Annotated in this window: 82 protein-coding genes and 1 pseudogene (2 of these 83 running past the window's edge); 36 read left to right on the top strand and 47 right to left on the bottom strand. The window is 72.7% G+C overall.

From position 1 onward, the window contains the following. From WMF24_RS29365 to WMF24_RS29350, 4 genes are all read right to left on the bottom strand, one after another. Positions 1 to 22, bottom strand: partial view of a MarR family winged helix-turn-helix transcriptional regulator gene (locus WMF24_RS29365; RefSeq protein ID WP_437730723.1) — the start only. The gene continues 458 nt to the left of window position 1, outside the view; 22 of the gene's 480 nt are visible here — the first part of the coding sequence; it begins with the start codon at positions 20 to 22; its stop codon lies beyond the left edge, outside the window. Positions 23 to 191: 169 nt separating this feature from the next. Beyond that, entirely contained in the window at positions 192 to 1,307 is a 1,116-nt protein-coding gene (locus WMF24_RS29360; protein WP_437730722.1) for a GIY-YIG nuclease family protein, read from the bottom strand. A 148-nt stretch (positions 1,308 to 1,455) separates the two neighbouring features. Further along, the gene (locus tag WMF24_RS29355; protein WP_437730721.1) at positions 1,456 to 1,599 is read right to left on the bottom strand and encodes a hypothetical protein; all 144 of its coding nucleotides are present in this window, start codon (positions 1,597 to 1,599) and stop codon (positions 1,456 to 1,458) included. Between the two features lie 148 nt (positions 1,600 to 1,747). After that, positions 1,748 to 2,203 (bottom strand): DoxX family protein, encoded by a 456-nt coding sequence (locus tag WMF24_RS29350; RefSeq protein WP_437730720.1) that lies wholly within the window; start codon positions 2,201 to 2,203, stop codon positions 1,748 to 1,750. A gap of 225 nt (positions 2,204 to 2,428) precedes the next feature. Between WMF24_RS29350 and WMF24_RS29345 the strand changes: the two genes are divergently transcribed. Beyond that, the gene (locus WMF24_RS29345; protein ID WP_437730719.1) at positions 2,429 to 3,364 is read left to right on the top strand and encodes a LysR substrate-binding domain-containing protein; all 936 of its coding nucleotides are present in this window, start codon (positions 2,429 to 2,431) and stop codon (positions 3,362 to 3,364) included. A gap of 31 nt (positions 3,365 to 3,395) precedes the next feature. Here the strand turns inward: WMF24_RS29345 and WMF24_RS29340 are convergent, their stop codons facing one another. The 5 genes from WMF24_RS29340 to WMF24_RS29320 form a co-directional block, all read right to left on the bottom strand. Next, positions 3,396 to 4,076, bottom strand: coding sequence for a hypothetical protein (locus tag WMF24_RS29340; protein WP_437730718.1), 681 nt, complete (start codon positions 4,074 to 4,076; stop codon positions 3,396 to 3,398). Next, complete coding sequence (locus WMF24_RS29335) at positions 4,073 to 4,414, bottom strand: hypothetical protein (protein WP_437730717.1); 342 nt, start codon at positions 4,412 to 4,414, stop codon at positions 4,073 to 4,075. The genes WMF24_RS29340 and WMF24_RS29335 overlap by 4 nt, the downstream gene beginning before the upstream one ends. Positions 4,415 to 4,495: 81 nt before the next feature. Continuing rightward, on the bottom strand, positions 4,496 to 4,999 hold the full coding sequence (locus WMF24_RS29330; RefSeq protein ID WP_437730716.1) for an SRPBCC family protein: 504 nt from the start codon (positions 4,997 to 4,999) through the stop codon (positions 4,496 to 4,498). Then, the gene (locus WMF24_RS29325; RefSeq protein ID WP_437730715.1) at positions 4,974 to 5,342 is read right to left on the bottom strand and encodes an ArsR/SmtB family transcription factor; all 369 of its coding nucleotides are present in this window, start codon (positions 5,340 to 5,342) and stop codon (positions 4,974 to 4,976) included. Before WMF24_RS29325 ends, WMF24_RS29330 begins: the two co-directional genes overlap by 26 nt. Before the next feature lie 233 nt (positions 5,343 to 5,575). Next, positions 5,576 to 6,655 (bottom strand): hypothetical protein, encoded by a 1,080-nt coding sequence (locus tag WMF24_RS29320; RefSeq protein ID WP_437730714.1) that lies wholly within the window; start codon positions 6,653 to 6,655, stop codon positions 5,576 to 5,578. A gap of 284 nt (positions 6,656 to 6,939) precedes the next feature. On the opposite strand from WMF24_RS29320, the gene WMF24_RS29315 reads away from it, so the two are divergent. After that, entirely contained in the window at positions 6,940 to 7,962 is a 1,023-nt protein-coding gene (locus WMF24_RS29315; RefSeq protein ID WP_437730713.1) for a hypothetical protein, read from the top strand. A gap of 31 nt (positions 7,963 to 7,993) precedes the next feature. Here the strand turns inward: WMF24_RS29315 and WMF24_RS29310 are convergent, their stop codons facing one another. From WMF24_RS29310 to WMF24_RS29285, 6 genes are all read right to left on the bottom strand, one after another. Beyond that, a complete protein-coding gene (locus tag WMF24_RS29310) occupies positions 7,994 to 8,368 on the bottom strand; it encodes a DUF4406 domain-containing protein (protein ID WP_437730712.1) in 375 nt (124 codons plus the stop codon). Positions 8,369 to 8,614: 246 nt separating this feature from the next. Then, complete coding sequence (locus WMF24_RS29305) at positions 8,615 to 9,652, bottom strand: aspartate-semialdehyde dehydrogenase (protein WP_437730711.1); 1,038 nt, start codon at positions 9,650 to 9,652, stop codon at positions 8,615 to 8,617. A gap of 218 nt (positions 9,653 to 9,870) precedes the next feature. Then, positions 9,871 to 11,133 carry a glucose-1-phosphate adenylyltransferase gene (locus tag WMF24_RS29300; protein WP_437730710.1) on the bottom strand — a complete coding sequence of 421 codons (1,263 nt, stop codon included), beginning with the start codon at positions 11,131 to 11,133 and terminating at the stop codon, positions 9,871 to 9,873. Between the two features lie 366 nt (positions 11,134 to 11,499). Beyond that, positions 11,500 to 12,159 carry a WGxxGxxG-CTERM domain-containing protein gene (locus WMF24_RS29295; protein WP_437730709.1) on the bottom strand — a complete coding sequence of 220 codons (660 nt, stop codon included), beginning with the start codon at positions 12,157 to 12,159 and terminating at the stop codon, positions 11,500 to 11,502. Positions 12,160 to 12,466: 307 nt separating this feature from the next. Continuing rightward, positions 12,467 to 14,125: a serine hydrolase domain-containing protein gene (locus tag WMF24_RS29290; protein ID WP_437730708.1), complete on the bottom strand. Its 1,659-nt coding sequence runs from the start codon at positions 14,123 to 14,125 to the stop codon at positions 12,467 to 12,469. 308 nt (positions 14,126 to 14,433) lie between these two features. Beyond that, entirely contained in the window at positions 14,434 to 15,261 is an 828-nt protein-coding gene (locus WMF24_RS29285; RefSeq protein ID WP_437730707.1) for a TIGR02452 family protein, read from the bottom strand. A gap of 276 nt (positions 15,262 to 15,537) precedes the next feature. Here WMF24_RS29285 and WMF24_RS29280 point away from each other — a divergent pair, with 276 nt between their 5' ends. The 4 genes from WMF24_RS29280 (at position 15,538) to WMF24_RS29265 (ending at position 18,745) form a co-directional block, all read left to right on the top strand. Further along, positions 15,538 to 16,350, top strand: a complete 813-nt coding sequence (locus WMF24_RS29280) for a helix-turn-helix domain-containing protein (RefSeq protein ID WP_437730706.1) — start codon at positions 15,538 to 15,540, stop codon at positions 16,348 to 16,350. 319 nt (positions 16,351 to 16,669) lie between these two features. Further along, a complete protein-coding gene (gene yddG, locus WMF24_RS29275) occupies positions 16,670 to 17,545 on the top strand; it encodes an aromatic amino acid exporter YddG (RefSeq protein ID WP_437730705.1) in 876 nt (291 codons plus the stop codon). A 97-nt stretch (positions 17,546 to 17,642) separates the two neighbouring features. Further along, complete coding sequence (locus WMF24_RS29270) at positions 17,643 to 18,107, top strand: MarR family winged helix-turn-helix transcriptional regulator (protein ID WP_437730704.1); 465 nt, start codon at positions 17,643 to 17,645, stop codon at positions 18,105 to 18,107. 80 nt (positions 18,108 to 18,187) lie between these two features. Further along, positions 18,188 to 18,745: a carboxymuconolactone decarboxylase family protein gene (locus tag WMF24_RS29265; RefSeq protein WP_437730703.1), complete on the top strand. Its 558-nt coding sequence runs from the start codon at positions 18,188 to 18,190 to the stop codon at positions 18,743 to 18,745. A 68-nt stretch (positions 18,746 to 18,813) separates the two neighbouring features. On the opposite strand, the gene WMF24_RS29260 is transcribed toward WMF24_RS29265, so the two are convergent. After that, positions 18,814 to 20,214 (bottom strand): serine/threonine protein kinase, encoded by a 1,401-nt coding sequence (locus tag WMF24_RS29260; protein ID WP_437730702.1) that lies wholly within the window; start codon positions 20,212 to 20,214, stop codon positions 18,814 to 18,816. A 306-nt stretch (positions 20,215 to 20,520) separates the two neighbouring features. Here WMF24_RS29260 and WMF24_RS29255 point away from each other — a divergent pair, with 306 nt between their 5' ends. Both WMF24_RS29255 and WMF24_RS29250 read left to right on the top strand, forming a co-directional pair. Then, entirely contained in the window at positions 20,521 to 21,267 is a 747-nt protein-coding gene (locus WMF24_RS29255; RefSeq protein WP_437730701.1) for a hypothetical protein, read from the top strand. Between the two features lie 8 nt (positions 21,268 to 21,275). Further along, the gene (locus tag WMF24_RS29250) at positions 21,276 to 25,301 is read left to right on the top strand and encodes a serine/threonine-protein kinase (RefSeq protein ID WP_437730700.1); all 4,026 of its coding nucleotides are present in this window, start codon (positions 21,276 to 21,278) and stop codon (positions 25,299 to 25,301) included. Between the two features lie 283 nt (positions 25,302 to 25,584). Here WMF24_RS29250 and WMF24_RS29245 read toward each other — a convergent pair. Further along, a pseudogene (locus tag WMF24_RS29245) lies at positions 25,585 to 27,690 on the bottom strand (thrombospondin type 3 repeat-containing protein); the annotation flags it as partial. Between the two features lie 109 nt (positions 27,691 to 27,799). Then, complete coding sequence (locus WMF24_RS29240; RefSeq protein WP_437730699.1) at positions 27,800 to 29,884, bottom strand: hypothetical protein; 2,085 nt, start codon at positions 29,882 to 29,884, stop codon at positions 27,800 to 27,802. Between the two features lie 466 nt (positions 29,885 to 30,350). On the opposite strand from WMF24_RS29240, the gene WMF24_RS29235 reads away from it, so the two are divergent. After that, entirely contained in the window at positions 30,351 to 31,115 is a 765-nt protein-coding gene (locus WMF24_RS29235; RefSeq protein WP_437730698.1) for an alpha/beta fold hydrolase, read from the top strand. 123 nt (positions 31,116 to 31,238) lie between these two features. Here the strand turns inward: WMF24_RS29235 and WMF24_RS29230 are convergent, their stop codons facing one another. Further along, positions 31,239 to 32,252 carry a fatty acid desaturase family protein gene (locus tag WMF24_RS29230; protein ID WP_437730697.1) on the bottom strand — a complete coding sequence of 338 codons (1,014 nt, stop codon included), beginning with the start codon at positions 32,250 to 32,252 and terminating at the stop codon, positions 31,239 to 31,241. A 667-nt stretch (positions 32,253 to 32,919) separates the two neighbouring features. Next, a complete protein-coding gene (locus WMF24_RS29225; protein WP_437730696.1) occupies positions 32,920 to 33,891 on the bottom strand; it encodes an FAD-dependent oxidoreductase in 972 nt (323 codons plus the stop codon). A gap of 317 nt (positions 33,892 to 34,208) precedes the next feature. Between WMF24_RS29225 and bluB the strand changes: the two genes are divergently transcribed. Then, positions 34,209 to 34,877 carry a 5,6-dimethylbenzimidazole synthase gene (gene bluB / locus WMF24_RS29220; protein WP_437730695.1) on the top strand — a complete coding sequence of 223 codons (669 nt, stop codon included), beginning with the start codon at positions 34,209 to 34,211 and terminating at the stop codon, positions 34,875 to 34,877. Between the two features lie 55 nt (positions 34,878 to 34,932). On the opposite strand, the gene WMF24_RS29215 is transcribed toward bluB, so the two are convergent. The 9 genes from WMF24_RS29215 to WMF24_RS29175 form a co-directional block, all read right to left on the bottom strand. After that, positions 34,933 to 36,243, bottom strand: coding sequence for a formylglycine-generating enzyme family protein (locus tag WMF24_RS29215; protein ID WP_437730694.1), 1,311 nt, complete (start codon positions 36,241 to 36,243; stop codon positions 34,933 to 34,935). 175 nt (positions 36,244 to 36,418) lie between these two features. Then, positions 36,419 to 38,296 carry a dihydroxy-acid dehydratase gene (ilvD, locus tag WMF24_RS29210; protein ID WP_437730693.1) on the bottom strand — a complete coding sequence of 626 codons (1,878 nt, stop codon included), beginning with the start codon at positions 38,294 to 38,296 and terminating at the stop codon, positions 36,419 to 36,421. A 55-nt stretch (positions 38,297 to 38,351) separates the two neighbouring features. Further along, positions 38,352 to 40,052, bottom strand: coding sequence for a cytochrome c/ABC transporter substrate-binding protein (locus tag WMF24_RS29205; RefSeq protein WP_437730692.1), 1,701 nt, complete (start codon positions 40,050 to 40,052; stop codon positions 38,352 to 38,354). A gap of 7 nt (positions 40,053 to 40,059) precedes the next feature. After that, entirely contained in the window at positions 40,060 to 40,668 is a 609-nt protein-coding gene (locus tag WMF24_RS29200) for an SCO family protein (protein WP_437730691.1), read from the bottom strand. Further along, positions 40,665 to 42,653 (bottom strand): YncE family protein, encoded by a 1,989-nt coding sequence (locus WMF24_RS29195; protein WP_437730690.1) that lies wholly within the window; start codon positions 42,651 to 42,653, stop codon positions 40,665 to 40,667. The genes WMF24_RS29200 and WMF24_RS29195 overlap by 4 nt, the downstream gene beginning before the upstream one ends. Then, a complete protein-coding gene (locus WMF24_RS29190; RefSeq protein ID WP_437730689.1) occupies positions 42,650 to 47,476 on the bottom strand; it encodes a copper oxidase in 4,827 nt (1,608 codons plus the stop codon). Before WMF24_RS29190 ends, WMF24_RS29195 begins: the two co-directional genes overlap by 4 nt. Before the next feature lie 438 nt (positions 47,477 to 47,914). Then, positions 47,915 to 52,621, bottom strand: a complete 4,707-nt coding sequence (locus WMF24_RS29185) for a multicopper oxidase domain-containing protein (RefSeq protein ID WP_437738871.1) — start codon at positions 52,619 to 52,621, stop codon at positions 47,915 to 47,917. A gap of 488 nt (positions 52,622 to 53,109) precedes the next feature. Continuing rightward, positions 53,110 to 53,346 (bottom strand): hypothetical protein, encoded by a 237-nt coding sequence (locus tag WMF24_RS29180; protein WP_437730688.1) that lies wholly within the window; start codon positions 53,344 to 53,346, stop codon positions 53,110 to 53,112. A 46-nt stretch (positions 53,347 to 53,392) separates the two neighbouring features. Continuing rightward, positions 53,393 to 54,184: a class I SAM-dependent methyltransferase gene (locus WMF24_RS29175; RefSeq protein ID WP_437730687.1), complete on the bottom strand. Its 792-nt coding sequence runs from the start codon at positions 54,182 to 54,184 to the stop codon at positions 53,393 to 53,395. Positions 54,185 to 55,045: 861 nt separating this feature from the next. Between WMF24_RS29175 and WMF24_RS29170 the strand changes: the two genes are divergently transcribed. From WMF24_RS29170 to WMF24_RS29155, 4 genes are all read left to right on the top strand, one after another. Continuing rightward, complete coding sequence (locus tag WMF24_RS29170; protein ID WP_437730686.1) at positions 55,046 to 55,576, top strand: hypothetical protein; 531 nt, start codon at positions 55,046 to 55,048, stop codon at positions 55,574 to 55,576. Between the two features lie 275 nt (positions 55,577 to 55,851). Further along, positions 55,852 to 57,771 (top strand): type IV pilus twitching motility protein PilT, encoded by a 1,920-nt coding sequence (locus WMF24_RS29165; RefSeq protein ID WP_437730685.1) that lies wholly within the window; start codon positions 55,852 to 55,854, stop codon positions 57,769 to 57,771. A 1-nt stretch (position 57,772) separates the two neighbouring features. After that, entirely contained in the window at positions 57,773 to 58,846 is a 1,074-nt protein-coding gene (locus WMF24_RS29160) for a type IV pilus twitching motility protein PilT (RefSeq protein WP_437730684.1), read from the top strand. Between the two features lie 73 nt (positions 58,847 to 58,919). Continuing rightward, a complete protein-coding gene (locus tag WMF24_RS29155) occupies positions 58,920 to 59,744 on the top strand; it encodes an arylamine N-acetyltransferase family protein (protein ID WP_437730683.1) in 825 nt (274 codons plus the stop codon). A gap of 13 nt (positions 59,745 to 59,757) precedes the next feature. Here WMF24_RS29155 and WMF24_RS29150 read toward each other — a convergent pair whose 3' ends face one another. The 4 genes from WMF24_RS29150 to cysS all read right to left on the bottom strand — a co-directional run bounded on the left by WMF24_RS29150 (position 59,758) and on the right by cysS (position 68,325). After that, complete coding sequence (locus WMF24_RS29150) at positions 59,758 to 61,392, bottom strand: DUF1592 domain-containing protein (protein ID WP_437730682.1); 1,635 nt, start codon at positions 61,390 to 61,392, stop codon at positions 59,758 to 59,760. Continuing rightward, complete coding sequence (locus WMF24_RS29145; RefSeq protein ID WP_437730681.1) at positions 61,389 to 62,777, bottom strand: DUF1552 domain-containing protein; 1,389 nt, start codon at positions 62,775 to 62,777, stop codon at positions 61,389 to 61,391. Before WMF24_RS29145 ends, WMF24_RS29150 begins: the two co-directional genes overlap by 4 nt. Before the next feature lie 510 nt (positions 62,778 to 63,287). Further along, positions 63,288 to 65,756 (bottom strand): LamG domain-containing protein, encoded by a 2,469-nt coding sequence (locus tag WMF24_RS29140; protein WP_437730680.1) that lies wholly within the window; start codon positions 65,754 to 65,756, stop codon positions 63,288 to 63,290. Between the two features lie 1,033 nt (positions 65,757 to 66,789). Next, entirely contained in the window at positions 66,790 to 68,325 is a 1,536-nt protein-coding gene (cysS, locus tag WMF24_RS29135; RefSeq protein ID WP_437730679.1) for a cysteine--tRNA ligase, read from the bottom strand. Positions 68,326 to 68,524: 199 nt separating this feature from the next. Between cysS and WMF24_RS29130 the strand changes: the two genes are divergently transcribed. Further along, positions 68,525 to 69,589, top strand: a complete 1,065-nt coding sequence (locus WMF24_RS29130; RefSeq protein ID WP_437730678.1) for a class I SAM-dependent methyltransferase — start codon at positions 68,525 to 68,527, stop codon at positions 69,587 to 69,589. A 120-nt stretch (positions 69,590 to 69,709) separates the two neighbouring features. On the opposite strand, the gene WMF24_RS29125 is transcribed toward WMF24_RS29130, so the two are convergent. Further along, entirely contained in the window at positions 69,710 to 71,260 is a 1,551-nt protein-coding gene (locus WMF24_RS29125) for a serine/threonine-protein kinase (protein WP_437730677.1), read from the bottom strand. 119 nt (positions 71,261 to 71,379) lie between these two features. Between WMF24_RS29125 and WMF24_RS29120 the strand changes: the two genes are divergently transcribed. After that, on the top strand, positions 71,380 to 75,336 hold the full coding sequence (locus WMF24_RS29120) for a protein kinase domain-containing protein (RefSeq protein ID WP_437730676.1): 3,957 nt from the start codon (positions 71,380 to 71,382) through the stop codon (positions 75,334 to 75,336). 192 nt (positions 75,337 to 75,528) lie between these two features. Continuing rightward, positions 75,529 to 76,419 (top strand): hypothetical protein, encoded by an 891-nt coding sequence (locus WMF24_RS29115; protein ID WP_437730675.1) that lies wholly within the window; start codon positions 75,529 to 75,531, stop codon positions 76,417 to 76,419. Between the two features lie 53 nt (positions 76,420 to 76,472). Here the strand turns inward: WMF24_RS29115 and WMF24_RS29110 are convergent, their stop codons facing one another. The 5 genes from WMF24_RS29110 to WMF24_RS29090 form a co-directional block, all read right to left on the bottom strand. Further along, entirely contained in the window at positions 76,473 to 78,530 is a 2,058-nt protein-coding gene (locus tag WMF24_RS29110) for a protein kinase domain-containing protein (protein ID WP_437730674.1), read from the bottom strand. Between the two features lie 99 nt (positions 78,531 to 78,629). Continuing rightward, positions 78,630 to 79,265 (bottom strand): hypothetical protein, encoded by a 636-nt coding sequence (locus tag WMF24_RS29105; protein ID WP_437730673.1) that lies wholly within the window; start codon positions 79,263 to 79,265, stop codon positions 78,630 to 78,632. 26 nt (positions 79,266 to 79,291) lie between these two features. Beyond that, on the bottom strand, positions 79,292 to 79,813 hold the full coding sequence (locus WMF24_RS29100) for a hypothetical protein (protein WP_437730672.1): 522 nt from the start codon (positions 79,811 to 79,813) through the stop codon (positions 79,292 to 79,294). A gap of 69 nt (positions 79,814 to 79,882) precedes the next feature. After that, complete coding sequence (locus WMF24_RS29095; protein WP_437730671.1) at positions 79,883 to 80,968, bottom strand: fibrinogen-like YCDxxxxGGGW domain-containing protein; 1,086 nt, start codon at positions 80,966 to 80,968, stop codon at positions 79,883 to 79,885. Positions 80,969 to 81,062: 94 nt separating this feature from the next. Continuing rightward, the gene (locus WMF24_RS29090) at positions 81,063 to 82,241 is read right to left on the bottom strand and encodes a PAS domain S-box protein (RefSeq protein ID WP_437730670.1); all 1,179 of its coding nucleotides are present in this window, start codon (positions 82,239 to 82,241) and stop codon (positions 81,063 to 81,065) included. 334 nt (positions 82,242 to 82,575) lie between these two features. Between WMF24_RS29090 and WMF24_RS29085 the strand changes: the two genes are divergently transcribed. The 5 genes from WMF24_RS29085 to WMF24_RS29065 all read left to right on the top strand — a co-directional run bounded on the left by WMF24_RS29085 (position 82,576) and on the right by WMF24_RS29065 (position 89,628). Continuing rightward, a complete protein-coding gene (locus WMF24_RS29085; protein ID WP_437730669.1) occupies positions 82,576 to 83,475 on the top strand; it encodes a 1,4-dihydroxy-2-naphthoyl-CoA synthase in 900 nt (299 codons plus the stop codon). A 460-nt stretch (positions 83,476 to 83,935) separates the two neighbouring features. Then, positions 83,936 to 85,822, top strand: coding sequence for a glycoside hydrolase family 9 protein (locus tag WMF24_RS29080; protein WP_437730668.1), 1,887 nt, complete (start codon positions 83,936 to 83,938; stop codon positions 85,820 to 85,822). A 278-nt stretch (positions 85,823 to 86,100) separates the two neighbouring features. Next, the gene (locus WMF24_RS29075; RefSeq protein WP_437730667.1) at positions 86,101 to 88,098 is read left to right on the top strand and encodes a DEAD/DEAH box helicase; all 1,998 of its coding nucleotides are present in this window, start codon (positions 86,101 to 86,103) and stop codon (positions 88,096 to 88,098) included. Between the two features lie 157 nt (positions 88,099 to 88,255). Then, positions 88,256 to 88,660, top strand: coding sequence for a DUF4398 domain-containing protein (locus WMF24_RS29070; protein ID WP_437730666.1), 405 nt, complete (start codon positions 88,256 to 88,258; stop codon positions 88,658 to 88,660). Positions 88,661 to 88,677: 17 nt separating this feature from the next. After that, complete coding sequence (locus tag WMF24_RS29065; protein WP_437730665.1) at positions 88,678 to 89,628, top strand: OmpA family protein; 951 nt, start codon at positions 88,678 to 88,680, stop codon at positions 89,626 to 89,628. A 169-nt stretch (positions 89,629 to 89,797) separates the two neighbouring features. On the opposite strand, the gene WMF24_RS29060 is transcribed toward WMF24_RS29065, so the two are convergent. Further along, positions 89,798 to 90,574 carry a hypothetical protein gene (locus WMF24_RS29060; RefSeq protein ID WP_437730664.1) on the bottom strand — a complete coding sequence of 259 codons (777 nt, stop codon included), beginning with the start codon at positions 90,572 to 90,574 and terminating at the stop codon, positions 89,798 to 89,800. A gap of 204 nt (positions 90,575 to 90,778) precedes the next feature. Between WMF24_RS29060 and WMF24_RS29055 the strand changes: the two genes are divergently transcribed. After that, positions 90,779 to 91,621 (top strand): CPBP family glutamic-type intramembrane protease, encoded by an 843-nt coding sequence (locus WMF24_RS29055; protein ID WP_437730663.1) that lies wholly within the window; start codon positions 90,779 to 90,781, stop codon positions 91,619 to 91,621. A gap of 191 nt (positions 91,622 to 91,812) precedes the next feature. Here the strand turns inward: WMF24_RS29055 and WMF24_RS29050 are convergent, their stop codons facing one another. Beyond that, on the bottom strand, positions 91,813 to 91,980 hold the full coding sequence (locus WMF24_RS29050) for a hypothetical protein (RefSeq protein ID WP_437738955.1): 168 nt from the start codon (positions 91,978 to 91,980) through the stop codon (positions 91,813 to 91,815). Here WMF24_RS29050 and WMF24_RS29045 point away from each other — a divergent pair. Further along, a complete protein-coding gene (locus WMF24_RS29045) occupies positions 91,940 to 94,921 on the top strand; it encodes a kelch repeat-containing protein (protein WP_437738870.1) in 2,982 nt (993 codons plus the stop codon). The genes WMF24_RS29050 and WMF24_RS29045 overlap by 41 nt on opposite strands. A gap of 159 nt (positions 94,922 to 95,080) precedes the next feature. Here WMF24_RS29045 and WMF24_RS29040 read toward each other — a convergent pair whose 3' ends face one another. Continuing rightward, complete coding sequence (locus tag WMF24_RS29040) at positions 95,081 to 95,842, bottom strand: SDR family oxidoreductase (RefSeq protein WP_437730662.1); 762 nt, start codon at positions 95,840 to 95,842, stop codon at positions 95,081 to 95,083. Between the two features lie 290 nt (positions 95,843 to 96,132). Between WMF24_RS29040 and WMF24_RS29035 the strand changes: the two genes are divergently transcribed. Next, a complete protein-coding gene (locus tag WMF24_RS29035; protein WP_437730661.1) occupies positions 96,133 to 96,330 on the top strand; it encodes a hypothetical protein in 198 nt (65 codons plus the stop codon). A 57-nt stretch (positions 96,331 to 96,387) separates the two neighbouring features. Here the strand turns inward: WMF24_RS29035 and WMF24_RS29030 are convergent, their stop codons facing one another. Continuing rightward, positions 96,388 to 97,713: an SLC13 family permease gene (locus WMF24_RS29030; protein ID WP_437730660.1), complete on the bottom strand. Its 1,326-nt coding sequence runs from the start codon at positions 97,711 to 97,713 to the stop codon at positions 96,388 to 96,390. Positions 97,714 to 98,021: 308 nt separating this feature from the next. Here WMF24_RS29030 and WMF24_RS29025 point away from each other — a divergent pair, with 308 nt between their 5' ends. Together WMF24_RS29025 and holA are read left to right on the top strand one after the other, a co-directional pair. Continuing rightward, a complete protein-coding gene (locus WMF24_RS29025; RefSeq protein WP_437730659.1) occupies positions 98,022 to 98,528 on the top strand; it encodes a hypothetical protein in 507 nt (168 codons plus the stop codon). A gap of 76 nt (positions 98,529 to 98,604) precedes the next feature. After that, the gene (gene holA, locus WMF24_RS29020; protein WP_437730658.1) at positions 98,605 to 99,681 is read left to right on the top strand and encodes a DNA polymerase III subunit delta; all 1,077 of its coding nucleotides are present in this window, start codon (positions 98,605 to 98,607) and stop codon (positions 99,679 to 99,681) included. A gap of 189 nt (positions 99,682 to 99,870) precedes the next feature. Here holA and WMF24_RS29015 read toward each other — a convergent pair whose 3' ends face one another. Further along, positions 99,871 to 100,554 carry an HAD family hydrolase gene (locus tag WMF24_RS29015; protein ID WP_437730657.1) on the bottom strand — a complete coding sequence of 228 codons (684 nt, stop codon included), beginning with the start codon at positions 100,552 to 100,554 and terminating at the stop codon, positions 99,871 to 99,873. Between the two features lie 775 nt (positions 100,555 to 101,329). On the opposite strand from WMF24_RS29015, the gene WMF24_RS29010 reads away from it, so the two are divergent. The 7 genes from WMF24_RS29010 to WMF24_RS28980 all read left to right on the top strand — a co-directional run bounded on the left by WMF24_RS29010 (position 101,330) and on the right by WMF24_RS28980 (position 111,365). Beyond that, the gene (locus WMF24_RS29010) at positions 101,330 to 102,358 is read left to right on the top strand and encodes a hypothetical protein (protein ID WP_437730656.1); all 1,029 of its coding nucleotides are present in this window, start codon (positions 101,330 to 101,332) and stop codon (positions 102,356 to 102,358) included. Between the two features lie 181 nt (positions 102,359 to 102,539). Next, positions 102,540 to 103,613: a hypothetical protein gene (locus WMF24_RS29005; protein WP_437730655.1), complete on the top strand. Its 1,074-nt coding sequence runs from the start codon at positions 102,540 to 102,542 to the stop codon at positions 103,611 to 103,613. Positions 103,614 to 103,642: 29 nt separating this feature from the next. Beyond that, positions 103,643 to 104,473, top strand: a complete 831-nt coding sequence (locus WMF24_RS29000; RefSeq protein WP_437730654.1) for a hypothetical protein — start codon at positions 103,643 to 103,645, stop codon at positions 104,471 to 104,473. Positions 104,474 to 105,642: 1,169 nt separating this feature from the next. Next, entirely contained in the window at positions 105,643 to 107,010 is a 1,368-nt protein-coding gene (locus tag WMF24_RS28995; protein ID WP_437730653.1) for an efflux RND transporter periplasmic adaptor subunit, read from the top strand. Next, a complete protein-coding gene (locus tag WMF24_RS28990) occupies positions 107,007 to 110,240 on the top strand; it encodes an efflux RND transporter permease subunit (protein WP_437730652.1) in 3,234 nt (1,077 codons plus the stop codon). The genes WMF24_RS28995 and WMF24_RS28990 overlap by 4 nt, the downstream gene beginning before the upstream one ends. Positions 110,241 to 110,475: 235 nt before the next feature. After that, a complete protein-coding gene (locus tag WMF24_RS28985) occupies positions 110,476 to 110,772 on the top strand; it encodes a DUF6922 domain-containing protein (RefSeq protein ID WP_437730651.1) in 297 nt (98 codons plus the stop codon). Next, positions 110,718 to 111,365 (top strand): nucleotidyl transferase AbiEii/AbiGii toxin family protein, encoded by a 648-nt coding sequence (locus WMF24_RS28980; protein ID WP_437730650.1) that lies wholly within the window; start codon positions 110,718 to 110,720, stop codon positions 111,363 to 111,365. Before WMF24_RS28985 ends, WMF24_RS28980 begins: the two co-directional genes overlap by 55 nt. A gap of 474 nt (positions 111,366 to 111,839) precedes the next feature. On the opposite strand, the gene WMF24_RS28975 is transcribed toward WMF24_RS28980, so the two are convergent. After that, a complete protein-coding gene (locus tag WMF24_RS28975) occupies positions 111,840 to 111,989 on the bottom strand; it encodes a hypothetical protein (protein ID WP_437730649.1) in 150 nt (49 codons plus the stop codon). Positions 111,990 to 112,049: 60 nt separating this feature from the next. Here WMF24_RS28975 and WMF24_RS28970 point away from each other — a divergent pair, with 60 nt between their 5' ends. Together WMF24_RS28970 and ribA are read left to right on the top strand one after the other, a co-directional pair. Then, on the top strand, positions 112,050 to 113,864 hold the full coding sequence (locus WMF24_RS28970; RefSeq protein WP_437730648.1) for an acyl-CoA dehydrogenase: 1,815 nt from the start codon (positions 112,050 to 112,052) through the stop codon (positions 113,862 to 113,864). A 247-nt stretch (positions 113,865 to 114,111) separates the two neighbouring features. After that, positions 114,112 to 114,798, top strand: coding sequence for a GTP cyclohydrolase II (ribA, locus tag WMF24_RS28965; protein ID WP_437730647.1), 687 nt, complete (start codon positions 114,112 to 114,114; stop codon positions 114,796 to 114,798). 74 nt (positions 114,799 to 114,872) lie between these two features. On the opposite strand, the gene WMF24_RS28960 is transcribed toward ribA, so the two are convergent. After that, positions 114,873 to 115,226 carry a Na+/H+ antiporter subunit G gene (locus WMF24_RS28960; RefSeq protein ID WP_437730646.1) on the bottom strand — a complete coding sequence of 118 codons (354 nt, stop codon included), beginning with the start codon at positions 115,224 to 115,226 and terminating at the stop codon, positions 114,873 to 114,875. Next, positions 115,223 to 115,343, bottom strand: the end of a protein-coding gene (locus WMF24_RS28955) for a K+/H+ antiporter subunit F (protein WP_437730645.1). Its footprint extends 158 nt past the window's final position; only the last 121 of its 279 coding nucleotides appear in the window; its start codon lies off the right edge, out of view; the stop codon is at positions 115,223 to 115,225. Before WMF24_RS28955 ends, WMF24_RS28960 begins: the two co-directional genes overlap by 4 nt.

Below are 115,343 nucleotides of genomic sequence, written 5' to 3'. Positions count from 1 at the left end.
AGCGGAGCTCTCGCGTCGTCACCACGGCAGGTGAGCACGGATGGTTGCTCTACGCAACCAATTGGTTGTGCATCGCAACCATCGCGGTGGACGCCGCGGGCGGGCCTCGGCGAGCGCCCAGGCGCAGCCCGCGGGCGCGAGCGCGCCGGGCGCGGAGGCGGCGCCGGCGCGCGGGCGCGGCCCCCGGCCGCCTAGCCCGCGGAGCCGGGGGCCGGCTGCGTGCGCGCGAGCTCGTCGGGGTAGCGCTGGAACCACGACGACAGCAGCAGGACCTCGTCGATCTCGCCGAGCGGCACCGGCGCGGTCGGGGGCTCCACCGGGCCGAAGACGTCGGCCGCCAGCCGGGCGAGCGCCCGGTGCTCGTCGTCCGAGCGCGGCGCCGGGACCTCGGCGCGGACGCTGCCGCGGCGGACGAGGTACACGCGGTCGTCGCCCTCGTGGCCGGGCACGGTGTAGAGGAACGAGAGCGACCCGAGCGCGAAGCGGAGGCGCTGGAGCTCGCCGCGCAGGGCGGTGAGGCGCTGGATCCGGTCGCGCAGCGCGGCGGCGCGCTCGAACTCGGCGCGCTCGCGGCAGGCCTCCATCTCGTCGCGGAAGCGGCCGATCGGGCCGTCGCTGCGGCCCTCGAGGAACGCGCGGGCGAGCTCGACGCGATCGGCGTACTCCCGCGACGAGCAGCCCGCGACGCAGGGGCCGAGGCAGCGCTTGATCTCGTAACGGATGCAGCCGGGCGTGCGGCGCTCCAGCGAGAAGAGCGTCCGCTGGTCGTCGAAGCGCATCGGCACGTCCTCCGCGCAGTCGCGCAGCCCGAGCGCGTTGGAGAGCGCGCGCACGGCCTCGCGGACGCGGCCCGCGCCGGTGAACGGGCCGTAGTAGAGCGCCCCGGCGTCGCGCGCCGGGCCGCGCACGACGTGCAGCTTCGGCGCCGGGCCGCGCGTCACCTTGATGAAGGCGTAGCGCTTGAGATCGCGCTTCATGGCGACGTTGAAGCGCGGGCGCAGCCGCCGGATGAGCCTGAGCTCGGCGAGGAGCGCCGCGAACTCGCTCGGGCAGTACTCCCACGCGACATGGCTCGCCTCGCGCAGGATGCGCGCGCCCTTCTCCTCGGGGTCGCAGCGGAAGTAGCCGAGCAGCCGCGTGCGCACCCGCTTCGATTTGCCGACGTAGAGGACAGCGCCGTCCTCGCCGAGCATCCGGTAGACGCCGGGCCGGTTCTCGGCCCCCGCGCGCACGAAGCTGCGGAGCACCGCGAGCCGCTCCTCGACGGCAGGTCTCTTGAGCGCCGGGAGCAGCGCCTCGCGCGACATCGCTGCATGTTCTTGCCAGTCCCGGGCGGCCGCGCAAGGCGGGCCGCGCGCGGCCGCCGCGCCGCGAGCGAGCTCAGGAGGCGTGAGGGCGGGCTCATGGGTCGCAGCGCTGCGGTCGATGTCCTTGCCGGCAGCGCGCCTGCCAGGATCACAGGTCCTCGGCAGGCACCGCCGCGACCGATCTCTTGCCGTCATGGAGGTAAGCTGCTTTGAGGCCATCTTCGCCGATGGCGGCGAAGCGCGCGGCGAGGGCCACATCGTCTTCCAGCTGGTCAACGATGACGTTCGTCACCCCTCCACGCGCTTTGCGCGAGCGCGCGCGAGGCGTGGTGGGAGCGCGCGGGGGGCGGGAGAGCGCTGTCGGATGAACGAGAAGGCGGGGAGGGGAGGGAAGTGAACTCGATGCCTCCCCACCATCCTGTTCCAGCGGCGCTTCGCCGTCAGACGGCGCTCTCGGCCGCCTCGAGCTTGCCGCGCCCTGCGCCGGAGCGCTCCGCGGCGCCCGCGTCGACGCGCGCCGCGAGCATCGGCCGGAAGGCCGCGCGGTACGCGTAGGCGAGGTAGATCTCGAGGGCCAGGACGAGCCACGCGACCGGGTTCGGCGGCGCGAGGAACGTGTGGAACGCGACGATGTTCACGACGATGGGCGCGAGGAGCGCCAGCGCGAGCGGGACGTAGCGGTTCGCGAGCAGGAGGGCGCCCGCGACGACCTCCGTCCCCTTGAGCAGCGGGAACATGTAGCCGCTCGCCGCCAGCGCGCCGGCGAAGCTGGCGGCCGCCTCCGGGATGGGCGGCTGCGGGAGGAAGTTCAGGAAGCCGTTGAGCCCGAAGACGAGGAACACGAGCCCCTGAAGCGTGCGGGCGGCGGCGGGAGCGAAACGTTGGACGTTGTTCATGACGAGCCTCGCTGGTGAGGCGGGCCCTCCCGGTCGGAGCGCCCGCGCCCTTGATGTGGTCGCTCGAAGCGCCTAGTGCTATCGTGCAACGGTTCAACTCAGCGTTGCTTCATCGCAACCTGGCCATCGCACCCTGGTCAGCGCCGCCTGACCGGCGCGGCCTGGCCTGATCTGCCCGGTGGCAGCGGCCCTGGCGCGCTGCCCCGGCCCTCGTGAGGTCCCCGCATGCCCCGCCCCCGCGCGCCATCCAAGGCCCCATGCCCCCGGCCGCCCCAGCTCGACGAGATCGCCGCGTTCGCCCGGGTGGCGGAGCTCGGCTCGTTCACGGCCGCGGCCGCGCAGCTCGGGGTCCCGAAGTCGACGGTGAGCCGCGCGGTGACGCGCCTGGAGGAGGGCCTCAAGGTGCGGCTGCTCCAGCGGTCGCCGCGCGCCGTGGCGCTGACGGAGGCGGGCCGCCGCTTCTTCGGCGACGTGGCGCCGCACATCGCCGGCCTGCGCGACGCGGCGCAGGCGCTCGACGCCTACCAGGGCCAGCCGCAGGGCCTGATCCGGCTCAGCGCGCCGCCCGACAGCGGCGACCCGTTCCTCGGGGAGATGCTCGTCGAGTTCGGGGCGCGCTACCCGCTGCTCGCGGTCGAGGTGGACCTCTCCTCGCGCCAGGTGGATCTGCTGCGCGAGGGCTTCGACGTGGCGCTGCGGGCGTCGCGCGAGCTCCCGGACTCCTCGCTCGTCGCGCGCAAGCTTCACGACTCCGACGTGCAGCTCTTCGCCAGCCCCTCGTACATCGCGCGCCGCGGCCTCCCGCGCGCGATGGACGAGCTGGCCGACCACGAGCGGGTCGTGTTCTTGCCGAGCGCGCGGCGCGGCCAGTGGCCGCTCGACCACGCGGACGCCGTTCGCGACGCGATGGCGACCGGGCGCATCGCCACGGACAACTTCCAGCTCATCCGCTCGGTGCTGCGCGCGGGCGGGGGCATCGGGCCGCTCCCGCGCCTCCTCGCCGCGCCCGACCTCGCGAGCGGGCGCCTCGTCCACGTGCTGCCCGAGTGGTCGCAGCGCGCGGGGACCCTGTACCTCGTCTACCCCAGCGCGCGGCACGTGCCGCGGAACGTCGCCGTGTTCCGCGACTTCGCCGTCGCCTGGTTGAAGCGCATCGCGTGAGCGGGGCGGCCGCCTGGGAGGTCCTGCCCGATCACCGGTCGAAGGCGAACAGGACCATCGTGCTCTTGTCGAGGCTGAACGGATAGAACCCGGCGGCATGGCAGCGCAGGAGCGGGTAAAAGGGGTTCCCCTCCAGGTCATCGCTGCCCTCGGCCAGCTGCCACTCGATGCACTCGAGCAACTCCACGTGGACGTAGCCGAGGTACCAGCGCGCGGGCTCCACGCCGTGGCGCGGCACGCACGCCTTGACATCGAGGTCTGGAACGAGCTTGTTCCAGAGCACGAGGTCGCCGACGCGGACGAACAGATCCCCGGGGCGGGGCGCCGCGCCGGTCTCGAGGTCCACGCAGCGCGTGGCCTGATCGCTGAGCGACCAGCTCCGAGCCTTCGAGTGGTGCGATGACAGCTTCTTCAGCGCCGAGAACTTCCAGTCCCACGGCTGCTTGCACACCCTGTCGCGAAGCGCGGCGAACTCGCGCCAGCCGCCCCGGGACGATCGCGTCTCCAGCGTGGCCGGGAAGACCTCCGGCAGGTGTACCCGCGCGCGCGCGTTGTGCTGCCTCATGAGCCGCGCCGCCAGCGCTTCTGCCCCGGGGTCGCGCGGCGGCACGAACCAGTCGATGTCGGCCGATTCGGTGAAGATCTTCCGGATCGACGCGGTCGCCGCGCCGTACTCGCGCTCTGCCGGATCGAAGTCGAGCGCGCCCCTCACGGCGAGAACCTCCCGAGCGTCGTCCTCCGTCCGTCGTGCTCCATGCGCACGAGGATCACGCCCTCCGCGCCGGCGGTGATGCCGACGCCGGACACGAGCGAGCCGACGACCGGGGTGAGATCGGCGATTCCCAGCACGAAGGTGCGCCCGGCGGGGATCAGCTCCTCCACCGCCTCACGGAGCGCGCGCACGGCCTCGCCGAAATCGACGGTCGTCTCGCCGAGCTTCTGGCGCGCGAGCGCGACGATGCGCCGATCGCGCTCGCTGATCGCGATCCTGTCGAACGGCGCGATTCGCTTCTGCGGGCTGAAATCGCCGCGCTCCAGGGCGGGGATCATGCGGAGATCCTACCCCCGGGCGGGGGTCGCAGCAACGGGCGCGCCCGGCGCAGGCGCGCGCCCGTGCCGCGGAGAGGAGGCTCAAGACCTCTGCAGCTCGGCGAGCAGGTCCTCGAGCCGGTCGTAGCTGATGCCCGCCCCCTGGGCCATTCCGGTCGAGAGGACGATGTCGCGCACCTCCAGCGACGGATAGCGCACCGTGACCGTCATTCGTGTCTTCCCGCCCTCCTCGGTGAAGACCGACGTCACCACCGTGACGGTGTCCGGATAATCCTCGAAGATCTCGGTGAACACGAGGCGGCTCGGCGGCGTGATCTCCCGGTACTCGCCGTGGAAGGCGGCCTCACCGTTGGGGTGGCGGTTCACGAAGCGCCACTTGCCGCCGGGGCGGAGGTCGATCTCGCAGACGGGCACCGAGTATCCCTCGCTCAGGCAGCCCCACCACCGCCTCACGTGCTCGGGCTTCGTCATCGCGTCGAATACGAGCTGCCTCGGCGCATTGAACAGGCGCGTCATGACGATCTCCTGCTCCGTCGGCGTCGAGACCTGGAAGCTGTCCTTATTCACCGCGCTGCTTGCGATCATGGCTCTCCTCCTCCTGTGCTGTTGCTGTGAGCTCTTGCAGGTACGTATCCAGCCGGTCGAGCCGCCCTTCCCAGAGGTGCCGGTAGTGCTCGGCCCAATCGACCACTTCCTTCAACGGGCCCGCCTCGATCCGGCACCGCCGCCACTGCGCGTCCCGCCTCCGCTCGATGAGCCCCGCGCGCTCGAGCACCCGGAGGTGCTTCGAGACGGCCGGCATGCTCATGTCGAACGGCGCGGCGAGCTCGGTGACCGAGCATTCACCCGCCGCGAGGCGGGCAAGGATCGCCCGGCGGGTCGGGTCCGCCAGGGCCGCGAACGTGGTGCTGAGCTGGTCGGTCGGCATGGGAACTTAACCGCTTGGTTAATTAACCTTCTGGTTAAGTACGCCGCGGACCGGCGTCTGTCAAGGAAATCAGGGCAGATCCCCCCATGGCGCGACCTGGTAGGGGAGGTGGTATTTTACGGCTGGGATGTAGGCAGGTGTGTGGCTTGCGCGGGCCGTGCGGGTCTCCGCTCTCTCCCGGCGCGGTGTGCCGGGCGCCGGCCGCCGGGGCCTACTGCGCCGGCCGCCGGGGCCTACTTCGGGAGCTTCATCACGGTGCCGCCGGCGCTGTTCGTCCAGTAAACGCTCGTGGCGTCGACGGCGATGGCGAGCGGGTGGTCCTGCCCCGTCGCGAGCGCGATCGGCGCATCGCCGCCGAACTGCGCCGTCATCACGGTGCCTCCGTCGTTCGTCCAGTACACGCCGGTGCCGTCGACAGCGATCCTGCGCGGGTTGCGCTGCCCGTTCGCGATCACGATGGGGTCGCCGCCCTCGAGCGGCGCCGACATCACGGTGCCTCCGTCGTTCGTCCAGTAGACGTGTGTCGCGTCCACCGCGATGTCCTGCGGCTTGCTCTGCCCGTCCGCGATCACGACGGGATCGCCGCCCTCGATAGGCACCTTCATCACGGCGCCGCCCTCGTTCACCCAGTAGACGTGCGTGGCGTCCACCGCGACGGCCAGCGGGGAGTCTTGCCCCTCCGCGAGCGCGACGGCGTCGCCGCTGCCGTCGGCCGGCACCTTCATGACCGTGCCCAGGCCGCCGCTCGTCCAGTAGACGTTCGCCCCGTCGGCCGCGATGTCCAGCGGGTAGGTCTGGCCGCTCGCCAGGAACTCGAGAGCGGTGTCGAACGATGCCGACATGATGGAATCGAGGCCCGAGTCCGCATAATAGAGGCTGCCGGAGTCGAGCGCGATGCTCACGGGATAGAAGGGCTCCCCTGCCTCGAGGTAGGCGGACGCGTTGCCGCCGCCGACCGGCACCCACATCACCTTTCGAGCGCCAGGATCGGCCCAGTAGACCGTTGTGTCGTCGACAGCGATGTCCACCGGCTCGACGCCGCCCGACCCGAGGACCAGGGGCTGGCAGCGCGAGTCGACGCACGGCTGTCCCAGGCAGTAGTGGCCGCACGCGCCGCAGTGCTCCGGATCGGAGCTCGTGTCCGCGCACGCGCCGGAGCAGAACGTCAGGCCCTCGTCGCAGGCGGGCACGCCGCCCCCGGTGCCGGACGCCGCCGCGCTCGTCGCGTCGGAGCTCGCGGGCCCGAAGTCCCGGCTCTCAGGGCTGCACGCGCCGGCCGAAAAGAGGATGCTCAACAGGAGAAAGCGCTTCATGGCGCGCATCGTACACCGGAGGCCTCGCCGAGCGCCGGGCCGCCCGGCGAGGCCTCCCGCGCCGCGCCAGGACGCGCCGGGCGGGGCGGGAGGCGGCCGCTTGCCCATGCGATCGGCGAGCGCGCCGAAGCCGAGCGCCGCGGCGGCCGGCCCGATGTTCCCGCGGGGGGCGATGCAGCGGCGATGCCGCGGGCCGCGGCTTGGATTACGCTGTCTCGCGAGCTCGCTCGTCTCGCGCGTGGATCCGGGGCCGAGCACGCGTCGTCCGAGGCCCCACACCCGACATGTACCGAACCGCAGCGTCCCGCCCGCCCGAGCCGCCCCGCGAGTGGCAGCTCGTCGTCGAGGCCCACCTGTACGAGCACCTCGGCGTCCCCGAGGCCTGGGTCGCGCGCGTCGGGAGCACCGTCGCGCTGCTCCTCGGCGCGCGGGTGCTCGTGCCCGAGCACCACGGCGAGGAGCGCGCGCGCCTCTTCGACGACCTGCGGCGCGTCGCGGGCGAGCCGCCGCCGCTCCTCGCGCCCGGCTCGTTCGGCCTGGAGCGCGTGTACGCGCCCGGCGAGGCGGAGGCGTCGCCGCGGCACGTCGCCGTCTGCCCCTGGCCCGACGGCGCGGGCATGACGCTCGGGGGCATCGCGCGCTACCTCCCGGGCTCCCGCTTCGAGCCCGCCGCGGCGGTCGAGGTCGCCGCGCAGCTCGCGCGCGTGCTCCTCGCCGCGCCGCACGCCCGCTTCACGCACGCGCGCGTCCTCGTCTTCGAGACCGGCGAGGTGCGCGTGGCGCCGCCCCTGCCCGAGACCGAGCGCTCGGCCATGCCGGGCTACACCGGGCTCGAGTTCCTCGACGCCCTGGGGCTCGGCGCCCCCTCGCCCGGCGTCCCCGGGGCCGGCTTCGGCGTGGCGTCGGCGCTCTTCGAGCTCGCCACGGGCTTCGGCGAGGCGGGCGCCGCGGCGAAGCGCCGGTTCCTCTCCGGCGCGGCCGCGGCGCAGCCCGCGCGCCCGCGCCACCCGCTGCCGTCGGACCTCGGCGTGAGCGACCGCGAGATCGACGCGCTCGTCGCGCGGGGCACGTCGGGCGAGGCGACGCTCCCCGAGCTCGCGCAGGCGCTCGCCGCGCTCGGCCAGGCGCTCGACGGCGCGGCCGCGCTCGGGCGCGCCGTGCGCGCGTGCGTCGCCGCGGCCGCGGCCGCGCCGCCGCACGTCCAGACATCGGACGGGAGGCGCGCCTACATGCTCTTCCCCGACGTCCAGGAGCTCCCCATCGGGGCCGGCTGGCCGGGGGGCAGCGCTGTGATCGCGCCGCGCTGACCGCAGCGCAGCGCCTCGTCCAGGCGCCGCGCTAACCGCAGCGCGGCACCTCGTCCAGGCTGAAGAAGACCTGCTTGCCCAGCGAGCGTGACAGCTCGACCATCTCGTCGGCGCCCTTCGAGGGGCCGCCGATCCGCAGGCACGCGTCGCAGCGCGCGACGAGCCGGCGGGCGACGGGGTGGAAGATCTCGTTCCAGATCTCGTCCCCGATCTGCCGCGACCCGGCGTGCTCGATGAGCGGCAGCGCGAACCACTCGCCGAGGACGGGGAGGTGGCCGGCGCGGAACAGGCGAACGGCCATGTCGTTCATGGCGCGGACGTTGGCCGCGATCAGGTCGGGGTCGTCGTTCGTGCCGGAGCGGTACGGCCCGGCGACGAGGATCATGAGGGGCTGGGCGGTCGTCATCGTCGTGAGTCCTCCCGGGGAGCGCGAGCGGGATCGCCCGGCGCGGCGCGCCTGGATTGCGCGCCTGCCGCGCAGGTTACTCCATGTCGACGATGCGGCGGGAGGGCGGGCCGCACCACCCGAAAGTGCGGGACTCTGGGAACCGCCAAGGACGCCAAGAAATCTCAATGATCTGGCGTTCTTGGCGTCTTGGCGGTTCGATCCTCTGCGGCCTGTCTGCGGTGAGTACCGCAGCACCCGAGCGCGTCAGGAGGGGGCCTGCAGATCCCGATCGGCGCTCGGGAACCAGCGCGTCGCGATGCGGACCGCGTTGGTGGCGGCGCCGAGCCGGAGGTTGTCGCCGACGACGGTGAGGCAGATGCTCTTCCGGTCGCGGTCCCGGGCGTCGGGGCGGATGCGCCCGACGAGCGCGACGTCGCGGTCCTGCACGCAGTGGAGCGCGCTGAGGCCCTCGCCCGCGGCGCCGGGGAGGTACTTCACGAAGGGCGACTGCGCCGGATCGCTCAGCAGGCTCGCCGCCCGCTCGAGGTCGACCGGGCGATCGAACGTGACCCACGCGTTCTCGTAGTGGCCCACGGCGACGGCGACGCGGCAGCACTGCGCGGAGACGCCGAGCTCGGGCATGCCGAGGATCTTGCGGCTCTCGAAGATGAGCTTCCGCTCCTCGGAGGAGAAGCCGCTCTCGTCGGTGCCGCCGTTGTGCGGGACGGTGTTGCCCGCGTAGCCCGAGAGCTTGAACGGCGAGCCCAGCCGGTCGAGGGCCTGGTAGCCGTCGCGCGCGTCCGCGAGGAACGCGTCGAGGGCGGCGATGCCGGCGCCGCTCACCGCCTGGTAGGTGCTCACCGTGACGGCGCTCAGCCCGAACTCCCGGCGCAGCGGCGAGAGCGCGAGCGTCAGCGGGATGGTCGTGCAGTTCGGATTGGCCACGAGCCGGACAGCGTCGTCGACGATGCTCGAGTTCACCCCCGCGGCGACGAGCGGCACCTTCGGGTCGGTGCGGTACGTGTTGCTCTTGTCGATCACGCGGTACCCGAGCTCGAGCAGCCGCGGCACGTACCGCTTGCTGTGCTCGTCATCCAGCGCCACGAACGCGAGGTCCCCGCGGGGAGCGTCCTGCGCCTCGAGGCGCGACGCGCCGAGCACCTCGTACGACTTGCCGTCGAGGGTGAGCTCCTGGTCCCGGCTCGCGAACAGCGCGAGCGTTGCGCCGGGCCAGGCCCGCGCGATGAGGGTGATGGTCTCGCGACCGACGAGGCCCGTAGCGCCGAGGATGCAGATTCGCATGAGGGCGCTCTTTACCAGACCAGGGCCCAGCCGACGAGGGCCAGGCGCGACTGTCCGATGATGAGCGCCGCGTCAGCCCGACGGCTTCGCGAGAAGGTGGGGAGAGCGCCGCGTTATGACGCGGTGCGTTATCGCGTGATGTCGAGTGGTCCAGCTTCGTCAGCGCTGCCAGCGCTCGCCGGACGACGCCGCCGGCGAGGTCGCGGCGTGGCGCGCGGTCAGATGACGGTGCCCGGGGGGACGACGGCGTTCTTCGGGACGACCACGACGCCCTCGCGGGCCGCGTAGAACTCGGCGTCGGTGTCCTCGCGATCGGGGAGGTTGCGGATCACCACCCCTTCGCCGATGCGCGCGTTCTTGTCGATGATGGCGCCGTCGATCTTGCACCCGCGGCCGATGCCGATGGGGGGCAGCCCCCGCGTGCTCTCTGGGGCCTGGACGTGGAACAGGGACTCGTAGTCCGCGCCCATCATGACCGTGTTCGACATGGTGACGTGGGGCCCGATCGACGAGAGCTGCCCCACGACCGACCGGCAGATCTTCGACTCGATGATCCGGCTGCCCTCGGCGAGCAGCACCTGATCGAGCACCGAGCCGGCCGTGACGTGGGCCGGGGGGAAGAACTGCGGGCGGGTGTAGATCGGCCGCTGCGGGTCGTAGAACGAGAACGGAGGGTTGGAGTCGGTGAGCGCGAGGCTGGCCTCGTAGAAGCTCCGGATCGTGCCGATGTCCTCCCAGTAGCCGTCGAACGTGTAGGTCACCATCCGGTGGGTGTCGAGCGATTGCGGCAGGATGTGCTTGCCGAAGTCGGACGAGTTGTCGCGCTCGAGCATCTCGTAGAGCGCCTTCGCGCGGAAGATGTAGACGCCCATGGAGGCGAGCCACGGGTTCTTCGGGTCCGACGTCTGCCGCACGTTGTCGAGCAGCTTCATGTCCTTCGGCTTCTCGACGAACTTCACGACGCGCCCGGTGTCGTCGGTGTCCACGATGCCGAGGCGGGACACCTCGGCCGTCGGGACGGGGCGCACGGCGAGCGTGACGTCGGCCCGGGTCTCGCGGTGGCGCGCGAGGAACGGCTCGTAATCCATGCGGTAGAGGTGATCGCCCGAGAGGATCATGACGTCGCGCGGGTTCGGCGACTTGACCTCTCCGAGCTGCTTGCGGACGGCGTCGGCGGTGCCCTGGTACCACTCGCTGTGGGTGGGCGTCTGCTCGGCGGCGAGGATCTGCACGGCGCCCGCGGAGAAGACGTCGAACCGGTACGTCTGCGTGATGTGGTTGTGCAGAGAGACCGAGTTGTACTGCGTGAGGATGTGAATTCGGTTGAAGCCCGAGTTGAGGCAGTTGCTGATCGGGATGTCGACCAGGCGGTACTTGCCCCCGGTCGGGACGGCTGGCTTCGAGCGCAGCTTGGTGAGCGGGTACAGGCGGCTTCCGACGCCTCCGCCGAGGATCAAGACCACCACGTCGTTGTGCTTCAAGCGGACCTCCGCGAGGTGAGAGAGGATGGTTCGACGCCCGGAGCGATGGGCGCGACTAGACTAGCCGATGATCGTGATCGGTCGAGCCGGATACCGGCGCGCGCGGGGCGCGGTGGCGTCGCGGCCCTCGCTATCACCGGCGCGGCCTCACGGCAACATGCGTGACGCGGCGGAGACCCGGAGACGCGGATCTCCGGCGCTGCCGCGCGTTCCGGCGCCGCCGCGTGTTCCGGCGCTGCCGCGCGTTCGAGGTGGGGATTGGCCCGGCGCGCGCGCCCGCTCTGCGGCGCTCTCCGCAGCAGCGGTGAGCGCCCGCGGGCGGGCGCGCGCGTCGGGCGATGAGAGGGGAGCCAGCCTCGCCGGCGCTCAGCGGGTCGTCCCGGAGCCCTGGGTGCCGGTCGTGCTGCCGCTGCCCTGGCCCGGGCTCTGGGTGCCGGCGCCCGAGCCGGTGGTGCCGCCCTTCTTGTTCTGCTGGCCGCCCTGCTGCGAGCCCGTGGTCCCCGTCGTGGGCGACTGCTGGCCGCCGCTGCTCGTGTCGCCGCGGAAGCCGCCGGGGACGCCCGCGCCCGAGCCCGTGGCGCCGGTGCCCGGGCCCGCGCTGGTGCCCGAGCCCGGCGCGCCGGTGCCGGTCATGCCGCTGCTGCCCGGGCCGGTCGTGCCGGTGGTGCCGGTGCCCGTCGTGCCGGTGCCCGTCGTGCCGGTACCCGTCGTGCCGGTGCCCGTCGTGCCGGTGCCGGTCAGACCGCTGCTGCCGGTCGTGCCGCTGCTGCCTGTTGCGCCGGTTCCCATGCCCGTCCCGGAGGCTCCCTGCCCGGCGCCCATGTCGCTCGTGCCGGTGCCCATGTCGCCCATCGAGGGCTGCCCCGTGGTGCTACCGGTCCCCGGAGCGCCCGTGGTCCCGCTGCCGCTCGCGTCCGCGCCCCACGGCGCCTGCGTTCCCGTGGTGCCCTGCGAGCCGCTGGCCCCGGACGGGCTCTGCGCAGGCTGCGAGTTGCTGGAACATCCGAGGCTACCGAGAGCGATCACGGCCGAAAGCGCAACAGAATGAACGAGAGTTCTCATTGGGTCGATCTCCTCGCCGCCGCCCGAGACGGGCGAACCGCGTTGACGCCAGCTCCCGCGTCTCCAGGGCTCGCTGGAACAACGGAAAGCCGTTGCGTGAGCGGAGCCGGCGCAATGCACGACGTGAGCCAGCACCACGGAGCTCCTGGACAAAGAGCAGCTTCCCCGCTGGGCTGTCGCGAGCTCTACCGTTCGTTCGTGTGGGGGCGCTCTGCCACAGGTGTGGCGGGTTGGCAGGCAGGGGCGGCGCGATGGCAGGCCGCCGGCGAGCTCAGCGGCAGCGCGCCGGTCTGGCGTTCGCGCGCGCGCCATCCCAGGCGGTCGCGCCGGTCTGCTCCTCCACGCTGAGCGACGTGATCAGCGGGTCCGGTGAGGTGTCCACGCGCACGGCCACAGAGAGCGCGCCGTGCTCGCAGCGGAGGCCGAAGCGCGCCGACGTCGCGCTCTCCACCATGGACGAGCCGTCGAGCGCGCACGCGCCCATCCGCGCGCCGACGTCGCGCAGCTCCTGCCGCAGCGTGGTGAGGTGATCCTCGGGGAACCAGCCGGGGCGGAGCCGACGATCCAGCAGATCCGTCCGCTTGCGACCGATGACCGACGCGACGGCCTGGGCCGCGCGGCGGACGGAGGGGGACGGCGGGACGACGCGCGCGACCATGGCGCCGGTGGCCTGGAGCTTGCTGAGGACCTTTTCGTTCAGCGACTCGAGGTCGGCGCCGGCCACGTTGGCGAGCGAGACGACGCCGACGCCGCGCTCCGGCAGGAGCGCCACCGAGGCGCTGAAGCCGTCGATGAGGCCGTTGTGGAAGACGACGTGGCCGAGGTCGCAGTCCTCGCGCACGTGCCAGCCGAGGCCCGGGCCGTCGGCGCCGCCGGCGGCCGGGAACGCCGAGCCGTTGCGCGCCATCATGTGCGACTCGCGCACCGTGCTCCGCCGCAGGGCGCCCGCCTCGGGCGCGTCGCGCGCGGGCCAGGCGGCGAGCTGGAAGCCGATGAAGCGGCCCATGTCGGCGAGGCTCGCGTAGAGCCCCGCGGTCGACTCCGAGGCCCCGAGGCGCCACGGCTGGATCGGCGTCAGCGCCCTGCCGGCGCCGCGCACGTGCGGCGACGCGAGCGCGTCGGGCGGCACCTGGGCTGGGTCCCACGCGGCGTCGCGCATGCCGAGCGGCGCGAGCAGCGCGTCGTGGACGTAGCGCCGGTAGGGGACGCCCGCGGCGCGCCCGACGAGCAGGCCGAGGAGCGAGTAGCCCAGGTTCGAGTAGGACGTCTCGGTGCCCGGCGCGCTCTCGAGCCCGAAGCCGTCGAGCGTGGCGAGGATCTCGCGCTCGGTGACGTCGCGCGCCGTCGACGCCGGGGAGAACACGCCGAGCCGCGGCAGGCCGGAGCTGTGCGTGAGCAGGTCGCGCACCGTCATCGGCCGCGAGTCGCGCGTCGGGTAGACGACGCCGGCGAGCGCGGGCAGGTAGCGCGCCGCCGGGGCGTCGATCGACAGCCGCCCCTCGTCGCGGAGCCGCAGCACCGCCGCGGCGGTCAGCGTCTTCGTGATGGATCCGATGCGGAAGCGCGTGTGCTCGTCGACAGCGCCGCCCAGCGCGACGTCCCGGACGCCGAGCACCTTCTTGATGGCGAGCTCCTCGTCGATGACGACGCCGAGCGCGAGGGCGGGCAGGCGCTCCCGCTCCGCGGTGCGCTGCGCGAGCCCCTGCACCTCGGCCGCCACGGAGCGGAGCTTCCTCTCGCGCTCCGGATCGAGGAAGCGCGGGGCCGGCGCGGGCTCGCTGGCGAAGCGCTGGAGGAGCGGCGCCGGGGCCGCGGGCCTGACGGCGCGCGGCGCGGGCGGGGCGGACGCGCATCCGCTCACGATCGGGAGCGATCCGGAGAGGAGGGCCGTCGCGAGGAGCACGGCGAGCTTGCTGTCAGTCGTACTCAATGCGGAACCGTGATTATCGCGCTCCGATCACGGCCCGACAAATCGAAATGCGCGGGCGGAGGGTTTCCGCTCTCGAATTTTCCATTGGAGGTAGACAGGATGAGCGCCCTCGACGTGCGCCGGAGGGCGTGTCGCCCAGGGTGTGTGACCCGCGCGTCGTCTCCTGTCGGGTCGTATCGATGCGAACGGCGTGGCGATTGCCCACGACGGTGCGCCGCCAGCGGACCTCCGCCGCTCGCGGCTCGCCGCGGGGCGCGGCGGCAGCTCGGCGGGGCGCCGGAGGCGCCGCCGCGGCGGGGCGCCCCAGGCTAGGCGCCCGCGAACCGCTCGCGGAAGGCTCGGTAATTCGGCTGACCGTCGCCCCGGTCGTACACAGCGAACACGATGCGCGAGAACGCACCGCGGAAGCGCGGGTGCTCCAGCGTCCGGGCGAAGACGTCGGCGACCTCGCGCGGCTCGTTGCGGAACACGCCGCACCCCCAGGCGCCGAGGACGAGGCACCGGTGATCGTGCGCGCCCGCCGCGGCGAGCACCATGGCCGCGCGGCGCTCCAGGGTCGCGAGGATGTCCCGATCCACCGAGTCGTCGCGCAGGAGCGCCTCTCCGGCGTTCGGCGCGGGCATGGTGATGATCGAGACCGCGAAGGGCCGCTCCAGCAGGGCGTGCCGCTCGTCGCGGAAGAACGGCACATCCGGCGAGTAGATGAGATGGTCTGTGTACAGGAAGCTCCCCGAGGCGCGGTTCTCGTCGTAGTAGTCGCGCTGCTCGACGAGGCACGCGTACAGCGCGGAGCACCGGGCGAGATCCTCCTCCTGGGCCTTGGCCCCGCGCAGGAACCCGCCCCCGGGGTTCTTGGCCGACGCGAAGTTCAGGGCGACGACGCGGGCCTCGCCCTCCTGCTCGACGAGCCGCCACGCCGCCGCCCCCGTGGTCTCCTCGGTGACCTCGATCGCGGGCGGTCGATCGAGGCGCGCCTTCGGTTCCCACGTGTCGAGTGATCCGGGCCGGTAAAGCACGGTTCCCTTCACTGCGGCGAGCACGCGGTCCCGGATGCGGACCGTCGCGCCCGAGGGCGACGTGTACTCTCCCCGACTCACGATCTGCACGGTGTCGGCGGCGACGCTGGTGAGCTTCATGCCGCAAGGATTGGCGAGCCGCGGCCCATCGTCCAGCGAAACGCGCGCTGCCGCGGGGGCTTCCGCCGCCGCTCCCAGGAGGCCGTCGGGCCGTCAGCGCCGCACGGCGAAGAGCGCCCAGGACCCGTCGAGCAGCGTCTGCGCCCTCGCCCGAACCGCGAGGGCGAAGGCCTGCACGATCGGCGCTCGCTCGGCGCTCGCCGGCGCGATGCGCGCGCGATCGGCGCTCGCCGGCGCGATGGCGCGCGCGCGCCGGGCGTGGGAGCATGGCGCGCCGTGGCCGAGGTCGAGCTCAGCCTGCAGCGTTACGCGGCCGAGGTGGTCGCGCACCGGCACGCGCACCACCAGCTCGTCTTGCCCGTGGAGGGCGCGCTCTCGCTCTCGATCGGCGGGCGCGAGCTCAGGGCGGCCGGCCTCTCGGGCGTGCTCGTCCCGGGCGACGCGCGCCACGCCTTCGCGGCGCCGGATCGGAACCGCTTCCTTGTCATCGACGTGCCGCTCGCCGCCGCCGAGCAGCTCGGCGCCGCGCCGTGGATCGAGCGGACCGCGGGCGGGCCCGTCGCCCTCGACGCCGGCGCGGCGCTCCTGGTCCGCGCCGCCGCGGCCGAGCTCGATGGCGGCGGCTCCGTCGCGCTGCGCCGGCAGTGGGCGGGGCTGCTCGTGCTCACGCTGGCCGAGCGCGGCGAGCGCGACCCTGGGCGCGCCCCGGAGAAGCTCCGTCGCGCGCTCCGCTTCATCGAGGAGCACGCGCACGAGCCGCTCACCGTCGCGGACGTGGCGGCCAGGGCGGAGCTCAGCCCAGGGCACCTCCATCACCTGTTCCGCACCGTCCTCGGGACGACGGTGCAGGAGCGCATCGCCGCGCTGCGCCTCGCGCGCGCGACCGAGCTCCTGTCCCGCACCGATCTCGGGATCGCCGAGATCGCGCTCCGCTGCGGCTACGCCGATCAGAGCTGCCTGACCCGCAGCCTGCGCCGCCGCCACGGCGTGACCCCGGCCGCGCTGCGCCGCGCGGCCCGGTCGGGACGGCCGGCCGAGCCGACAGCGCCGCGCGGCGGGCGCGCGTCGCGGCGGGGCGGCGGCGAGTAACGCCGGCACACGGCCAGCCGAGCCCCGGCCTGTCCCGGGGCGCGTAGCCCCGGCACAGGGCGGCGGAGCCTCGGCCAAGACGGCCGCGGGGCGACGCAGCACGCTCGGCGCCATGTCGGACACCACGTCAGCGACATTGGACACCACGTCAGCGACATTGGACACCACGTCAGCGACATCGGACACCGCGTCAGCGACATCGGACACCGCGTCAGCGACATTGGGCACCACGTCAGCGACATCGGACACCGCGTCGACGCCGTCGGACACCACGTCGGCGGCGCGACCCTCGCGGCGCGCCGCCACCCTGGCGGGCGTCGTGGCCATCGGCCTCTGGGGCGGCCTCGCGCTGCTCTCGACCTCGGTGAGCGGCCTGCCGCCGCTCCAGGTGCTCGCCTCGACGTTCGCGATCGCGGCGCTCCTCGGCGCGGCGCGGGCCGCGCTGCGCGGCGGCGGGCTCGGGGCGCTGCGCGCGTTGCGTCAGCCTCCGAGCGGCTGGATGCTCGGCGTGGGCGGACTGTTCGGCTACCACGCCCTCTACTTCTACGCGCTCTCCGCCGCGCCGCCGGTGCAGGTCAGCCTGATCGCGTACCTCTGGCCGCTGCTCCTCGTGCTGTTCTCGGCGTTGGTGCCCGGCGGTCGGCTGCGCCGGAGGCACGTGGCCGGGGCGCTGCTCGGGCTCGCGGGCGTGTGGACGGTCCTCGCCGCCGCGGGCGACGTCGGCCTCGGCGCCGCGCACGCGCGCGGCTACCTGGCCGCGCTCGGCTGCGCGCTCGTCTGGTCGACGTACTCGGTGCTCCAGCGCCGCTTCGCCGACGTCCCTGCCGACGCCGTCGCGGGCTCCTGCGCCGCCACGGCCGCCCTCGGCCTCGCCGGGCACCTCGCGCTGGAGCGCACGGTCGTGCCCACGGCCGGCGAGGCGCTCGGCCTGCTCGCGCTCGGCCTCGGCCCCGTGGGCGTCGCGTTCTTCGCGTGGGACCACGCGACGAAGCACGGCGATCTGCCGCAGCTCGGGGTGCTCTCCTACGGCGCGCCCGTCCTCTCGACGGCGCTCCTCTGCCTCGCAGGGCGCGCCGAGGCGAGCCCCCGCCTGCTCGCGGCCTGCGTCCTCGTCGCCGCCGGCGGCCTCGCGGCGACCGCGCGCGCGGACGCGGGCAACCCGCGCGCGACGAGCGCGGTCAGGCCAGGTAGATAAGCAGCGGCCAGAGGTACGCGAGCAGGCTGACCTGCACGGGCGGCGCGGCAGATACTTGTATTGACAATCAAACGCGCCGTGTCACGCTCTCCCCACGATGCGCGACCAGTTCACGGCCGACGGCGGGATCGTGCTCGACAACGCGCTCGGCTACTGGGTGGCGCGCGTGTACCTCGCGTCCCGCGCCGCGATGTACCGTCGCTTCCGCGCGCACGGCGTGGAGATCACGCCCGAGCAATGGATGGTGCTCGTCCGGCTGTGGGAGCAGGAGGGCGTCTCGCAGACCCACCTGGCCGAGCGCACCTTCCGCGACGTGCCCACGATGAGCCGCATCCTCGCGCTCATGGAGCGCGACGGGCTGGTCGCGCGCCACCAGGACCCGACGGACCGGCGCGCCCGGCTCGTCTACCTGACGGCGCGCGGGCGAGAGCTCCGCAAGGCGCTGTCCAGCGAGGCCATGGCGCTGGTCGACGAGATGCGCGCCGGCATCCCGAAGGACGACCTCCTCACGACGCGGCGCACGCTGCAGCGCATCCTCGCGAACCTCGAGCCCGAGGCCTGAGCGCGGCGCCGCCCCCCGACGTGCCCCTCGAACGCCCTATTACTTGCATTGACAATGATTAGCGCAAAGGAGACCTCCTCATGAGCCAGCCCGCCACGTCGGCACATTCCCAGCCTTCCCCCCACTTCCCGGCCCACACGCTCGACACCGCGCCTGCGGCGGTGCGCCCTGCGCTCCAGCGGACCGCGCAGAAATTCGGCTTCCTGCCGCTGCCCGTGGCCCGCTTCGCGACCTCGCCGCTCCTGGTGCGCGCCTTCGACGAGCTCCTGGCCCTCTTCGAGGGGGCGACGCTCTCGCCGGTCGAGCGCGAGGTCGTGATCATGGTGGTCGCGACCGAGAACGGCTGTGATCTCTGCCGCGCGATGCACCGCGGGCTCCTCCTCCGCGCGGGGGCGCCGCCCGCGGTCGCCGCCGCGCTCTTCGAGCGAGCGCCGGTCCCCGACGCGCGCCTCCAGGCGCTGGCTGCGTTCACCGAGGCGGCGCTGCGCGAGCGAGGTCAGGTGTCGGACGCCGAGCTCGACGCCTTCGTCCGGGCGGGATTCACCGCCGAGCAGGCCCTCGAGGTGATCGTCGGCATCGGCACGTTCACCCTGTCGACCTTCGCGAACCGGATGACCCGCAGCCACGCCCTCCGCTGACGCGCCCGGGGTCGCGGGCGCTCGCACCTCGCCGCGCCGGCGCGCGTGTCACGCGCATCTCCGCCGGGTCACGCGAGGCGCCGCAGGGGCGCCTCGTTGCCGCCGAGGCCCGCTGTCGCGCCCGGCGTCGCGAAGACCCCCTGGACGTCCTCGGCAGGCGCCCACAGCCCCGCGCACATCAGCGCGCCCCCCGTGATCTCGGGCGGCGACGCCGGGCGCGCCTGCACCTCGTCCGCGTGTACGCACACGTTGACGTGCACGCGGGCGTCCGCCCCGTCGCGCCGGATCAGCGCCTCGTGCAGCGCCGCCGCGAACTCGAGCGCCGCGCGCCGCTCGCTGCGCTCCTCGTCCGCGTCCGGCGGCAGGAGGCGCACGCCGAGCACCTCGTTGCCGGTCGTCGACGCCAGGATGAACCCCGCGTGCGAGAGCTGCGACTCGGCGATATCGAGCACCTGACCGATGTCGGCCGCGAGCGCGTCGTCGAGCTCGTCGGAGCCGCGCGTCCGGACCTCCAGGTACACCGCCACCGCCGGCCGCGTCGGGTCGGGCCCGCTCTGCGCCCCCGACGCGGGCTCGCCGATCGCCTCGCGGAGCGCGCGCACCAGCTCCTCGACCGAGCTGAATCGCCGCTCGCGCCGCTTCTCCATGCAACGGAGCACCACCGCGTCGAGCTCGAGAGGAAGCGGGACCCGCAAGCTCGGAGGCATCGGCGGCTCCTCGAGGTGCTTCCGGACCATCTCATCCATATCGTGTGTATGGAATGGTAGTCGTCCCACCAGCATGCGATGGAGGAGCACGCCGAGCGCATAAACATCCACCCGCGCATCGATGGGACCGCCAAGGATCTGCTCCGGCGCCATGATGGATGGTGTCCCGGGCATTCTTCCGGCCGTGGTCAGCCAGGTCGAGCCCTCCTCCGGTCCCATCAACTTGGCGATACCGAAGTCGAGGAGCTTCACGGCACGCGGCTTGCCGGAGCAGATGAAGATGTTGCTCGCCTTGACGTCACGGTGGATGATCCCCGCGGCGTGCGCGGCCCCGAGCGCCGCGCAGATGGGCTCGAACAGCTCCAGCGCTTCGCGGGGAGCGAGCCGCGTCTCGGCCCTGATCAGGGCGTCGAGCGTCTGCCCTTCGAGGCGCTCCATCGCGTAGAAGGGCTGGTGGTTATCCATCTCACCCACTTCGTAAATTTCTACGATGTTGGGGTGGGAGATGAGCTGCAAAGCCTCGATCTCGCGCGCGAATCGCTCGACCACACGGCGGGAGTGGGCTACGGCCTCGCTCAGTACCTTGACCGCGGCGGGCCTCCCGGTTCGGGCGTGCCTCGCCCCGTAGACGACGCCGCAACCGCCGCGGGCGATGAATCCCTCGAGGATGTAATCGCCGGCCACGGTGCCCGGCGGGAGCTCGCCGCGCGCGCTGGCCCTCTCGACATCGGAAAACGGCCTCGTCTCGTCTTCTTTCGTCATCTCCCCTCATCGCGCGCCGCGTCAGAGGCTGCCGTGCGCGCCGCTGGTCTCCCTCGCGCTCGAGAACTGGTGAACCGGTATATGCAGGAGCGTTTCCAAATGGTATCTTAAACTGGGCCGCCACTCGACACTGAAACGCTTGGACCGTCGCTGAAAGGGGGAACCATGATGTTCCTTTGCTCCACGCGGACTGTTGCGCTGCTCGCAATACCTCTGGTTACTACCGCCTGCATCGGGGCGGAGATCGACGACCTGCCGGACGAATTGATAGGGGAGGCCGAGGGAGCGGTCACCGTTGACAACAGCATGACTGTCAACCGGATCGCGTTGAACGCGCTCACGCAGACCGCCCTCACCCCGCTCACGCTCAGCCAGCGCGCGCTGGCCCCGGGCGCCCTCACCTCGAGCTCGCTCGCGGTCATCCAGAATCCGGGAACGGACGGCGCCCTGTCAAGGGAGCTCCTGCGGTACGTCGTGAGCTGCGCGCTCAGGCCGGACCAGTCGTTCTCGTTCACATGGACCGACAGCGGCGGGGTCGCCCACGCGGAGACCTACCCCGGCCACCTCGGGATCGCGGACTGGTGGGCCTACGGTCCGCTGACCGATCCCTTCTACCAGCGCTGGATCTCGGCGTGCCTCGCATCGCGGACGAACTGGTACGGCGTCTCGGTGAACATCTCCCTGCGCGGCAGCCAGAGCCCGCTGGCCTCGCAATGGGCGGAGCGCTCGGCCTACACGGTGAGAGAGGGCGCGTTCTGGGGGAACGTGTTCAGCTCGACGCCCTATCTGCGCGCCTGTCACGCGCCGTCGGGCGCCGCCCGCGCGCGGACCCTGAAGCGAGAGTGTGCGGTGGGTCACCTCGCGACCGATCCGGCCACCGGGGCGACCGTCACGCAGCCGTGTGGTCCTATCGCGCTCGTGGGCTCGTGCGATACGATCTGCGACCGCGTGCCTGACCAAAACGGCGGGTACTACTCCCGATGTCTCGACAATCCCGCGACCTCGTCCACGGCGTACACGGAAGTGTTGATCACCTCGTTCCTGCCTCCGTAGGATCGGCGATGCGCTTCGAGGCCCCTCGCGGGGAGGAGCCGGACGGCGCGCCGGCCCTGGGCCGGCGCTGCCCGTCGTGCGGGCGGAGGAACCAGGGCTCGTGTCCCGAGTGCCCGGCGCACCATCAGCCGCTGCCGTATGAGGCGACGGTGCTCGATATCACCGAGGTCGTCCCGGTGGCGCTGCCCCGCTTCGCCGGCTACCGGACCCTCAGGATCCTGGGGCAGGGCGGCTTCGGCACCGTGTTCGAGGCCGAGCCCGAGGGCGGCGGGGCGCCGGTGGCCATCAAGCTCGCGCGCGCCGATCGCCGCGGGGCCGGGCCGCGCCTGCGCCGCGAGATCGAGGCGCTCCTGGCCGTGGGCGCCCCCTGCGTGCCGGCCGTGCACGCGTGGGGCGCGCTCGACGACGGCTCGCCGTACGCCGTGCTCGCGCGCGTCGCGGCGCCGACGCTCGCCGCCCGCCTCGCGGACCGGCCGGCGCCGCGCGTCGACGAGGCCGCGCGGCTCGGCCTGGCGACGCTCGGGGCGCTCGACGTCGTCCACGGGCGCGGGTACGTCCACTGCGACCTCAAGCCCGACAACATCTTCGTCGACGGGGCAGGGGAGGCGACCCTCATCGACCTCGGCATCGCCCGCGTCGTGGGGCGGCGAGGCGCCGTGGAGGACGACGATCTCGCCCTCGGGACGGCGGAGTACATGGCGCCGGAGCAGTCCGCCGGGCGCGCGGACCTCGACGCGCGCGCCGACATCTACGCGATGGGCGTCATCCTCTACGAGCTCTTCGCCGGCCGGCCGCCGTTCTGGGGGCCGCGCGCGGCGGTGCTCGAGGACCACAGGAGCCGCAGGCCCCCGCGGCTGTCGTCGCGCGCGGCCGTGCCGAGGGCGATCGAGGAGGTCGTGCACCGCTGCCTGGCCAAGGACCGGAGCGAGCGGTTCGCCAGCGCGGCCGAGCTCCGCGCCGCGCTGGAGCTCGCGCTCGGGGACGAGGTGGCGGCGAGCGAGCGCGGCGGGCCGCGGGCGGCCGGCGGCGCCACGCGCCGCGCGGCGGGGCTGCTGTTCTTCGAGGGGGCGGCCGATCGCGCGGTCGTGCAGCGCCGGATCCGGGCGCTGGGCGGCGAGCTCGCGCACGCCTCCGGCTCGCGCTACGCGGCGGTCTTCGGCCACGAGGGCGCCGCGAGCCCCGCGCGCCACGCGCAGCGCGCGGCCGACGAGCTCCTGCGGGAAGGGCTGTGCGAGCGGGTCCTCATCGATCTCGCGCCCGTCTCGGTCCAGGCCCGGCCGGGCGGCGCGACGCGGTTTTTGAGCCCGCTCTTCTCGCGCGCCGAGCGGTGGCCGGCGGCGTCCGGGCCGCCGGGGCCGTTCCTCACGCCCGCGGCTGCGGCCGCGCTCCCCGAGGCGCCCGCCGCGGCGGACGAGGACGTCGCGTGCGCGCCGACGCTCGGCTCCGTCGGCGCCGTGCGCGAGACGACCGATCCCGGCGCGTTCATCGGCCGCCGCGAGATCTTCGAGCAGCTCGTCCAGGCCGCCGAGGAGGCGATCCGGCAGAAGCAACCGACGGTCGTGTCCGTGCTCGGCGAGCCCGGGTACGGGAAGAGCCGCCTCTTCGCCGAGCTCGGCAAGAAGCTGCGGGAGCTCTTTCCGCAGGCCAAGGTGATCGATCTCCGCGCGCAGGAGCCCACGAGCGGCGCCGAGGACGCGACGCTCCAGGAGCTCGTGCGCGAGGCGCTCAACGTCCCCGACGCGCCCCCGCAGAGCGGCGCCCGCGTCGCGATCGAGCAGCGGCTCGGCCCTGCGCTCGGCGAGGAGCTCGGCGCGGGGCTGGCGATGGCGCTCGGGTGGGTGGACGAGCGGACGGGCAGCGAGGTCTTCCCCGAGATCGAGGCGCTCAAGGCCGCGCCGGGCGCGCTCCGCTCGGCGCGCATCCGGGCGGCCGGCGAGTGCCTGCGCCAGCGCGCGGCCTCCGCGCCGGTGCTCGTCCTCCTCGACGACGCGCAGTTCGCGCACGACGCCACGCTCGCGACGCTCGAGTACGCGGCGCTCGCGGACGGGGCCGCGCCGCTGTGGATCTGCGCGATGGGGCGCCCGGCCTTCGCCGAGGCGCACCCCTCCTGGGGCGAGCGGGCGGCGCGGCGCGAGGTCGTCCGGCTCGGGGCGCTGGACGCCGAGAGCGCGCGGGCGCTGTGCCGTCGGCTGCTCCTGCCGGCGCGGGACGTGCCGGAGCAGGCGATCGATCGCCTGCTCGAGCGCTCGCAGCAGGTGCCGCTGCTCCTCGTGGAGCTCGTGCACGGGCTCAAGCGGGAGGGGATCCTGCGCCGGCACCCGCGGGGCAACGCGTGGTACCTGGCGACCGACGAGCTCGATCGGCTGCCCACGCTGCCGCTGCTCGATCCGCTGGCGCAGGGGGAGATCGCGGCGCTCGGGCCGGCGCTCGGCGCTCACGCGCGGCTCGTCGCGCTGCTCGGCGCCGAGGTGCTGCTCGACGAGATCGCGGGCGTGCTGGACCACCTGGACCGGCGCGGCGAGGGCGCGGCCTTCCCCCTCGACGCGCGGGTCGGGACCGAGCGGCTGGTCAAGGCGGGCGTGCTCGTCGCCGATCGGAAGGGCCGGCTCGGCTTCCGGCACGCGCTGATGCGGGAGGCGATCGCGCACGGCGTCGCCGGGGCCGAGCGGCGGAGCATCCACGTCGCGGCGTACGAGCACCACCGGCAGGCGGCCCACGAGAGCCGGGAGCAGCGGTGGTTCAAGATCTCGTACCACGCCGCCGAGGCGGGGCTCGCGGCGGTCGCGGAGGAGGCCTACCTGGAGCTCGCCGAGCGGGCGAGGGCGCGCCACGTCTATGTCGAGGCGGAGCTCTACTACAGCCGCGCGCTCGCGCAGCCGGTCGAGGAGCGCGGCGCGCGGCGCAGGGTGGCGTACCGGGGCCGGGGGCTGATGCGCTACCGGCTCGGCCGCTACCACGACGCGCTCGGCGATCTGGAGCGCGCGCGGGCGATGGCGGTCGAGGAGGGCGACAGGATCGAGCAGATCGAGATCCTGCTCGACGAGGCCACGGCGCTCGACTGGATGAGCGACTACGGGCGGTCGAAGGAGCGGGTGGAGCAGGCGAGGGAGCTCGCCGAGGGCGAGCTGCCGCCGGCGCTCGAGGCGCGCCTGTCGATGGGGGTGGGGCGCTCGCTCATCCGCGAGGGCCGCGAGGACGCGGCGGCGGCGCCGCTCGAGGACGCGGCGGCGCAGGCCGAGGCCGTCGGCGACGACGGCTACGAGACGCTCGTGATCTCGCTGCTGCTCCTCGGCTTCGTCTATCCAGGGCTGGGCAAGCTGGACCAGGCAGGCGCGGTCCTGGAGCGGGCGATCCGGATGTGCGAGGCGCGCGGCGATCGCCTGCACCTCGGGTCCGCGATCAACAGCCGGGCGCTCCTGCGCGCGTGCCTCGGGGACCATGAGGGGATGATCCTGGACACGTGCCGCCTGCTCGCCATCTCACGTGAGCTGGGTCTGGGGACGATGGAGCTCGTGGGGGAGTTCAACCTTGGTGAACATTTCTACCTCATGGGCCATGTCGACATCGCGATGTCCCATGTGGAGCGGGCCGTGTCCCTCGAACGCCAGCAGCGGGGGGACGAGGCGCGCCCGCTCGTGCAGCTCCTCCTCGCGAGGGTGCTCCTGTACCGGGGCGAGGAGACAAGGGCGCGGGAGATCATCGAGGCGATCCGGAGCCAGCAGGCCAGGGCCGCCGCGGAGGGGCGCGGGGGCCTGGAGATGGCCCCCTCGGAAGAGGTGCAGTGGTCGATGATCGATCTGTCGACGCGGGAGGCGGGCGACGAGGCGTGGGACGAGCTCGAGGAGCGGTCGGCGCGCTTCTCCGTGGGGCAGGAGCTGATCGAGGTCATCGAGGCGCGGGCGCGGGCGCACGCGCGGCGCGGCCGCCACGCCGAGGCGCGCGCGGCGCTCGAGCGGGCGATCGAGGCGGCCGGGAGGATCCCCAACGTGATGCGGGAGCGGCTCGAGCGGCAGCGAGAGAGCCAGCCCGCGTGATCCCCGCGCGCCGCCGGCCGCGCGCGAGCAGCAGCGCGCCGCCGAGGAGCGCGAGCCACGGCGCCGGCGCGCCGGGCGCCGGAGGGCCGCCCGCGGCGCGACAGCCGCAGCCGTCGCCGCCGCTGGGGATCCCGCCCGCGCTGCCCCACGTGGGCCATGTCCCGCCCGATGAGCTCGCCGCGCCCGTCGCCGTCGCGCTCGACGCGGCCACGCTCGACGTCGCGCCGCCGCCGCCCTCGCCGCCCGGACAACCCCGGTTCGCGAACGCGCCGGCCTCGGTCGGGCAAGCGTCGTCCTCGTCGCCAAGGAAGTCGTTGTCGTCGTCCACGTCGCAGTCGTCCCCCACGCCGTCGCCGTCGGTGTCGGTCTGGGCGGGGTTCCCCACGGCCTTGCAGTTGTCGCAGGCGTCTCCCGCGCCGTCGGCGTCGGCGTCGGCCTGATCCGGATCCGGGACGGCAGGGCAACCATCGAGTCTGTCGATCACGCCGTCGGCGTCCGAGTCGACGACATCCTCGTCGCAGGCGTCGCCGGTCCCGTCCTCGTCCGAGTCCCCCTGGCCCGGATTGGCCGCCCGGGGACAGTTGTCCTCGTCGTTGCGGACGCCGTCCCCGTCGTCATCGACATCGCACGCGTCGCCGACGCCGTTCGCGTCCGCGTCCGCCTGATCCGGGTTGTGCGTCCGAGGGCAGTTGTCGCCGACGGCAACGCCGTCGCCGTCGGCATCGACGGCGCCGGGGGTCTGCTCGGCGCACGCGGCCCAGGTCGATGACAGGGGCTCGCCGGTCTCGATCGCGCCGGTCACCCCGTTGCCCCCGCTCGCGGCCTGGGCGCCCTCGGTGAGGTCCAGCCGGCAGCTCCCGCCGCTCTCGGACAGCGGCGCGTGCAGCGCGACGTCATCCGCCGCGTCGTCCAGGTAGGCGCTCCGCTCCGTCCCCGGGTCGGGCCCGTCGATCGATACACCCGTCTTGTCGACAGGCACGTTCGCGCCCGTCGCACCATAGAAGACGTAATCGACGTCCCTCACGAGATCGCTCACGCCGTCCCAGTAGAACAGGATGAGACACTCGTGATCGTTCGTCAGCCCGCGCGTCGCGCCCACCGAGCCAGCGAGCGGCGATCGCATGTCGGGCACCGCGGCGGCCGATCGGCTCTCCCCGCGGCCGAACGTGCCAGCGCTCGGGATCTCGTAGGTCGGGTACGCGCCCCAGCCCGTGAACGCCCTTGTCTCCTCGCACCCCGTACGAAAGCATTCCGCGCCGCTGAGCGACACGGTCTGGACCTCGCCCGCGCCGATCCTGGCCCCGTCCGGAAAGCGCACAAGGAAATCGTTGGCGTTCGGGAGCGAGGGGCTCTCGGTGACGAGCTCGTAATAAAAGCGGTAGTCGGCGAGGTAATGGTCGGACAGGTCGACGGGGGCGCGGCCGGGGTTGTAGATCTCGACGAACTCCGCGGCCGCCGGGTGGACGCGGAGCTCCGTCAAAAGGAGCTTCGCGGGGCTCGACACCCGCGCGCGCATCCGGCCGTGGCGCGCGTCGAGCTCCAGCGTGACGACCTGCCCCGCCGCCGCGCTGAACGCGCCGCCCGCGGAGTCCCGTGGCGCGTAGCTCCAGCCGTCCGCCCCGAGCTTCGCGCCCGAGGGGCCCTGCGCCGCGAACTTGAAGCGCGCGCCGGAGAGCGCCGTCCGGGCCACGAAGCGGTACGTGTGGACATGATCGCCCGCGACGCGATCGCCGAGGCGGCCGTCGTCGCGCGCGACCGTGAGCGTCGAGGTCGAGCTCCAGTCGGTGTCGCCAACGGAGCTCTGCCAGTCTCCGACCGCGACCCACACCTGGGGCGCGCCCTCCGCGTTCACCGTCGCGCTGCGCGAGTCCGAGGCCGACTCGGTCGCCGGCAAGAACCCCTGTGCGGTCAGGTCGCGTGTGTCGTAATAGAAGATGACATCGTAGGGCGCTGTCCCGCCGGCCAGCGTGAAACGCAGGTTGTCGCCGGTGGCCGTACCCGCGCCGCCGTCGTCGAGGTCGACGCCGTTGCGCGAGATCTTGTACTCGACCTCTCCCGGCGCCGCGAACGAGACGGCCGCCGTGAACACGCCGTCCCCGGCCGCCGCGTCGGGGGCCACGCCGTCGTCGCGCAGGGGGGCGCCGCGGCGCGCGTCCCACGCGCCGAGCTCCGGAGCAGAGCCGGTCACCGTCGGCGAGGCGAGCGCCGCACCGGGCAGCAGCGAGAGCAAGGCGAAGCTGATACCGACCGATGAACGGCGTCGTCGCACGTGGACACCTCGGCGCCGGGACGAACGACCCGGACGAGGAACCCTAGCGCAGGACGGACGAACAACGAAGTCACAAAGCAGGGAGAGCGACAGCGCTCGTGTGGCGCCCTCGTGTGTCATCCATCGATGTGCGCCGAGCAGGCCCTCAGTCGCGACGCGCAGCGGAGAGGCCTCGACGGCGCGGCTCGGTCGCGCGGCCAGCCCGGAGGGACGGGGCGAGGGCGCGTCGTCACCGCGAGACGACGGCTGTGACAGGACGAGGCGGATCGTCGCGATGGGAGACGCCCGCGAGAGCCCCCTTTGCGCCCGCCTGGCCGGCGATGTCGCCCGTCGCGTCGAGGAGCGCGTGCGCCCTCGCGTAGTCGAGCGCCGCGCCGGCGGTGTCGCCCAGCTCGCAGCGCAGGTCGGCGCGCGCCTCGAGCACGGCGGACTGACCCGCGCGATCCCCGAGCGTCTCGAGGAGCCGGAGCGCATCCTCGTAGTCGCGCTGCGCGCCCGGGAGCGCGCCCCGCTGGCGGCGCAGGTCGCCGCGGGCCTTGAGCGCGGCGGCCTCCCCGCGGCGATCGCCGCTCTCCCGGTACAGGAGGATCGCATTGCCGTAGTCGCGCGCCGCGAGCGCCGTCTGCCCCTCTCGCAGGCGCAGATCGCCGCGGGCCTGCCATGTGCGCGCGTGCGTCTGCTCGTACCCGAGCGCCCGGAGGAGCTCGTCTTGCGGGACGATCTCGCGCGCGGCGCGGGCGATGCCGCGGCGCTCCTCGGCGCTGCTCGGCGGCGCGCGGAGCTGGCTGAGGACGCGCTCCTCCACGCCCTCGAGGATGTAGAGCGCCCGGTCGTAGTCGCGCGCCGCGCCCGCGAGGTCGTCCTCCCGGAAGCACAGATCGCCGCGCGCCTTCAGCACGTTGGCCTCGCCCAGCCGGTTGCGGCAGGTCCTGAGCAGCAGGAGCGCGCTGCCGTAGTCGCTCGCCGCGCCCTGCGCGTCGCCCTGGTCGAGCCGGAGGTTGCCGCGCGCGAGCAGCCCCATCGCCTCTCCCGTCCGGTCGGCCGCCGCCCGGAAGAGCGGCAGAGCCCGCTCGTGGTCGCGCGCGGCGGCCGCGAGGTCCCCTTGTCGCCTCCGCAGGTCGCCGCGGAGCAGGAGCGCTGTCGCCTCGCCGCGCGCCTCGCCGGCGGCCTCGAACGCGGCGAGCGCCTCGCCGTAGTCGGCCGCGGCGGCCTCGAGCGCGCCGTCGCGCACGCGCAGGCCGCCGCGCGCGAGCAGCTCCTTCGCGGCGCGGACGCGATCGTCCTCGGGGACCGGCGTGCACCGCGCCGCCGCGCGCGCGCTCGCGCGCACGGCCTTGCGGAGGACGTCGCGGTGGCCCGACCGGCCGCGATCGCGGGCCGCCGGCGTGGCTCGGAGCGTTCCGAACGTGCCTCGCCGCTTGCCCGTGAGCTCCGCGCGGCGCGTGCCCTCGAGCGCCGCGAGCGCGCGCGCGCGCAGGTCGGGCAGCGCGTCGCCGGCGAGGCGCGCCGCCTCGTCGAGCAGGCGGTGCTGGACCTCGGCAGGCAGCCCGAGCTCGAGCACCGTGCAGGCGTCGACGAGCGTCCGCGCCAGCACCTCGCCGCCGCGTCCGCCGTCCCGGAACGGCGCCGTGTCGAGGGCCGCGAGGAGATCGCCCGCGATGCGCCGGCGCATCGCCGCCTCCGGCCGCCCCTCGACCGCGGCCGTCCAGAAGAGGAGCGCCTGCATTGCGTCCACGACGCCGCGGTGCAGCGCGCCCCAGCGCTCCGCATCGCCGGCCACGTCCTCGCGGGCCACGGCGCGCATGGGCCCCGTCAGCCGGTAGGTCTGCGGGCCCTGCTCGAACGACACGAGCCGGCCGTGCACGAGCAGCTGCAGCGGCCGCGCCGCCGAGGGCGCAGGCTTCCCCGCCGCGGCGGCGATCACCTCGAGCGGCGCGCCCGCCGCCGGCAGCGCGGCGAGCGCGTGCACCACGCCGCGCGCCTCCTCGCCGAGCGACTCCAGCGCGTCGCCGAAGACAACGCCAAGGATCTCGGCCTCGGCACCTTCCGGATCCAGGTACATTGCATTTTTACGCAGGTACGCCTCGGCCGACATCCCGGTCCGCCGCAGCGTCGCGGCGGCGATCTCGATCGGGGCTTGCAGATAACCGAGCGCGGCGATCAGCGCATAAGCCCACTGGACCTCGGCGGCCGGCGGCGCGTCCGTCCCCCATGCACCCCGGGAGAGGACGGACAACGCGGCGGAGATCGAGAGCGCCGAGGCCTTGATCTCAGCCGCCTTCCGATCGCCCGACGTGGCGCGCAACCTCGACATTTCGCCTCTGTTCATTCCAGAAGAGCTGGTTATCCGAGCAGGCGGCGCCGGGCTCTCGGCCATCGACGACACGCCTGCTGGCTCCCCATGAGCCTGGAGACTGCTGCTATGGCGCGGAGCTTAGCGCGGCGCAGGACGGGCTCAACAGCCTTGCCAGGCTTTCGTGATGCGCGCCGGACCGCGCCCGTGCCATCGCTCCGTCGGCGCGTGGTTGGCGCATGGGGGGGCGTGGCTGGCGCATGTTGCCGCTCCGTTGCCGCCTTTGCCGCGCCCGCGCTGGCACACGCCCGGCATCGGCTTGCCGCTCATGCGGAAGCACCCTCGATCACGTGGAATGACGGGAGCCTGCGCCGAGAGCGGGCCTCGATTCGCCAGCTTGCCTGTGCCGCAGCGGGCGCGCCGGGAGAAGATCCTGCCCACCCCCGCGATCGCCGCGACAAGGCGGCGGTCGCGGGAGGAAAGCCGCGTGCGGGAGATCCGGGCCGGCGGCGAGGTCGTGGTTGTGACCGAGACGGGCAGCGGGATGCCCGCGGTGCTTCTGCCCAGCATGCTGATCAGCGGCATGACGTACGGGCCCACGGTCGAGGCGATGCGGCGGCGCGCCCGGGTGTTCGTCCTGGAGCTGCCCGGATCGGGCCGCGCCTCGCGGCTCCGCGCGCCGTGGACGCTGGAGCAGTACGCGCGCTGCATCGCCGAGGCGCTCGACGCGCTTCAGCTCGAGGGGGTCACGCTGATCGGTCACTCGATGTCTGGCGCGGCGGCGCTGGTGGCCGGCGCCCTGTACCCCGAGCGGATGTCGGGGCTCGTGCTCGCCGGCGCCGTCGGCGTCAACCCGCCGGGCTCGCTGCTGGCGCTCTTCCTCGGGCGCATGGCCGACGTGTCGATCGAGCCGCGGTTCACCGTGCGCGCGGCGCCCGCGCTCCTCCACAACCTGCTCGTCCACACGCGCAGCGCGCTGCACCTGGCGCGGCTCGCCGCGACGGCGGATCTGAGCGGCTACGCCGCGCGCCTGCGCGTGCCGACGCTGCTCGCGTGGGGCGCGCGCGACCGCACGGTGCCGCTCCGCTCGGCCCTCGCGATGGCGCGCCTGATGCCCGGCGCGACGCTCGTTGTCTCCGCGAAGGGAAGCCACGACTGGATCGTGGAGCGGCCCGCGGAGTTCGCGGACGCGACGGCGTGCTTCATGGCGCACGGCGGCCGAGCGCGCGCGGCGTCCAGGAGAACGATCTGACGCCAGAGGGACAGGGGCGAGCGCCCCAGGTGCTCCTGGCGTCCTGGCGGTTTTCCTGTCGGGATCGCTGTTGCAGGCGCCGCCGATCCCCGGGCGGCGACGGGGTTGCCCGCGAGGCTCGGATCAGAGCGCGTCGAGCTCGGGCGCCGGGGGGACGGTGTGGATCGTCGGCGCGCGCGGCGGGGCGAGGCTGCCTGCCGCGATCATGGGCAAGGGCGCGCGCGGCGGGGGGAGGCTCTCCGACTGGAGCTTGAGGAGCTCCTCGCGCTGGTGCTTCCACACGGTCCGGTACCGGAAGAACGGCACGGCCGGGTAGAGGTGGTGGATCAGGTGATAGGTCTGCCCGAAGAGCAGCAGGTTGAGCAGCGCGCTGTCGATCGCGCGCGTCGCGCGATACCGGTTCTGCGCGGCCGTGATGCCGTGCGGGTAATGAGGCAGGTAGTCGAAGGCGAACGCGAGGAAGAAGATCGCCAGCCGCGCCGGCACGATCCAGTAGAGGACCGCGAGCTCACCGACGCCGAGCGCGAAGGCGAGCCCCACGAGCGCGAGGATGGCCGCGAGCGTCGCGATCGTCTCGAACCGCTCGCCGCGCCGCTGCGCGCGGTAGGAGCGCAAAAATAGATAGTAGTAGTGAAGATCCTGTGTCGCCCACCGGAACGGGAGGACGTACCACGGGCCGCGCCCGCTCCAGTGGTCGGGGTCCCGATCCGGCTCGTTCGTGTGCTTGTGGTGCTCCATGTGGAAGTGACGCACGGCCGGGAACGGCGCCATGAGCAGCAGCCCCGACAGGCGCCCGACCACGTCGTTCAGCAGCGCCGAGCGGGCCAGCGACCGGTGCGCGGCCTCGTGCATCGGCGTGAAGGCCGCATACGCGGCGACCGCCGCGGCGAGCACCGCCGGCGCGGGCGGCACCCATTCCTTGGCGCCCGCGGCGACGGCCGCCACCCAGAGCGCGTACGACGCGGCGAAGAGCGCCAGCGTCGGCCACTCGATCGGCCGGGTCTGCAGCAACCCGCTGGCCAGCGGCAGGACGCTCCAGAGCGCCGGCCGCCCCGACGGCCGCCCTGACGGCCGTCCCGACGGTCGCCCCGAGGGCCGCCCCGAGGGACGGCTGGAGCGATTCTCGTCGTTGTTCATCGTGACATTCCAGGCCGCCGGCCGCCCCGATGGACGACTGAGTCGATTCTCGTCGTTGTTCATGGCGTTCAAGACTCCCGGGGGAAGCTTCGGTTCTTCACGTTTGTGACGGCGGACGATGCACGCCGGTTCCTGTGCAAGCGAACGTTCGACCACCTCGGGACCGCGCTCAGGGATCGCACCGAGAGGTCGTCAGCGGCCAGCGATCTCCGGAGCGAGGTCCTCCACGGCCATTCCCTCGAATGAACAGGGGAGCGCCGTGGGCGGTTCCACTGCGAGAGAAGGCGGGAGTTGCTCGCAGACGAGCACGAATCCAATCTAGCAGCCTCGCAACAGGAGCACAACGAGACTTTCGGAGCAGCGCGTTGGGCTTCTGGTTAGCTGGATTCCAGGAGCGGGCTCGTCGGTTGCGTGTGGTCGCGTTGGTCGCGTTGGTCGCGTTGGTCGCGTTCCCGCTGCCGCTTCGTCGCCGCTGGCACGTTTGCGTCCGCGTCCGCGGCTGCTTCCGCTTCCGCCTTTCATCCTCGTTTCCGCTGCCGCTTCCGCCGTCTTTTTCGCGCCGCTTCGCTCCCGCCATCGACGCTGATCGCGGCCCGACGAAGCGGCGGTGCGGAGGCGCGGCGCCGAGCGATCGAGCGCGTCAGAACAGTGCTGACGCGAGGCGCCCCTATACGCAGCAGCGCGTCGAAGCGTCGACGTGCCGCAGCATTGCGACCACCTCATCGGCACAGCCCCATGCCAGCGTGTATCCGGCGCCGCCGTGGCCGTAATTGTGGATCACGCGGCCCTCCCGCTCGAGCCGTACGGTGTTCCGGTACGGGCGCAGCCCGGCGCGCGTGCGGAGCAAGCGGCCAGGTACGAGGCCGGCTGCGCGCACCCGCTGGAGCATTGCGTCAGTCAGCTCCGGATCAGGCACCAACGAGCGGTCGTCAGCGGACGGAACAACACAGCCGCCAATCACGATCTCACGACGCCGCGGGATGACGTAAATGAGCGCCGATTCGTTCCTTTCATCACCGAGTGCGACATCTGGGTGTGTATCGCCTGGCTCGGTGATCGCCACCTGGCCATAGAGGGCGAGGAGCTCGGCGTCGCCCGTGAGCGCGCGCGCCCCGAGCCCGGTGCAATTCACGACGCAGTCGCCCTCGACCGCGGCGAGCGATCGCACGCGCTCGACGCGCACCGGGTGCGCGAGCTGCGACTCGAGCCAGGGCAGGTAGAGCGACGGCTCGACGCGCGGCGCCGTGAATCGAAAGGCGTACGGCGCGCCCAGCGGGTGCGGCCCGGCGTCGATCGAGAGGTCCGCCACGCACGGCGCCCACCAGGGCAGCCGCGTCTCGTCCGCCGCCTCGAGGCAGGTCACGAGATCGACCCCCGCCTCCGGGTGCTCCCGCGCGATGCGCGTGAGCGCGTCGAGGCTCTTGCGCGACCACGCGTTGACGCGCTCGGGCGGGCTCGCCTGGAAGGGGTACCACAGCGCGGCGGCGGCCGCGGACGTCGTCTGCTCGCCGCGCTCGGCCGCGATCACCTGCACCCGGTGGCCGTCGCGCTGGAGCGCGAGCGCCGTCGTCAAGCCGATGACCCCCGCGCCCACGACGGTGATCCGCTGCGCCGGGGCCCGCTCTCCCGATGGCTTCACGAGCGCGCTCTAGCATGCGGCACCCCTGCGTCGAGAGCGCGCGCCGTCGATCAGGCGTCCGCAGGCGCATTCCGCGCCGCGCCGCGCCGCGCGGCGCCGTCCCGCGCAGCGCCGCGCCGCGCGGCGCCGTCCCGCGCAGCGCCGCGCCGCGCGGCGCGGCGCCGTCCGGGGCGCGGCGCGCGCGAGCGGCGGCGCCGCCGGCCGTCGTCGTGCCCGCGCCTCGCGCCGCTGTACCGCCGCCTCGCAGAGGTGCTACACGCCGCCCGTCCGCTGCGCCGGGATCGCCGCCGTCCGGGGCGCGGCGCGCGCGAGGGACCATGTCGAGCTACCGCTTCAACGATCCGGAGATCGCCGCCGTGTACCGCGCCATCCACGAGCGGCGCGACATGCGCCACTTCCTTCCCGATCCGGTGGACGGGGGCGCGCTCGCCAGGCTGCTCGCGGCCGCGCACGCCGCGCCGAGCGTGGGCATGATGCAGCCCTGGCGGTTCGTGCGCGTCACGTCGGCCGAGCTCCGGCGCGCCATCCACGCGCTCGTCGAGGCGGAGCGCGTCGCCACGGCGCGCGCGCTCGGCGAGCGCGAGGACGAGTTCATGCGCCTCAAGGTCGAGGGCGTCCGCGAGTGCGGCGAGCTGCTCGTCGTCGGCCTCATGGCGGGGCGCGAGGCGCACGTGTTCGGCCGCCGGACCCTGCCCGAGATGGATGTCGCCTCGGTGGCCGCGGCCATCCAGAACCTGTGGCTCGCCGCGCGCGCGGAGGGGCTCGGCGTGGGGTGGGTTTCGCTCTTCGAGCCGCGCGACCTCGCCGCCCTGCTCGGGATGCCGCCGGGCAGCCGGCCGCTCGCCATCCTGTGCGTCGGTCACGTGGCGGAGTTCTACGACAGGCCGATGCTCGAGGCGTGCGGCTGGGCGACGCGCCGCCCGCTCTCGGAGCTCGTCGCCGAGAACGCCTGGCCCGACGACGCGGCCGGGGGCCGCGGCGGGTGACGGCAGCGCGAGCGCGACGGTGACGCGCCCGCGCGGCGCGCGGCGCCCCGCGGGGCTACAGATCCCGCGCGCACCGGGCGCCGATGTTGGTCACGCGGTCCAGGGCGTTGCTGAGGTCGCGGTGGTCCGCGCGCAGGTCGTCGGCCGGCGCGCTGTAGCTCCCGCCGCGGGTGACCCGCTTCGCGTCGTGCTCGCCGTCGACGCGGTGCACGCAGTCGATGCACGGCGCAGGGAGCTCCTCGCTCCACCAGTCCATCGTCCACTCCCACAGGTTTCCGGCCATGTCCGCGTGACCCCACAGCCCGTTTCCGCTCGGCCTCGAGCCCACCGGCAGGATGTCGGCGAACGCGCAGCTCCCCGCGGCGCTCCTATCGCCGGTGCAGTCGTACACGGCGCGATCGGCGTCGATCGATGCGCCCCACGGATAGGGCCGGTGCAGGTCGCCGCCGGCAGCCGCGTAGTTCCACTCCGCCTCGGTGGGCAAGCGCCCGCCGTCCCACGCGCAGAACGCGAAGGCGTCGAACCAGGTGATGCAGTTGATCGGGAGCTCCTCGTTCGATCCGGGTTCGTCGGTCCACGTCCAGAGATCGCGGCGATTGCACTTCAGCGCGGATTTCAGCGCCGCCGTGTCGAGCGCGAGCCGCATGTCCCACGCGGCGATCCACCCGCTGCCGAGGACGTGGGGGTGCCGGCCGGCCCCGATGGGCGGCGGGCTCCCCTGCACGCCCTGCCCGGCGTCGACGAAGGCGCGGAATCGCCCGACCGTGATCTCGTACTTGTCGAGCCGGAAGTCGCTCACGGCCGCAGGGAACGAGTCGTCCGTGCTCGATACGCCGTCGTAGCTCCTCAGGTACGTGCCGCAGGGGACCAGCGCGCTGGCACAGCAGCTCTCCACGACGTCGGACCCGCAGCTCTCCCCGGCGCCGGCCCTGCCGTCGGCGCAGCTCGGCGGCATCTCGACCACGTCCGCGGAGCCGCACGTGTTCGGGCAGCCCGGCTCCCCGCACGTGTCGCAATCCATCCCGTCGCACCCCCCGCAGGCCCCGGAGGCGTCGCACACCTCGCCGCCATCCTCTCCGCAGGGCGTCCCCTCAGGCCGCGGCCGCTCCGCGCACGCGCCGTTGACGCACACGGCCTCCATGCACGCGCCTTGCGCCGGCGGGCACGCCGCGGGGTCGACGCAGGCGCCGCTCGAGCCGCCGCTGCCGCTCGTGCTGCTGCCGGCCGGATCGCTGCCGCCGGTGGTGGTGCTGCTGCCGGCCCCGCTGCCGCCGCTCCCGCTGTCGCTGTCGTTGGGGAACCTGCGGACCTTCTGGCTGCAACCGGACGCGAGCGCGATCGACACGAGAAACGCCAAGGATCTCATGTACGGGAGCATACACGAGCGGTCACGTCTCGTGTCGCGTCCGGTTGGAGAATTACCCCGTGACGCGCGCGGGGCCCGCGGCGACCGAGGCGGCCGCCGCGGCGGGGCGTCGCGTGTCGTGGGCTCTCGCGAGGCGGTTCAGGCGGAAGGGTGACGCGAGCTCACCCGGGATCCGTCACGCGCGCCGGCCCGGCTCGATCTGATTGACGTCGCGGACAGCGCCGTTCGCGGCGCTGGTGGCCATGAGCGCATAGGCGCGCAGGGCAGGGGAGACCTTGCGGTCGCGGTTCGGCCGGAACGCGTCGGCGCCCCGCGCCTCGATCGCGCGGCGCCGGCGATCGAGCTCCGCGTCGCCGACGAGGACCTCGATCGTCCGGGCGGGGATGTCGATCCGGATGCGGTCGCCCTCCTCGACGAGCGCGATGGTGCCGCCCTCGGCCGCCTCGGGCGAGACGTGCCCGATGCTCAGGCCCGACGTGCCGCCGCTGAAGCGCCCGTCCGTGATGAGGGCGCACGCCTTGCCGAGGCCCTTCCCCTTCAGGAACGACGTCGGATAGAGCATCTCCTGCATGCCAGGGCCGCCCTTCGGCCCCTCGTACACGATGACGACGACGTCGCCCGCGCGGATCTGGTCGTTCCAGATCGCGTCGCACGCCGCCTCCTGCGAGTGGAACACCCGCGCGGGCCCCTCGAACTTCCAGATCGACTCGTCGACGCCCGCGGTCTTCACGATGCAGCCGTCCGCCGCGATGTTGCCGTAGAGCACGGCGAGGCCGCCCTCGCGGCTGTACGCGTGGCCGACGTCGCGGATACAGCCCTTCTCGGCGTCGTCGTCCGTGTCGGCGAAGTACTTGTCCTGCGAGAACGCGACCGTCGTCGGGACGCCGCCCGGCGCGGCGAGCGAGCGCTTCTTCGCCGCCGCCGCCGCCGTGGGGCGGCGGATGTCGTTCTCGTCGATGGCGTCGCCCAGCGTGCGCGCGTGGACCGTGCCGACCTCCCGGTGGATGAGCCCCGCGCGGTCGAGCTCCCCGAGGATCGTCATGACACCGCCGGCCCGGTGCACGTCCTCGACGTGGTGGTGCGACGACGGCGCGACCTTGCAGATGTTGGGCACCTTGCGCGACATGCGGTCGATGTCCGACATCCTGAAGTCGACCTGGGCCTCGCGCGCCGTCGCCAGGAGGTGGAGCACCGTGTTCGTCGAGCCGCCCATCGCGATGTCGAGCGCCATCGCGTTCTCGAACGCCTCGAAGGTCGCGATGCTCCGCGGCAGCACCGAGCTGTCCCCGTCGACATAGTACTTCTGCGCGAGCGCGACGACGCGCTTCGACGCCGCCTCGAAGAGCTCCCAGCGCGCCGCGTGCGTCGCGAGCAGCGTGCCGTTGCCGGGCAGCGCGAGCCCGAGCGCCTCGTTGAGGCAGTTCATGCTGTTGGCCGTGAACATGCCGGAGCACGACCCGCAGGTCGGGCACGCGGACCGCTCCATCGCGGCGAGATCCGCGTCGGTCACCTTCTCGTCGCTCGCCGCGATCATCGGGTCGATGAGGTCGAGCTTGCGGATGAGCGGCTTGCCGTCGCGGTCGTGCGTGCCGACGATCTTGCCCGCCTCCATGGGACCGCCGGAGACGAAGACGGTCGGGATGTTGAGCCGCATCGCCGCGAGCAGCATGCCGGGCGTGATCTTGTCGCAGTTGGAGATGCAGAGGAGCGCGTCGGCGCAGTGCGCGTTCACCATGTACTCGACGCTGTCGGCGATGAGCTCCCGGCTCGGCAGCGAGTACAGCATGCCGGCGTGGCCCATCGCGATGCCGTCGTCGATGGCGATGGTGTTGAACTCGACGCCCCACCCGCCCGCGGCGTCGATGACCTTCTTCGCCCGCTGCCCCACGTCGTGGAGGTGGACGTGCCCCGGGACGAACTGCGTGAAGCTGTTGGCAATGGCGATGATCGGCTTCTCGAAGTCCGCATCTTTCATGCCGGTGGCGCGCCACAGCGCGCGCGCCCCTGCCATGTTGCGTCCCTGAGTGGATGTACGACTGCGGTATCCGGCCATGCACGGACCCTACTCCGTTCCAGCCCTTGCGCCTAGCCGACAGGCGGGGGCGACGTCAGGGTACGACCTCGACCCACGCGGACACGGGCGCGACGTCGGTCGAGCCCGGATCGACGGCGGTGAGGGTCGCCCCGTAGGCGCCGACGCGCCGGTTCCTGCCGAAGGTGATCGCCGGGCCGGGGCCGGGATCGAAGCCCCGCAGGCCCTCGAGCGCCGCGATGAGGCCGGGGCGGGTGAGGTGGGCGCCGGCGCGCTTGAGCGCCTCGACGAGGACGCTGGCGGCCGCGTAGGCGCTCGCCTGGAAGGCGGCGTGCCGCGGCGGGATGCGGTGGTGCTCGAGGAACGACGCGAGCGCGCGCTGGGCGAGGCGCTCGGCGTCGTCGAAGGGGCCCGGGTGGAGGAGCAGCACCCGCGCGGCGGCGGCGCGCCGGAGCGAGTCGGGATCGGGCCGCAGCAGGAACGCGGGCGCGTAGACGGCGGGGCGCGGGCGCGTGGAGGGCGCGGGCGCGGCGAGCCAGCGCGAGAGCTCGTCGCCCTCGCCGGCGAGCAGGACGGCCCGCGGGCGCTGGCGCGCCGCGGCCTCGGCGAGCGCGACGGCGTCGAAGCGGCCGGGCTCGAACGGGAGCGAGGTCGGCGTCGGGAGGCCGCGCCGCTGCGCCTCGGCGCGCGCGCCGCGCAGGAAGGCGTCGCCGCGCGGGTCCGCCGGGTGGACGACGACGAGGGCCTGCGCGGCGGCAGGGGCGGGGGTGCCGGCGAGGTGCGCGACAGCGGCGCGCGCGAGCATGTCGAGGCCGGGCTGGAGGTGGAACACGACGCCGTCGCCCGGGTCCGCGGCGGGGAGCCCGGCGCCGAGGGGTCCGACGAGCGGCACCTCGTCGGCCGCGAGGCGCGCCGCGGCGTCGTGGCGATCGCGGCCGCCGCCGTCGCCGCTCCAGACGCTGCCGGCCAGCGCGAAGACGCGCTGATCCAGGAGGCGCGAGGTCGCGCGCGCGCCGTCGAGGGATTCCCCGCTGTCGGCGACGACGAGCTCGATCCGGCGCCGGAACACGCCGCCCTGCGCGTTCACCTCGGCGAACGCGGCGGCGAGGACGTCGCGGGCCGCGGCGCCCGCGGCGGCGAAGCGGCCGGTGAGCGGGAGCGCGGCGCCGATGCGGAGCGCCTCCGGCGAGACGCCCGGATCGGCGTCGCGGCCGACGCAGCGGAGGTAGGCGAGCAGGTCGGCGAGGTGCGCGCTGGCGAGCCGGTAGCGCGGCATCACGAGGTGGAGCTCCCGCCCGTCCGGCGCGCGCCCGTCGAGGAGGGCGGCCGCGAGCGTCGCTTCGGTGTGAGGGCCGCCCGGGCGATCGGCCGCGAAGAGCTGCTCCGGGGCGAGCGGCGGCGCCGCGACGCCGCCCTCCGCCGCGCCGTCGCCGCTCCGGCCGTGACAGCCGGCGCAGGCCGCCGCCTCGCCGTGCAGCGCGGCGCCGCTCGCGCCGAGGCGCCCCTCGACCGGCTCCCCCGAGGCGAGTGTGCCGCGGTGGAAGATGCGCCTGCCGCGCAGCGCCGCCGGGCTGAGCTCGGCGCACGACGCCGCCCCGACGCACGGCGCCCCGCCGTCGCACGGCGCCGCGTCGGCTGGCGCGGGCGCGCCGCCGAGGGCCGCGGCGCCCACCCGCGCGGCGGCGAGGCCGAGCGCGGCGGCGAGGCCGAGCGCGGCGGCGAGGCCGAGCGCCGCGAGCGCGCGGCGCCGCCCCTGCTCGATCACGTTCCTGCCCATCCGCACCTCACGGCGGGTCGTTGAGGTGATCCACGAGGCGCACGATCGTCTCGGGGCGCTCCGTTGCGACGGTCTTCAGCCACATGCCCGTCGTCGTGTCGCCGATGAGCAGCGTGGAGGTGTGCTCCTCGGGCTTCTTCGTGAGCCCGCCGAGGCGCCCGAGCACCGTCTCCACGTTCTTCGGCGCGCCGGTCAGGAAGCGCCAGCCGGGGCCCGCGTTGAACCTCGCGGCGTACTGCTTGAGCACCTTCGGCGTGTCGTTCACGGGATCGACCGTGATCGTGAGGATCGCGACCTCCTTGCCGGCGCGCTTGCCGAGCAGCGCCTGCACGCGCGCGAGGTTCGACGTCATCGTCGGGCACGCGCCCTTGCACGAGGTGAAGATGAAGTGGATGAGGACCTTCCGGCCGCGCAGGAGGTCGGTGTAGAAGCGGCGCGGTCGGCCGTCCTGATCGACGAGCTCCGTGTCGGTGAAGTACGCCGCCGCCGCGTCGGCGTCGGCGGGCGCGCCGCCGACCTGCGAGCGGGTCTGCCTGGGCGCCGGCTCGCCGGCCGGGCTCGCGGCCGGCAGCGCGAGCGCGAGCGCCGCCGCGACGAGGGGTGCGCCGCGCCTCATCGCGCGCCTCCCGGCTCCGGCGCGGCGCCGGGCGACGTGGCGTAGAGGGAGATCGACGGCAGCGCGCCGAGCGGGGCGTTGCGCGACCCGGCCTCGAGCAGGAAGCGGTACTCGCCGGGCTCGGGAGGCGTGAACGTCACCGAGAAAGCGCCGTCCGGCTCGGCGCGGGGCTGCACGGTGTCTCGGAAGCCGACCGGGAAACGGAAGATCATCACCTGCATCTCCTTTGCTTCGAGGGGCGGCGCCGAGGCCTTCGGCGTCGCGCGGAAGCGCAGCGTCGCGGGCTTCGACACCTCGAGATCGACGCCCGCGTCGAAGAGCGGCTCGACGGTGAGCCCGGGCGATCGGTCCTCCGCCGGGACGGCCGACGGCGCGACGGTCGCCTCGAGGCAGGCCGTGACGCGGCGGCCGCGGAGCAGCAGCTCGACGTCGTGCACGCCCTCCTCGCCGAGCCGGACCGTCGCGGCGTACACGCCGGGCTGGATCTCCTTCAGCGATCGATCCTCGATGAGCGCCGCGCGGGGCTCTCGCCCGTAGTTCGACAGCGTGCCCATCGGCGCCATCAGGCCCTCGACGTAATAGTAAAGGACCTTGTCGGCCGGGCTCGCGACGATGGCGCCGTTGCCCTCGGGCAGGACGGCGAACGGCGCGGCGCCCCTCGCGTCCTTCGCGGCCCGCGGCGGCTGCTGGCCGACCTGGACCTCGACGACCGCCGGCTTGCCGGGCCGCTCGAGCGAGGGAAGCTCGATGAGCGAGACCCTGCTCTCGCCGAGGTTCCTCACGTAGGCGTACGTGCTCGTGAAGGCGATCGCGTCCGGGCTCGCGAACCCGGGGAGCGTGTGCGCGAGCGACCCCGTGGACGCGTCGAGGATCGACACCTCGCCCTTGGCGGGGTTCAGCGCGAAGGCGAAGCGGCCGCTCGGCGCGAACGCGACCGCGCTGACGCCGGGCTTCACCGCGACGCGGCCGGCGACGGCGCGGCGGTCGGCGTCGAGGATCACGATCTCGCCCTTCGGCTCGTTCGCGACGTAGACGGCGCTCGCGGTGTCGCTCGCCGCGACGGCGGCGGCCCCCTCGCCGATCTCGATCTCGGCGACGGGATCGAGCGTGCCGGTGTCCACGGCGGTGACGGTGCTGGCGTCGCGGCTCGTGATCCACGCGGTGCGCCCGCCGCCCGAGAAGGCGAATTCGTGGTGCCCGGGCCCGGCGCGCAGCGTCTTCAGCACGCCCGCCGCGCGCGCGTCGACGACGCTGACCGTCCCGTCGCCGTCGTTGCCGACCCAGACGGTCTTCCCGTCGGGCGCGACCGAGACGCGCATCGGGTCCGCGCCGACGGGGACGTTGGCCGTGACCAGGCCGCGCCGCGTGTCGACGATGGCGAGGCCGTGCCCGCTCTGCAGCGTCGCGTAGAGGCGGTCCCCGTCCGGGTGGAGCGCGATCGCCGTCGAGCCCGCCGCGAGGGTGACGATGCTGCGCAGCTTGCTCCGGGTGAACGCGAGCTGCGGGTTGATGACGGACAGCGTGTTGTCCTGGTTCTGCGTCCACAGGAGGTACGCGTTCATGTCCACGTCCGGGCGGACGGCGATGAGCCCGGCCATGAAGCTCTTGATCTTCTCCTGGCACCCGGCGTCGTCCGGCGGCGCGCCCGTGCGCCGCGACATCCACGCGAGCGGCCCGAGGTCGCGCGCGGGCGCGCCCGTGGCCGCGTCGGTGATCGTGAAGACGGCGGTCGCGTCGGAGCGCGCCTCCGGGCGATCTCCGGCGCCGCGGAGCGGCCGGAGCTCGAAGGCGATCGACAGCCCCTCTCGCTCGACCCGGCTCACGACCGGGCTCCGCTCCCCCTCGCGGGGGCCCTCCGCGGGCGCGGCGGCAGCGGCAGCAGGGGGCGGGGGAGGCGGCTCCCGCCGGCCGCAGGCCGGCGCCGCGGCGGCGCCGAGGAGGCCTGCGACCAGCGAGAGGCGGCGCGGAGCGACGGCGGGCGTCATCGCGGCAGCACCCGGAAGATGCCCCACTCCCCGTTCGAGAGCATGAAGGTCGACTGCTCGAGGTAGAGCCGGTCGCCGGCGACCGCGAACTTCCCGCCCGCCGGGAAGAACGGGACGATGTTGCGGTGGGTCATGGGGCCGTAGGGGTTCTCGACGGCGATGTTCAAAACCTCCCTGTTCTCACCGATGCGGCGGGAGCGCTCCCCCTCGGCGAACGGGTTGCTCGGCCACTCCGTGTTCCAGAGCGCGAACGCGTGCTGGCGGTGGTGCCCTGACGGCTGCACGAGGCGCCAGCGCACACGCTGCGCGGCGCCGGCCGTGAAGATCGGCGTCTCCGGGTCGCCGAACACGTTGGAGTTGAAGATGTTGCTCAGGTCCCGCTCGTTGAGCACGTCGCTCGCGAACTCGGGCCTGATCCCGAGCCGCGCCCACAACGGCTCGGTGCGGTAGTTGAAGGCGTCGTGGCCCGTGTCCTCCGAGTCGTCCTCGCCGTCCTGGTTCCGGAGCGCCGTGCCGCAGTTGAGGTCCCGGTCGAAGCACTGGAATATCCGCTTGCCCGAGTGCATGCCGACCTCGTCCTGATAGACGACCACGAACTCCTTGAACGACTGCGTGGTTCCATGCTCGTCGAAGGTGACCTCGGCCTGCGCGTGCGTGCCCGGGTCGGTGCGCCAGGTGGCGCCCTTGGGCTCGATGATGAGGGCGCCGACGGCGCCGTGCATGCCGTGGTTCACGACGTCGGCCATGTCCCTGAGGTTGATGGCGCCGTACTCGACGGCGCGCGGCGCGAAGCGGCCCGACACGCCGTCTCTCTGGGAAAATTCGCCAGCATACCACGTGTATTCGCGCCGCTCGCCGGGCGGGACGGTCTGCGGCTCGTTGCGCCCGACGTTGGCGCCGTCGTCGGTCCTGACGTCGTAGGCGACGAGCTGCGGGTGGAGCGAGACGTGGTTGGACGACCTGACCTGGTTGGTGTTGAACCCGTCGATGATCGGAGGGTTGTAGTTCCAGTGCGGCGTCCTGGGCAGCTCGCGGGGAAGATCGTTGACGAGCGTGACGCGGATGCAGTCGCCCGCGGCGGCGCGGAGGACGAGCGGCTCCGGGGCGCGGCGCCCGGCGCGCAGGTCGGGCAGGTCCTCCTCGCGGACGAACAGGAGGGCGTCGGGGTCGTAGAGATCGAACCTCTTGTTGTAGGTGAGGCGGTCGCCCGGCAGGTTGCCCTTCGCGGTGATCGCGTGGACGGTGTACCGGGTCACCGGCGCGCTCGCCGGACAGGTATGGAAGCCCCGCTCCTCGGGCGGTACCCAGGACGGCGACGGGGGCAGCGGCCGCAAGCCCGGCGTGCCACGCGGCCGGATCCTGAGGATGCCCCAGACGCCGTCCCAGAGGTCGTCGGTGGGCGCGCTCTGGTACATGTAGTCCCCGACGCCCACCGCGCCGAGCGCGGCGATCGGCGGCGCGAGCTCGAACTCGAAGTGCTCGGAGATGCCGATGGGTTGAGCGTTCGAGTAACCGCTGTCCGGATCGTCAGGCTCGTTGAGCCACCGCTGGCCGTTGACCGACCAGACGTGCTGTTCCTCCTGCGCGCCCTGGACGAGGCGCACGCGGATGTGGTCTCCCTCGTTGGCGAGGAGCAGGGGCGTGAACGGATCGCCGTGCACCCTGGAGCTGAACACGTTGTGCATCTCGCCCTTGTCGCCTCGCTTCTGCGTCACGTGTCCCGTCCTGCAGTCGCGCTCGGCGATGCGCAGCGGGATGGGCTCCTGGCGGTAGTTCATGAGCTGACTGCCGGGGTCGCGGGAGGAGATCACCTCCGGGGAGGGGCGCCGGGGGTGATCGACCGCGATCGGGAGCGGGGCCTCCATCGTGTTCGGCGGGTTCACAGGCCGCCCGCACTCGTCGTACAGGAGGGCGAAGTCGGCGATCGCGAGGGCGAACTCACGGAACGGCGGGTGCACCGAGCCGGGCGGCGGGAGGATGTCGGCGCGGAAGCTCGTGGGCCCGCCATCGCGGCGCCTGCCGAACACGACGCCGGTCACCGGATCGCGCCAGACCGAGCCGAGCGGCTCGATGATGAGGGCCATGTAGAGGCCGTGCTGCTGGTGCGAGGAGGGGCCGAAATGGTCGTGTGAGAAGGCGGTGTTGAGGGTGCGATCGACGTCCTGCTGGTTCAGGATGGGATCGGCCCACCAGCGCTGCGTCGTGGTCTGCAGGCCGCGCGTGTCGCGGCCGATCTCATCGCGGCCGATGCGCGGGTGTCGCTCCGCGGTCAGCTCGACGCGATCGCCGCGCTGCTTGGTCGAGCCGTCCGCCTCCAGGGCGCCGCCGAGCGCGTTGGCGGCGTTGATGCGCTCCATGACCGTCTGCTGCGCGAACGTTCCGTCCTCGTAGTTGAAGCCGTTGGCCCCACCGTCCGACGAGGTGACGTCGAACTTCACCAGGTGGATATGCTGGCCGACGGTGTCGGTGGGCGTGTAGATCTGGAAATCGTCCTTCTCCAGCGCGTCGGGCATGACGTTCGTCGCCTCGGAGATGACGCAATCGCCCGAGTTGGCGCGGATGAACAGCGGCTCCGGCGGCTTCTCGCCCCGCAGGGTCGCCTTGATGTCGTCCTCGAGGACCAGGAGGCGCATCTGCGGGTCGTGCCACTTGCGCGCGTTGACCACGCCCTTGATCTGGACGAAACCGATACGGTACTTGCGCACCGGCGTCTCTTGCCCCTCGTGCGTCTCGTTCGTCCCGGGCGCCCCCGGCCTCTCCCGCGGACAGGGGTTCGCGTAGGGCGCGCCTGGCTCCGGCTTCTGGCCGTTGACGGCGAACGTGGACCGCTCACCCTCCGGTGTGAACGCGGGGTACGCCTTCGAGGGGAAGCCGAAGTCGTCGGTCGGCTCGATGCGCCTCCCTCCAGGGAACTGGCCGGCGTGGAACTCCTGGGCGGCCAGCTCTGCCGGGGTCCCTTCCTGCGGGAGCAGCTTGAGGTTGGCCGCCAGGAGCGTGACATCGAACCTGCGGTCAGGGCCGCCGAAGACGGCGCCGCCCGGGGGCACGCTCGTGATGATGTGGCGCGGGAGCCCGCCGTCGACCGCGATGTCGAGCGGCGGCTGAGATGCCCTGTGGCCTTCCTTCGCAGCGATGTAGAACGGATACCCCGGCATCGCGTCCCGCACTTCTCTCCGGCCGCCGGGCAGCTCGACGAGCGTCGGCTCGTACGTCGGCATGGGCGGCATGCCGAGCTCCGGGATCGGCACGACGGCGGGCGTGGGCGTGCCGTCCTTGATCTCGCCGTCCGGCAGCCGCCTGTCGCGCGTGCCGGCCTCGAAGACGTCGTGGACGCGGAAGAGCTCCCACATGCCCTGCGCGAAGTGCGGATACAGGTGGCAGTGGAATATTGCATCCCCGGGCGTCAGCGCGCGGCTGCCGGCCCTGCCGATGTTGTAAGTATACGCCCCGCCCGGACCGATGCTCTGCGAGTCCCGGGTGAAGCCGTTGTCGTTGTTCGGCGCCTGGATCCACTGGTGCGCGTGGAGGTGGAAGACGTGCGTCTCCTTCGGCCCAGCGTGGACGTTCCTGAACCAGACGGGGTCGCCGAGGTAGGCGTGATGGACGTTCGAGGGGTCGTCGGGGAACAGCGCCCGTAGCGCCTTGCCGTGCCTGTCGCGCTCGACGTTCATCGCCGGATCGCCGTTGGGCCAGGAGCTCAGGAAGAACTCCTCGAACGCGCACTCGACGCACTCCTTGCTGGGGCCGATCCTCTCCCGGTTGGCGAGGAGGATGGAGCCGAACCCGGACGCGCCGTAGTTGATGGCGAACCCGTCGCGCACGCCCTGGAACGCCTCGTTCACCTCGAGCTCCCGGAACGCCTGGACGGCGTTGATCTCGTCGTGGAACAGGGCCGTGAACTCGCGAAAGCGGCCGGTGTTCAGCGGCGGCCTGCCCTCGAGCTGGCTCTCATCGTAGCCGGCGATGATCGCGTTCAGGTCGCCGTGGATGATCTCGTTGTCGTCGTTGATCATCCGGAGGATCGGCTCGCCGTGCTCGTCGCGCGCGTCGTAGTCGATCCTGGGCGTGCCGTCGGGGTTGCGCCGGGGCAGCGAGGCGGCCGCGAGCTCCTCGGCCGTGACCTGCGAGCGGTAGGCGACCGCGCCAGGCGGCTCGACGGTGACCACGCCGATCAGGCCCTGGACGATCTGTCCGCCGTCCCCCTGTCCGCCGGCCATGGCGCCGGCGCTGTGCATCAGGAACGGCCCCTCCCGGTCGGCGAAGAGCTCGTAGACGCGCGTGTCGCCGGGCCTGGCGAGGGAGTCGGGGCTCCGCCCGACGCGGCCGCCGAGCGACTCGATGTCCTTGATCTGCAGCCCGGTGACATGCACGGACGCGCTCCTCGTCCTCGGCGAGTCATCCGGGGCGTCCTCCGCCGGTCGGAGCAGGTTGGTGAACTTGATGCGCAGGGTGTCCCCGGCGTTGACGCGCAGCACGAGCGGCCTTGGCCGCTTGCCGTCGCGCAGCCGCGCGTTGCCCGGGCCGAGCCGCTTGCGAGGATCGATGGGCACGACGTCCCGCTTGAGCGCGTAGATCATGCCCGCGGGGTTGAAGGACCCGAATCGGTTGTACACGTAGACCTGATCGATCGCGACGACGTCGGCGTACACGATCCTCCCGCTCGCCGGCGCCACGGCCTCCGCCGCCCCGCTCTCCAACACCCCGGCGGACGTCTCCGTGATGTCCTCGTCGGTCCACGGCGCGTCCTGGTCGGCGCAGCCCGTGAGCCCCAGCATCACCGCAGCCCAGCCCATCGCTTCGAGCAGCCTGTTCGCATTCAACACGCGTACTCTCCTGGCATGCACACAGCCGTGTGCGCCTCGCCCTGGACGTCGCGCGCGGCCCGCGCGTCTCCACAGGCGGCAGTTCGGGGCCGCCGCGGACGCATCGGCCAGGTCGCCGCCTGACGTTCGAGATAGCGAATCTGTAGGCGCGCCATAAATCGGTCAAATAGAATCCGACACGATCTCTGGCCTGTCTCGCCGCGGACAGAGCGACATCGTGGTCGCCCCTGGGCGGAGACGCGTGCGGCGGCGCGCACGGGGCCGTGTGTCTCGGCGAGAGCCCGTTCGCTCCGGCTCGATCGCGAGCTTCGCGCGCCCGGCGCCCCGCCGCGCCGCGCCCGGCGCGGGGGAGGCCGTCCGCGCCTGCGGGGCGCGGGCGCGCTGGTCGATCGCGTGGATCGGCGGTGGGCAGGAGCCGGCGTGACGTGACGAGGGCGCTTACCGCGTGACGCGGAAGATGCCCCAGAGGCCGTCCGATGCCTTGAAGCTCGGCTGATCGAGGTAGAGCCGGTCGCCGGGGACAGCGAACTTCCCGCCTGCCCCGAAGAACGGGACCAGGTTGTGGTGCGTCATGGCGCTGATGGGGTGCTCGACGGCGATGTTGAGCACCTCGCGGTTCTCGCCGATGCGGCGTGAACGCTCGCCCTCGGCGAAGGGGTTGCTCGGCCACTCGGTGTTCCAGAGCGCGAAGGCGTGCTGGCGGCGGTGCCCGGACGGGTGGACGATGCGCACGCGCAGCTTCTGCGTGGCGCCAGCCGTGAAGATCGGCGTCTCCGGATCGCCGAACACGTTGGAGTTGAAGATGTCGCTCAGGTCCTTGTCGTTGAGGAGCTCCCTCGCGAGCTCGGGCGGTATGCCGAGCCGGCCCCAGAACGGCTCGGTGCGGTAGTTGAAGGCCTCGTGGCCCGTGTCCTCCGAGTCGTCCTCGCCGTCGTAGTTCCGGATCGCGGTGCCGCAGTTGAGATTGTCATCGACGCACTGGAACCTCGGGTCGCGCGAGTGGAGCGCGACCTCGTCCTGATAGACGACCACGAACTCCCTGAACGTCCGCGTGTAGCCGTACACGTCCGTGAAGGTGACCTCGGCCTGCGCGTGCGTGCCCGGGTCGGTGCGCCAGGTGGCGCGCTGCGGCTCGATGATGAGGGCGCCGACGGCGCCGTGCATGCCGTGGTTCACGACGTCGGCCATGTCCCTGAGGTTGATGGCGCCGTACTCGACGGCGCGCGGCTCGACGGGGCCCCACCTGCCGTCCTTCTGCGAGAACTCGCCGGCGTACCAGGTGTAGACGCGCGACGCGCCGGGCGGGACGGTCTGCGGCTCGTTGCGCCCGACGTTGGCGCCGTCGTCGGTCCTGACGTCGTAGGTGACGAGCTGCGGGTGGAGCGAGACGTGGTTGGACGACCTGACCTGGTTGGTGTTGAACCCGTCGATGATCGGCGGGTTGTAGTTCCAGTGCGGCGTCTTCGGCAGCTCGTCGGGAAGGTCGTTGACGAGCGTGACCTGGATGCAGTCGCCCGCGGCGGCGCGGAGGATGAGCGGCTCCGGGGCGCGACGCCCGGCGCGCAGGTCGGGCAGATCCTCCTCGCGGACGAACAGGAGGGCGTCGGGGTCGTAGAGATCGAACTTCTTGTTGTAGGTGAGGCGGTCGCCCGGCAGGTTGCCCTTCGCGGTGATCGCGTGGACGGTATACCGGGTCACGGGCGCGCTCGCCGGGCACGTCGCGACGTGCCGTCTCCCCCGCGGCTCGCCGCCCGGGCGCTCGGGCAGCGGCAGCAAGCCCGGAGTGCCCCGCGGCTCGATCCTCATGAGGCCCCAGATGCCGTCCCAGAGGTCGTCGGTGGTCGCGCTCTGGTAGAGGTAGTCGCCGGGGCCGCTGTCGCCCCGCGCCGACACCGGCGTGAGACCGAACTCGAAGTGCTCCGAGATGCCGAGCGGCTGGCCGTTCGAGTATCCGCTGTCCGGGTCGGCGAGCTCCGTGCGCCACCGCTGCCCGTTGACGCTGAAGACGTGCTGTTCCTCCTGGGCGCCCTGGAGGAGGCGCACCCGGATGTCGTCGCCCTCCTGGGCGAGGAGCAGGGGCGTGAACGGATCTCCGTGGAACTCGGAGCTGAACACGTTGTGCATCTCGCCCTCTTCGCCCGGCTTCTGCTTCACGCGCCCGGTCCTGCAATCGCGCTCGGCGATGCGCAGCGGGATCGGCTCGTTGCGGTAGTTCATGAGGCCGCCGCCGGGATCGGCCGCGGCGATCGCCTCGGGCGCGGGCTCGTCGCGGTGCTCCACCGCGAGCGGGAGCGGGGCCTCCTGCGTCGTCGGCGGGTTCACCGGCTGCTCGCACTCGTCGTACAGGAGGGCGAAGTCGGCGATCGCGAGGCAGAACTCGCGGAACGCCTTGTCCGGGGCGCCGGCCGGCGGGAGGATGTCGGCGCGGAAGCTCGTGGGCCCGCCGTCGTGGCGCGTGCCGAACACGACGCCGGTCTCGGGATCGCGCCAGACCGAGCCGGGCGGCTCGATGACCAGGCCCATGTAGATGCCGTGCTCCTGGTGCGAGGAGGGGCTGAAATGGTCGTGCGAGAAGGAGGTGTTGAGGGTGCGGTCGACGTTCTGCTGGTTCACGATCGGGTCGGCCCACCAGCGCTGCACCGTGGTCTGCAGGCCGAGCACGTCGCTGCCGAGCACGTCGCGGCCGATGCGCGGGTGTGGCCGCGCGGTCAGCTCGATGCGACCGCCGCGCTCCCGGGTCGAGCCGTCCACCTTCAGCGCGCCGCCGAGCCTGTTGGCCGCCGCGATGCGCTGGACGACCTCCTGTGGGGTGAACGTTCCGTCCTCGTAATTGAAGCCGTTGGCCGAGCCGTCCGACGAGGTGACGTCGAACTTCACGAGATGGATGTGCTGGCCGGCCGTATCCGTGGGCGTGTAGATCTGGAAATCGTCCTCCTTCAGCGCGTCGGGCAGGACGTTCGTCGCCTCGGAGACGACGCACTCGCCCGAGTTGGCGCGGATGAACAGCGGCTCCGGCGGCCTCTTGCCCGACAGCGTCGCCTTGATGTCGTCCTCGAGGACCAGGAGGCGCATCTGCGGGTCGTGCCACTTGCGCGCGTTGACCACGCCGTCGATCTGGACGAAGGCGCTGCGATATTTGCGTTCGTACGTGCGCGGCGGACAGGGGTCCGCGTAAGGAGCGCCCGGCGCCGGCGGCTGGCCGTTGACGGCGAACTCCGACGGCTCGCCCTCCGGCGTGAACGCGGGGTACGCCTTCGCGGGGAAGCCGTCGGGGGTCGTGATGGGGACCGCTCCCGGGAACTGGCCGGCATGGAAGTCCTGGGCCGCCAGCTCGGCGGGGGTTCCTTCCTGCGGGAGCAGCTTGAGGTTGGCCTCCACGAGATCGACATCGAACCTGCGGCCCTCTTCGCCGAAGACAGCGCCGCCCGGCGGCACGCTCGTGACGATGTGGCGCGGAAGCCCGCCGTCGACCACGAGGTCGAGCGGCGGCTGAGACGCCCTGTGGCCTTCCTTGGCAGCGATGTAGAACGGATATCCCGGCATCGCCGGAACCACCTCTTTGCCGCCGCCCGGCCGCTCCACCACGGTCGGCTTGTAGGTCGGCATGGGCGCCATCCCGAGCTCCGGGATCGGCACGACCGCAGGCGTGGGCGTACCGTCCTTGATCTCGCCGTCCGGGAGCCGCCTGTCGCGCGTGCCGGCCTCGAAGACGTCGTGGACGCGGAAGAGCTCCCACATGCCCTGCGCGAAGTGCGGATACAGGTGGCAGTGGAAGATCGCGTCCCCGGGCGTCAGGACGCGGTTACCGGCCTTGTTGACGTTGTAGGTGAACGCCCCGCCCGGGCCGATCGATTGCGCGTCCCGGGTCATGGCGTTGTCGTTGTTCGGCGTGCGCAGCCACTGGTGCGCGTGGAGGTGGAAGACGTGCGTCTCCTTCGGCCCAGCGTGGACGTTCCTGAACCAGACGGGGTCGCCGAGGTAGGCGTGATGGACGTTCGAGGGGTCGTCGGGGAACAGCGCCCGTAGCGCCTTGCCGTGCCTGTCGCGCTCGACGTTCATCGCCGGATCGCCGTTGGGCCAGGAGCTCAGGAAGAACTCCTCGTACTTGCACTCGACGCACTCCTTGCTCGGGCCGATCCTCGCCCGGTTGGCGAGGAGGATGGAGCCGAACCCGGAGGCGCCGTAGTTGACCCCGAAGCCGTCGCGCACGCCGTGGAAGGCCTCGTCGAGCTCGAGCTCGCGGAACGCCTGGACGGCCTTCAGCTCGTCGTGGAACACCGCCGTGAACTCGCGGAACCGGCCGGGGGCCGCGGGGATAGAGCCGTCGAACGGGCTCTCGTCGTAGCCGGCGATGATCGCGTTCAGGTCGCCGTGGACGATCTCGTCGCGGTCGTTGATCATCCGGAGGATCGGCTCGCCGTGCTCGTCGCGCGCGTCGTAGTTGATCTTGGGTGTTCCGTCAGGGTTCCGATCGGGCAGCGAGGCGGCCTCGAGCTCCTCGGCCGTGACCTGCGAGCGATAGGCGACCGCGCCAGGCGGCTCGACGGTGACCACGCCGAACAGCCCCTGCACGGTCTGTCCGCCGTCTCCTTCGCCGCCGGCCGTGGCGCCGGCGCTGTGCATCAGGAACGGCCCCTCCCGGTCGGCGAAGAGCTCGTAGTACCGCGTCTCGCCGGGATCGGCGAGGGAGTCGGGGCTCCGCCCGACGCGGCCGCCGAGCGACTCGATGTTCTTGATCTGGAGCCCGGTGACATGCACGGACGCGCCCCTCGTCCTCGGCGAGTCGTCCGGGCGCTCGTCCGCCGGCGCGAGCAGGTTGGTGAACTTGATGCGCAGGGTGTCCCCGGCGTTGACGCGCAGCACGAGCGGCCTTGGGCGCTTGCCGTCGCGCAGCCGCGCGTTGCCCGGGCCGAGCCGCTTGTGCGGATCGATGGGCACGACGTCCCGCTCGAGCGCGTAGATCATGCCCGCGGGGTTGAAGGATCCGAACCGGTTGTACACATAGACCTGATCGAGCGCGACGACGTCGGCGTACACGGTCCTGCCGCTCGCCGGGTGCTCGCCCAGGCCCATCTCGGTGGATTCATTCGCTGCCTCGTCGGGCGGCTCGTCGCCTGGGTCGCCGCAACCCGCGACTCCGAGCATCACCACAGCCCAGCCGAGAGCTTTGAACAGTCTCTTTCCTATCAAGGGCATCCTCCCCCTCGGCGCGCGCACTCGTGCGCCTCGCCCTGGACGCCGTCCGCGTCCCGAGCGTCAGTCTCCACGGCGTCCATCGCGGCCGTCCGCCGAGGACTGGTCGCGAGATCCGGATCTATCTCCGGGTGAGCGACTTTGTGGTGTTGTGAGATTGCCGTCAAATAGAATTGCTCGCGTCCGCTCGGCTCCAGAGCCGCTGTCCGGCGTGGATTGCGCGCTTTACAGCGACCGCGCCCTCGTCCGGGCGAGGGAATGCGCGGGAGAGTCGCGGGCGCTGGAAGAGCGAAGAGAGATGGAGTGACGGCGGCGCCTCGGCGGCGGCGCTGGCGTCACGCTCCTGGAGGAGCGCCGTCAGGGGGGCTTCAGGGGGTGGAGCCCCCGTCTGCGACGTACCGGCCCCGCCGCGCTGGGCGGGGCGCCTCGCTGGCGGGGAATTACCGGCCTTGCGGCCTGGACCACCGGTCCACGGCGACCATCGCGGCGCCGAGCCCGTCGATGTAGGTGCCGTGCCGGAACGTCGCGCGCTTGAGCGCCGTGACGAGCGTGGCCAGAAGCTGGCGCGCCTCGTCGCGCTCGCGCCGCAGGTCCTGGACCTCATCCCGCGACGGCCTGTTGACGACCGCAGGTTGCCCGGCGTCCTTCGTGCCTGTCTGCTTCGCTGTATCGGACATGGGTCTCATCCTCCCATACCAACGTAGCGCCGCCGCGCCCGCGCCATCAACCTCCAGCTGTGGTTTTTGCGGCGCTGTCCGTATCCGGGCCCACGTCGGCCCCGGCGCGCGCGACGAGGGTGACGAGGCCGCGCGCGATCTCGCGATGAACGACGCGGAACCCGGCCGCCTCGAGCGCGCCAGAGACCCAGTCGGCGGAGAGCCGCAGCTTGCGATAATAGCTCGCCGACAGCCTCCACCGGCCGTCCTGCGGGCTGCGCGTGTGCACGAGATCGTGCACCTTGACCGTCTCCGGTTCGTACTCGAGGAAACAGGTCATGATCACATCCGGCGAGTCGTGGACGGGGATGAACCGGTCGACGCCCTCGAGCTCGCGGGTGAGGTCGCGAAACGTGAGAGCGAGCCGTCCGCCCGGGGCGAGCCGGCGGGCGCAGGCGACGAACATGCGCTCCACGTCGGCCTTGCTGCCAAGATGAGGGAGCGTGTCGCCCATGCACACGGCGAGATCGTAGACGGGGCCCGAGCGCTCCAGCGCGTCGAGGAGATCGCCTCGCACGAGGTCGATGGGGAGCTGCCCTCGGCGCGCGGCGAGCTCGGCGAGGAGCTTGTCCGACGTGTCCACCGCCGTCACCCGGAACCCGAGCTGCGCCAGCGCGAGCGACTGAAAGCCGGAGCCGCACCCGAGGTCGATGGCGCCGGAGCGGCGCTCGGGGCCGGCGCGCAGGCCGAGCCGCTCGATGAGCGCGCGCTGCTCGGCGACCTTGGCGTCGTGGTCGCCGAACATCCGCGTGTAGTGGTCGGCCAGGAGCCTGTCGTAGTGATCGGTGACCGTGGGCATGGGCTCTGTTCCTCCGCGGCCATCCTACAGCCGCGCGGGAGCCCGCCGCGCGGGCGTCCCACGCCGAGCAAGCCGAACACACAGACACGCACGGGGGCGCACCAGAATCGTGTGCGCTCGAAAATTTCTGTTCTGCTTTGACGAAGCCGTGATATCTTGATTGGAACGCGACTTTCACTCCAACATCGACTTTCGCGTCATCGATGTTGGAAGGCATCGGGAATGGTCCCGGAGCGATGTTGAGGAGGGAGAGGTCGCGCTGCTGTGCGCAGGTGGTTTCGTCGGACGGGGAGAATGAGACGCGGCGCGCCTCGACCGAGCGCGCCGGTCGCTCGCGCAGGCTGGCGCTCTTCGAGAGTGCGCCTCGCGCGAAGCGCGCTGGCCGACCCGTCGACAGACCAGCCAGGCAAGCCGGAGAGCCCGGGCGAGCGGTCAAGCCGGGTGACCAGGTAGCCGGAACGACAACGAGCCAGAACGACAGGCGAGCCAGAACACCAGGTGCGCTCGGGCGAGCCGCGCCGCGCTCACGGGCGCGCGCCGCTCTGCCAGCACCGGTCGGCCTCGCGCCCGTGAGAGGCCGACCGGACCGGAACTGCCGGTGAAAGCCGGCGAAAGCCGGCGAGCGCCACCCGGGGCGGGCGGAGCGACGTGGCGAGCGTGGCTCGCGTGGCGAGCGTGGCGAGCGTGATGACCAACTCGAACCGGCGCCGGCACTGTTGAGCATGCCGGCGAGCGCTGCCGAGAAATGAGTTGCGGAAAGTGCCAGTCTCGGGCACGATGAAGAGTTTTTGCGGGGGGGTCTGCGGTCTCGTCGGGCGAACGCGGGCCGCGGATCTCAATCGGAACGAAGGAGCGGAGTCCATGAAGACGGTTGGTAATTGGCTCTCCAGGTGCTCGCGATTGCTCGCCGCGACGGCCGCGGCTGCGCTCCTCACCGCCATGCCGGGCGCGGCCTCGGCAGAGGGCCCGGGCGCGCCGCAACAGGCTGCGTCCAGGGGCGCTCCGGCGCCCGCCGGCGCCGCGCAGAGCGCGCGTCCGGCAGAGCCCGCTGCTGCGCCCGGTGCGGGGGAGTGGGACAGCTACTCCGTGGAGGTCTACGGCATGCTGGTCTCCCGCGCGGGGAAGGTGGCGACGCTGCTGCCGCTCGTCGCGACCACCGCGACGCCCGTCGCCGCGGGCACCAAGGCGGTGCTCTTCCGCAGGATCGAGGACCCCAAGAGCTCGAATCCCGCGAAATGGGTCGAGATCGCCAGGGTGACCATGAAGAAGATCGAGTCGACCGGAAACATGCAGCTCACCATCGACTCGGAGGAGCAGGCGCCTCCCGGCGAGAAGGGCAAGAAGCCGGGCCACTTCGTGAAGGGCGCGCGGCTGAAGCTCGCGATCCAGTAGCCCCGGCGCCGCCTGTCGGCCGAGAGCGCGGCGGGCGTGGGCCGCGCTGCACCGCGGCCGGGCGATCGCGCCGTCGCCGCGTGGCTCGCGGGGCGGGGCAGGGATGAGAGCGGAGGTGGGAGCAGGGCGGGGGGACGTCACGTGGCCCACGCGCCGCGCCCGCGCGGGCCACGCGCGCCGGATGCGGCCCTCCGGATCTCGACGGCGACGCACGACATTTTGAAACGCCGCGCCTCATCGTTGGTAGAGTCGACTTGCGGAGACGAGCGACGACGATGAACGCCCTTCGATCCTGGCTCTCGCAACTGAATCGCGCCGAGGTGACGGAGTTCGCCGTGGCCACGGGGCGCATGCCCAGCGTCAAGATCGGGGGCGCCTTCCAGGCGGTCGACCCCAACGCCCTCTCGACGGAGGACATCCTCATGCTCCTCAGCGCGCTCGGCGGCGGCCGCTTCATCGAGGCGCTCGGCGCGAAGCCCTCGCAGTGGCACATCCGCATCGAGGGCATCGGCGCCATCTCCGTCGTCGCCGCGCGCCAGGGCGACCTCGTGCACGCCCGCATGACGCGGATGCAGCCGTCGTCGGCCACGTCCGGTCCCGCGGCCGCTGCGCCCGGTCCCGCGGCCGCTGCGCCCGGTCCCGCGGCCGCTGCGCCCGGTCCCGCGGTCGCCGCGCCCGGTCCCGCCGCCGCGCCGCCGGCGCGCCCCTCGCAGCAGCTCTCCATGCGGGAGCACCTCGCCCTCGAGGAGGCGCAGCGCCCACCGCCGCGCGATCCGGACGCGAGGCGCCCGAGCTCCTCCGACATCGCGCTCGACCTCCGCGGCGCCCCGCCGCCGCCCGTCGAGCCTCGCCCGGGTCGCCCCTCGACCCCGCGCTTCGACCCGCGGGCCGACGAGCCGCCGGCCGCCGAGCGCGCCGCGCCGGCCGCGCGCGCGCCGACGCCGCTGCCGCAGGAGCCCCGCGCCGCGCGGGCGGGCGCGCGGGCGCGCTCCTCGTCCGCCGACACCCCGGGCGCCCTCGACGGGCTGCTCGCCATGGCGCGCGACCAGGGCGCGAGCGACCTCCACCTCGTCGCCGGCCGCCCGCCGCTCCTGCGCGTCGCGGGCGAGCTCGTCCCCCGCGGCGATCCGCTCGACCCGGCGTCCGTCGAGTCCCTCCTGCTCCCGCGCGTCCCCGCGCGCCTCGCGCCGGCGCTCGCGGCCGAGGGCTCCTGCGACTTCGCCCTCGATCTCGGCGCGCTCGGCCGCTTCCGCGTGAACATCGCGCGCCATCGCCAGGGCTACAAGGGCTGCTTCCGCCTGATCGAGCGCAGCATCCCCACCCTCGCGTCGCTCGGCCTGCCGGACGCCATCGGGCTCGCCGCCCGCCATCACCAGGGCCTCATCGTCATCACCGGGCCGACGGGCCACGGCAAGACCACGACGCTCACCGCCATCGTCGACATCCTGAACCGCGAGACGAGCCACCATATCATCACGGTCGAGGATCCCGTCGAGTTCGTCCACCCGCGCGGCAAGGCGATGATCAGCCAGCGCGAGGTCGGCACCCACACCCGCTCCTTCGAGAACGCGCTGAAGGCCTCGCTGCGCGAGGACCCCGACGTCATCGTCGTCGGCGAGCTCCGGGACACGGCGACGGTCCGGATGGCGCTGGCGGCGAGCGAGACGGGCCACCTCGTCCTCGGCACGATGAACACCCCGAGCGCGGCGAAGACGATCGATCGGCTGATCGACCTCTTTCCGCCCGGCGATCAGCAGCAGGTGCGCGTCACGCTCGCGGGCGGCCTCCGGCTCATCGTCAGCCAGCGGCTCCTGCCGAGCGCCGACGGCAAGCGCATGGTCGCCGCGGCCGAGGTCCTGCCCGGCTCGATCGCGCTCTGGAACCTGATCCGCGACTCCAAGACGTTCCAGATCCCGAGCCTCCAGCAGCGCGGCAAGGGCCTCGGGATCGTCCGCCTCGACGACTCCCTGGCCGAGCTCGTCCGCGCCGGCAAGACAACGCTGGAGGCGGCGCTCGCCGTCGCGGAGGCCCCGGACGAGCTCGAGGCCGTCCTCACCGGCAAGCGCCAGCCCGCGCTGACGCCGGACAGGAGGCCGCCCGCCCCGCCGCCGGACGCGGCGAAGCTGGGCGCCCCCGAGGCGGGCAAGGGCCTCTTCGAGCGCGCGGGCGCGCTCTTCGGGAAGAAGGGAGGCTAGCGTGGCCAGGATCGACCGCCTCTTCGACGAGCTCCTGTCCAGGAAGGGCAGCGACCTGCACCTCGGCATCGGCTATCCGCCGCTGGTCCGCGCCCGCGGCGAGCTCGTCGCCGTGCGCGACACGCCCCTCGACGCGGCCGAGATGGAGGCGCTCCTCTTCGAGATCACGACCCCCGAGGAGCGACGGCGGATCGTCGACGAGCTCGACCTCGACTTCGCCTACTCCTACGGCGACAAGGCGCGCTTCCGCGCCAACTACTTCCACAAGACCACCGGGCTCGCGGCCGTCTTCCGCACCATCCCGAGCAAGATCCTCTCCCTCGACGATCTCGGCTGCCCCGAGATCATCCGCCGGCTCTCCGAGCGGCCGAGCGGCCTCATCCTGATCACGGGCCCGACCGGCTCCGGCAAGTCCACGACGCTCGCGGCGATGATCGACCACATCAACCGCTCGCGCGCCTGCCATGTCCTCACGATCGAGGATCCGGTCGAGTTCGTGCACAGCCCCATCAAGGCGCAGATCACGCACCGCGAGGTCGGCCCGGACGCGGGCAGCTTCGCGAGCGCGATCCGCAGCGCCGGGCGGGAGGACGCCGACGTGATCCTGATCGGCGAGCTCCGGACGAACGAGACGATGAAGCTCGCCCTGCAGCTCGCGAGCTTCGGCGTCCTCGTCTTCGGCACGGTCCACACGAACAGCGCCGCGGCGACGATCGACCGCATCATCAACGCGTTCCCCGCCGACGAGCAGCTCCAGGTCCGCGGCATGCTCTCCGAGAGCCTCGCCGCGATCATCGCCCAGCAGCTCCTCCGCACGAAGGACGGCACGGGCCGCGTCGCCGCCCACGAGATCCTCGTCGGATCGAGCGCGCTGTCCGCGATGATCCGCGAGGGCAAGACGTTCCAGATCACGAACCTGATGCAGGCCGGCCGCTCCGCCGGCATGCAGACGATGGACATGGCGCTGGAGCGGCTCGTCCGGAAGGACACCATCTCCGTCCAGGCGGCGCTCGAGAAGGCGATCGACAAGGACAGCTTCCAGCGGCTCTTCGCCGATCCGCAGGCGCTGTCCTGATGAAGAAGCGCGTCGTCGCGACCCGAGGCGCGCCACGCGCGCCTCGGCGGGCGTATCCTTGCGGGACCTGACCATGCAGCCGACCACACAGGACAGCCAGCCGCTCGATCTCGACGCCTACCTCGCCCGCATCGGCTACCGCGGGGCGCTCGCCCCGACGCGCGAGGTGCTCGACGCGCTCCACACCGCGCACGTCCACTCCATCCCTTTCGAGAACGTTGACGTCCTGCTCGGCCGCCGGATCCGCCTCGATCTGGCCGGCGTGCAGGCGAAGCTCGTCAGCGCGCGCCGCGGCGGCTACTGCTTCGAGCAGAACACCTTGTTCGTCGCGGTGCTGCGCCGGATCGGCTTCAAGGTCACGACGCTCATCGCGCGCGTGCGCTTCAATCAGACCCAGGCCGGCATCAGCCCGCGGTCCCACATGCTGTCGCTCATCGACATGCCCGGGGGGCCGCTCCTCGCGGACGTCGGCTTCGGCGGGCCGGGCCTCTCGCGGTCCGTGCGGCTCGTCGAGGGCGAGCGCCAGCCGCAGGAGAGCGACGTCGTCAGCCTCCGCCGGGAGGGCTCGTCCGTGTGGGTGCTCGAGTCGCGGATGGGCGAGCAGCCGCAGGACCTCTACGCATTCACGCTCGAGGAGAGCTACCCGGTCGATTACGAGGTGGCGAACCACTTCACCTCGACGCACCCGGACTCGCTGTTCGTGAACAACCTGATCGCCGCGCTCCCCACGCCGGAGGGCCGCGTGACGCTGCGCAACCGCACCCTGGGCGTGCTCCGCCAGGGCCAGCTCGAGCGCGTCGAGCTCGAGCGCGAGGCGATCGTCGGCGTGCTCCGGGATCGCTTCGGGCTGGAGCTCCCGGCCGGCGCACAGCTCTCGTGCGCCGGCCTCGACGGCTGAGGAGGGGAGGGCGCTACTCCCGGCGGACGCGGGTGCGCATGTGCTCGGTGCCGGCCAGGCGCGCGAAGAACTCGAGGAGGCCGATCTCCCCGCGCATCAGGCCCTGCTGGACCTCACCGATGGCGCACTCGGACCCGAGCGCCCCGCCGTAGGCATAGGTCGACCCGAGGTCGCTCACGCACTCGGTCACCTCCGGCGTCGCGGCGAGCGTCTCGGCCAGGTTCGTCGCGCCGACCACGGGCCGCTGCTCGCCCGCGACGGCGATGTAGCCCGAGTCGTCGATGGCGAGCCCGCCCTCGTCGGCGCGGTAGAGCCCCATCTCGTCGAAGTGCTCGAGCGCGAAGCCCGTGGGGTCCATGAGCGCGTGGCACCCCTTGCACTCGTCGGCCGAGATGTGGACCTGCTCGTAGCGCACGCGCGTGGTCGTCTTCCCTGGATCGGGCTTCGTGATCGCGGGGATGTTCTTCGGCGGCGGGGGCACGTGGCCGCAGAGGAGCCGCTCGAACACGAGCAGGCCGCGGTGCGTCGGCGACGAGCTGTCCATGCGCGAGTTGCCGGCGAGGAGGGAGCCCTGGGCGAGCAGCCCGATACCCCACTCCGCGGGCCGCTCCACGCGCTGGAAGCCCTGACCGGTGACGTTGCCGTACCCGTAGAACGCCGAGAGCGGCTCGTTGAGGAAGGTGTACGGCGCGGTCAAGAGCTCGGTGACCCCGGCGCCGCGGGTGTAGATGACCTCCTCGAGGAAGAGGCGCGTCTCGTCCTGCATGAGGGCGCCGTACGTGCTGAAGTCGGGGCGCCTCTCCTTCGCGATGCCGTTCACCTTGCCGTAGCTGAGCCACTGCTGAAGGAAGCGGCTCATCGCCTCGTGGCCGCGCGGCGAGCCGAGGAGCGCGCGCGCCTCCTCGACGAGCGCCTCCGGCGAGCCGAGCTCCCCGCGCGCCGCCTTGTCGAGCAGCTCGGGCGTGGGCGTCGTGCCCGTGTAGTTGTAGGCCAGCGCCGTCGCGACCTCGTGCTGCGACAGATCGTAGCGACCGCCGCTCGGCGTCCCTATCTCCGAGCGGTAGAACGCGAGGGGCGACTGGATCATCGAGACGAGCGTCCACTTGAGCCCGACGCGGAAGTCGGACTTGCCGCTCACCGACGCGTGGAGCGCGAGGAACTCGCCCTTCTCCTCCTCGGTCACCGGGCGGCGGAACAGCCGCAGCCCGTGCCGGGTGACGAACTCGGCGGCGCACTCGGGGCCGGGCTGGGTCGCCGCGCACGGGAGCGAGGCGGCCAGCGCGGCGTCCGCGGTCACGATACCGGCGACCTCCTCCGCCGTGCTCAGGAGCTCCTTCGCGGTCTGGGCGCCGACCTGCAGGGCCTCGGCGTCGTTCGTGAAGCCGTGCTTCGAGGTCGGGTCCGTGCCCAGCCGCACCCCCGACCAGGCGGCCGCGCCGAGCTCGGGGAAGATGTCGCGGAGGCTGTTCTCCAGCTCCAGGGCGGTGAGCCGCCGCAGCACCGGCGCGCCGACCTGCGCCTGCTCGCAGGAGTTGCCAGGGATGACCGGGCCCTTCTCGGGGTCGTCCTCGCCACCGATGTTGCCCGCGCCGCACGCGAGGAGCGATGACGACAGCCCCGCGAGCACCCACGTTTGCCAGCGATTCATGACTTCAGCCCCTGGATCGGCTTCGCGGAGCTCGCGCCGATCGTCTGGATGGAAACGCCCATGGCATCGCCGAGCGTGGCCAGCATGTTGACGTGGTCGGTGTCGACGTCGACGACGCCGCGGCTCGCGATGCGGCCGCCGGCGTTGCCGATCAAGATCGCCGGGAGGTAGGAGTGGACGATCTTGTTCCCGAGATAGACGTCGTGGACGTCAGAGTTGTGATCCGCGCCGTCGCCGATCTCGCTGCACACGTAGATGAGCGAGTTGTGCAGGACGGTGTTCGCCGGATCGAGCGGGTCGGGCTGATCGAGGACGGTGAGCAGCTTCTCCGCGAGCCGCGCGAAGAACCAGCTCTGGACCGTGGCGAACTCCATGCGACCCGGCGGCTCCCGGGAGTGGGACGTCGCCCCGTGGTAAACGCTCGCGCTCCCCGGACCGCCGGTGAAGTTCATGGGGAGATCGCAGTTGACCCACAGGTTCTGCATCGTCACCACGCGCGCGGTGCCGCACACCATGGCGTTGGCGGCGACCTCGAGGTGCGCGTCGATGACGCTCCGCAGGTTCGCCTGTTCGAACACGCTCTTGCCCGCCAGCGCGTCGAGCGCCGGGAGCGCCGGCTTGCTGGTGCAGCCGTTCACGACCTGCCTGTCGCCCGCCGTCTTGAGCGAGCGCACCGACTCGAGGTGGATGCCGAGCTTGTTCTGCTCGCGGGTGAGGCCGGAGAGCGCGCGCTGCATCTTCTCGAGCTGCCGCTCGGTGAGCCCCAGCGCCTCGTTGCGGAACGCCGCCTCGTCCGCGGCCGGCGCGCTCTCGCCGCCCTGCTGCCCGGCGCCGACGGCCCCGAGCATGTCCGCCGCCGCGGCCGCCGGGTCCTCGGTGGGGCGCACCCAGACGCCGCCGTGCCGGACCAGGTAGGAGTTCTTGTCGAACCCGGTCCCGTCCTGGTTCCTCGGGTACGGGTTGGCGCCGAGGTTGTAGGCGTCGACGCCCAGCGCCTGCGCGATGAGGTGATCGATCGAGTCGGCCCCTGCGCCGTCCTTGACCCCGGTGAGCACGCCGGAGACCGCCTCGTGGTTGCCGAAGCCGTTGATGCCGAGCCCGCGGCAGACATTGACGTATTGACCGAAGGGCGCGAGCGGCGAGAGGACCGTCGAGCCTTTCAGGAAGTCCGCTCCCGAGCCGTAGGGCTCGGCGTACTCCATGGGCATGCCATGGGGCACGAAGTAGATGAACAGCCGGACCGGCGCCGCGCTCGGCTCGGCCATGGCCAGGCTGCTCATCCGGAAGGCCAGCGGCGCCGCGATGCCGGCCCCCAGCGCCTTCAAGAAGACGCGGCGGCCCAGAGCATTGGCGCTCTTTTTGTGTCTGTTTTCAAGATAACGCATCTCGTCGTCTCCATTCAGGCAAGCAAGTAAGCCCCGTGGATGATCGTCGTCGTGTCGTTGCGCTGTCGTTGCGTGACGCCGGCGCCACGACGCTCTCGCGACGGCATGACTCGCCGTCACGCGTGCCGTTGCGGCGTCGCCGTCACGTCCACTCGCGTCCGGTCGCGTGCATTCGCGCCCGATCGCGTGCATTCGCGTCTGGTCGCGACCGGTCGCGACCATTGGTCGTTTACGTCATGAAGAAAGATAGCTTGGTATTCAAATTACCTCACGGCTGGCGCCCGAGGCAACCGTCGCGCAGGCGATATCGTGCTCCTGCGGCCCGACGTGCAGGCGAGGGCCCGCCGCGCACGGCGGGCGCCGGGTTGCGCGGGATCGAGGGGAGGTGTCGTGCGCTGCGGGAGGGCTGGCCCGGCCGCGGGGAGATGCGACGGCGGCCGGGGCGCCCGGCGCGGGGCGGGGGGCGGCGGCCCGGCCGCGCTCCCGCACCCGCGCCGGGGCCGAGGAAGATCAGTGGACGCGCCCGATGCCGCGGCGGATGAACGCCGAGCGGCTCGCGGCGGCCGGCGCGCTCAGCCTCGCGGCGGGCGCCTCGGCTGCGAGGGCAGGGGCAGGCTCGCAGACGAGCGCCGCCATGTCCTGATTCCGGCGCCCAAGATCGTTCAGGGTGCGCAGCTCACCGGTCAGCGGATCAGGCATGTTGATCCCGGTCATGAAGCCCGACAGGAACGCCTCGCCGCCGGGGAACCTCGGGTTCACGTGCAGGAACGGCGTCCCGGTCTCCAGCCCGTGGCACCCGCTGCAGGTGTTGAGCGAGAACTTGTGCCGCGCCTCGTTGTTGACGATGCCCGGCGCGAACCACGCCGTGGGATCGTTGAACGACGAGCCGGCGAGGAACGGCGCGCCCTGGAACACGTCGGGCACCGTGTGCCGCTCCACGAGGATGTCGGCCTCGTTCTGGTTCACGAAGTCCGCGAGCGTGGGCGTCCCGTTGAAACCGAGGTCCGGCGTCAGCTTGACGGTCTCCGGGCGCAGGAAGCCCGTATCGGGCGAGAGGACGAACTCGCGCAGCTCCCAGGGCCCGGCGAGCGCGATCTCGTTCGTGCGGATCTGGCTGATCGAGCTCCCGTTCGGCTTGCCGGGCGCGGCGTTCCGGCCCGCGAACCGCGTTGTGATCGCCTGGAGCGCTGCGTTGTACTCCTCGGACGGGAAGGGCAGGCTGCCGAGGGCGTGCCAGTCGTTCGCCCAGTCGAGCACGTCGGCCTCCGTCGACGCGGGGAGCTTGTACTCCAGGATCAGGGTGAACTGCTGCGCGAAACCCTGGCTGAAGACGCCGAACACGAACCTGCCCTCGCCCGCGTGGCCTTCGTCCAGGTTCCGCACGTCGATGCGGTTGACGATGCCGAGCAGCAGGAGCGGCGCCCGCCGGAGGTCGAGCGACCCGTCGGCGTTCCTCGGCCACTCGTCGAGCACGACCTGCTGAATGGCCGGGCGCGCCGGCACCGTGAAGCCGTTCACGGCCTGATCGCTCAGCCAGGTGCTGAACATCTGCTCGACCATGGCGGGCGCGTCGGCGGGCGTGGGCGCCATGTCCTCCATCAGGCGCGCGAACGTCCACGCGCCCGTCCGCGGGTCGTCCGGCGGACCATCGAACGTCGTGCGGATCGGATCCTCGACCACGCTGAGGTGCTTCACGAAGATCTCGCGGCTCGTCCGGACGAAGCACCCCGTCGGCTCGGCCATCTCGTAGTTGAGGGCGCCCGATCCGACGATGAACTCGGGCGAGCTGAAGTCGAGGATGGAGAACGGGATCTGCCGGACACCGGGCTCCGCGTCGACGCTGCCGGTCACGGTGACCGGGAACGTCACCGTGGTCCCGGGCTCGACCCCGGGGAAGAACGGGGGATCGGCGGAGATGCTGAGCCCCTCCTGGCCGAAGAGCTCGAGGAAGTAATCCCTCGGGAAGCACGCGCCGACGTCGTTGTTCGTGACGGCAATCTGGTACGATACGGGCGTCTCCGGGGCGACGGGGCCGCTGCTCTCCGGCGTGACGCTGAACGTCACGGGGCGCCTCAGGCAGGAGAGCTGGGCGATCTCGCTGGCGGTCGTCGGGCTGGCGGAGAGCCAGACCTCGTCGAGCAGGCCCGTGAAGCGCTGCTTCTGCGGGTTGTTGCCGACATGGATCGGCGCGCTGATGTCGGCGATCGTGCCCGGCGCGCTGATCTGGCCGAACTGCTCGCCGTTCAAGAAGAGCCGCACGAACCTGCCGTCGTAGATGCCGGCCACGTGCGTCCACACGTTGGGCTCGATCGCGGCGCGGGAGGTGATGGTCCGCCCGCTCTGGAGGGTCACGGAGAACCGCACCTCGCCGTTCCGGATGGCGAGCGAGAAGCTCGAGTCGCCGTTGCCCTTCTCCTGCACGATCGTCCGCACCGTGGACCCGGACACGGAGGTCGGGTTGACCCACGCGGCGACAGCGAGGTTCTGTCCAAACGTGAAGCGGGGATCGTCGTCGACCGTGACCGTGTCGTTCTTGTGATCGAAGGAGATGCCGAGACCGCTGACGCCCGGCGCGCAGGCCGCCCCGGTCGAGCGGGTGGCCGTCGAGCCGTTGCCCGACGAGTCGAGCAGCGCTGTCGTCGAGCCGCCGCAGTCGTCGAACTGCCAGAACCCGACGCCCGGCGGGCCTACCGGCTCCGGCGGATCGACCGGGCCGCCGCCGACGCCGCCGCCCTCGCCGCCGGCGCCGGTGCCGGTGACGGTGACGCTGCTGGTGACGCTGCCCGCAAAGCCGCCGGTACCGCCGCCGCCGCTACCGCCGACGCCGACGGTGACGCCGACGCCGCTGACGGTCACGGCGCTCGTCGAGCCGGGCGGCCCGCCGGCCTCGCCGAGCGCCAGTTCCGCATCATCGAAGGAGCCTTCATCGACGCCATAGCTTCCGCATGCGGCGGCGCCCAGGGCGACGAGGGCGAGCACCGCAGCCGAGCTGGTTTTGATTGCTAGAGGATGGGCGAAGCCGAAGGAGAGGTTCCGCATCTGCGTTCTCGTTGGGTAAGAGTTGACTGCACGAGCGCCGGCCGACCGCAGCGCGCGCTGCGGCCGGTGACGCGAGCAGGTGTCGGTGTGACCCGATCGGGCTGTTCGTGATCGGGCGCTGGTGCGAGTCGCCTATTGGCAACCGCCATGCCCGATCCGAAGAGATGATTTCCCCCTGCCGCGTCGAGGCCGGTGGTGCCTGGCCATGATTTCCGAGCCCGGCTCTGGCACACCTGGCTCACCAACAATACGACACCGGATGGGCCCGTCGCCGGACAAGCACGCTTCCCGCACTTCCGATCGTGCGCGCGGCGCGACAGCGCTCCTCGCGCCCTGGCGCCCTCGCGCCCTTGCGCCATTCGTGATTCCGCGATGCGGTCGCCCTTCGTTCAGAACGCAGTGCGGCGAGCTCCGGTCGTGCCGCACCGCGATTGCGTCATGAAGGCGGCGTCCCGTCATGAAGGCGGCGTCCCGTGGGGACGTGTCGTCACTCCGTCGCCTTCATGGTGCCTGTCGTCCGTCATGCCGCGCGCCGCAATGGCCGGCCAGCGCGCCGCAATGGCCGGCCAGGGCGCCGTGATGGCCGGCCAGCGTTCCTCCCGCCGCCGGGCTACGCTTCTGGCGCCCTCTATAGAAGGAGGAGACGACACCGGCGCAGGGCGTCCTGCGGCGCGGCCGGCGGTGCACAACGGCGTCAGGACGGCTGCGCGGCGGACGTACCGCCGGGGCCGAGGCGTCGAGCCATGGGGCGGCGCCGGCGTACGCCGCCGCGGAGCGGCGGCCGCGTATCCGGCACGATTCCGGCGCGCGGTCGGCGATCAGGCCTGTTACGGACTCTGGTACATCCGTCTTGCGGCGGAGGACATCCGCCTTGAAGACGGACCCGGCACGACGCTCTCGGTCTCGGCGCGCAGGCGCGCCTGCGCGCCGAGGACGCCAGTCCGGGCCCGTCTCCCGCGCAGGAGCGCTCCGCTCAGGCGCTCCAGCGCGGGCCCTGCGGCGTGTCCTCGAGCACCACCCCCGCCTCGGCGAGCAGGTTGCGGATGGCGTCCGCCTTGGCGAAGTCCTTCGCCTTCCGCGCGGCCTGGCGCATCGCGATCAGCCGGTCGATGGCGGCGTCGCCCCCGCGCCCCGCCGCGCCCTCGGCCGGGGCGAACGCGTAGTCGGCCACGAGCGCCGGATAGAGCGCCGGCTCGGCGATCTCCACCCCGAACACCGCGAGGTGGCGCGCGATGGCTCGATAGACGGCGAGCAGCGAGTCGCGGTCGTCGCATTGCTCGATCCCGGCCGAATAGAGCGCGCTCACGTAATCGAAGAACGCGGCCACGGCGTTCGGCGTGTTGAGGTCGTCGTCCATGGCCTCGATGAAGCGTGCGATGAAGCGCTCGGTGTGCTCCCCGAACCGGCCGTGGACATACTGGTGGCGCATCCGCGGGACGCGCTCCTCCTCCGGCCGCTGCGACGCGTACGTCCCTGCGGCGAGGGGCTCGTCGCCCGCGCCGCGCAGCTTCTCGGCGAGGACGGCCGCGAGCTTCTTGATGCGCGCGTAGCCCTGGGAGGCCTGCTGGAGCAGCTCCCAGCCGAACGGGAGCTTGCACCGGTAGTGCTGCGTCACGAAGAACCACCGCGCCTCGTCGTGTCCGTGCCGGGACAGGAGCTCCTCGATGGAGATGACGTTGCCGAGGCTCTTCGACATCTTCATGTCCCTGAGATCGAGGTGCTCGGGGTGCAGCCAGTAGCGCACCCAGGGCCTGCCGCAGAGCGGCTCGCTCTGCGCGATCTCGTTCTCGTGGTGCGGGAACATGTTGTCGATGCCGCCGCCGTGGACGTCGAAGTGGTCGCCGAGCAGCGCCGTGCTCATCGCCGAGCACTCGATGTGCCAGCCCGGTCGCCCCGTCGGCCAGGCGTCCTCCCCGGTGCGCCAGCCCGGCTGGCTCGCGTCGGTCGGCTTCCAGAGGCTGAAGTCCGCCGGGTGCCGCTTCCGCGCGAAGTCCTCCTCGACGCGGCCGCTCGCGCCGACCTCCTGCTCGTCGATCTTGCGCCCCGAGAGCTCGCCGTACGACGGGCAGGTGCCGACCTCGTAGAGGACCTCGCCGTTCACCGTGTACGCGTGGCCCTTCTCGATCAGGCGCTTTATCATGTCGACCTGCTCGTCGACGAAGTCGGTCGCGCGCGTGTAGACGGCGTAGTCCTTGATGTGCAGCTTGCGGCAGTCGCGCCGGAACCCCGCGATGTTCCGCTCCGCGACGTCGACGGCGCCCTCGCGCTCGCTCGCGCGCTGGATGATGCGGTCGTCGATGTCCGTGTAATTGATGATGCTCAGCACATGATAGCCGCGGTACTCGAGGTAGCGGCGGAAGACGTCCCAGAAACAGTAGGTGCGCGCATGGCCGATGTGCATCGGAGCGTAGACCGTGAGACCGCATGTATAGATGCGCACGATCTTCGGCTGGGCGGAGACGAAGGGCTCCTTCTTCCTCGTGAGCGTATTGTGGACCCTGAGCGGCATCGGCCACCTGCGTGAGTGTGCGAGCTTTCCCTGGACCGGGGACGCTACCCTGGCCCTGCCGTCCGGTCAACGCGGAACATCGCGGTCTTTCGCGAGATTTCCCGGGGGTTTTCGCGGTTTTCTGGCGCGCGCTTCGCGTGGTTCCGGCGCGCGCGGTGGGCTCTTGCGGCCGTCGTCTCTTCAGTCTACGCCGCCGTGCATGCACACCACGTCAAGAACGGTCCTGTTCGTCCTCGCCGGCGCGCTCACCGCCTGCGCCGGGAGCCCCCCGCCCGTGGAGAGCGCCCCGCCGCCCGCGCCGGCCCCCACGGAGGCTCCGCCGCCCGCGCCGGCCGTGCAGCCGGAGGCGGCGAGCCCGCCCAAGGCGGACCCCGAAGAGGAGAAGAAGAAGGCGGAGCTCGCCAAGCTCGCCGAGGACATGAAGGCCATGGAGGCCAAGGCCGACCAGGAGGCGGCGCGCTTCGACGACGCGCTCAAGGCCGAGGTGAAGGCGCTCGTCGCGGCCAACCACCCGAACGCGGGCGCGGCGTTGCGCGCGGCGCTCAAGGGGAAGCACCGCGCCCCGGGCCACGCCGAGCGCGACGCGGCGAGGCACCCGGTCGAGACCCTCGAGTTCTTCGGCCTCAAGCCGACGAGCACCGTGATCGAGCTCGGGGCGGGCGAGGGCTGGTACACGGAGCTGCTCGCGCCGGTGCTCGCCAAGAAGGGCAAGCTCATCGTCACGGCCTATGACCCGAACGGCCCCGCGGACTCGCGCAACACCCTTTACGGGAAGCGGACGAAGCGCATGCTCGACAAGTCGCCCGAGCTGTTCGGCAAGGTCGACCTCGTCGCGATCGACCGCGACGACCCGAAGCTCGGGATCGAGGGCAAGGCCGACCTCGTGATCGCCATTCGCGAGGCGCACGGCTGGCACCGAACTGGCAAGTTCGACACCTACGTCGCGGAGGCGTTCAAGGCGCTCAAGCCGGGCGGCGTCTTCGGCATCGTGCAGCACCGCGCCAAGCCCGACGCGAACCCCGATGAGAGCGCGAAGCAGGGATACCTCCCGGAAGCGTGGGTGATCCAGAAGGTCGAGTCGGCCGGCTTCAAGCTCGGCGGCAAGTCCGAGGTGAACGCCAATCCGAAGGACACGAAGGACTACCCCGAAGGGGTCTGGACCCTGCCGCCGAACTTCCGGCTCGGCGACAAGGACCGCGCGCGCTACGCCGCCATCGGCGAGAGCGACCGCATGACCCTCAAGTTCGTCAAGCCCGCCCGCTGATCCGCGCGCCCGGCGCCGCGAGCCCCGTCGAGCGGCTCGCGGCGCGCGCGCCGACCTCGCCAGAACATCGCGCGTGCGCGCTCGGGCGCACACCGCCGCGAGCGGCGGTCGAGGCCCGCCTCACGCCGGCGCCGCGTCGCCGCCCGGCGGCGCGACGACGCGGCGCATCGGGATCGTGGCGCCCGGGGCGCCCGACGCGCGGTGCGAGCCGAAGCCGAGGCCGTCGAGCATGGCCGGCGACGCATACACGCCCGGCGTCGCCGTCTCCGGCAGGCACGACGAGAGCTCGACGACGTTCCCGCCCACCATGGATCCGTCCTCGGTGACCACCACGTCGCCGGCGTGGAGGCAGAGGCGGATGCCGACCCGCCTGTCGCGTTGCCCGGCCCCGTCGAGCCGCCCGTACAGCGCGAGCGCGGCCCCGAGCGCGCGGCGGCGCGCCTCCTTGCCGCCGAGATCGTCGCGCGGCCAGTCCGCCGAGAGCAGCACGCTGGTGCTCGTGATCGCGAGCGGCGTGAACCCGGCGGCCGCGAGATCGGTCATCGCCTGCGGGAGCACCGCCTCGAAATCGGTCAGGAACGAGTCGGTCGGGGCCTCGAGCGCGCGGGTGTCGGCGAGCACCTCGACCAGCAGCCCGATCGCGAGGCGCCTCGTGCGCCCCCCTTCCGCCGCGTCGGCGCGGAGGACCCGCGCCGTGGCGACCCGGACCTCCTCCAGGAACGCCGTGACGTCGGGCTGGCGGCCGGCCGGGTCCTTGCTCATGGCCCGCACGACGATGTCGTCGAAGGCCGGGTCGACCGGCGCGTGCAGGCTCGGCCTGGGCGGCGCCTGGTGCAGGTGCAGGTGGCGCAGCACGGGGTACGCGCTCGCCGAGAACGGCATCGAGCCGGCGATCATCGTGTAGAGCAGCGCGCCCAGCGCGTAGACGTCGGTCCGCATGTCGACGGGCCGGTTGAGGAGCTGCTCGGGCGACATGAACGCCGGCGTCCCCACGACGTGCCGCGACGACGTGAGCGACAGGTCCGTCGTGTCGAGCAGCTTCGCGACGCCGAAGTCGAGGAGCACGACCCGCATCCCGCCGCCCTGATCGCACAGGATCACGTTCGACGGCTTCACGTCGCGGTGGATGATCCCGACCGCGTGGACCGCGGCGAGCGCGCTGCAGAGCGGATCGAGGATCGCGAGCGCCTCGTCGGCCGGCAGCCGGCCGCGCGAGAACAGGTGCTGCTCGAGGCTCCTGCCCTGCAGCAGCTCCATCGCGTAGTAGGGCCGCCCGTCGTCGAGCCGCCCGACGTCCAGGATCTCGACGACGCTCGGGTGCCGGATCCGCCCGATCGCGTCCACCTCGCGCTGGAAGCGGAGCACCACGTCGGCGCGCGAGATCAGCTCGGCGTGCATGATCTTGACCGCCGCCGGAGCCCCGCTCGCCGCGTGCACAGCGCGGTAGACGACGCCGAACCCGCCCTCGGCGATGACGCCGTCCAGGAGGTATTCGCCGGCCCTCGGCGCCACGGCGATCGGGATGCCCGGGCCGTCGCCCTCCCGCTCGCGCGTGTCGAGCGTGCGCAGATCCCACGTCGCCGACGTCCCGGGCAGCGGCGCGCCCGCGGCGGGCGCATCGACAGGCGGCGTTGCAGCGGACGGCTCATCGTCACGAGGATCGTTCTTCATACATGGCAGGTGCCGAGTTCTCGCGTTACTGTAGGCGTAAGCCGGGGTCCAATGCGACCCTCCATTGCCTTCGACATCGCTGAATCATGCACCGTTGCGCCGTATGTCACGGGCGGCTCATGCAGGGCGCACCGTGCGTCAGAGACGGCTTCGCGCCGCCGCTCGGCGAGCGCGGGGCCCTGGAGCGCCCGGCGCCCGCTGTCGAGGGCTTCGCGGTGCTCGGCCCGCTCGGGCACGGCGGGTTCTCCGACGTCTGGGCGGCGCAGCGGTCCGACGACGGCGCGCCGGCCGCCGTCAAGGTGGCGCGGCAGGCGACGCGGCACGTCCGCGAGCGATTCCAGCGCGAGGCCGCGCTCGCCGAGCGCGTGGGCGTGCCGCACGTCGCGCAGCTCTACGCGCGCGGCGAGCTCCCCGGCGGCCGGCCTTACCTCGCCATGGAGCGGCTCTTCGGCCGCACCCTGGCCGAGGAGCTCGCGGCGCTGCGCGCGCCGCCCCACCCCGACCGCGTCGCCGAGCGCGCCGACGCGATCCTCGCCGTGCTCGAGGCGACGCACGCGCGCGGCGTCGTCCACCGCGATCTGAAGCCCGAGAACCTCTTCTTGCTGGGATCGAGCGGCCGTGCCGTGCTGCTCGATTTCGGCCTGGCGAAGCTCGCCTCCGCCGACGGCGAGCCCGCCGCGTCCGCCGCCGCGACGCGCGCCGGCGACATCGTCGGCACGCCCGAGTACATGGCCCCGGAGCTGCTCCGCGGCGGCGCGGCGCGGATCGACCCGCGCGCGGACATCTACGCGTTCGGCGTGATCCTGTTCGAGCTGCTCACCTTGCGCCCGCCGTTCGTCGGCGACGCGAACGCCGTCGAGCACGGTCACCTCGCGCTGCGCCCGCCGCGCCCGGGCGATCTCGCCGACGTCCCCGACGGGCTCGAGGAGCTCACGCTCGCCTGCCTCGCCAAGGACCCGTCCCGCCGCCCGGACAGCGCCGCCGCGCTCCGCCGCACCCTGCACGCCCTGCGCGCGCGGCCTCCTGCCGACACGATCCCGCCGCCCTCCGCGCCGCGGTCCGGGCCGCGCTCCGCGCCGCGGTCGTCACCGCAGGTCGACGGCCTCGCGACGGCCGCCGCCGAGGGCCGGCAGCCGGTCGCGCTGCTCTTCGCCGAGACCGGCGCGGGGCCGGTGATCGCGGCGGTCGGCGGCCGCCGCGGGTTCATCGCGCGCCAGCGGGGGCAGCGCTGCGTCGCCGTGTTCTCCGCGAGGGACGTCGACGACCCGGCCCGCGCCGCGCTCGCCGCGGCGCGCGAGCTCGCGCAGCGCGGCGGCGTGCGCGCGGCGCTGCACCTCGCCAGCGTGCGCCTGCGCCGCGTCCCCGGCGGCCTCCACGCCGTCTACGGCACCCCGGTCGAGCGCCCCGAGACGTGGCTCCCGGCCGAGCCATGGTGCGGCCTCGCGATGACCGAGGAGTTCGAGCGCGCGCTCCCCGACGAGGAGATCGCGCCCACGCCGCCGGACGCGCCCGACAGCATGGCGGAGCCGCCGCTGCTCGGCCGCGACGACGTGCTCTCGGCGCTCGCCGGCAGCGCGACCGACGCCTTCGACGGGACGTGCCCCGGCCTGTTCACGCTCCTCGGCGACGCCGGCCTCGGCAAGACGCGCCTCACGGCCGAGGCCGCTTGCATCGCCGGCGTGCCGGTCCCCGACGCGCGCGTCGTCGCCGTGCGCGCGCTCCACCCCATCCACGGCGGCGCGGCGCACGCGGTCCGCACGCTCCTCCGCATCGCGCTCGACGCGCCCGACGAGATCCCCGACGACCCGCGCGCCTTCTGCGTCGACCGGCTCGGCGAGCCGCTCGGCGGCGCGGCCTGGGAGGCCGTCGCGGCGGCGCTCGGCTGGGCGAGCGTGAGGGGCGTGCGGCCGTCCGGCGTCGCCCGCCACAGCCTGATGCTGGCGCTCGCCGAGGCGCTCCGCCGGCGCGCGCGCCGCGGCCCGCTCGCCGTGATCCTCGACGACGCCGACCAGGCGGACGACGTGCTGCTCGACGCCCTCGAGTACGCCACGCTCGACGGCGAGGGCGTCCTCCTCTGGGTCGTCGTGGCCGCGACCCCGCGCTTCGAGCAGGCCCGCCCGAGCTGGGGCCAGCGCAACCAGCGCCACACCCGCGTGACGCTCGCGCCGCTCGCGGAGGCGGCGGCCATGGATCTGGCCTCGCGCCTGCTCCTGCCGGCGGAGTACCCGCCCGCCGAGACCCTCCGCCGGCTGGCCGGCTGGGCGGGCGGCAACCCGGACTGCCTGCGGCAGATCGTCCGTTCGCTGAAGCACGCGGGCGTCGTGCACCGGCGCGCCGGCGGCGGCTTCTACGTCGCGACCGCCGAGGTCGAGGCGCTGCCGCCGGTGCCGGCGTGGCAGTGGCTCGCCGCGCGGCAGCTCGACGACCTGCCGCCGGAGCTCGCGACGTGCGCCAGGGTCTGCTCGGCGCTCGGCAAGTCGTTCGATCGCGCCGAGCTCGAGGCCGTGCTCGACGGCCTCGATCGCGCGGGCGCCACCGGGCCGATGGTCGACGCGGGCTTCGGCCTCGCGGCGCTCGCCGAGCGGCGCATCCTGCTGCGCGAGGCCGAGAGCCGCGGCCGCGTGGGCGAGTGGCACGCCTTCCAGAACGCCGTCCTCCAGGAGGCCGTCTACGAGATGCTCGACCCGGCCCACCGCGCCGCGATCCACTGCAGCGCGCTCGCCTACTGGCGGGCGCAGGTGGCGGCCGGCTCGACCGGCGGGCTCCGCGCGCTCGCGCGCCACGCCGCCGCGTGCGGCGAGCGCGCCGAGGCCGCCGGCGCCTACCTCGCGCTCGGCGACCTCGCGGCCGCGCGGCACGACGCCGTCGAGGCGGACCAGCGCTACGACGCCGCGCTCCACGTCGCAGACCCGGACGACGCGCCCCGGCGCGTGCGCGCGCTCGCGGGCCGCGGCAGGAGCCGCTACCGCATGTGCCGCATCCGGGAGGCGCGCGTCGATTTCGGCGACGCGCTCGCGCTCGCCCGCGCGCTCGGCGACGCGCGCCTCGAGGCGACCCTCCTGCTCGAGGACGCGACAGCGCTCGACTGGGCCTTCGAGTTCGACGAGTCGGCGCGCCGCGTGGACGAGGCGCGGCCGCTCGTCGAGGCGCTCGGCTCGCCCGAGCTCTCGCTGCGCCTCCGTGTCGCCGAGGGGCGGACCTTGTGGCGGCGAGGGCGGCTCGAGGAGGCGACAGCGGAGCTCGCGGCGTGCGCCGAGCGCGCCGCCGCGTCGGGGGACTACGATTGCCGCGTCCTCGCGCTGATCATGCTGTCGTTCCAGCTCGCGGCGGCGGGGCGCCGCGAGGAAGCCGAGCGCACCTTCAGTGAGCTCATCGCGCTGGCGGCGGACGCCGGCGATCGATTCCATCTGTGCACGGCGTACACGAACCGCACGGCGCTGTGGGCCTGGAGCTGGTCGCTGCCGGGCGCCGTCGACGACTTCCGCCGCGCCGTCGATCTCGCGCGCGAGCTCGGCAATCCCTGGATGGAGAAGGCCGCTTCGTACAACGTCGCCGTGCTGCTCCACTGGAGCGACAGGCAGCGCGAGGCGCTCGCGCTCGCGCGGCGCGCCCGGTGGCTCGAAGAGCAGGCCTCGGAGGGCCCGATGCCGCAGACGGCGATCCTGATCGCGCAGATCCACCTCGCGCTCGACGAGTACGAGCAGGCGAACCAGCTCGCGCTCTGGATCGAGCGATCCTGCGCTCTCGGCCCTGGCGACATCCCCGATCACTCCTTGCTCCAGCTCGTGCTGTCCGAGGTCGGGGTCCGGCCGGCCAGCTCATCCTCTCTCTCGTGGAGCGCGGCAGTGCAGCTCGCGAAGGAACAGCCCTTCGTCGAGATAGCGCTGCTGGTCCTCTACTGGCGCGCGCGGATGGCGCTGCGTCGAGGACACACCGACGAGGCCGCCGACGCGCTCGCTGGCGCGCGGGAGCGCCGCGGGGACAGCCCCATGTGGCTGTCCCGCTTCGGCGAGCTGGAGCGCGCGCTCGACGAAGCCCGGAGGACCACGGACGTTCGTACAGGCCTGTCGACCTGAGTCGACAGACCATGTTCCGTCCCGTGTTCGGGCGAGTCTGTGTTTCTACACAGGCGACGTGCACCACTTTTCAGTATTGCGCGTATTCCATCAGGGTGAAAGAATTGCAATCACAGGAAGAGCGAGCGTGTCGGGAGTGCCCGTCATCTCGGCTTCCTCGGGTTGTCGGGAGATTCCTTGGAGGAGAGCTGGATGTTATCAATTCGATCCGTCGCTGTCGGTCTCCTTGCCTGCAGTGCGCTCACGGCGGGGTGCGTCGGTCCATCGGACACGCCGCCGCTCGGGTCGGCGGAGCTGCCGGCGCGGCGCGAGGTGGTGCCCATCGGCCTCAACGGCCTGAAGCCCGCCGATTTCTGGGCCACGGACAACCGCGCCGCGCTCCGCGCGCTCGGCGGCGCCGCGCTCGTCGGCGCCGGGGACGTCGTTGTCGCGACGCCGCTGCTCGCGACCGACGGCGGGCGGAGCGTGCTCGATCACCTCGTGCGCTGCGCGCTGCCCCTCGACGGCGTCGTCTATGGCCCTGACGGCGAGCCGTTTTACGGCGAGTTCGGGTTCGCGCCGGCGTGGACCGGGCGCGCGCTCAACACCTCGGAGCAGCGGTGGGTCTCGGCGTGCATGTTCCAGCACCTGAACGGCTCAGGCGAGCATGTGGATATCCTGCTGCAGGGCAAGCACCCGGCCCTCGAGTGCTCCCGGGACGAGGAGCCGTTTTCGGAGTTCGTCGTGAAGGACGCCACGATGTACGGCAACGCCTTTCTTCCCGGGCACATCGTCGGATTCACCTGCCTCAACCCCGAGCTCTCGGGGGCGCTGTCCGCGCTCTCGCTGAGCTGCCCGCTGGACCTCGGCCTCCTGGTCCTGGAGCGCCCCTGCGGCTACCTGCCGACGTGCGGCATGGCCCTCACGGGGCTCTGCAACCTGGTCTGCACGAAGGACGCCGCCGGCGATCAGACGTGCCACACGCTCCCGCTGGTCGGGCCGCTGCTCGCGCCGCTGCTCGGGTCGCCCTATCCCGAGACGATCCGGACGGAGCTACGCGACAGCGACCTCCTCCCGCTCTACCCCGGCTGCGGCCTGCTCTGACCTGCGCCGTCGGCGCGCGGCCGGAGCCCGGGTGAGCGCGCCGCGCCGACTCGCTACGTCCCGAGCCGCGCCTTGAGCTGCTGAATCGCCTCCGCGATCGCCTTGTCGTCGCGGAAACAGCACGGATCGGCGCGCCTGCAGCGCGCGCCGTGCAGCACCTGGAGCTCGAAGAGCGTGCGCTCGTCGCCCTCGGCGGCGGCGCGGCCGAAGAGCGCCCGCTTGCCGTTGCACGTCGCCTTGCGGAACGCGTAGGTGACGCGGAGCGCGGGCGTCGCGCGCGCCATCACCGCGGGCCGGGCCAGGATCTCGCCGGCGCGCCGGGCGGCCTTCGTGCCCCCGCGCGCGCGCACCACGTCGAGCAGCACGTCCAGCCCGCCGGTGCCCAGCTTGTTCGTGAGCAGGTCGAACACCTGATCCGCCGCCGGGTTGTCCTCCTCGAACGCGATGCCTGCCACGGTGGACACGACCTCCTCGCGCAGGCCCCTGCTCAGCAGCATCTCCGGGTCGGCCTCCGCGAGGGCCAGCATCGCCCGCGCCGCGTGCACCCAGTTCCTCGTCGCCACCGCCCGGCTCAGCTGCGCGCGCACCGCCCTCGGGCCGCTCGTATCGTCCTCGGGCGGCGCGGTCGCCGGCGGCTCCGGGGGCGGCGCGGCCGGCGCGGGCGGCGGCTCCACGGCGGCCGGCGCGGGCGCCGCCGCGGTCGCCTGTGGTCGCCGCAGGGCCAGCCAGATCGCGCCGCCGCCGATCGCGAGCGTCGCCAGGGCCGCCAGCGCCACCGCGACGGGGGCCCAGCCGGCCGAGGGCCTGGCCCGGCCGGGCGCCTGCGCGAGCAGCGTGCGCCGCGGCCCCGACCAGGCGGGCGGCGGCTGCGCCCCGGGCGCGGCCCGCCCGGCCTGCCCCGCCGCGGCCGCCGCCTGCCCCGCCGCCGCGGCCGCCGCCTGCCCGGCCGCCCTCGGAGCCGCGATCGCCCCCGCCGCCACCGGAGCCGCGATCGCCCCCGGCACCGCCGCCTGCGCCTGCGCGGCCGCCTGCGCCTGCGCCGCCGCGTGCGCCTGCGCCTGCGCCGCCGCCGCGCGCGCGACCGCCGCCAGCGCCTCGTCGAGGGCCGCGATCGCGTCGTTCGCCGTCTGGTAGCGGAACGCCGCGTCGTGTTCCATGAGCCGCGCCACGACCTGCTCCACCTCGCGGGGCACCTCCAGGTCCGGAGCGCGCGCGCGGAGCGGGGGCGGCCCGGCCGGGCCCTGCTGCTTGAGCCGCTCCACCACGTTCTTCGCGTCGAACGGGTGCTGCCCGGTCAGCATCTCGTAGAGCACGAGCCCGAGCGCGTACAGGTCCGCGCGCGCGTCCACCGCGTCCATCCCGCGCAGCGCCTCCGGCGCCAGGTACGCGAGCGTGCCGAACACCTCGCCGGCGCTCGTCAGGGCGGGGCTCGGGCCCGACGTCTTTCGGGTCTGGCTGGACAGGAGATCGACATTCACCTTCGCGAGCCCGAAATCGATGAGCCGCACCTGATCGTGCGCGTCGAGCAGGACGTTCTGCGGCTTCACGTCGCGGTGGACGATCCCCTTCTCGTGCGCCGCCGCCAGCGCCGACGCGAGCTGGCGCGCGATACGGAGCGCCCGCGCCGGCTGGAGCCGCCCCCCCGTCGTCACCTCCTTGAGCGGCGTGCCCTCGACGTACTCCAGGATGAGGAAGTACGACGCGTCGTCCAGCTGGCCGAAGTCGATGGCCGCGACGACGTTCGGGTGCCGGATGTGCGCGCCCGCGACCGCCTCGCGCTCGAACCGCGCCACGAGCTCCGGCATCCTCCGCGCGACCGGCCGGAGCAGCTTGATCGCGACCTGCTTGCGGAGGTGCACCTGCTCGCCGCGGTACACGGCGCCCATCCCGCCCTCGCCGATCAGCTCGTGGACGCGGTAGCGCCCCGAGATGAGGCTCCCGACCAGCGCGTCCCCGCCCGCGGCGGCGGCCGCCGCCTCGACGTCCTCGGCGAGCGCCGAGCTCGAGAGCTCCTCCAGGGCGGGGGTGGCCGGCGCCCCGGGCCGCTGCACCGTGAGCTCCTCGATGAATGCCGACTCCAGCGGCTCCTCGGATCCCGGCGTCTCCGGCATGCCGCGCAGGATATCAGGAGAGCCGCCTCGCCGGGCAACCGACGCGGCGCGCGCGCCCGTCGCGGGTGCGCGGGAGTGCGCGCCGCGGGGCGGCGCGGCTCACAGGAGGAACGATACGCCGAGCGAGAACGCGGGATACCCGAGTCGCATCGTCAGCGTGACGTTCTCCGTGAAGTGGAAGCGCCCTCCGACGAACACGACCGGCGAGACCCCGGGGAGCACGCGCCGGTCCAGGTCGCCGAGATAGAGCGCGAGCCCCGGCTCGCCGAAGACGGACCAGCGCCGGTGAAGCCAGAAGTTCCATTGCATCACCACCGAGCCGAACAGGTAGTTCGACGCGTCCCCGTACGCGTCGACCTCGGTGCAGATGCGCGTGCCCGCAGGCCCGTTCTCGAAGCGCGTGCAGTCACCACGGTAGTTTCCGCGGCCCCCGTAATGAAGGCCATCGAGGCCGAAGCCGATGCCGACCGAGTCGTTGAGCTTCTTGATGAAGCCGTTCGGCGCGATGTCGATGGTGGCGCGGAACCCGGCGCCGACGCCCGTCCCGACGCCGGGGCCGAGCGGCTCGAACGGCGCGATGAGGAGGTGCGGCTCCAGCTCGACCTTGTAATCCGGGCGATCGCCGGGGCGCTTGATCGTCATCTGCGCCTCTCCGACCCCGGCCCACCCGAGCGTCAGCGCCACGAACGAGAGCGCGGCCGCAAGCAGGCGCGGCGCGCGAAGCTGCGATGTCATCGCTGTCTGCATGATCTCGGTCTCCATCAGCATGCGCCGCACGCGCGCGAGCCGTTGGGGCACATGACGGCCGCCTCGTCGTCGGGGCACGTGACGCGGCACTCGCCGCCCACGTTCTCGCAGAACACCTGGCAGGAGCCCCGACACTCGACCTCGCAGGTCCCCACGTTCCGGCAGGTCACCACGCTGCTCGAGCCCACGACGACGCCGCACCGGCTCGTGTCGTGGCACTCGTACCGGCAGTCGCGCTCGCAGATGGCCCCGCACGCCGCGGTGTTATGGCACTCGAGGTCGCAGCCGTCCCCGCAGGAGGCAGAGCACTCGTCGACGTCGAAGCACTCGAACGAGCACTCGTGCTCGCAGACGGCGCCGCAGCGGTCCATCTGGAAGCAACGCTGATCGCACCTGTCACCGTCGCAGCCGAGGTAACAATCGTCTCCGTGGGAGCACTCGCACGCTTCTCCCTCCACGCAGGCGCCGCTGTTCCAGCAGCTCGCCAGGCCGACGCCTGCGAGGAGCGTGAGCAATATCAGTGCATAAAAGCGCATGGCCGGGCGAGCATAGCTTGGCCTCCCGAAAGTGTCACGAAATCCGCGGAGGTACGCCCACGGGCCGCCTCACCACCGCGTCCAGCGGGAGATTCGCCTCACGCGTGTATGGGGGGTACCGTCGCTGGCGAGCGCGACCCGCTCGGCGATGTGCGTCGCGAGATGGGGGCCCCAGCCACCGTCGTCGAACGGCTCGTCCGCGTCCGCGCCGAGGTTGTACTCCCAGCATTGCGCGTAGTGCTGCGTCACGTTCTGGTGCTCGGCCGCGCAGTTCCGCGGGTACGGGTCGCCGTCGTGGTCGTGCGACGACCACCCCGAGAGGAAGTGGGCAACGAAGATGTCGGCGTTGCCTGCCGCGTGCGTGGGGCGGAGGAGCTTCATGGTCTCCGGGTCGATGCCCTCGGCCGTCGCGCGCATGACCTCCTTGACGGTGCCCTCGAGGTCCTCGACGTCGTCGCGGTACTCGCGACCGACCGCGTAGAGGGAGCCCATGTAGAAGTTCTGACCGAGCGCCGGCTCTCCCCTCGTCCCGAGCCGCTCGGCGTAGGGGATGTTCCAGAACCGCAGCGTCTTTCCCGCCTCCGACCCGACGCTGTTGTAGAGGAGCGCCCACCCCCCGCCGTCGGTCTCCAGATCGCACATCGCGGCGAGCTCCGGCTCGGGGCCGGGCCCGTCCAGATCGAGCGTGTGGACGCCGCTCGGCAGGCCGCGGGGGACGTCCCCGCAACGGGCGTACGTGCACCCCTTGTTCGCCGCGCCGTCGCAGTCCTCGTCCTCGGCGGTGTCGCAGCGATCGGGCGTCGGCAGGACCTGGTCAGTGCACGGGCCGTACCCGTTCCCTTCCTCGTCGCAGACCCTCACGCCGCTGCGACAGGCGCCGCGGTTCAGCGTCCCGGGGGGCCCGCCGTAACAGACCTCCTGGCTGCCGGGATCGCAACGGCGCCCGCCGCCGCCACCGCCGTCGCCCGAGGCCGAGCCGCCGCCGCCGGCGCCGCCGCCGCCGGCGCTCGCCGCCGAGCCGTCGTCGCCGAACCTCCGCACCTTCGTCGAGCAGGCCGTCGCGGCGGTGAGCAACACCATGGCAGCGCAGCAGGCCCCCGCGGCCGAGCCCTTGCCGAGCACCATGCGACATTTGCCGATACGAGCGCCTGCCATGGTGCCTTATACACCGGCCGCGTCGGCGTGTGCACCGGCCGCGCGCGGGCGGTGGGCGGGGGCTTCGCCGCTCAGCGCGATGCCCCGGCGGTCGTCACAGGGGGCGGAGCTGGGCCGGGCTCTGGCCACCTTGCAGCGCGAAGGAGATGGCGCTCTGGAGGGTGCTCTTCGTGAGGATGCCCCCGAGGTCGAGCCCGAGCCCGACCAGCGTCTGCGCCACCGCCGGCCGGAGGCCGGTCAGGATCGTCCTTGCGCCGAGGAGCTGCAGCGCCCTTGCCGTGTCGACGAGCGCGGAGGCGACGCGCGTGTCGATCTCCTTGAGCCCTGTCACGTCGAGGATGACTGTCTGCACCTGCGTCGCCTGGACTCCATCGAGCGCGACCGACATCACCTGTGCGATCCGCTCCGAGTCCATCTGGCCGATCAGCGGCATGACCACGATGCGATCGGTGATCGGGATGAGCGGCGTCGACATCGCCTGCATCGAGTCGCGGAGCCGCGCGAGCGTCCGCTCGAGCTGCCCGAGCACCTCCTTGTAGGACGTGACGTCGTGCGCGGTGCCGTAGACGAGGCGGCGCGAAGGATCCTCGGACGCGTCCATGTGCGCCGTCCACGCGAGCCACTTGTACGAGCCGTCCTTGCACGCGTACCGGTTGTCGAACCGGATCGTCGTGCGGCCCTGGAACAGGGCGGTGGCCTCGGCGACCGTCGCCTCGCGGTCGTCGGGGTGGACGAACTCGATGAACGGCCTCGCGGTCATCTCCTCGGGGGACCAGCCGAGCGTCTGCTCCCAGGCCGGGTTTGCGTGGCGGAAATACCCGTTTGCGTCCAGGGTCACGAGCAGGCCCACCGAGACCCGGAACAGCTTCTCGTACACCGTCGCGAGCTCCGTCACGCGCGCGAGCTCCTCCGCCCGCTCGCGGTCGCTCGTCACGTCGATCGCCGTTGCGTAGATGAGGCGCTGCTCGGGGGCACCGTCCATGTCCACGCCGGCCGCCCAGCCGAGCCACCTGTACGAGCCGTCCTTGCACCGGTAGCGGTTGTCGAACCGGGCGACCGTGCGGCCCTGGAAGAGCCCGGCCGCCTCCGTGAGCGTCGCCTCTCGGTCGTCCGGGTGGACGAACTCGATGAACGGCTTGCTCCTGAGCTCGTCGAGCGACCAGCCCAGGGTCCGCTCCCAGGCGGGGTTCAGATCATGAAAGTGGCCCCGCGCGTCCGCGGTGGCCAGGAGTCCTGCCGAGAACTGGAAAAGCTTTTCTTGCCTCAAGCCCATGTCATCCCCTGTGCGGTCGCGGCGCGCGCTCCTCGCCGCGGCCGCTCGCTTCCCCGTCGCCCCCTGCCCGATGCAGGCGGACGCCGCCGCGCTGTCCGGCAGGAGCGCGCGGTCGCGCGCCGCCAAAGCGAGGTGGGGCCCACCGATGCGTCGGAGCTTGCTTGTCCACGAGATCGACTTTTATGTCAAGGGCATCCGCGGCTCCCGGCGGTTGTCGGCAGGAGCGGTCGGAGCCGAGGGTGCGTGCGCGTCCGTGGCCGGCGTCCACTGTCGGTGTCACCGCGGTTGCCAGGCCACTGGCAGGCGGGTAGGGTCCGCGCCCAAGGAGTGGACCATGACCGTCTCTGCGATTTTCGACCCGGCGCGCTGGCGTGAAGTCGACGGGTTCTCGTTCGAGGATCTCACCTATCACCGCGCCGTGGATCAGGGCACCGTGCGCATTGCGTTCAACCGCCCCGAGGTGCGCAACGCGTTCCGCCCCCGCACCGTCGATGAGCTCTACACGGCGCTCGAGCACGCGCGCACGACCGCGGACGTGGGGTGTGTGCTGATCACCGGCAACGGGCCTTCTCCCAAGGACGGCGGCTGGGCGTTCTGCTCCGGCGGAGATCAGCGCATCCGCGGCAAGGACGGCTACAAGTACGAGGGCGAGAGCGCGGGGCAGGCCGATCCGGCGCGGCTCGGCCGGCTCCACATCCTCGAGGTGCAGCGGCTCATCCGGTTCATGCCCAAGGTGGTCATCGCCGTCGTGCCCGGCTGGGCGGCCGGCGGCGGCCACAGCCTCCATGTCGTCTGCGACATGACCCTCGCGAGCCGCGAGCACGCGATGTTCAAGCAGACGGACCCGGACGTGGCGAGCTTCGACAGCGGTTATGGCTCGGCGCTGCTCGCGCGGCAGGTCGGCCAGAAGAAGGCGCGGGAGATCTTCTTCCTCGGGCTCGACTACACGGCAGAGCAGGCGGCGGCGATGGGCATGGTCAACGCCGTCGTCCCCCACGCCGAGCTCGAGGAGGAGGCGCTGCGGTGGGGCGCGATCATCAACTCGAAGAGCCCCACCGCGATGCGGATGCTGAAATACGGTTTCAACCTGCCTGACGAGGGGCTGGTCGGACAGCAGCTCTTCGCCGGCGAGGCGACCCGGCTCGCCTACGGCACGGACGAGGCGCAGGAGGGCCGAGACGCATTCTTGGACAAACGCCGTCCGGATTTCAAGCGCTTTCCCTGGCACTACTGATCCCGGCGCGCCGCCCGCCCCCCGGCGGGCTCGGCCGCCCGCTCCGGCCAGCCGGAGATCTCACGTAACTACGCAGAAATAGGACAGAAACCCGTGAAGCGCCCGGTGCGCCGAGCGCAGCGGCCGCGGCCGCCTGTTCGGGTGGTTCTGTATAATTATGCCCAAGTTGCTCGTGGACGACGCCTTCATGACGCCGCGACGCGTGATCGCGATGACGCTGCAACGCGTGATACGCCACACGGTGAAGTCACGAGATCTCGCCGCGCCCGGAACGCGCGTCTGTGCTTGACAACGACACCCGCTCCATCGATTGTTGCGCCGTCATACGGTTCCGTGCGCGTCGTCTCTGCTGCGGGACTGTCAACTTTAGCTGGAGATGCTGATTATGCTTTCTGCTTCAAGGTCGGCTGGTTGGAAGCGTTCGTGGCTGTCTCTGGGGGGGTCGCTTCTTCTGGCGCTCGTGGGCGGCCTCGCCGCGGTCGGCTGCGGTGACGACGATCCGTCGGGCGGCAACGGCGGGTCGGGCGCGGCGAGCGGCACGGGCGGCTCGGGCGGCGACGGCGGCGGCGTCGCCGAGGGCGGCGGGGGCGGCGGCGGCGGCGAGGTGCCGGTCGAGACCGTGCCGCCGTCCGGTGATGAGCAGATCCGCGTCAACCAGGTCGGCTACCTGCCGAACGCCGCCAAGTTCGCGACCGTCGTCGCCGCGTCGGACAAGGCGCACGAGTGGCAGCTCGTCGACGCCGCCGGCACGGTGGTGGCCCGCGGGGCGACCCGGGTCGTTGGCAACGACGCGAGCTCCGGCGAGCACGTGCACATCATCGACTTCTCCGACTTCGTGACGGAAGGCCAGGGGTACACGCTGCGCGTCGGCGACGTGTCGAGCCACGCGTTCGACGTGAGCCCGACCATCTACTCCCAGATGAAGTACGACGCGCTCGCGTACTTCTATCATAACCGCTCCGGCATCGAGATCCTCGAGCAGTACGTCGGCCCGGACCACGCGCGCCCGGCGGGGCACCTGCCGGATCAGGCGCCCTGCGCTCCGGATATCGGGTGCACGTACACGCTCGACGTCACCGGCGGGTGGTACGACGCCGGCGACCACGGCAAGTACGTGGTGAACGGCGGTATCTCCGCGTGGACGCTGCTGAACCAGTACGAGCGCCTCGTCGCGCTCGGCTCCACCGCGGGCGATTTCGGCGACGGCAAGCTGAAGATCCCCGAGAGCTCGAACGAGATCCCCGACCTCCTCGACGAGGCCCGCTGGGAGATCGAGTTCTTCCTCAAGATGCAGGTGCCGGAGGGCCAGGCGAACGCGGGCATGGTGCACCACAAGATGCACGATGAGAGCTGGACCGGCCTGCCGCTGGCGCCGCACGAGGATGAGGAGCCGCGGTATCTGCGCCCGGTCAGCACCGCGGCGACGCTCAACGTGGCGGCCACCGCGGCCCAGGCAGCGCGCATCTGGCGCGAGCTCGACCCCGAGTTCTCCCAGGAGTGCCTCGAGGCCGCCACGCGGGCGTGGGACGCCGCCCAGGCGAACCCGGACGTCATCCCGGACGAGAGCGCGGTCGTGGGCGGCGGCGCCTATGGCGACAACGAGCTGAGCGACGAGTTCTACTGGGCGGCCGCCGAGCTCTTCATCACGACGGGCGACGCGAAGTACCAGGCCGAGCTCGCGGAGTCGGACTACACCGAGAAGCTCCTCGGCGAGGCCGGCACCTTCAGCGCCATGACGTGGGGGCAGGTCGACGGGCTGGGCGCCATCTCGCTCGCCGTCGTCGACGCCCAGCACTCGGCGGCGGAGCGCGAGGCGGCCCGGACGAAGCTGACCGCCATCGCCGACAAGTACCTCGAGGCCATCGACGCGGAGGGATACCGGCTCCCCTTCACGGCGGACGACACCGGGTATCCCTGGGGCTCCAACTCGTTCGTGCTCAACAACATGCTCGTCCTGGCGCTGGCGCACGACTTCACCGGCGAGCAGAAGTACCTCGACGGCGTCGTGTCGGGCGCGGACTACATCCTCGGGCGCAACGCGATGGACAAGTCCTATGTGTCCGGGTACGGCGAGAACCCGCTCAAGAACCCGCACCATCGCTTCTGGGCTGCCCAGCTCAGCAACGATTACCCGGCCGCCCCGGCGGGAGCGGTCTCCGGCGGGCCCAACACCGCACGGCAGGACCCGATCGCCATGGAGCAGATCGACGCCGCGTGCGCGCCTCAGAAGTGCTATATCGACGACATCGAGGCGTGGTCGGTCAACGAGATCACCATCAACTGGAACGGTCCGTTCGCCTGGGTCGCGTCCTGGCTCGACGAGAAGGGCACCCAGGGCGCCCAGTGACGTGAGCTGACGTGGGCTGACGTGGGCTGACGACGTCGGCTGACGTGGAGCGGTGCGGTCGCGCGGACCGCACCGCTCCTTCGCCCCCTCCCGACCCCGCCGACGATCCGGGCCGGCCACGACCGTCGCCGCCGAGGCGGCGAGGGCGCCTGCGGACGCCACCGAGACCGACACCGAGGCGGGCGCGAGCGCCGGACCGCCGGAACGCCGGGGCATCGCCGCGCCGGGTGTGATTGGCCGCGACAGCCGTCCAGCTTCTGCTAGGTTGCGCGGCTTTCATGAATCCAGACTCACCGATCGACGCCTTGCCCGCGCCGCTCGCGGGCGCGCTCGCCCGCCGCGGCTTCACCTCCCTCACCCCCGTCCAACAGGCCGTCCTCGCGCCGGAGCTCGCCGGCCGGGACCTCCGCATCTCGTCGCAGACCGGCTCGGGGAAGACCGTGGCCATCGGCCTCGCGCTCGCCCCCCGCCTCGAACGCGCCGTCGCCGAGCGCGCCGCCGCGGCCGCGCCCGACGGCGCGCCGCGGACCGCGGCGGCCCCCGCCGCCGTGATCATCGCCCCGACGCGCGAGCTCGCCGCGCAGATCGCCGGCGAGCTCGGCTGGCTCCTCGCGCCCCTCGGCGCGCGCGTCGCCTGCGTCACCGGCGGCACGAGCTTCGGCGTGGAGGCGCGCTCGATGCGCCGCGACCCGCTGGTCATCGCCGGGACGCCCGGCCGCCTCCTCGACCACCTGGAGCGCGGGACGCTCGATCCGCGCGGCGTCGTCGCCCTCGTGCTCGACGAGGCGGACCAGATGCTCGACCTCGGCTTCCGCGAGGAGCTCGAGGCGATCGCGGGCCGGATGCCCGTCGAGCGCCAGACCCACCTCGTCTCGGCCACCTTCTCGCGCGAGGTCCGCGCGCTCGCCGACCGCTTCCAGCGGGGCGCGGCGAGCGTCGAGGGCACGCGCCCCGGCGCGGCCAACGGCGACATCGCGCACGTCGCCCACCTCGTGCTCCCGGCCGAGCGCGACGCGGCGCTCGTGAACCTGCTGCTCCTCGCGCCCGGCGAGCGCACGCTCGTCTTCGTGCGCACGCGCGAGGGCGCCGCGGAGCTCGCCGACAAGCTCACGGCGCTCGGCCTGCCCGCGGGCGCCCTGAGCGGCGACCTCGAGCAGCGCGAGCGCACGCGCACGCTCGACGCGTTCCGCTCCGGCGCCATCACGACGCTCGTCGCGACCGACGTCGCCGCGCGCGGCATCGACGTGCCCGAGGTCGGGCGCGTCATCCACGCCGATCCACCGGGCGATCCCGAGATCTACACGCACCGGAGCGGCCGCACGGGGCGGGCGGGCCGCAAGGGGACGAGCGTGCTGCTCGTCGCGCCGTTCGCGCGCGAGCACGCGCTGAGGCTGCTCCGGCGCGCGGGCGTCGAGGTCGCGTTCCGGCCGGCCCCGTCGCCCGACGACGTGCTGCGCGCCGCCGACGAGCGGCTCGCGGCCGATCTCGCCGCCGCGCGCCGGATCGAGGCCGGGGACGCGGGCGGTGAGGGAGCGGGCGAGGTGCGCGCCGGCGGCGCGGGTGGGGAGGATGCGGGCGCGGACCGCGCGCGGGAGCGGTCGGGCCTCGCGGCCGAGCCGCGGCTCATGCAGCTCGCCGCGCGCCTGCTCGCGGACATGGCCCCGACGGAGCTCGTCGCGGCGCTCCTCGCGCGGGCGAAGCACACCGGCCCCTGCGCGCCGCAGCCCGTCACCGCGATCGCGCCGCCCCGGTCCGAGCCGCCGCGCGATCGCGCCGCCGGTCCCCGCGGCGACGCCGCTCGTCGCGGCGGCGCCCTGCATCGCCCCGCCGGCCGTCGCGAGGATGCCGTCCGTTTCGGCGGCGCCGGTCCTCGCGGCGACGCCGGTCCTCGCGGCGACGCCGCTCGCCGCGCCGACGCCGGTCCTCGCGGCGACGCCGCTCGCCGCGCCGACGCCGGTCCTCGCGGCGACGTCGCGCGCCGCGGAGATGCGGCCCGTCGCGGCGACGGCGAGCACGCCCCGCGCCTCCCGTTCGTGCCCTTCCAGGTCAACTGGGGGGAGCGCCACGGCGCGGATCCCCGGCGCCTGCTCGCGCTCGTGTGCCGCCGCGGCGGCGTGTCGAGCCGGCAGATCGGCGCGATCCGGATCGGCAGCACCGCGTCCGTCGTCGAGGTGGCCTCGCCCGCGGCGCCCGAGTTCGCGCGCGCTGTCAACCAGCCCGACGCGCGCGACGCGCGGATCCGCATCGTCCGCGCGAGCTCGATGCGCGTCGACTAGCCCCGCCCGCCAGAGGTCCGGGGTGGCCGGGCCGCTGCGCCGCCCCGCGGCGGCTCCGCGCCGCGAGCGAGCGGGCCCGCGCGCTCCGGGGACAATGGCCTTGAAAGGCAGGGGTTTCCTGATTTCTCGCCGACCTCGGGTGTTGTACAAGGTCCGGGTGAACCGAAGCTCGAACCTCAAGCCAGCCAGCAGTTGCCGTCTTGCGAGCCCGGCCGCGGTGCTCGCTGCATTGCTCGGTCTTGCCCTTGTCGCGTGCGGCGGCAGCGTGCCCCCGCCGAACGATCAGCTCGCCGCGTCCCAGGCCGCCATCCGCGCGGCGGACGAGGTGGGCGCCGAGACCGACCCCCAGGCCGCCCTCCACCTGAAGCTCGCGAACGAGCAGCTCGACAAGGCCAAGCAGCTCATGCAGGAGGGCGAGAACGAGGCCGCCCTGCCCCTGCTCGAGCGCGCCGAGGCCGACGCCGAGCTCGCGCTGGCGATCGCGAAGGCGCGCGCCACGCAGGTCCAGGCGCAGGAGGCGCTGAAGCAGGTCGAGCAGCTGAAGCAGGCGGGGTTCAAGTGAAGCGAGAGGTAAAGGTGATGGCTTCTGGAGTGAAGATCCTGTCCTTGCCCGGCCGGTCCCTCGCGCTGTGCGCCGCGCTCTACGCGGCGTCCGGGTGCAGCGCGGCGATGCCGCCGAAGGAGCTCGTCGACGCCCGCACGAGCTACAAGCGCGCGGCCCAGGGCCCGGCCTCGAGCCTCGCGCCCGCCCAGCTCGACACGGCGAAGCAGGCGCTCTCCCGCGCCGAGGGCGCGTTCAACGAGGAGCCCGAGTCGCAGCAGACGCGCGACCTCGCCTACATCGCCGACCGCAAGGCGCGGGAGGCGGAGGCGGCGGCGGCGCTCGAGCAGGCGCAGCGCGACAAGACCGCGGCCGAGCAGAATTTCAAGGAGCTCTCGCAGCAGCAGCTCGCCACCGCGAAGGACGCGCTGCAGAGCAACCAGCAGCAGATCGAGCGCGAGCGGCAGGCGCGCGCCCAGGCCGAGAGCGCGCGGCTCCAGGCCGAGAGCGCGCGCACCCAGGCCGAGAAGGCCCGCCAGGAGGCCGAGGCGGCGCGGCGGGAGGCCGAGCGCGTCGCGAACGCGGCGCTCGCGAGCCTGAAGGAGATCGCCGCGGTGAAGGAGGAGAAGCGCGGCGTCGTCATCACGCTCTCCGGCGCGGTGCTCTTCGCCTCCGGCAAGTCCGAGCTCCTGCCGATCGCCAAGGAGAAGCTCAACCAGGTCGCGACGACGCTCAAGGACCAGGGGTCGCCGCCGCTGCGGATCGAGGGGCACACCGACTCGACCGGCTCCGCCCAGGCGAACCGCAAGCTCTCGCTCGACCGCGCCGACGCCGTGAAGACCCACCTCATCAGCGTCGGGCTCCCCGCCGACAAGATCGCGACCGTCGGCCACGGCCCCGACCGCCCGGTGGCGGACAACAAGACCCCCGAGGGCCGCGCCAACAACCGGCGCGTCGAGATCATCGTCAATCCCACCAGCGACCAGTGACGGCGCCGAGGGGCCGCGCGCCCTTCAGGCATCCTCGCAAAGGGCACAGGGGCAGAGATCTACATCTCTCTCCTCTGTGCCCTCTGTGCCTCTGTGGTTCAAATTCCTCCCCTCCGAGCCTGGGCCAGGAAGCGAGCCCTCCGGGACGAGCGATCGAGGAGCGCCTCGGTCACGGGCGGTGGCCGTCGTCCCGCGCCGCGCGCCGTGCGAACGGGCGCAGGGCGTGCGTCCTCACGCTCTGGGCGCCGGCGCCCATCGCCGGCGGCGGGACCCCGGCGCGCGCCGCGGCCTCGGCGATCTGCGCCTCGAGCGCGTCGAACATCCCGTCGAGCTCGCTGTGGCACCGGTCGACGAGCTGCAGCGCCTCCGCCCGCGCCTCCGGGTCGAGGACGACGGACTCGAGGCGAGCGCTGGTGTCCTCCCCGAAGACGCCGTGCGCCTTCTCCATATCGAGGTGCTCCCGGGAGAAGTAGCGAAGGCAGCGCCGCTCGCCGATGCGCTCCAGGTAGCGCGCGACGCGCTCGAAGAAGACGTGCCCCGCCGAATCGAGCGTCAGCAGCAGCGTGAGCCGACCCGCGTCGTGGCGCACCCTGAACGCCTGCGCGACGAGCGCAAAGCTTGCGTCGCGCGCGGCGTGGTGAGGCTGGCCGAAGAGCTGCGCCGGCGTGGGGGGATCGACGCCGAGCGCCGCCAGATCGTCGAGGAACCAGCGGTCGTGACCGGCGTTCTCCAGGCGATTGCGGTGCACGATGCGCTTGTATTTCGGATCCGACACGCGCTCGTCGCAGACGCGCAGGATGTCCTGGAACGTCATCACGAAGAACGTCAGGCAGAGCGGGAACGGCGCGAGCTGAGCGAGGGGCGGATCGGCCTCGAGTCGGGCGAAGAACGGGTGGTCGCTGAAGCGCGTCTGATGGTGCGCGATGTGCTGCTGAATCATTTTCATGGCGTGTCTTCTTCTCCGGGTGCTCGCATAGCTGCAAGACGCATACCCGGAGCCGGTACGCCCGCGTTCGCCGTACCGCGACGGTCGTGAAATTCTGTTGTCCGACGGCCGACGGGCAGCGGCGCGATCCGGCCGGGGCGACGGCGGGACGGGCGCCGGCCTTCCGCGTTGTGCGGCGAGCGCCCGCGGTGTTAAGCACGGCGCGTGTTCGGACGCTTTTTCCGCGGGATCTGGCAGGAATACGTGATCGACCTGCGCGACCGGCTCGACGCCGAGGCCGCGCTCTACCGGAGCACCACGCCGCCGGGAGAGGTCAGCCGCCGCCTCGTGAGCGTGTTTCTCACCGTGATCGGCGTCCTCATCTTCGTCCGCTTCGCGGGCAATGAGAACGACACGCGGTGGATGGTCCAGGGCCTTCGCGCCGTGGGCCTCGACGACCTCGCGGCGCGGCTCCACGACGCGCTGAACACCTCGCCGGACCGCCGCTTTCACCAGCGCATCGTCTGGGCGGTCGCCCGCGTCACCGGCTATCTGGTCCCGACCCTGCTCGTCGCGCGCCTCGTGCTGCGCGACCCCATCCGGAGCCTCGGCCTGCGCGTCCGCGGGACGGCGCGGCACATGTCCGTTTATGCCCTCTTCTTCGCCGTCATGGCGCCCGTGCTCTACATCGCCTCGCTCTCGCCGGCCTTCCAGGCGAAGTATCCTTATTACAAGCTCGCGCGCGGCGAGGCGCTGTGGCCGTGGTTCTGGGGGTGGGAGGCCCTCTATGCCGCGCAGTTCGTCGCGCTGGAGTTCTTCTACCGCGGCTTCTTCCTCCACGGGCTCCGCCGCGCGCTCGGCCACGCCTCCATCTTCGTCATGATGGTGCCGTACACGATGATCCATTTCGGCAAGCCGTTGCCCGAGACCCTCGGCTCGGTGCTCGCCGGGTTCATCCTTGGCACGGTGAGCCTGAAGAGCGGCTCCATCTGGGGCGGCTGCGCGATCCACGTCGCTGTCGCGACGTCGATGGACCTGCTCTCCCTGTGGCACCAGGGGCGTCTATGACGGCGCTCCGCGGCGGGCCACATCTCCGGCGGGCGCGGCGGCCAGAGGAGGATCAGCCGCCGCCCGCCGGTGCCTTCGTTCGCTGTCATGGAGGTGCTCGCCGCCAGGGCGCGGCGCGCGGCGGGCGAGTCGGTCCTCGGCGCTCGCGCCGCCGGCGCTCCAGGGGCTGAACAATCCGTGCCCCGGAGGCATCAGACGGCGGCGGAGAGGAGGAACGAGATGCGATCGAGCTGGTTGCTGGGGGGTGCCCTGGCCTGCGCCGTGGTGATGCTGTCGGCGGGAGAGGTCTGGGCCGCCGGAACGCCGTCCTGGGAGAGCTTGCCTCCGTTGATCACCCCGCGGAGCGGGCATACGGCCACGTTGCTCCAGGATGGCCGGGTGCTCGTGGCGGGAGGCCACGGCGGCGACAGAACCGTGCTCCTCCGGGAGGTCGAGCTCTACGACCCGGCGAGCAAGACGTGGGCGCCCGCAGCGCCGCTGCGCAGCCCGCTCCGCGAGGCCGCCGCGACGGCCGTCCTGCCGGACGGGCTCGCTCTCGTGACGGACGGCGAGAACGTGGAGGTCTACTCCCCGGATCTCGATCTGTGGAGCGCGGCGGCTCCCCTGACGCCGGCGCTCACGGCGCCCCACGCCGTGCTCCTCCCGAGCGGCAAGCTGATGATGCTCGGCCACACGTCGGGCTCCATCGCGGGCAGCATCTATGATGCCCCCACGGGCACCTGGCGTCCCATCCGATCGCTGAGCGGCGTGGCCGCCACGAGCGCGACGCCGCTCCCGGACGGCCGTGTGCTCGCGGCGGGCAACGGCCGCGGCAACATCTACGATCCGGAGACCGATTCCTGGACACCGACCTCCGCGCCCGTCCTCTGGTCCAGGGTGTACCGCGCGACGCGGCTCGCCAGCGGCGACGTCCTCTTCGTGGGCGGATTCGAGCTCGAGGCCCCGCACCCCTCGCAGCTTTACCTCCACGACGCCGATCTATGGATAGCGATCCAGGGGCATGAGCCCTTGTACGACCCCTATCCTGACTGCGTCCCGGACGGGTACTTCGACAGGGGCGTGGGCGTCTCGCTGCTCCCCAGCGGAAGCGTCCTCCTGACAGGCGGGATGGTGTCGTACGTCTGCGGGGCCGAGGACGAAAATGGCCAGCTCGTGAACGTGTCGCGCTACAGCGAGTTCAGCGCCGCGCTGGAGCTCTATGATCCGGCGAGGGCTGCCTGGGGGGCCCTCGACGTGGGAGCGCCGGAGACGATGGCGCGCGCGCATCACACGTCGACGACCCTCGACGACGGCAGCGTGCTGATCGCTGGCGGGCTGGTCGCGGCCGGCTCGCGCGCCGACGCGCCGGTCCCGACGGCCTCCGCGTTGCTCTTCCACGAGCGCGCGCCGCTCGGCGCGGCCTGCGAGGCCGGCGGCGACTGCGCGAGCGGCTTCTGCGCGGATTCGGTCTGCTGCGATGCGGCCTGTGCCGGTCCGTGCGACGCGTGCGCGGCCTCGGCGGGGGCCACGAAGGACGGCGCCTGCACGCCGCTCTCGGGCACGCCGTGTGACGACGCCGACGCGTGCATCGTGGGAGGCGTCTGCGAGGCGGGCACCTGCGCCGGCGGCGCCGCCGCGCCCGACGGAACCCCGTGCGACGACGCCGAGGTGTGCTCCGCGACGAGCACGTGCCAGGGCGGCGCCTGCGTCGGAGCGAGCCCGGCGAGCTGCCAGCCGCCGGACGGCTGTCACGAGCCTCCCGCCTGCGATCCCGAGCTCGGGTGCTCGGGGCCCGCGCCCGAAAAGCCGGACGGCGCGCGCTGCGACGTCGCGGGGACGCCGGATGCCTGGCAGCCCGCGGCGAGGTTGCCGAACGAGGTGAAGGACGTGCTCGCGGCCACGTTGCTGGAGGACGGCACGGTGCTGGCCGTCGGGGTGGAGAACAGCTCCGCCGCGCCCTTGAGGGCGGTGCGCTACGACCCGAGCACGGACCGATGGCAGCTCATCGAGGGAACGCCACAGGTGCGGTCGAGCTTCACCCTCCACGCCACGCCGCTGCAGGACGGCACGGTCCTCGTGAACAGCCACGATCGCGTGGACCGGTTCAACCCGGCCACGGGCGAATGGGAGGGGGCCGCGGCCATGCTCGGGGCTCACCAGCTCGGCTCGGCGACGCTGCTCCAGGACGGCAGGGTGCTCGTCATGGGGGGCAACGCCGGATCCGTGGAGGTGTATGATCCCGCCGCGGACGCCTGGACCTCGGTCGCGCCCGCGACCGTGCGGCGATTCAGTCACACGGCGACGCTGCTCCAGGACGGCAGAGTGCTCGTCACGGGCGGCGGCGACGACCCGACGAGCGCCGAGGCGTATGACCCGGCTGCCGACACCTGGACGCCCGTGGCTTCGATGAGCTCGGCGCGCGCGGGGCACACGGCGAGGCTGCTCCAGGACGGCAGGGTGCTCGTCGTGGGGGGCAGCCGTGACGGCATGGTCCTCACGACAGCCGAGCTCTACGATCCGGCGAGCGACACCTGGACGCCAGCGGCAGAGATTGCCGCCCGGCGGCGGGGTTACGGCCAAGCCGTGCTCCTTGCCGACGGCAGGGTGCTCGTGGCGGGCAATCTGGATGGGCCGTATTCGCTCGATTACACGGCCGAGCTTTACGATCCGGCGACGGACCTCTGGTCGCCGGGGCCTGCGATGGACATCCCGCTCGCCGGTCACGTGGCGGCGCGGCTGGATGACGGACGCGTCCTGATGATAGGCGGTGACCTCGGCAGTGCGTTCTACCCGTCCTCCCTCGTGGACCTCTATGTTCCTGGGCAGCGTCCGGGCAGCGGGGTGTGCCAGGCCGGCGTGTGCTTGCCGGGCGCAGGTGGAGAGGGTGGCGCCGGCGGCAGCGGCGGTGACGCGAGCGGCGCTGGCGGCAGCGGCGGTGACGCGAGCGGCGCTGGCGGCAGCGGCGGTGACGCGAGCGGCGCCGGCGGCAGCGGCGGTGACGCGAGCGGCGCCGGCGGCAGCGGCGGTGATGCGAGCGGCGCCGGCGGCAGCGGCGGTGATGCGAGCGGCGCCGGCGGCAGCACCACGAGCGCAGGCGGGACGGGCGAAGGGGGTGGCGGCGGTGAGCCCGGCACGCAGAGCGGCGCTGGCGGCGGCCCTTCAGGCGGAGACGGCGTTCGCTGGCATTGCCAGATGACGGCCGGGGCCCAGGGGACACCCACGTGGCTCGTCCTCGTCGGGGGGCTCGCTGCCCTGCGCGTGCGCCGGCGCTCCGCGAGGAGCAGCGGCGCTGCGGCGACGCGCCCGCGCACCCCGACGTGACGTCGGTCGGCAGGAGCGTTTCCGCGGCGACCACCGTTCCCTCCGTGCACCTCCGGACGCGGACGAGCCATGGCCCGGCGATCGCGGGCGCCCCCGGCGGCGCCCCGCGGCCGGCGGGCGCGCTCGGCGTCGCCGGCCCGAGCCGCCGCCGAGCGAAGCTCAGGCCAGCGTCCTGCCGCCGTTCACGGACAGCTTCTGGCCCGTGATGAACCCGGCGGCGTCGGACGCGAGGAACACCACAGCATCGCCGATCTCGTCCGGCGCGCCCATGCGCCGGAGCGGGTTTCCCGACGCGTAGGACTGCTTGTGGGCGTCGGTGAGGCCCTCGCTCGCGTGGCGCTCGACAGGGATCCATCCCGGCGCGACGAGGTTGACCGTGATCCCCCACGGGCCGAGCTCCTGCGCCCACGACCGCGTGAGGCCGAGCTGCGCGCCCTTGGCCGAGACGTAGCTCGAGAACTCGGGGACGCCCTGCTCGAACACCTCGGAGCCGATCTGGATGATCCGCCCGGCGCGGCGCTCCTTCATCCCGGGGACCACCGCCTGCGCGAGGAGGACCGGGCTCTTCACGAAGAACTCGAGCTGGTCGAGGCAGTGCCGCCAGGTCAGCTCCTCGAGCTTCACGTACGGCTGCGGGCCCGTCGCGTTGAGCACGAGCACCTCGATGGCGCCGAGGCGCGCCCGCACCTCGTCGACGAGGCGGGCGACGTCCCGCTCGTCGCGCACGTCGGCCTGGAACGCCTCGGCCTCGCCGCCGGCCCGGCGGATGTCCTCGACCACCCGCGCCGCCCCCTCGCGGCCGCCGAAGTAATTGACCGCTACCCGCGCGCCGGCCCCCGCGAGCTTGCGCGCGATGGCCGCGCCGAGGCCGCGGGAAGCGCCGGTGACGAGGGCGACTCGGTTCGAAAGATCGTGCGCCATGAAAGGGGCCTCTCCAGGAGATGGGTGACAGCGGCTCGCGCGTCGCTGCGCAGGAGATCGGACGTTCGGGCGCGCCTCCGAGAGCATGCTTGCCGCGCGGAGCCGCGTGCCGCGGGCGAAGATGGCCGAGGTCGGCCAGGGCATGTGTAGACACGCGGATACAGCAATACAAGATTTTTCCGTCTCCCATTCTGCAATGACACCGAGCTCAGCACGCTGGTCGATGAATTCGACGTGACTTCGACGCAGCGCGCTACCCCGGCAACGCCGGCGATCGTATGGTCAGCCACATGAATCAGCGCGTCGTCCATCGGGCCCTGCGACCTCTCGTGATGCTCGCCGTCGGCCCTGTTTTCTGTGCTGCCGTTGGGATCACCGTGGTCCACGCGTGGATCGACGGGCGGCGCCGGCCGACGCGGCGGTGGCAGCTCGCCCGCGCCGCGGCGCGGCATGACCGCCGCTGCGAGCGCGAGCAGGCGCAGCTCTGATCGACACGGTGCGTCTGGCCCGCGGCAGCGGCCCGGCTGCGCAGGTAGCGGCCCGGCTCAGCGCAGGACGAGGAGGCAGAGGAGCGCGGCGGCGATCGAGGCGAGCGTCACCGGGACCCCCACGAGGGCGTAGGAGCGAAAGCCGATCTCGCGCTCGGCGCCCACGGTCTCGACGACGATGATGTTCGCGACCGACCCGAGCAGCGTGAAGTTGCCCGCGAGCGTGGAGACGAGGGCCGTCGCGATCCAGGCGAGGTGCGGATCGGGCTGGCTCTGGATGTACGACTCCGCGAGCAGGATGAAGGGGACGTTCGAGACGATCTGACACCCGACCAGCATCGCGAGGCTGAGCCCGAGGATGCCCATCGTCGGCCCCGCGGGCAGGAAGGGGCTTGCCGCGCGCAGCGCCTGCTCGGGCATGCCGGTCTTCTGCAGTCCCGCCACCACGATGAAGAGGGCGCCGAAGAACACGAGCACCGTCCACGAGACCCTGTCGAACAGGCCGTTCGCGTCGCGGCGGTGGAGAAGGATGGCCGCTGTCGCGCCGCCGATCGCCGTCCACGCGAGGTTCGCGCCGAGCACGAAGAGGACGGAGACCACGGCGAGGCAGGCGAGCGGCACGATGGCGCTCGGCCGCGCGCCCGGCGGCGCGGGCGCGGGCGCGAGGGAGGGCGCGGGTGCGGGGGAGAGCGCGGGTGCGGGGGAGAGCGCGGGCGCGGGGGAGAGCGCGGACGCCGGCGAGATCGCGGACGCGGGCGCGGGCGCGGCGATCCGGCGGCGGAGCAGGAGGTGCAGCGTCACGGCCGTGACGGCGAGGCCGACGAGCGCGGCCGGGCCTGCCTCCAGCAGGTACGCGCGGTACGAGATGCCGGAGAGGTGGCCGACGAGCATGTTCTGCGGGTTGCCGGCGAGCGTGAGCGCGCTGCCGGCGTTGGCGCCCATCGCGAGCGCGAGCAGGTACGGCACGCGATCGAGCCCCGCGCGCCGGGCGGTCCGGTCGACGAGCGGCGCGAGCATCACGCAGACGGAGTCGTTCAGCAGCGCCGCGGAGGCGAGCCCGGAGCCGAGCGTGACGAGGTAGAGCAGGCGGACCGGCGACAGGTTCCGCCGCGCGACCCACGCGGCGGCGTGCTCGAACACCCCGGCCAGATCGAGCGACGCCGAGAGCAGCATCATGCCGAGCAGGAGGCCGATCGTGTTCGGCTCGACGGCCGCGAACGCCTCGTGCGGGGTCAGGCCGGCGCCGGGGTCGAGCGTGCTGAGGAGGACCATGGCGCACGCGCCGGCGAGCGCGCCGGCCGGGCGCCCGATCGGCAGGATCGACAGGCGCCGCGCTGCGATGAGAACGTAGGTCGCGGCGAATACGAGCAGGACGGACCACACGGCGCGGCATCAGAGCGGCGGGGCGCGCACCTGTCAAACGACCGCGGCGTCGCCGCGGGGCGGGCGGGGGTCGAGGCAAGGGGCGCCGCGGCGGGTGCAGGGGCGCCGCGCGGCGGGTGCAGGGGAGGGGCGCCGCGGCGGGTGCAGGGGAGGGGCGCCGCGCTGGATGTGGCGGCGCCTCGCCGCCGGCGTGCATTCCGGCTAAGCAGCGACGGCGGTCGACCGGCGCGGGCGCGGCGCCCTCCCGTGCTCCGCGGGAGCGCCCCGCGCTCCGCGGGGACGCCCCGCGCTCCGCAGGAACGCCCAGCATGGCCAGGCAGCTCTCGACCCCCACCGCGATCCTCCTCGGCAGCGCCATGATCTCCGCCGCGGTCTACCTCGGCCTCCGCCACGGCCCGGCCGCCGTCGCCCCGGACGCGCGCCCCGTCCACGGGACGGCCGCGATCCAGGCCGGGCCGGGGGCCTCCGCCGGGGCCGCGGAGCGCGCGGCCGCGCCGGCGCCGAGGGCCGCGCCGAGCGTGCCGCGCGACGAGGTGGCGAAGCAGGCGGCGCGCGCGCTCGACGCGCACCGGCCGGCGCTCGTCGAGCGCTGCTACAGGCCGGCGATCGCGGCGCAGCCGGAGCCGCGCACGGTGAAGTACCTCTTCAACATCACCTTCGACGCGCGCGGCCGGCAGATCGCGCGCGGCCTCATCGAGGACCGCGAGACGGCGCGCCCCGAGGTCACCGCCTGCCTCGTCGCCGCGCTCCCGCCGGTCGAGATCGCGCCGCCGGGCGCGAACGTGCGCGTGGACGTCCCGTTCTCGCTGCCGTGACGGGAGGTCGGGCTCGTCGGCCGGGCGCGATCGCGTCGCCCTTGACGCACCCGCCTGAACGCCCGATGCCGGAGGCGTGACGCCCGATCAAGCCTTGAAGGAAGCGGCCACCGGCGCGCTCCGCCCGGTCTACCTCGTGCTCGGCGAGGAGCGCTGGCTGGTCGATCGCGTGGTGAGCGCGATCCGGGAAGCGGCGGCCAAGGGCGGCATCGCCGGCTTCAACGAGGACAAGTTCACCGCGGGCGACGCGTCCATCGAGTCGATCCTCGGCGCCGCCCGCATGCTCCCGATGATGGGCCCGCGCCGCTTCGTGCTCGTCCGCGGCGTCGAGCGCTGGGAGAAGAAGGACGACGCCGACGACGGCGACGGGGACGCGGAAGAGGCGCGCGGCAGCGCGGGCGGTAAACGGAGCGCGTCGAAGCAACTGAGCCCGCTCGACGCGCTCGCGGAGTACGCGAAGGCGCCCTCGCCGAGCGCGGTCCTCGTCCTCGTCGCGCCGAAGCTCCACGGCCAGCGCCGGATCGTCACCGCCGCGAAGAAGGGGGACTTCCTCGTCGCGTGCGATCCGCTGAACCGCCGCGCGCTCCCCGGCTTCATCACGTCGATGGCCCGGGAGAAGGGAAACCCGATCTCGGGCGACGTGGCCGAGCAGCTCGCCGAGCTCGCCGGTCCCGAGCTCGGGTACGTCGTCGACGCCATCGAGCGGCTCTCGCTGTACGTCGGCCCGAAGCAGCCGATCACCGAGGACGCGATCGCGCAGGTGGTGATCCGCATCCGGCAGAGCACGGTCTGGGAGCTCATCGACGCGCTCGGGCGGCGCCGCCTCGATCGCGCGCTCGCGGCGCTCGCCGACGCGTACGACCCGCGCGACGGCGGGCTGCGCCTGCTCGGGGCGGTCTCGTGGTCGGTGCGCCAGATGGTGAAGTTCGAGTCGGCGCTCGCCGCGGGCGCGAGCCAGGCCGAGGCGGCGCAGCGCGCTGGCGTGGCGCCGTTCAAGGCGAACGACGTCGCGCAGTCCGTCCGCCAGCTCCCGAAGGGCGCGCTCGCCGGCTGGATGCGCACGCTCGCCGAGACCGACCTCGCGCTGAAGAGCAGCCGCCGCCCGGCGCAGGCGGTGCTGGAGACGATGCTGATCGAGATGTGCTCGCGCTAGCCCACGCACCAGGGAGCCGGAGAGAATTCAACGCAAAGGCGCAAAGGCGCAAAGGCGCAAAGGCGCAAAGGCGCAAAAAGACAATAAATTTTGTCTTTGTATCTTTGCGTCTTTGCGCCTTTGCGTTGAATCTCTCTCTGCTCGCGAGGCAGGGCGCCGGCAGGACTGCTGACCCGAGGTACTAAGGTACTAGCCGAGCAGCGCCTCGAGCGCGCCCTTCGCCCGGAGGTCGCTGAAGCTGTACGTCGGGGCGCAGGCCTCCAGCTCCGCGAGGGCGTAGGTGCCGGTGGCCACGGCGATCGACTCGGCGCCGATCGCCTGGGCGGCGGCGATGTCCTTTGGCGTGTCGCCGATGACGACGACGCGGCACGCCTCGAGCCGCGCCTCGAGCCGCGCCGCGCCGCGCGCCGCGCCGATGCGCAGGAGCTCGTCGCGGCGCTCGTGGTCGCAGCCGAAGCCGCCGAACGCGAACCGCTCGTAGATGCCGACGCGCGTGAGCTTCGCCTGCGCGCCCGCCCGGACGTTCCCCGTGCCGAGGCCGACGGCGCACCGCGCCCGCCGGGCGGCGGCGTCGAGCGCCTCGAGGACGCCGTGGTGGACCCGGGTGTCGCCGGCGAGCGCCACCTCCTCCGCGAGCAGCTCGACGTAGATCGCGAGGAGCGCGTCGATCGCGGGCTCGGTGACCTCGCGCCCGACCGCCTCGAGCCCCGCCCGGATGATCGCGCGGTCGGTCATGCCGGCGAACGAGAACGCCTCGCACGCGTCGCCCCGGCCGGCGTACCGGGCGAACGCGCGTTCCATGGCGCGCCGGCCTGCGCCGCCGGTGGAGAGCAGGGTGCCGTCGATATCCCAGAGGAGGACGGTGGGGCGCATGTCCCGATGGTAGATGCGGCACGGCCCCAGCGCGAGCGCTGAGGCCCGGCCCAGGGGCGCGGGGGCTCGATCGGGCAGGGGTCGGAGGCGGGGCGGAGGCGCAACCCAGGTGCGGGAGCGCCCACCCGGACGCGATCGGGCTGCCTGGACAGGGGCATCGGCCACCCGGACGCGGTCGGGCTGCCCGGACAGGGGCGGCGGTCACCCGGACAGCATCGCGACGCGCGCGGCCCTGGTGTGGCCGTCTCTCCGGTGTGGGCGCCACCGTGCACGTCCGGGTGATGCGGTACTCTGGCCGAAGGCGCGGGTGGTGCGGTACGTACCGCAGAGAGGCCGCAGAGGATCGAACCGCCAAGACGCCAAGGACGCCAAGGGCGCCAAATTATTGAGGTTTCTTGGCGTCCTTGGCGCCTTGGCGGTTCCCCGAGTCCCGCACGTTTGGCCAAAGTACCGCACCACCAAGGCGCGGTGCTTCGGGAACCGCCAAGGCGGGGCTCCCATCGTCGACCCGTGAATCGGCATCATTCACCCACGAGCCTGAGAATCGCGGTTGTCTCGACGTAATGCGTTGAGTCTCGTGACGTGAATCCTTGTGATCGCGTGTTCCGAGCGCAACCGTGCGGCGATCTCTGATAAGGGAGGCCATCGAGGGTGAGAGATCGCACGGGCGAGCGCTCGCGATCCATGGGTTCTGCCCGAGCCCGGGGAACGCCGGGCTCCGAGCGCCGCGCAGGGCGCCCTCGTGGCGCGAGACGACGTCCCGGGAGACAAGACCATGCGACGCCCGCTGTTGAGCCCGATCACCGCAGTCCTGCTGCTCCTCTCGTGCGCGGCGCCGGCGCGGGCAGAGCCGCTCCCGCGGCGCCCGCCGCCGACCGGGCCGGAGCAGGAGATGCTCGACGAGGCGAAGCGGCTCGTGGACCAGGGGCGAATCGCGGACGCCCGCGACATCCACCTGACGCTGTGGCGGCTCACGAGGAGCGCCTCCGACGCGTTCCGCGTGGGGATGCTGTCGTTCCGGTTGCGCGAGTTCCCGATGGCGGCGGAGTTCCTGTCCATCTACTTCGACATGGTCGGCACCCCCGAGGCGCCAAGGATCTGGGTCCCGCCGGGCTTCAAGGAGGGCTACGAGCTGGCGCGAGCCAACTTCGCGGAGGCGCGGCGGCACGTCGGGGCGCTCGAGGTGCGCGTGAGCGAGGCCGGCGCCGCGGTGCTCGTGGACGGCCGGCAGGTCGGCGCCTCGCCGCTCCCGCGCCCCGTGTACGTGGCGCCGGGCCAGCACCGCGTTGGCGCGCAGCGCGCCGGGCAGCGGGTCGAGGAGCCCGTCGCCGTCGACGCGGGCGGCGAGCGGACCGTCTGGCTCGTGCTCCGGCGCGCTGAAGCCGAGGCGGCCGCACGTCCCCCGACGGGCAAGCCGGCCGCGGCGCAACCTCGGCCCGCGCGCGACCCGGCGCTGCGGTGGTGGACCGTGGGCGGCCTTGCGGCCGCGTCGGCCGCGCTCGCCGTCGTCGGGGGCGTCTCCGTCGCGGAGGCCAACGACGCGGCCGGCGAGCGGGACGCCGCCTTCGTCCGGGCGCGCTGGGAGGTCTTCCGTTGCCGGCCGGGGCTCCCGGCCTGCGACGCGTATGCCGAGGCCGACGGGCGGGCCAGGACCTTCACGGCCCTGTCCGCGGGCGCCTTCATCGGGGCCGGCCTGGCGGCCGGCGGCGCCGTGGCCGCGGGGTTCCTGCTCGCGCCGGAGGCGAAGGTCGGCGTGGGCGCCGTCGGGACGGCCCCCGGCGCGGCGCTCTCCTTCGCGTGGTAGCGCCCGACCGCGCACCGGCGCGCTCCCGGGAGCTGTGCTGTCTACGTGTTCTTTTGAGTGGCAGTCCACTCGGGTAGAGAATTTGAGAGTGGTCAACGTAATGTGATCTGCGTGCGTTATTTGACGCCAGCCACGGATCTCCGAGATCCCCACGGCGAGCAGGCCTGGTATCGTGGCGCGCATGTGGAAGCGGCACCTGAGCGCCTCCTGCGCGGTGCTCCTGGCGGGTGTCCTCTGGGCGGCTTGCAGCGGTGACGCGTACATCGATGTGGAGCAGGAGCCTCCGTGCGAGTCCACGGAGGACTGCCTGCCCGAGCGGACCGGCACGGAGTGTGTGGAGGGGCGCTGCCTGTGCTCTGATCCCGAGGAGCAGAGCTGCTGCGCGCCCGGCGTGGAGGAGGAGGAAGGGGATCGCTGCGAGCGGGCGTGCCGGCCTGTGGGCGAGTGCGAGGCCACCGCGTGCGAGGCGACCCGGGATTGCCGCGGGCCCGTGGATGCCCGGTGCGGCAAGGCCGTATGCGTCGCCGGCGTCTGCAGGCTGGCCCTGCTGGAGCAGCTGCAGAACCAGCGGCACGGCGACTGCACGACCCTCCGGTGCGACCCGTCAGGGCGGGTGGTCGCCGAGCTTGACGACGGCGACGTCTTCAACGACGGCAACGAGTGTACGGTCGACGCGTGCGCCTACGGGGTCGGCGTCCATCAGCCGACGCCGGCGGGGAGAGCCACCGAGAGCTCGGGGCGCTGCGACGGCGAGGGGAACCTGGTCGAGTGCCTGACGGACGAGGATTGCGGCAATCCGTCCTCCGTGGCGTGCTCGCAGCATGGCCTGTGCGTTCCGCAGTGGTGCGTGGACGGGGATTTCGACGCCCCTTTCGGAGAGACGGCGACCGACTGCGGGGGCTCCTGCGAGCCCTGCCCCGCAGGGCAGGCGTGCCTGATCCCGGAGGACTGTCTCGATCGGGTCTGCACCGAGGAGGAGAAATGCGCGCTCCCCACGTGCCACGACGGCGTGCGGAACGGCGCGGAGACGGACGTCGACTGCGGCGCGCCGTCGTGCCCTGCCTGCGATCCTGGCAAGAGGTGCAATTCACACGAAGCCTGCAAGAGCCGCGTGTGCGCGGATGGCGTGTGCGGCGCGGCGACCTGTGACGATGGCGTCATGAACGGCGACGAGGCAGGCGTCGATTGCGGCGGCCACTGCGTCACGTGCCCGCTCTACATCGACGGGCTGGACATCGGACCTGAGGGGCTATGAATCGAAGGAGAAGTCTCGCCACCGCTCTCGTGGCGCTCGCTGTCGCGTCGCTCTGGCTCGCTTGCTCGGACAGCCCGCCGCCGCCGCCCTACGAGCCGCCGCCGGAGTGCAGGACCACGGCGGACTGTGAGCTGCCCTATAACGTGGACCCGAGGTGCGGGCAGATGGCCTGCGTCCAAGGGGCCTGCGAGCTCGAGCTCGTCGAGGTATCGAGGAGCCAGTACCGAGGCGACTGCGAGATCGTCCTGTGCGACGACGGGCAGCGCGTCCTCGAGCGCGACCCGGACGACGTGTGGGACGATGGCAACCCGTGCACGGACGACGTGTGCGAGCCGACAGGGCCACGCAACAAGTTCGTGCCGCCCTCTCCCGCGCCTTCTGGCTCCGGGTTCTGCGATGGCTATGGGAGGGTGGTCGAGTGCCTGTACGACGCTGACTGCGCGGACGAGGAGCTTCTTTGTTCCTCTGACGGCAAGTGCATCCCCCTGAGGTGCGACAACGGCGCGCTCGACGCCGACATCGGCGAGACGGCTGTCGACTGCGGCGGTCACTGCGATCGCTGCAGGATAACCCAGCCGTGCAATAGCAAGTACGACTGCATCACGGGCGTGTGCGGGCCTGACGGGGTGTGCTCGGTGGACCGGTGCCTCGATCGGGTGCAGAATGGAAACGAGACCGACGTGGATTGCGGCTACGGCTGCTACCCATGCGGAGACTGGTACAAGTGCGTGGGGGACGAGAACTGCGAGAGCAGCGTTTGCTTCGCTGGCAAGTGCCAGCCGCGCACGTGCAGCGACGGCCGGCGGAACGGGGAAGAGGAAGACGCGGACTGCGGCGGGGACTGCCCTCCCTGCAACTAGCTCCGCGGGGCATCTCGAAGCTCATCTCTCCGGAGCATGACCCTGGGCCTTGCAGCCGGGCGAGCCGTCCATCATCGAGCAGCACCCAGGGGGCGGACGGTGCGTACGCGTCGGTCCCGGCGACGGGCAGGCGTGGCGCGTCCGTGAGCCGATCGAGCCCCGTGTCCCGGAGCCGGAGCCCACGCTCGGTGAGGCGGTAGACCCTCGAGAGCAGCGGGTAGTCAGGCGGCTTCGGGCCAGGAGCATCCTCCACCGCGGCGCTCAGGTCGTGCTTTGCCCATCGGGCAAGACGGTCTCCCAGGAACAGGTCCCCTGTGCAGGAGACGAGATCCCGCAAGTCCACCCCGAGCTGCGATTTGTTGCAGATCACCTTCACTGGAGTCTGCCTCTCCTCTGCGGACAGGACGGAGAGAATCAGTTGGTCATGCCGGCTGAGACCCAGGGACCCGCCCGTGGTCCTCCGCGGAAAGAAGCAGAGGATGTCGCTGCGCTGGATCCCCAGGTCCCGCAAATAGCTACAGATCCTCCAGAGATTTACCCGATCATCGAGGCTGCTTGTCGCCCACAGAACAATGGGGGGGCCATCGGAGATGGGGCGAGTAGAGCTGATCCCATGTCTCGCCGTCTTCGTCGCTGTCCGAGCAATGTTCGCATGCAGCAAACCACGCTTCACGCGCCTGGACATGCTCGGCGGGGACCGGGCGGCTCGGCCCGATGACGAGGTGCTCGTGTGCATGCACGATGCTGGTCGCGCCGAGCTGCGCCAGGCGCTCTGCGGCTGGGGCGTCGAAGGTGACGTGGGTCGCGGTCTGGAGGAGCGGGTGCGCCGTGCTCATTTCCAGCTCCCGCGCTGCCCGGCTCCACGGTGTCGCCCGAGGCGAAGGCGCTCGCCAGCGCGCTCGCCGCCGCGCCGCCGCGCGCCGCGCCAAGGCCGCCCGCGACGCGGCGAAACCCGAGAACGCGCCCGCGAAGATCCCCGAGAGCCCTCTGCTCGGCTGAAGCGCGGCGCCCCTCCGAGGCGGCGTCCCTCCGAGGTGGCGCCCCGCCGAGGCGGCGCCCCTCCGAGGCGGCGCGCCCCTCCGTAGCGCGGCTGTGGCCCGCGTGACGCCGCCCGCCACCCCCGCGAAGCACGCGCGCTCGTCCGGAAGTTGCGCTAAGCCTCGAACTCGATGGCGCTCCAACCGATCCGCGTCGCCGCGCTCGCCCTCGTGGCGGCGCTCCTCGTCCTTGGATCTCCGGCCTGCAAGAAGGGCGAGGAGGCCTCTCCCGAGCAGGGGCGGAGACCCGGGGGGAAGCAGGGGATGAGCTTCCCCGTCGAGGTCGTGACCGTCGCGGCCGAGCGCGTCGAGTACGCCATCCCCGCCGTCGGCACGGTCGAGGCGTTCGAGCAGGTGCAGCTCACCGCGCGCGTCGCCGGCGTCGTCGAGGCCGTGCGGTTCATGGAAGGCGACGAGGTCAAGGCGGGGCAGGTGCTCGTCGAGATCGATCCGGCCCGGTACAACCTCGCCGTCCGCGCGGCCCGCGCGACGCTCGACAGGATGAACGCCACGCAGGCCGAGGCCGCGTCCGGGCTCGAGCGGCGCGAGGCCGAGGGCGCCGAGGGGGTGTTCAGCAAGGAGGACATCGCGTCGTGGCGCTCGCGGGCGGCGACCACCGCCGCGCAGGTCGCCGAGGCGAAGGTCGCCGTCGACCAGGCGCTCCTGAACCTGCGCGACGCGTACGTGCGCGCGCCCATCGAGGGGAAGATCCAGACGCGCACCGTGCAGACCGGCCAGCACGTGGCGGTCGGCACCGTGCTCGCGACGCTCCTGCGCCGCGATCCGCTCCTGCTCCGCTTCCAGCTCCCCGCCGCCGACGCCCCGCGCGTCCGCCCCGGCATGGAGGCGCGCTTCCAGGTGAAGGGCGACGCGCGCACCTACAGCGCGAAGCTGACGCACGTCGCCGACGCGGCCGACCCCGCGACGCGCATGGTCGCCGCGACCGGCGAGGTGCAGGGCGAGGGCAAGGAGCTGCTCCGCCCCGGCACGTTCACCGAGGTGACCGTGCCCGTCGGCGCGAGCGGCGACGCGCCCGTCATCCCGCTCACCGCGGTGCGGCCGAGCGAGCGCGGGTTCCTCGCCTACGTCGTCGACGGCACCACCGCGCGCGAGCGCGTGCTCTCGCTGGGGCTGCGCACGCCGGACGGGCGCGTCGAGGTCAAGGCGGGGCTCTCCGCGGGCGAGCGCCTGGTCGTGCGCGGCGCGGAGGCGCTGCGCGAGGGGGCGCAGGTCCGCATTGCGCCGCCCGGGAGCGCGCCCGGAGGCCAGCCCGCGGGGCACGCCGGGGAAGGCGCCGGCGCGCCGCCGCCGACAGCGCCCGCCGGCTCGGCGCCGGCGACGCCGGCCGGCTCGGCGCCGACGGCGCCCGCCGGCGCGCCGGCCCCCACGCCGCTCGCCGGCTCGGCGCCGACGACGCCCGCGGGCGCGCCGGCCCCAACGCCGCCCGCCGGCTCGACGCCGACCACCTCTCCCGCCAGCTCGACGCGGAGCGCGCCATGAGCCTCACCGAAGCGTGCCTCAGGAAGCCGGTCTTCGCCTGGATGCTCATGGCGGCGACCATCGTCTTCGGCCTCGTGGCCGTGTCGCGGATCGGCATCAGCCAGTTCCCCGACGTCGACTTCCCCACCATCACCATCTCCGCCACGCTCGAGGGCGCCGCCCCCGAGATCATGGAGCACGACGTCGTCGAGCCGCTCGAGGAGGCGGCCGTGCAGGTCGAGGGCATCCGGTCGATCACGTCGACGTCGCGCCAGGGCAGCGCGTCGGTCACCATCGAGCTCGACCTGTCGCGCGACGTCGACGTCGCGCTCCAGGACGTGCAGACGAAGATCTCCCAGGCGCAGCGGAACCTGCCGCTCGACCTCGACCCGCCCGTCGTCTCCAAGACGAACCCGGAGGACCAGCCGATCATGTGGGTCGGGCTGTCCGGCCCGTTCTCGCCCCAGCTCATCGCCGACATCGCGCGCTACCGGCTGAAGGAGAAGCTCCAGACGGTGCCCGGCGTCGGCGAGCTGACCCTCGGCGGCTACCTCGAGCGCAACGTCCGCATCTGGATCGACGCCGACCGCCTCGCCTCGAAGGGGCTCACCGTCGCCGATGTGACCGAGGCCCTGCGCCGGCAGCACATCGAGCTCCCCGCCGGCCGCCTCGAGACCGAGGGGCGCGAGGTGAACGTGCGCGTCCTGGGGGAGGCGCTCGACCTCGAGACCTTCCGGAAGATCGTCGTCCGCAAGGGCGACGCCGGCGGCGCCGCGCAGAACGGCGCGGCGGCCCCGGGCGCCGCGCAGCCGGGCGCGGCGGCGGCCGGCCAGGCGGGCGCGGCGGGCCCGCCGTCGTCGGCGCGCGCCACCGTGTACCTGGAGGACGTCGCCCTCATCGAGGACGGCTTCGAGGACGTGCGCCGGCTCGCCCGCGTGAACGGCCAGCCAGCGCAGGGCCTCGGCGTGAGGAAGCAGCGCGGCTCGAACGCGGTCGAGGTCGCCAAGGGTGTCCGGGCCGCGCTCGCCGAGGTCCAGAAGACGCTGCCCGAGGGGATGGAGGTCGGGGTGAACTTCGACTCGACGAAGTTCATCGAGGAGTCGGTGCACGAGATCGAGCTCGAGCTCGGCATGGCCATCGTGCTCACGGCCCTCGTCTGCTGGATGTTCCTCGGGTCGCTCTCGAGCACGCTCAACGTGGTCCTTGCGATCCCGATGTCGCTGCTCGGCACGGTCGCGGCGATCTACTTCCTCGGGTTCACGCTGAACACCTTCACGCTGCTCGGGCTCTCGCTCGCCGTGGGCATCGTCGTCGACGACGCGATCATGGTGCTCGAGAACATCTACCGGCACGCCGAGGGGGGCAAGGACCGCGTCCGGGCCGCCCGCGAGGGCACCGCCGAGATCACCTTCGCGGCGCTCGCCGCGACGCTCGCGGTCGTCGCGATCTTCATCCCGATCATCTTCATGGAGGGGGTGGTCGGCCGGTTCTTCCTCCAGTTCGGCGTGACCCTGTGCATCGCCGTGCTCCTCTCGTACCTGGAGGCGATCACCCTCGCGCCCGCGCGCTGCGCGCAGATCCTCGACGTCTCGCGCGAGGGCAGGAGCCGCGTCGGGCAGATCGTCGACCGCGGCTTCGAGCGGCTCGCCCGCGCCTACGGCTGGACGCTCGCGCGCGCGCTCCGGTTCCCGCTCGTCGTCGTGCTGCTCGGCGCGCTGCTGTTCGCCGGCGCGGTCGCCATCATGCAGCGGCTGCCGACCGAGTTCGTCCCGTCGCAGGACCAGGGGCGGCTGCTCGTCCGGCTGCAGACGGCGGTCGGATCGGACATCGACGAGACGGATCGGCTCTTCCGGCGCGCCGAGACGTTCGTGGGCGAGCACCCGGCGGTGGAGCGGGTCTTCGCCGTCGTCGGCGGCTTCGGCGGGGGCGCGGTGAACACGGGCGTCCTGTTCATCACCATGAAGTCGACGGACGAGCGGACGATGACGCAGGCCGAGCTCCAGGGCGCGCTCCGCAAGGAGCTGAACGGCTACCCCGGGCTGCGCGCCGTGGTGCAGGACCTGTCGCAGTCGGGCTTCACGGCGCAGCGCGGGTTCCCTGTCGAGTTCTCGGTCCGCGGCCCGGACTGGGGGGAGCTCACGAAGCACAGCGAGCGCATCCGGGCCGAGCTCGCCCAGAGCGGGCTCGTCGTGGACCTCGACACGGACTACCAGCTCGGCATGCCCGAGCTGCGCATCGCGCCCGACCGGGCGCGCGCGGCGGACCTCGGCGTGAGCGTGGAGGCGATCGCGACGACGCTGAACACGCTCGTCGGCGGCGGGCGCATCGCCAAGTTCAACGACAACGGGCGCCGCATCGACGTGCGCGCGCGCCTGCTCGCGGAGCAGCGGAGCCGGCCGGAGGACCTCGCGCGCATCCAGGTGAGGAGCGCGTCGGGGGCGCTGGTCCCGCTGACGTCGGTCGTGAGCTACGAGGAGCTCCCGGCGCTGCAGGCGATCACGCGCCGCGACCGCGAGCGCGCGATCTCGATCTTCGGCAACGTCGCGCCGGGGCACTCGCAGGGCGAGGCGGTCGCGCGCGTCGAGGAGCTCGGGCGCGACCTGCCGCCCGGCTACCGCCTCGTGCTCGGCGGCGCGAGCGTGACGTTCCGCGAGTCGATGGGCGGGCTCATCTTCGCGCTCGTGCTCGGGATCCTCGTCGCGTACATGGTCCTGGCGTCCCAGTTCAACTCGTTCCTCCACCCGGTCACGGTGCTGACGATCCTCCCGCTGTCGATCGCCGGCGCCGCCTTCGCGCTGCTCCTGTCCGGGCACACGCTGAACATCTTCAGCATGATCGGGATCCTGCTGCTCATGGGGATCGTGAAGAAGAACTCGATCATCCTGGTGGATCACGCGATCGAGGTGCGCGGCGGGCACGGCAAGGGGGAGGGGGAGGTGATGGACGCCCGCGCCGCGATGCTCCGCGCCGGGCCAGTGCGGCTGCGCCCGATCCTGATGACGTCGACGGCGACGCTGATGGCCGCGGTCCCCGCGGCGCTGGCGCTCGGCCCCGGCGCCGAGATCCGGGCCCCGATGGCCGCGGCGGTCATCGGCGGCCTCATCGTCTCGACGGCGCTCAGCCTGCTCGTCGTGCCGGCGTTCTACGTGCTGGCCGACGACGTGCAGGGGCGCGTCGCGCGGCTCCGGGCGAGGCGCGCCCAGCGCCGCGCGCCCGCCGGGCCGGCGCACCCGGCGGCGCCCGAGGGGTAGAGGCGGTCGTTGAATTCACGGCCAGCACAGAGCGCGGACACCCGCGAGGAGGGTGGCGAGTTACGGAGCGTTCCTGCGAGCATGTGGCGAGGCGGCGGCAGCCGGCGACGCCGTGGCGGTCATGGCTCTGCCCGGGAAGGAGTACGAAGATGATCCACCAGCAGCCCGCCCGAGAGCCGAGCGGCATGGGCTTCCTCGGAGAGCTCCAGGCGCGGTAGACTCGGGCATGGCGAGGGTGCCGGAGAAGTTCCGCTGGGTTTTCTGGGACGTCGACGCCAAGGCGCTCGATACCGCGACGGACCGGGACTACATCATCCCGCGAGTGCTCGAGTTCGGCCGGCTGGAGGAGGTGCGCTGGCTCGTCGGGACGTACGGAATGAACGGGATTCACCGGTTTTTGCGGGACGTCGGGCACCCTGAATTGAGTGGGCGGACGCTCGGGTTCTGGCGGGCGGTGCTGAAGGCGGAGGGTGAGGCGTGGGCAAGTTCACCGGCTTGGCGAAGGAGCAGCGCCGCGCCCTGGATCGACTGAAGAGCGTCTCGGGGATCGAGCGGTTCTACCTGGCCGGGGGGACGGCGGTTGCAGTGCATCTGCGCCACCGTCGGTCGCTGGATCTCGACTTGTTCAGCATGTCCGCGGACATCGATCTGATGATGCTGGCCCAGGCGGTTCGGGTTGTGGTGCCCGATCTGCAGGTGATCAGCATGACCGATGCGGCGTTGCGGATACGGGTGGGCGATGTCCCGGTGGATATCGTGAGGTATCCTCACAGGCTGCTCGAAGCGCCAGAGCCCGGGCCAGAAGCTTTTCCCGTCGCAGGGGTGCGGGACCTGGCCGCGATGAAGCTTGCCGCGATCGCGCGACGTGGGTTGCGTCGCGATTTCTGGGACCTCTACGCGCTCGCCGAGGAGAGGCTGCCGCTGCGGGACGCCGCGGCAGCGTATGTGGCGAAGTTCGGGGTGTCGGAAGCGGATATGTACCACGTGCTGCGATCGCTGACCTATTTCGAGGACGCGGAGAAGGACCCCGTGTACCCGCGAGGATTGACCTCGACGCGGTGGGAGCGGATGAAGAGGTTCTTTTTGGAAGAAGCGCCCGAGTTGCTGATGGATGAGAGGAAATAGCGATGGTGGTCAGCGAATTGACTTCCTGACGACGAGCTCCACCTCGGCCGACGATGGCGCGCGGCCGGCTGACGACGAGCTCCCGCTCGGATGACGATGGCTCGCGGTCGGCTGACGACGAGCTCCACCTCGGATGACGATGGCGCGCGGCCGGCTGACGACGAGCTCCCCCTCGGATGACGATGGGTCCCCGGCGGCTGACGACGGCTCGCGGCCGGCTGACGACGAGCTCCCCTCGGGTGACGATAGCTCGCGGCCGGATGACGACGACCCCCGGCCGGATGACGACGACCCCCGGCCGGATGACGATGACCCCCGGCCGGATGACGATGACCCCCGGCCGGATGACGATGACCCCCGGCCGGATGACGATGACCCCCCGGCCGGCTGACGACGCCCTTCGCCGTGATGCCGGCGCCTTCGCCCGCCGCGCCGTCGCGATCCCGCGGCGCGGCCCAGCCCCCGCTCGCCGGATCACGGCCGCGACAGGCCCTCGACATCCCGCTCCACCGGCGCCTGGAGCAACCAACGGGTTGAACGCGCCTGAAACGAGCAGAGCTTCGAACCGCCAAGACGCCAAGACATTGTCTTCTTCTTGGCGTCCTTGGCGTCTTGGCGGTTCATTTCTCGCTCGCTCGACGTGGTCGTTGTTCTAGCGTTGCGCCACCACCGGCGAGACCCACCATGACCGCCCCCCAGAACCCGCTACTCAACGATCGCGACGTCGACTTCCTCCTCTACGAGGTGCTCGACGCGCCGCGCCTCTGCGCGCTCCCGTATTTCGCCGACCACGCGCGCGAGACGTTCGACCTCTACCTCCAGAGCTGCCGGCGGTTCGCGCGCGAGGTGCTGTTCCCGACCTACAGGCCGGTCGACGCGTCGCCGCCCCGCTTCGAGCAGGGCGGCGTCACGGTGCACCCGGCGCTCAAGCAGGTCCTCCGGCCGATGGTCGACCTCGGGGTGCTCACCGCGCCGCGGCCCGCCGCCGTGGGCGGCCAGCAGCTCCCGCTCGTCGTCGCGACGCTCGCGGGCGCGTACCTGATGGCGGCCAACCTGAGCGCGTGCGGCTACCTCGGCCTGACGACGGGCGCGGCGCACCTCATCGAGACGTTCGGCGACGACACCCTGAAGGCCACGTTCATGACGCGGCTGTACGCCGGCGAGTGGACCGGGACGATGGCGCTCACCGAGCCGCAGGCGGGTTCGAGCCTCGCCGACGTGCAGGCGCGCGCCGCGACGACCGCGGCGGGGCACTACCTCGTCCGCGGGTCGAAGATCTTCATCTCGGGCGGGGACCACGACCTCACCGAGAACATCGTCCACCTCACGCTCGCGCGCATCGAGGGCGCGCCCCCCGGGATCAAGGGGGTGAGCCTGTTCGCCGTGCCCAAGCGGCGGCCCGAGCGGTGGCCCGACGGCGGCCGGCTCGTGCCGAACGACGTCGAGGTCGCCGGCATGATCCACAAGATCGGCTGGCGCGGGCTCCCGAGCCTGGCGATGAGCTTCGGCGAGAAGGGCGACTGCCACGGCTACCTCGTGGGCAAGCCCCACCAGGGCATCGCGGCCATGTTCCAGATGATGAACGAGGCCCGCATCATGGTGGGCGCCAACGCCGCGGCGACCGCCTCCGTGGCCTACCAGGAGGCGCTCGGCTACGCGCTCGTCCGGCCGCAGGGGCGGCGGCTCGGCGCGAGGGACCCGGAGGCGCCGCAGGTGCCCATCGTCGAGCACGCCGACGTGCGCCGCATGCTGCTCCGGCAGAAGGCGATCGTGGAGGGCAGCCTCGCGCTCGTCGCCACGACCGCCCTGCTCGCCGACCTCGCGGCCCACGCGGCGGACGCGGAGGAGCGGGAGCGCGCGCAGCGGCTCCTCGACCTGCTCACCCCGATCACGAAGACGTTCCCGGCCGAGAAGGGGTTCGAGTCGAACGCCCTCGCGCTCCAGGTCCACGGCGGCTACGGCTACTCCAGCGAGTACCTGCCGGAGGCGTGGCTCCGGGACCAGAAGCTCAACACCATCCACGAGGGGACGACCGGGATCCAGGGCCTCGACCTGCTCGGCCGCAAGGCCGTGGCCGGGGGCGGCGCCGCGCTCATGGCGCTCGGCGCCGAGATCCAGCGGGCCATCGGCCGCGCGCAGCGCGCCGGGGTCGAGCCGGCGTGGGGCGAGCGCCTCGGCGCGGCGATGGCGCTCGTCGGCGACGTGACGGCGCACCTCGCCGAGGCGGGGATGCGCGGCGACGTGGAGCGGATGCTGCGGCACAGCGCGGACTACCTGGAGCTCGCCTCGACGGTCGTGGTCGCCTGGCAGTGGCTCGCGATGGCCGCGGCGGCCCGGGAAGGGCTGGCCGCGGGCGCGTCGCCCGCCGTCTTCTACGAGGGCAAGCTCTGCGCGGCGCAGTACTGGTTCTCGACCGAGCTGCCCCGGGTCGAGGCGCTCGCGGCGCTCTGCCGCTCGGGCGAGGACTCGTACGCGAGGATGCGGCCGGAGTGGTTCTGACGGGCGCGCGCCCGCTCGCCACGGACGCGCAGGACCTCGGTCAGGCCGCCGCCGGCGCTGCGCAGGTGTTCCAGGTATGTCCGAGGAGCAACAACTTGGAGAGCTTACCTTGTCCCTGCCGGGTGCTTACGCTACTTGATTGACGCCGCCTTCAGGGGCGGCCGGACATGGCAGGGGTAGCGGGCAGGCATGACGCAGCGCTCCTTGCTTGACACGAGACCCAGGATTCCTCCACCAGGAGAGCGAGATGTACGTCCCGACGACGGCGATCCGGCCTCAGCTCGATATTCGCGCCCAGGCGCCCGTGCCGACGAAGCACGGCGTCTTCCAGATGTTGGTGTTCCACTGGGGTGGGGCGCCGAGCTCCGACCAGGGGCTCTCGCCCGACAACGTCGCCCTGATCATGGGCGACGTGCGGGGCAAGTCGGACGTCACCCTCCGCGTGCACTCGGAGTGCCTCACGAGCGAGGTGTTCGGCTCGCTGAAGTGCGACTGCCGCGAGCAGCTCGAGGCCGCCCAGGCCGAGATAGGCCGCCGCGGGCTCGGCGTCGTCCTCTACCTGCGGCAGGAGGGGCGCGGCATCGGGCTCGCCAACAAGATCCGCGCCTACCAGCTCCAGGCCTTCGGCCACGACACCGTCGACGCCAACCGCATCCTCGGCCTGCCCGACGACGCGCGCGGCTACGAGCCCGCCGCGGCGATGATCGACCACCTCGGCATCGAGTCGATCCGCCTGCTCACGAACAACCCGGACAAGGTGGAGGCGCTCCGCGCGCTCGGCGTGCGCATCTCCTCGCGCTCGCCGGCCATCGTCCCGGCGAACCCGTTCTCCGCGCCCTACCTCGAGGCGAAGCGCCTCCGGATGGGCCACGCCATCCCGTCGCTGCGCGACGGCGCGGCCGCCGAGAGCGCCGCGCCCAGCGACGCCGAGTAGGCGGGCGGCCCGGGGGGCGCGCTCCGTCGACGCCGAGCCCCGCGGGGCGGCGCGCACCGCCGCGACGCTGGAGCTCAGGCGTCGCGGCGCAGCGTGAGCGGAGGCGGCGTGTCGGCCGCCCCCGCGTTGCGGCGGCGGAAGAGCGCCACGCGCGCCAGGAGCAGCGTGGTCACGGGGACCGTGATCGAGAGCATGATGATGATGAGCCACGGGTGCAGCACGGGCCGGCCCTCGATCATCGAGAAGTAGAGGATGCTCGCCAGCGTCACGCACCAGCTGCCGAAGGTGTACGCCAGCGCAGGGGGGTGCATGCGCAGGAAGAAGTCCTGCAGGCGCAGGAACCCGAACGCGGAGATGACCACGAACAGGCCGCTCAGCACGAGCAGCGCAGCGACCGCCGCCTCGACCCAGAGGGGGAGCTGGCTCATTCGATCACCTCCCCCCGCAGGATGAACTTCGCCATCGCGGACGAGCTGACGAAGCTGAACAGCGCGATCAAGAGCGCGCCCTCGAAGTACGTGTCGCTCCGGTGACGGATACCGAGC

The organism is Sorangium sp. So ce1335 (genome assembly GCF_051521615.1).
Lineage (GTDB): Bacteria > Myxococcota_A > Polyangia > Polyangiales > Polyangiaceae > Sorangium.
This window is presented reverse-complemented; position numbering and strand designations above follow the sequence as displayed.

What these genes read in the sequence shown, in the direction of transcription:
- WMF24_RS29360 (WP_437730722.1), bottom strand. Translation starts at nt 1,307, where the DNA reads ATGTCGCGCGAGGCGCTGCTCCCGGCGCTCAAGAGACCTGCCGTCGAG.
- WMF24_RS29350 (WP_437730720.1), bottom strand. Translation starts at nt 2,203, where the DNA reads ATGAACAACGTCCAACGTTTCGCTCCCGCCGCCGCCCGCACGCTTCAG.
- WMF24_RS29345 (WP_437730719.1), top strand. Translation starts at nt 2,429, where the DNA reads ATGCCCCGCCCCCGCGCGCCATCCAAGGCCCCATGCCCCCGGCCGCCC.
- WMF24_RS29335 (WP_437730717.1), bottom strand. Translation starts at nt 4,414, where the DNA reads ATGATCCCCGCCCTGGAGCGCGGCGATTTCAGCCCGCAGAAGCGAATC.
- WMF24_RS29330 (WP_437730716.1), bottom strand. Translation starts at nt 4,999, where the DNA reads ATGATCGCAAGCAGCGCGGTGAATAAGGACAGCTTCCAGGTCTCGACG.
- WMF24_RS29325 (WP_437730715.1), bottom strand. Translation starts at nt 5,342, where the DNA reads ATGCCGACCGACCAGCTCAGCACCACGTTCGCGGCCCTGGCGGACCCG.
- WMF24_RS29320 (WP_437730714.1), bottom strand. Translation starts at nt 6,655, where the DNA reads ATGAAGCGCTTTCTCCTGTTGAGCATCCTCTTTTCGGCCGGCGCGTGC.
- WMF24_RS29315 (WP_437730713.1), top strand. Translation starts at nt 6,940, where the DNA reads ATGTACCGAACCGCAGCGTCCCGCCCGCCCGAGCCGCCCCGCGAGTGG.
- WMF24_RS29310 (WP_437730712.1), bottom strand. Translation starts at nt 8,368, where the DNA reads ATGACGACCGCCCAGCCCCTCATGATCCTCGTCGCCGGGCCGTACCGC.
- WMF24_RS29305 (WP_437730711.1), bottom strand. Translation starts at nt 9,652, where the DNA reads ATGCGAATCTGCATCCTCGGCGCTACGGGCCTCGTCGGTCGCGAGACC.
- WMF24_RS29285 (WP_437730707.1), bottom strand. Translation starts at nt 15,261, where the DNA reads ATGAAGCTCACCAGCGTCGCCGCCGACACCGTGCAGATCGTGAGTCGG.
- WMF24_RS29270 (WP_437730704.1), top strand. Translation starts at nt 17,643, where the DNA reads ATGCGCGACCAGTTCACGGCCGACGGCGGGATCGTGCTCGACAACGCG.
- WMF24_RS29265 (WP_437730703.1), top strand. Translation starts at nt 18,188, where the DNA reads ATGAGCCAGCCCGCCACGTCGGCACATTCCCAGCCTTCCCCCCACTTC.
- WMF24_RS29260 (WP_437730702.1), bottom strand. Translation starts at nt 20,214, where the DNA reads ATGACGAAAGAAGACGAGACGAGGCCGTTTTCCGATGTCGAGAGGGCC.
- WMF24_RS29255 (WP_437730701.1), top strand. Translation starts at nt 20,521, where the DNA reads ATGACTGTCAACCGGATCGCGTTGAACGCGCTCACGCAGACCGCCCTC.
- WMF24_RS29250 (WP_437730700.1), top strand. Translation starts at nt 21,276, where the DNA reads ATGCGCTTCGAGGCCCCTCGCGGGGAGGAGCCGGACGGCGCGCCGGCC.
- WMF24_RS29240 (WP_437730699.1), bottom strand. Translation starts at nt 29,884, where the DNA reads ATGTCGAGGTTGCGCGCCACGTCGGGCGATCGGAAGGCGGCTGAGATC.
- WMF24_RS29230 (WP_437730697.1), bottom strand. Translation starts at nt 32,252, where the DNA reads ATGAACAACGACGAGAATCGCTCCAGCCGTCCCTCGGGGCGGCCCTCG.
- bluB (WP_437730695.1), top strand. Translation starts at nt 34,209, where the DNA reads ATGTCGAGCTACCGCTTCAACGATCCGGAGATCGCCGCCGTGTACCGC.
- WMF24_RS29215 (WP_437730694.1), bottom strand. Translation starts at nt 36,243, where the DNA reads ATGAGATCCTTGGCGTTTCTCGTGTCGATCGCGCTCGCGTCCGGTTGC.
- ilvD (WP_437730693.1), bottom strand. Translation starts at nt 38,296, where the DNA reads ATGGCCGGATACCGCAGTCGTACATCCACTCAGGGACGCAACATGGCA.
- WMF24_RS29205 (WP_437730692.1), bottom strand. Translation starts at nt 40,052, where the DNA reads ATGGGCAGGAACGTGATCGAGCAGGGGCGGCGCCGCGCGCTCGCGGCG.
- WMF24_RS29200 (WP_437730691.1), bottom strand. Translation starts at nt 40,668, where the DNA reads ATGAGGCGCGGCGCACCCCTCGTCGCGGCGGCGCTCGCGCTCGCGCTG.
- WMF24_RS29195 (WP_437730690.1), bottom strand. Translation starts at nt 42,653, where the DNA reads ATGACGCCCGCCGTCGCTCCGCGCCGCCTCTCGCTGGTCGCAGGCCTC.
- WMF24_RS29185 (WP_437738871.1), bottom strand. Translation starts at nt 52,621, where the DNA reads ATGCTCGGAGTCGCGGGTTGCGGCGACCCAGGCGACGAGCCGCCCGAC.
- WMF24_RS29180 (WP_437730688.1), bottom strand. Translation starts at nt 53,346, where the DNA reads ATGTCCGATACAGCGAAGCAGACAGGCACGAAGGACGCCGGGCAACCT.
- WMF24_RS29175 (WP_437730687.1), bottom strand. Translation starts at nt 54,184, where the DNA reads ATGCCCACGGTCACCGATCACTACGACAGGCTCCTGGCCGACCACTAC.
- WMF24_RS29170 (WP_437730686.1), top strand. Translation starts at nt 55,046, where the DNA reads ATGAAGACGGTTGGTAATTGGCTCTCCAGGTGCTCGCGATTGCTCGCC.
- WMF24_RS29165 (WP_437730685.1), top strand. Translation starts at nt 55,852, where the DNA reads ATGAACGCCCTTCGATCCTGGCTCTCGCAACTGAATCGCGCCGAGGTG.
- WMF24_RS29155 (WP_437730683.1), top strand. Translation starts at nt 58,920, where the DNA reads ATGCAGCCGACCACACAGGACAGCCAGCCGCTCGATCTCGACGCCTAC.
- WMF24_RS29150 (WP_437730682.1), bottom strand. Translation starts at nt 61,392, where the DNA reads ATGAATCGCTGGCAAACGTGGGTGCTCGCGGGGCTGTCGTCATCGCTC.
- WMF24_RS29145 (WP_437730681.1), bottom strand. Translation starts at nt 62,777, where the DNA reads ATGCGTTATCTTGAAAACAGACACAAAAAGAGCGCCAATGCTCTGGGC.
- cysS (WP_437730679.1), bottom strand. Translation starts at nt 68,325, where the DNA reads ATGCCGCTCAGGGTCCACAATACGCTCACGAGGAAGAAGGAGCCCTTC.
- WMF24_RS29130 (WP_437730678.1), top strand. Translation starts at nt 68,525, where the DNA reads ATGCACACCACGTCAAGAACGGTCCTGTTCGTCCTCGCCGGCGCGCTC.
- WMF24_RS29125 (WP_437730677.1), bottom strand. Translation starts at nt 71,260, where the DNA reads ATGAAGAACGATCCTCGTGACGATGAGCCGTCCGCTGCAACGCCGCCT.
- WMF24_RS29120 (WP_437730676.1), top strand. Translation starts at nt 71,380, where the DNA reads ATGCAGGGCGCACCGTGCGTCAGAGACGGCTTCGCGCCGCCGCTCGGC.
- WMF24_RS29115 (WP_437730675.1), top strand. Translation starts at nt 75,529, where the DNA reads ATGTTATCAATTCGATCCGTCGCTGTCGGTCTCCTTGCCTGCAGTGCG.
- WMF24_RS29110 (WP_437730674.1), bottom strand. Translation starts at nt 78,530, where the DNA reads ATGCCGGAGACGCCGGGATCCGAGGAGCCGCTGGAGTCGGCATTCATC.
- WMF24_RS29105 (WP_437730673.1), bottom strand. Translation starts at nt 79,265, where the DNA reads ATGACATCGCAGCTTCGCGCGCCGCGCCTGCTTGCGGCCGCGCTCTCG.
- WMF24_RS29100 (WP_437730672.1), bottom strand. Translation starts at nt 79,813, where the DNA reads ATGCGCTTTTATGCACTGATATTGCTCACGCTCCTCGCAGGCGTCGGC.
- WMF24_RS29095 (WP_437730671.1), bottom strand. Translation starts at nt 80,968, where the DNA reads ATGGCAGGCGCTCGTATCGGCAAATGTCGCATGGTGCTCGGCAAGGGC.
- WMF24_RS29090 (WP_437730670.1), bottom strand. Translation starts at nt 82,241, where the DNA reads ATGGGCTTGAGGCAAGAAAAGCTTTTCCAGTTCTCGGCAGGACTCCTG.
- WMF24_RS29085 (WP_437730669.1), top strand. Translation starts at nt 82,576, where the DNA reads ATGACCGTCTCTGCGATTTTCGACCCGGCGCGCTGGCGTGAAGTCGAC.
- WMF24_RS29075 (WP_437730667.1), top strand. Translation starts at nt 86,101, where the DNA reads ATGAATCCAGACTCACCGATCGACGCCTTGCCCGCGCCGCTCGCGGGC.
- WMF24_RS29065 (WP_437730665.1), top strand. Translation starts at nt 88,678, where the DNA reads ATGGCTTCTGGAGTGAAGATCCTGTCCTTGCCCGGCCGGTCCCTCGCG.
- WMF24_RS29060 (WP_437730664.1), bottom strand. Translation starts at nt 90,574, where the DNA reads ATGAAAATGATTCAGCAGCACATCGCGCACCATCAGACGCGCTTCAGC.
- WMF24_RS29040 (WP_437730662.1), bottom strand. Translation starts at nt 95,842, where the DNA reads ATGGCGCACGATCTTTCGAACCGAGTCGCCCTCGTCACCGGCGCTTCC.
- WMF24_RS29035 (WP_437730661.1), top strand. Translation starts at nt 96,133, where the DNA reads ATGAATCAGCGCGTCGTCCATCGGGCCCTGCGACCTCTCGTGATGCTC.
- WMF24_RS29025 (WP_437730659.1), top strand. Translation starts at nt 98,022, where the DNA reads ATGGCCAGGCAGCTCTCGACCCCCACCGCGATCCTCCTCGGCAGCGCC.
- WMF24_RS29015 (WP_437730657.1), bottom strand. Translation starts at nt 100,554, where the DNA reads ATGCGCCCCACCGTCCTCCTCTGGGATATCGACGGCACCCTGCTCTCC.
- WMF24_RS29010 (WP_437730656.1), top strand. Translation starts at nt 101,330, where the DNA reads ATGCGACGCCCGCTGTTGAGCCCGATCACCGCAGTCCTGCTGCTCCTC.
- WMF24_RS29005 (WP_437730655.1), top strand. Translation starts at nt 102,540, where the DNA reads ATGTGGAAGCGGCACCTGAGCGCCTCCTGCGCGGTGCTCCTGGCGGGT.
- WMF24_RS28995 (WP_437730653.1), top strand. Translation starts at nt 105,643, where the DNA reads ATGGCGCTCCAACCGATCCGCGTCGCCGCGCTCGCCCTCGTGGCGGCG.
- WMF24_RS28990 (WP_437730652.1), top strand. Translation starts at nt 107,007, where the DNA reads ATGAGCCTCACCGAAGCGTGCCTCAGGAAGCCGGTCTTCGCCTGGATG.
- WMF24_RS28975 (WP_437730649.1), bottom strand. Translation starts at nt 111,989, where the DNA reads ATGAACCGCCAAGACGCCAAGGACGCCAAGAAGAAGACAATGTCTTGG.
- WMF24_RS28970 (WP_437730648.1), top strand. Translation starts at nt 112,050, where the DNA reads ATGACCGCCCCCCAGAACCCGCTACTCAACGATCGCGACGTCGACTTC.
- ribA (WP_437730647.1), top strand. Translation starts at nt 114,112, where the DNA reads ATGTACGTCCCGACGACGGCGATCCGGCCTCAGCTCGATATTCGCGCC.
- WMF24_RS28960 (WP_437730646.1), bottom strand. Translation starts at nt 115,226, where the DNA reads ATGAGCCAGCTCCCCCTCTGGGTCGAGGCGGCGGTCGCTGCGCTGCTC.